This is a genomic window from Streptomyces sp. NBC_01089, assembly GCF_045162975.1.
Taxonomy (GTDB): domain Bacteria; phylum Actinomycetota; class Actinomycetes; order Streptomycetales; family Streptomycetaceae; genus Streptomyces.
The window spans coordinates 6,272,737-6,386,976 of sequence record NZ_CP108660.1 but is presented as its reverse complement, the minus strand read 5'-3'; the positions used below and the strand labels follow the sequence as shown (position 1 = coordinate 6,386,976).

General features: G+C 71.5%; 103 protein-coding genes and 2 riboswitches (2 of these 105 cut by a window edge). Of the genes, 50 read left to right on the top strand and 53 right to left on the bottom strand.

The features are described from left to right. Nucleotides 1–1,496, top strand: the 3' portion of a protein-coding gene (locus OG510_RS28680; protein WP_406140624.1) for a DUF58 domain-containing protein. The gene continues 79 nt to the left of window position 1, outside the view; the window shows 1,496 of its 1,575 coding nt (coding positions 80–1,575); the start codon falls outside the window, past its left edge; the stop codon is at nt 1,494–1,496. Continuing rightward, the gene (locus OG510_RS28675) at nt 1,493–3,907 is read left to right on the top strand and encodes a DUF3488 and DUF4129 domain-containing transglutaminase family protein (protein ID WP_406140622.1); all 2,415 of its coding nucleotides are present in this window, start codon (nt 1,493–1,495) and stop codon (nt 3,905–3,907) included. The genes OG510_RS28680 and OG510_RS28675 overlap by 4 nt, the downstream gene beginning before the upstream one ends. Before the next feature lie 71 nt (nt 3,908–3,978). Here OG510_RS28675 and OG510_RS28670 read toward each other — a convergent pair whose 3' ends face one another. The 3 genes from OG510_RS28670 to OG510_RS28660 form a co-directional block, all read right to left on the bottom strand. Further along, nucleotides 3,979–4,371 carry a DUF3040 domain-containing protein gene (locus tag OG510_RS28670; protein WP_164267065.1) on the bottom strand — a complete coding sequence of 131 codons (393 nt, stop codon included), beginning with the start codon at nt 4,369–4,371 and terminating at the stop codon, nt 3,979–3,981. Between the two features lie 248 nt (nt 4,372–4,619). Next, complete coding sequence (locus tag OG510_RS28665) at nt 4,620–5,378, bottom strand: methyltransferase (protein WP_406140620.1); 759 nt, start codon at nt 5,376–5,378, stop codon at nt 4,620–4,622. Nucleotides 5,379–5,472: 94 nt separating this feature from the next. Beyond that, entirely contained in the window at nt 5,473–6,099 is a 627-nt protein-coding gene (locus tag OG510_RS28660) for an SAV_6107 family HEPN domain-containing protein (RefSeq protein ID WP_406140619.1), read from the bottom strand. 160 nt (nt 6,100–6,259) lie between these two features. Between OG510_RS28660 and OG510_RS28655 the strand changes: the two genes are divergently transcribed. The 4 genes from OG510_RS28655 (at nt 6,260) to OG510_RS28640 (ending at nt 11,586) form a co-directional block, all read left to right on the top strand. Further along, nucleotides 6,260–7,042, top strand: coding sequence for an ATP-binding cassette domain-containing protein (locus tag OG510_RS28655; protein ID WP_406140618.1), 783 nt, complete (start codon nt 6,260–6,262; stop codon nt 7,040–7,042). Beyond that, nucleotides 7,014–9,098 carry a YhgE/Pip family protein gene (locus OG510_RS28650; RefSeq protein WP_406140617.1) on the top strand — a complete coding sequence of 695 codons (2,085 nt, stop codon included), beginning with the start codon at nt 7,014–7,016 and terminating at the stop codon, nt 9,096–9,098. The genes OG510_RS28655 and OG510_RS28650 overlap by 29 nt, the downstream gene beginning before the upstream one ends. Before the next feature lie 43 nt (nt 9,099–9,141). Then, entirely contained in the window at nt 9,142–9,747 is a 606-nt protein-coding gene (locus tag OG510_RS28645) for a TetR/AcrR family transcriptional regulator (protein ID WP_406140616.1), read from the top strand. 402 nt (nt 9,748–10,149) lie between these two features. Further along, nucleotides 10,150–11,586, top strand: coding sequence for a phytoene desaturase family protein (locus OG510_RS28640; protein ID WP_406140615.1), 1,437 nt, complete (start codon nt 10,150–10,152; stop codon nt 11,584–11,586). A gap of 31 nt (nt 11,587–11,617) precedes the next feature. On the opposite strand, the gene OG510_RS28635 is transcribed toward OG510_RS28640, so the two are convergent. The 5 genes from OG510_RS28635 to OG510_RS28615 all read right to left on the bottom strand — a co-directional run bounded on the left by OG510_RS28635 (nt 11,618) and on the right by OG510_RS28615 (nt 16,187). Further along, on the bottom strand, nt 11,618–12,661 hold the full coding sequence (locus tag OG510_RS28635; protein ID WP_406140613.1) for a hypothetical protein: 1,044 nt from the start codon (nt 12,659–12,661) through the stop codon (nt 11,618–11,620). A gap of 52 nt (nt 12,662–12,713) precedes the next feature. Further along, complete coding sequence (gene metF / locus OG510_RS28630) at nt 12,714–13,631, bottom strand: methylenetetrahydrofolate reductase [NAD(P)H] (protein ID WP_164267702.1); 918 nt, start codon at nt 13,629–13,631, stop codon at nt 12,714–12,716. Nucleotides 13,632–13,772: 141 nt separating this feature from the next. After that, nucleotides 13,773–14,423: a thiamine phosphate synthase gene (thiE, locus tag OG510_RS28625; RefSeq protein ID WP_406140611.1), complete on the bottom strand. Its 651-nt coding sequence runs from the start codon at nt 14,421–14,423 to the stop codon at nt 13,773–13,775. 122 nt (nt 14,424–14,545) lie between these two features. Then, a complete protein-coding gene (locus OG510_RS28620; protein ID WP_164267700.1) occupies nt 14,546–14,911 on the bottom strand; it encodes an Rv2175c family DNA-binding protein in 366 nt (121 codons plus the stop codon). Nucleotides 14,912–15,011: 100 nt separating this feature from the next. Then, nucleotides 15,012–16,187, bottom strand: a complete 1,176-nt coding sequence (locus OG510_RS28615) for an NAD(P)/FAD-dependent oxidoreductase (RefSeq protein ID WP_406142600.1) — start codon at nt 16,185–16,187, stop codon at nt 15,012–15,014. Nucleotides 16,188–16,319: 132 nt separating this feature from the next. After that, nucleotides 16,320–16,432: riboswitch (TPP riboswitch) on the top strand. Here OG510_RS28615 and thiO point away from each other — a divergent pair. The 5 genes from thiO (at nt 16,430) to OG510_RS28590 (ending at nt 21,671) form a co-directional block, all read left to right on the top strand. Next, nucleotides 16,430–17,632, top strand: a complete 1,203-nt coding sequence (thiO, locus tag OG510_RS28610; RefSeq protein WP_406140609.1) for a glycine oxidase ThiO — start codon at nt 16,430–16,432, stop codon at nt 17,630–17,632. It overlaps the preceding riboswitch by 3 nt. A gap of 23 nt (nt 17,633–17,655) precedes the next feature. Further along, nucleotides 17,656–17,901: a sulfur carrier protein ThiS gene (gene thiS, locus OG510_RS28605; protein WP_406142599.1), complete on the top strand. Its 246-nt coding sequence runs from the start codon at nt 17,656–17,658 to the stop codon at nt 17,899–17,901. Nucleotides 17,902–17,908: 7 nt separating this feature from the next. Beyond that, nucleotides 17,909–18,703, top strand: a complete 795-nt coding sequence (locus OG510_RS28600; RefSeq protein ID WP_406140608.1) for a thiazole synthase — start codon at nt 17,909–17,911, stop codon at nt 18,701–18,703. Between the two features lie 174 nt (nt 18,704–18,877). Further along, a complete protein-coding gene (gene pknB / locus OG510_RS28595) occupies nt 18,878–20,812 on the top strand; it encodes a Stk1 family PASTA domain-containing Ser/Thr kinase (RefSeq protein ID WP_406140607.1) in 1,935 nt (644 codons plus the stop codon). A gap of 7 nt (nt 20,813–20,819) precedes the next feature. Continuing rightward, a complete protein-coding gene (locus tag OG510_RS28590; protein ID WP_406140606.1) occupies nt 20,820–21,671 on the top strand; it encodes a deoxyribonuclease IV in 852 nt (283 codons plus the stop codon). A 66-nt stretch (nt 21,672–21,737) separates the two neighbouring features. Here the strand turns inward: OG510_RS28590 and OG510_RS28585 are convergent, their stop codons facing one another. Beyond that, entirely contained in the window at nt 21,738–22,370 is a 633-nt protein-coding gene (locus OG510_RS28585) for a sulfite oxidase-like oxidoreductase (protein WP_406140604.1), read from the bottom strand. A gap of 176 nt (nt 22,371–22,546) precedes the next feature. Here OG510_RS28585 and bfr point away from each other — a divergent pair, with 176 nt between their 5' ends. Continuing rightward, the gene (gene bfr, locus OG510_RS28580) at nt 22,547–23,026 is read left to right on the top strand and encodes a bacterioferritin (protein ID WP_406140603.1); all 480 of its coding nucleotides are present in this window, start codon (nt 22,547–22,549) and stop codon (nt 23,024–23,026) included. Nucleotides 23,027–23,076: 50 nt separating this feature from the next. On the opposite strand, the gene OG510_RS28575 is transcribed toward bfr, so the two are convergent. Further along, the gene (locus OG510_RS28575; protein ID WP_406140602.1) at nt 23,077–23,400 is read right to left on the bottom strand and encodes a bacterioferritin-associated ferredoxin; all 324 of its coding nucleotides are present in this window, start codon (nt 23,398–23,400) and stop codon (nt 23,077–23,079) included. Nucleotides 23,401–23,560: 160 nt separating this feature from the next. Next, the gene (locus tag OG510_RS28570; protein WP_164264849.1) at nt 23,561–24,916 is read right to left on the bottom strand and encodes a class II 3-deoxy-7-phosphoheptulonate synthase; all 1,356 of its coding nucleotides are present in this window, start codon (nt 24,914–24,916) and stop codon (nt 23,561–23,563) included. A gap of 50 nt (nt 24,917–24,966) precedes the next feature. Between OG510_RS28570 and OG510_RS28565 the strand changes: the two genes are divergently transcribed. Next, nucleotides 24,967–25,077, top strand: coding sequence for a trp operon leader peptide (locus OG510_RS28565; protein ID WP_164264848.1), 111 nt, complete (start codon nt 24,967–24,969; stop codon nt 25,075–25,077). Nucleotides 25,078–25,197: 120 nt separating this feature from the next. Further along, complete coding sequence (locus OG510_RS28560) at nt 25,198–27,060, top strand: anthranilate synthase family protein (protein ID WP_406140600.1); 1,863 nt, start codon at nt 25,198–25,200, stop codon at nt 27,058–27,060. Between the two features lie 6 nt (nt 27,061–27,066). Here OG510_RS28560 and OG510_RS28555 read toward each other — a convergent pair whose 3' ends face one another. From OG510_RS28555 to OG510_RS28540, 4 genes are all read right to left on the bottom strand, one after another. Then, a complete protein-coding gene (locus OG510_RS28555) occupies nt 27,067–28,095 on the bottom strand; it encodes a 6-phosphofructokinase (RefSeq protein WP_406140599.1) in 1,029 nt (342 codons plus the stop codon). 140 nt (nt 28,096–28,235) lie between these two features. Beyond that, entirely contained in the window at nt 28,236–28,934 is a 699-nt protein-coding gene (locus tag OG510_RS28550; protein WP_406140597.1) for a response regulator, read from the bottom strand. Continuing rightward, on the bottom strand, nt 28,931–30,214 hold the full coding sequence (gene macS / locus OG510_RS28545; RefSeq protein WP_406142598.1) for a MacS family sensor histidine kinase: 1,284 nt from the start codon (nt 30,212–30,214) through the stop codon (nt 28,931–28,933). The genes OG510_RS28550 and macS overlap by 4 nt, the downstream gene beginning before the upstream one ends. A 127-nt stretch (nt 30,215–30,341) precedes the next feature. Beyond that, nucleotides 30,342–31,100 (bottom strand): lysophospholipid acyltransferase family protein, encoded by a 759-nt coding sequence (locus tag OG510_RS28540; RefSeq protein WP_406140596.1) that lies wholly within the window; start codon nt 31,098–31,100, stop codon nt 30,342–30,344. A 160-nt stretch (nt 31,101–31,260) separates the two neighbouring features. Here OG510_RS28540 and OG510_RS28535 point away from each other — a divergent pair, with 160 nt between their 5' ends. Then, nucleotides 31,261–32,040 (top strand): alpha/beta hydrolase, encoded by a 780-nt coding sequence (locus OG510_RS28535; protein ID WP_406140595.1) that lies wholly within the window; start codon nt 31,261–31,263, stop codon nt 32,038–32,040. Next, a complete protein-coding gene (locus tag OG510_RS28530) occupies nt 32,033–32,626 on the top strand; it encodes a hypothetical protein (RefSeq protein ID WP_406140593.1) in 594 nt (197 codons plus the stop codon). The genes OG510_RS28535 and OG510_RS28530 overlap by 8 nt, the downstream gene beginning before the upstream one ends. A 113-nt stretch (nt 32,627–32,739) precedes the next feature. Here the strand turns inward: OG510_RS28530 and OG510_RS28525 are convergent, their stop codons facing one another. From OG510_RS28525 to OG510_RS28500, 6 genes are all read right to left on the bottom strand, one after another. Then, entirely contained in the window at nt 32,740–33,492 is a 753-nt protein-coding gene (locus tag OG510_RS28525) for an endonuclease/exonuclease/phosphatase family protein (RefSeq protein ID WP_406140592.1), read from the bottom strand. Between the two features lie 94 nt (nt 33,493–33,586). Beyond that, a complete protein-coding gene (locus OG510_RS28520) occupies nt 33,587–34,528 on the bottom strand; it encodes an ROK family glucokinase (RefSeq protein WP_164264842.1) in 942 nt (313 codons plus the stop codon). A 69-nt stretch (nt 34,529–34,597) separates the two neighbouring features. Further along, entirely contained in the window at nt 34,598–35,050 is a 453-nt protein-coding gene (locus tag OG510_RS28515) for a DUF5304 domain-containing protein (protein WP_406140591.1), read from the bottom strand. A gap of 122 nt (nt 35,051–35,172) precedes the next feature. Continuing rightward, nucleotides 35,173–36,318: an ArsA family ATPase gene (locus tag OG510_RS28510; RefSeq protein WP_406140590.1), complete on the bottom strand. Its 1,146-nt coding sequence runs from the start codon at nt 36,316–36,318 to the stop codon at nt 35,173–35,175. Between the two features lie 7 nt (nt 36,319–36,325). Beyond that, entirely contained in the window at nt 36,326–36,781 is a 456-nt protein-coding gene (locus OG510_RS28505; protein ID WP_406140589.1) for an SRPBCC family protein, read from the bottom strand. 102 nt (nt 36,782–36,883) lie between these two features. Next, a complete protein-coding gene (locus OG510_RS28500; RefSeq protein WP_406140587.1) occupies nt 36,884–37,645 on the bottom strand; it encodes a metallophosphoesterase in 762 nt (253 codons plus the stop codon). Nucleotides 37,646–37,874: 229 nt separating this feature from the next. On the opposite strand from OG510_RS28500, the gene OG510_RS28495 reads away from it, so the two are divergent. After that, the gene (locus OG510_RS28495; protein ID WP_406140585.1) at nt 37,875–39,671 is read left to right on the top strand and encodes an AMP-dependent synthetase/ligase; all 1,797 of its coding nucleotides are present in this window, start codon (nt 37,875–37,877) and stop codon (nt 39,669–39,671) included. 71 nt (nt 39,672–39,742) lie between these two features. Here OG510_RS28495 and OG510_RS28490 read toward each other — a convergent pair whose 3' ends face one another. Continuing rightward, entirely contained in the window at nt 39,743–40,885 is a 1,143-nt protein-coding gene (locus OG510_RS28490; protein ID WP_406140584.1) for a glycosyltransferase family 4 protein, read from the bottom strand. A gap of 240 nt (nt 40,886–41,125) precedes the next feature. On the opposite strand from OG510_RS28490, the gene OG510_RS28485 reads away from it, so the two are divergent. Next, nucleotides 41,126–42,430, top strand: a complete 1,305-nt coding sequence (locus tag OG510_RS28485) for a glycosyltransferase 87 family protein (protein ID WP_406142597.1) — start codon at nt 41,126–41,128, stop codon at nt 42,428–42,430. On the opposite strand, the gene OG510_RS28480 is transcribed toward OG510_RS28485, so the two are convergent. The 5 genes from OG510_RS28480 to OG510_RS28460 all read right to left on the bottom strand — a co-directional run bounded on the left by OG510_RS28480 (nt 42,411) and on the right by OG510_RS28460 (nt 48,000). Continuing rightward, a complete protein-coding gene (locus OG510_RS28480) occupies nt 42,411–43,658 on the bottom strand; it encodes a hypothetical protein (protein WP_406140583.1) in 1,248 nt (415 codons plus the stop codon). The genes OG510_RS28485 and OG510_RS28480 overlap by 20 nt on opposite strands. Nucleotides 43,659–43,779: 121 nt before the next feature. After that, the gene (locus OG510_RS28475) at nt 43,780–44,805 is read right to left on the bottom strand and encodes an NlpC/P60 family protein (protein ID WP_406140582.1); all 1,026 of its coding nucleotides are present in this window, start codon (nt 44,803–44,805) and stop codon (nt 43,780–43,782) included. A 256-nt stretch (nt 44,806–45,061) separates the two neighbouring features. After that, entirely contained in the window at nt 45,062–46,087 is a 1,026-nt protein-coding gene (locus OG510_RS28470; protein WP_406140580.1) for an NlpC/P60 family protein, read from the bottom strand. Between the two features lie 274 nt (nt 46,088–46,361). Further along, complete coding sequence (locus OG510_RS28465) at nt 46,362–47,723, bottom strand: NYN domain-containing protein (protein ID WP_406140578.1); 1,362 nt, start codon at nt 47,721–47,723, stop codon at nt 46,362–46,364. 34 nt (nt 47,724–47,757) lie between these two features. Beyond that, entirely contained in the window at nt 47,758–48,000 is a 243-nt protein-coding gene (locus OG510_RS28460) for a hypothetical protein (protein ID WP_164264249.1), read from the bottom strand. A 170-nt stretch (nt 48,001–48,170) separates the two neighbouring features. Between OG510_RS28460 and OG510_RS28455 the strand changes: the two genes are divergently transcribed. Continuing rightward, nucleotides 48,171–48,920: a rhomboid family intramembrane serine protease gene (locus OG510_RS28455; RefSeq protein WP_406140576.1), complete on the top strand. Its 750-nt coding sequence runs from the start codon at nt 48,171–48,173 to the stop codon at nt 48,918–48,920. Continuing rightward, nucleotides 48,917–49,198 (top strand): Lrp/AsnC ligand binding domain-containing protein, encoded by a 282-nt coding sequence (locus OG510_RS28450; RefSeq protein ID WP_164264247.1) that lies wholly within the window; start codon nt 48,917–48,919, stop codon nt 49,196–49,198. Before OG510_RS28455 ends, OG510_RS28450 begins: the two co-directional genes overlap by 4 nt. A gap of 97 nt (nt 49,199–49,295) precedes the next feature. Here OG510_RS28450 and OG510_RS28445 read toward each other — a convergent pair whose 3' ends face one another. The 6 genes from OG510_RS28445 to OG510_RS28420 all read right to left on the bottom strand — a co-directional run bounded on the left by OG510_RS28445 (nt 49,296) and on the right by OG510_RS28420 (nt 56,630). After that, the gene (locus tag OG510_RS28445) at nt 49,296–50,672 is read right to left on the bottom strand and encodes an aminotransferase class V-fold PLP-dependent enzyme (protein WP_406140575.1); all 1,377 of its coding nucleotides are present in this window, start codon (nt 50,670–50,672) and stop codon (nt 49,296–49,298) included. A gap of 148 nt (nt 50,673–50,820) precedes the next feature. Next, nucleotides 50,821–50,938: riboswitch (SAM riboswitch) on the bottom strand. A 333-nt stretch (nt 50,939–51,271) separates the two neighbouring features. Beyond that, entirely contained in the window at nt 51,272–52,336 is a 1,065-nt protein-coding gene (gene trpD / locus OG510_RS28440) for an anthranilate phosphoribosyltransferase (protein ID WP_406140573.1), read from the bottom strand. 127 nt (nt 52,337–52,463) lie between these two features. Beyond that, a complete protein-coding gene (locus tag OG510_RS28435) occupies nt 52,464–54,089 on the bottom strand; it encodes a cytochrome bc complex cytochrome b subunit (protein WP_406140571.1) in 1,626 nt (541 codons plus the stop codon). Then, entirely contained in the window at nt 54,086–55,138 is a 1,053-nt protein-coding gene (locus OG510_RS28430; protein ID WP_406140570.1) for a Rieske 2Fe-2S domain-containing protein, read from the bottom strand. The genes OG510_RS28435 and OG510_RS28430 overlap by 4 nt, the downstream gene beginning before the upstream one ends. Beyond that, nucleotides 55,135–55,944 carry a c-type cytochrome gene (locus tag OG510_RS28425; protein WP_164264242.1) on the bottom strand — a complete coding sequence of 270 codons (810 nt, stop codon included), beginning with the start codon at nt 55,942–55,944 and terminating at the stop codon, nt 55,135–55,137. The genes OG510_RS28430 and OG510_RS28425 overlap by 4 nt, the downstream gene beginning before the upstream one ends. A 65-nt stretch (nt 55,945–56,009) precedes the next feature. Then, the gene (locus OG510_RS28420; RefSeq protein WP_164264241.1) at nt 56,010–56,630 is read right to left on the bottom strand and encodes a heme-copper oxidase subunit III; all 621 of its coding nucleotides are present in this window, start codon (nt 56,628–56,630) and stop codon (nt 56,010–56,012) included. A gap of 214 nt (nt 56,631–56,844) precedes the next feature. On the opposite strand from OG510_RS28420, the gene OG510_RS28415 reads away from it, so the two are divergent. Further along, entirely contained in the window at nt 56,845–57,261 is a 417-nt protein-coding gene (locus OG510_RS28415; RefSeq protein ID WP_406140569.1) for a hypothetical protein, read from the top strand. Between the two features lie 58 nt (nt 57,262–57,319). Here OG510_RS28415 and OG510_RS28410 read toward each other — a convergent pair whose 3' ends face one another. The 4 genes from OG510_RS28410 to coxB form a co-directional block, all read right to left on the bottom strand. Continuing rightward, nucleotides 57,320–58,576 (bottom strand): Ig-like domain-containing protein, encoded by a 1,257-nt coding sequence (locus tag OG510_RS28410; RefSeq protein ID WP_406140567.1) that lies wholly within the window; start codon nt 58,574–58,576, stop codon nt 57,320–57,322. Nucleotides 58,577–58,694: 118 nt separating this feature from the next. Further along, nucleotides 58,695–59,093 carry a cytochrome c oxidase subunit 4 gene (locus tag OG510_RS28405; RefSeq protein WP_266857821.1) on the bottom strand — a complete coding sequence of 133 codons (399 nt, stop codon included), beginning with the start codon at nt 59,091–59,093 and terminating at the stop codon, nt 58,695–58,697. After that, the gene (gene ctaD / locus OG510_RS28400; RefSeq protein ID WP_164264237.1) at nt 59,090–60,826 is read right to left on the bottom strand and encodes a cytochrome c oxidase subunit I; all 1,737 of its coding nucleotides are present in this window, start codon (nt 60,824–60,826) and stop codon (nt 59,090–59,092) included. The genes OG510_RS28405 and ctaD overlap by 4 nt, the downstream gene beginning before the upstream one ends. Continuing rightward, the gene (gene coxB, locus OG510_RS28395) at nt 60,823–61,788 is read right to left on the bottom strand and encodes a cytochrome c oxidase subunit II (RefSeq protein WP_164264236.1); all 966 of its coding nucleotides are present in this window, start codon (nt 61,786–61,788) and stop codon (nt 60,823–60,825) included. The genes ctaD and coxB overlap by 4 nt, the downstream gene beginning before the upstream one ends. 261 nt (nt 61,789–62,049) lie before the next feature. On the opposite strand from coxB, the gene OG510_RS28390 reads away from it, so the two are divergent. Further along, nucleotides 62,050–63,531 (top strand): cysteine desulfurase/sulfurtransferase TusA family protein, encoded by a 1,482-nt coding sequence (locus OG510_RS28390; protein ID WP_406140565.1) that lies wholly within the window; start codon nt 62,050–62,052, stop codon nt 63,529–63,531. 60 nt (nt 63,532–63,591) lie between these two features. Here the strand turns inward: OG510_RS28390 and OG510_RS28385 are convergent, their stop codons facing one another. Beyond that, nucleotides 63,592–64,566 (bottom strand): carbohydrate kinase family protein, encoded by a 975-nt coding sequence (locus tag OG510_RS28385; protein WP_406140563.1) that lies wholly within the window; start codon nt 64,564–64,566, stop codon nt 63,592–63,594. Between the two features lie 128 nt (nt 64,567–64,694). On the opposite strand from OG510_RS28385, the gene OG510_RS28380 reads away from it, so the two are divergent. Next, nucleotides 64,695–64,907 carry a hypothetical protein gene (locus OG510_RS28380; protein WP_406140562.1) on the top strand — a complete coding sequence of 71 codons (213 nt, stop codon included), beginning with the start codon at nt 64,695–64,697 and terminating at the stop codon, nt 64,905–64,907. A 154-nt stretch (nt 64,908–65,061) separates the two neighbouring features. Beyond that, nucleotides 65,062–66,582: a hypothetical protein gene (locus OG510_RS28375; protein WP_406140561.1), complete on the top strand. Its 1,521-nt coding sequence runs from the start codon at nt 65,062–65,064 to the stop codon at nt 66,580–66,582. A 106-nt stretch (nt 66,583–66,688) separates the two neighbouring features. On the opposite strand, the gene OG510_RS28370 is transcribed toward OG510_RS28375, so the two are convergent. Beyond that, nucleotides 66,689–67,045, bottom strand: coding sequence for an iron-sulfur cluster assembly accessory protein (locus OG510_RS28370; RefSeq protein ID WP_164264231.1), 357 nt, complete (start codon nt 67,043–67,045; stop codon nt 66,689–66,691). A 312-nt stretch (nt 67,046–67,357) separates the two neighbouring features. On the opposite strand from OG510_RS28370, the gene nadA reads away from it, so the two are divergent. After that, the gene (gene nadA, locus OG510_RS28365) at nt 67,358–68,548 is read left to right on the top strand and encodes a quinolinate synthase NadA (protein WP_406140560.1); all 1,191 of its coding nucleotides are present in this window, start codon (nt 67,358–67,360) and stop codon (nt 68,546–68,548) included. Nucleotides 68,549–68,671: 123 nt separating this feature from the next. On the opposite strand, the gene OG510_RS28360 is transcribed toward nadA, so the two are convergent. Beyond that, nucleotides 68,672–68,980, bottom strand: a complete 309-nt coding sequence (locus tag OG510_RS28360) for a hypothetical protein (RefSeq protein ID WP_406140558.1) — start codon at nt 68,978–68,980, stop codon at nt 68,672–68,674. A gap of 149 nt (nt 68,981–69,129) precedes the next feature. Between OG510_RS28360 and OG510_RS28355 the strand changes: the two genes are divergently transcribed. Together OG510_RS28355 and OG510_RS28350 are read left to right on the top strand one after the other, a co-directional pair. Continuing rightward, on the top strand, nt 69,130–69,957 hold the full coding sequence (locus tag OG510_RS28355) for a Scr1 family TA system antitoxin-like transcriptional regulator (RefSeq protein WP_406140557.1): 828 nt from the start codon (nt 69,130–69,132) through the stop codon (nt 69,955–69,957). Continuing rightward, a complete protein-coding gene (locus OG510_RS28350) occupies nt 69,954–70,148 on the top strand; it encodes a DUF397 domain-containing protein (RefSeq protein WP_406140556.1) in 195 nt (64 codons plus the stop codon). Before OG510_RS28355 ends, OG510_RS28350 begins: the two co-directional genes overlap by 4 nt. 101 nt (nt 70,149–70,249) lie before the next feature. Here the strand turns inward: OG510_RS28350 and OG510_RS28345 are convergent, their stop codons facing one another. The 5 genes from OG510_RS28345 to OG510_RS28325 all read right to left on the bottom strand — a co-directional run bounded on the left by OG510_RS28345 (nt 70,250) and on the right by OG510_RS28325 (nt 76,951). Beyond that, complete coding sequence (locus OG510_RS28345; RefSeq protein ID WP_406140554.1) at nt 70,250–73,432, bottom strand: efflux RND transporter permease subunit; 3,183 nt, start codon at nt 73,430–73,432, stop codon at nt 70,250–70,252. Between the two features lie 153 nt (nt 73,433–73,585). Beyond that, nucleotides 73,586–74,266, bottom strand: coding sequence for a response regulator (locus OG510_RS28340; RefSeq protein WP_406140552.1), 681 nt, complete (start codon nt 74,264–74,266; stop codon nt 73,586–73,588). After that, nucleotides 74,263–75,573: a sensor histidine kinase gene (locus OG510_RS28335; protein ID WP_406140550.1), complete on the bottom strand. Its 1,311-nt coding sequence runs from the start codon at nt 75,571–75,573 to the stop codon at nt 74,263–74,265. The genes OG510_RS28340 and OG510_RS28335 overlap by 4 nt, the downstream gene beginning before the upstream one ends. 310 nt (nt 75,574–75,883) lie before the next feature. Next, nucleotides 75,884–76,162 carry a PspA-associated protein PspAA gene (locus OG510_RS28330; protein WP_164264227.1) on the bottom strand — a complete coding sequence of 93 codons (279 nt, stop codon included), beginning with the start codon at nt 76,160–76,162 and terminating at the stop codon, nt 75,884–75,886. A gap of 9 nt (nt 76,163–76,171) precedes the next feature. Beyond that, nucleotides 76,172–76,951 carry a PspA/IM30 family protein gene (locus OG510_RS28325; protein ID WP_164264226.1) on the bottom strand — a complete coding sequence of 260 codons (780 nt, stop codon included), beginning with the start codon at nt 76,949–76,951 and terminating at the stop codon, nt 76,172–76,174. A 279-nt stretch (nt 76,952–77,230) separates the two neighbouring features. On the opposite strand from OG510_RS28325, the gene OG510_RS28320 reads away from it, so the two are divergent. The 3 genes from OG510_RS28320 (at nt 77,231) to OG510_RS28310 (ending at nt 79,831) form a co-directional block, all read left to right on the top strand. Further along, the gene (locus OG510_RS28320; RefSeq protein WP_406140548.1) at nt 77,231–77,824 is read left to right on the top strand and encodes a DUF3043 domain-containing protein; all 594 of its coding nucleotides are present in this window, start codon (nt 77,231–77,233) and stop codon (nt 77,822–77,824) included. 59 nt (nt 77,825–77,883) lie between these two features. Beyond that, complete coding sequence (locus OG510_RS28315) at nt 77,884–78,618, top strand: class I SAM-dependent methyltransferase (RefSeq protein ID WP_406142595.1); 735 nt, start codon at nt 77,884–77,886, stop codon at nt 78,616–78,618. A gap of 91 nt (nt 78,619–78,709) precedes the next feature. Next, entirely contained in the window at nt 78,710–79,831 is a 1,122-nt protein-coding gene (locus tag OG510_RS28310) for a S1C family serine protease (protein ID WP_406140547.1), read from the top strand. A 209-nt stretch (nt 79,832–80,040) separates the two neighbouring features. Here OG510_RS28310 and OG510_RS28305 read toward each other — a convergent pair whose 3' ends face one another. Next, a complete protein-coding gene (locus OG510_RS28305) occupies nt 80,041–80,295 on the bottom strand; it encodes a hypothetical protein (RefSeq protein ID WP_406140545.1) in 255 nt (84 codons plus the stop codon). A gap of 157 nt (nt 80,296–80,452) precedes the next feature. Between OG510_RS28305 and OG510_RS28300 the strand changes: the two genes are divergently transcribed. The 4 genes from OG510_RS28300 to OG510_RS28285 all read left to right on the top strand — a co-directional run bounded on the left by OG510_RS28300 (nt 80,453) and on the right by OG510_RS28285 (nt 85,473). Next, the gene (locus OG510_RS28300; RefSeq protein ID WP_406140544.1) at nt 80,453–81,658 is read left to right on the top strand and encodes a bifunctional adenosylcobinamide kinase/adenosylcobinamide-phosphate guanylyltransferase; all 1,206 of its coding nucleotides are present in this window, start codon (nt 80,453–80,455) and stop codon (nt 81,656–81,658) included. Between the two features lie 93 nt (nt 81,659–81,751). Beyond that, the gene (cobT, locus tag OG510_RS28295; protein ID WP_406142593.1) at nt 81,752–82,858 is read left to right on the top strand and encodes a nicotinate-nucleotide--dimethylbenzimidazole phosphoribosyltransferase; all 1,107 of its coding nucleotides are present in this window, start codon (nt 81,752–81,754) and stop codon (nt 82,856–82,858) included. Between the two features lie 75 nt (nt 82,859–82,933). Next, nucleotides 82,934–84,706: a phosphatidylglycerol lysyltransferase domain-containing protein gene (locus tag OG510_RS28290; protein ID WP_406140543.1), complete on the top strand. Its 1,773-nt coding sequence runs from the start codon at nt 82,934–82,936 to the stop codon at nt 84,704–84,706. After that, on the top strand, nt 84,664–85,473 hold the full coding sequence (locus OG510_RS28285; protein WP_406140542.1) for a hypothetical protein: 810 nt from the start codon (nt 84,664–84,666) through the stop codon (nt 85,471–85,473). Before OG510_RS28290 ends, OG510_RS28285 begins: the two co-directional genes overlap by 43 nt. On the opposite strand, the gene OG510_RS28280 is transcribed toward OG510_RS28285, so the two are convergent. Continuing rightward, nucleotides 85,359–86,141, bottom strand: coding sequence for a hypothetical protein (locus tag OG510_RS28280; RefSeq protein WP_406140541.1), 783 nt, complete (start codon nt 86,139–86,141; stop codon nt 85,359–85,361). The two genes, OG510_RS28285 and OG510_RS28280, sit on opposite strands and share 115 nt — an antisense overlap. 77 nt (nt 86,142–86,218) lie before the next feature. Here OG510_RS28280 and OG510_RS28275 point away from each other — a divergent pair, with 77 nt between their 5' ends. The 7 genes from OG510_RS28275 to OG510_RS28245 all read left to right on the top strand — a co-directional run bounded on the left by OG510_RS28275 (nt 86,219) and on the right by OG510_RS28245 (nt 96,998). After that, entirely contained in the window at nt 86,219–86,983 is a 765-nt protein-coding gene (locus OG510_RS28275) for an adenosylcobinamide-GDP ribazoletransferase (RefSeq protein ID WP_406140539.1), read from the top strand. Nucleotides 86,984–87,227: 244 nt separating this feature from the next. Further along, a complete protein-coding gene (locus tag OG510_RS28270) occupies nt 87,228–88,760 on the top strand; it encodes a leucyl aminopeptidase (RefSeq protein ID WP_406140537.1) in 1,533 nt (510 codons plus the stop codon). 304 nt (nt 88,761–89,064) lie between these two features. Then, nucleotides 89,065–90,453: a dihydrolipoyl dehydrogenase gene (lpdA, locus tag OG510_RS28265; protein WP_406140536.1), complete on the top strand. Its 1,389-nt coding sequence runs from the start codon at nt 89,065–89,067 to the stop codon at nt 90,451–90,453. Nucleotides 90,454–90,524: 71 nt separating this feature from the next. Beyond that, a complete protein-coding gene (gene sucB, locus OG510_RS28260) occupies nt 90,525–92,309 on the top strand; it encodes a 2-oxoglutarate dehydrogenase, E2 component, dihydrolipoamide succinyltransferase (protein ID WP_406140534.1) in 1,785 nt (594 codons plus the stop codon). Between the two features lie 124 nt (nt 92,310–92,433). Then, nucleotides 92,434–93,057 carry a GntR family transcriptional regulator gene (locus OG510_RS28255; protein WP_406140533.1) on the top strand — a complete coding sequence of 208 codons (624 nt, stop codon included), beginning with the start codon at nt 92,434–92,436 and terminating at the stop codon, nt 93,055–93,057. Between the two features lie 205 nt (nt 93,058–93,262). Next, on the top strand, nt 93,263–95,929 hold the full coding sequence (gene aceE, locus OG510_RS28250) for a pyruvate dehydrogenase (acetyl-transferring), homodimeric type (protein ID WP_406140532.1): 2,667 nt from the start codon (nt 93,263–93,265) through the stop codon (nt 95,927–95,929). A 52-nt stretch (nt 95,930–95,981) separates the two neighbouring features. Beyond that, nucleotides 95,982–96,998: a helix-turn-helix transcriptional regulator gene (locus OG510_RS28245; RefSeq protein WP_406140531.1), complete on the top strand. Its 1,017-nt coding sequence runs from the start codon at nt 95,982–95,984 to the stop codon at nt 96,996–96,998. Between the two features lie 31 nt (nt 96,999–97,029). Here the strand turns inward: OG510_RS28245 and OG510_RS28240 are convergent, their stop codons facing one another. Together OG510_RS28240 and OG510_RS28235 are read right to left on the bottom strand one after the other, a co-directional pair. Further along, nucleotides 97,030–97,965, bottom strand: coding sequence for an SDR family oxidoreductase (locus OG510_RS28240; protein WP_406140529.1), 936 nt, complete (start codon nt 97,963–97,965; stop codon nt 97,030–97,032). 90 nt (nt 97,966–98,055) lie between these two features. Then, a complete protein-coding gene (locus OG510_RS28235) occupies nt 98,056–100,083 on the bottom strand; it encodes a hypothetical protein (protein ID WP_406140527.1) in 2,028 nt (675 codons plus the stop codon). 149 nt (nt 100,084–100,232) lie between these two features. Here OG510_RS28235 and OG510_RS28230 point away from each other — a divergent pair, with 149 nt between their 5' ends. Next, nucleotides 100,233–100,751 carry a DUF4240 domain-containing protein gene (locus tag OG510_RS28230; protein ID WP_164267812.1) on the top strand — a complete coding sequence of 173 codons (519 nt, stop codon included), beginning with the start codon at nt 100,233–100,235 and terminating at the stop codon, nt 100,749–100,751. A 25-nt stretch (nt 100,752–100,776) separates the two neighbouring features. Here OG510_RS28230 and OG510_RS28225 read toward each other — a convergent pair whose 3' ends face one another. Next, nucleotides 100,777–101,274, bottom strand: a complete 498-nt coding sequence (locus tag OG510_RS28225; protein ID WP_406140525.1) for a GNAT family N-acetyltransferase — start codon at nt 101,272–101,274, stop codon at nt 100,777–100,779. Nucleotides 101,275–101,345: 71 nt separating this feature from the next. Here OG510_RS28225 and OG510_RS28220 point away from each other — a divergent pair, with 71 nt between their 5' ends. Beyond that, nucleotides 101,346–102,233: a TIGR01777 family oxidoreductase gene (locus tag OG510_RS28220; protein ID WP_406140524.1), complete on the top strand. Its 888-nt coding sequence runs from the start codon at nt 101,346–101,348 to the stop codon at nt 102,231–102,233. 339 nt (nt 102,234–102,572) lie between these two features. Beyond that, nucleotides 102,573–104,000, top strand: coding sequence for an FAD-dependent oxidoreductase (locus OG510_RS28215; protein ID WP_406140522.1), 1,428 nt, complete (start codon nt 102,573–102,575; stop codon nt 103,998–104,000). 211 nt (nt 104,001–104,211) lie between these two features. Here the strand turns inward: OG510_RS28215 and OG510_RS28210 are convergent, their stop codons facing one another. After that, the gene (locus OG510_RS28210; protein ID WP_406140521.1) at nt 104,212–105,720 is read right to left on the bottom strand and encodes a regulator; all 1,509 of its coding nucleotides are present in this window, start codon (nt 105,718–105,720) and stop codon (nt 104,212–104,214) included. 220 nt (nt 105,721–105,940) lie between these two features. Here OG510_RS28210 and lipB point away from each other — a divergent pair, with 220 nt between their 5' ends. From lipB to OG510_RS28190, 4 genes are all read left to right on the top strand, one after another. Beyond that, on the top strand, nt 105,941–106,738 hold the full coding sequence (gene lipB / locus OG510_RS28205; protein WP_406140519.1) for a lipoyl(octanoyl) transferase LipB: 798 nt from the start codon (nt 105,941–105,943) through the stop codon (nt 106,736–106,738). Nucleotides 106,739–106,929: 191 nt separating this feature from the next. Next, a complete protein-coding gene (gene lipA / locus OG510_RS28200) occupies nt 106,930–107,883 on the top strand; it encodes a lipoyl synthase (protein WP_406140518.1) in 954 nt (317 codons plus the stop codon). Between the two features lie 440 nt (nt 107,884–108,323). Then, nucleotides 108,324–108,530: a hypothetical protein gene (locus OG510_RS28195; RefSeq protein ID WP_164265705.1), complete on the top strand. Its 207-nt coding sequence runs from the start codon at nt 108,324–108,326 to the stop codon at nt 108,528–108,530. A 19-nt stretch (nt 108,531–108,549) separates the two neighbouring features. Then, entirely contained in the window at nt 108,550–109,245 is a 696-nt protein-coding gene (locus tag OG510_RS28190; RefSeq protein ID WP_164265706.1) for a DUF4191 domain-containing protein, read from the top strand. 101 nt (nt 109,246–109,346) lie between these two features. Here OG510_RS28190 and OG510_RS28185 read toward each other — a convergent pair whose 3' ends face one another. Next, complete coding sequence (locus OG510_RS28185; RefSeq protein ID WP_164265707.1) at nt 109,347–109,814, bottom strand: RDD family protein; 468 nt, start codon at nt 109,812–109,814, stop codon at nt 109,347–109,349. 208 nt (nt 109,815–110,022) lie between these two features. On the opposite strand from OG510_RS28185, the gene glnA reads away from it, so the two are divergent. Further along, a complete protein-coding gene (glnA, locus tag OG510_RS28180; RefSeq protein ID WP_164265708.1) occupies nt 110,023–111,432 on the top strand; it encodes a type I glutamate--ammonia ligase in 1,410 nt (469 codons plus the stop codon). Nucleotides 111,433–111,621: 189 nt separating this feature from the next. Here the strand turns inward: glnA and OG510_RS28175 are convergent, their stop codons facing one another. After that, on the bottom strand, nt 111,622–113,025 hold the full coding sequence (locus OG510_RS28175) for a GntP family permease (RefSeq protein ID WP_406140516.1): 1,404 nt from the start codon (nt 113,023–113,025) through the stop codon (nt 111,622–111,624). 213 nt (nt 113,026–113,238) lie between these two features. Here OG510_RS28175 and OG510_RS28170 point away from each other — a divergent pair, with 213 nt between their 5' ends. After that, nucleotides 113,239–114,240, top strand: the beginning of a protein-coding gene (locus tag OG510_RS28170; protein ID WP_406140514.1) for an ATP-binding protein. It continues 1,005 nt past the right edge of the window; 1,002 of the gene's 2,007 nt are visible here — the first part of the coding sequence; its start codon is at nt 113,239–113,241; the stop codon falls past the right edge of the window.

The following is a 114,240-nucleotide window of genomic DNA, read 5'->3' as shown; positions in this document are numbered from 1 at the left end:
GCCGCTCGTTCATCGCGGCCGGCGTCGCGGCCGCGGTCTGCGCGTATGTCCTGGGCCAGAGCGACCTGCTGCGGGTGGGGCTGCTCCTCGCGGTGCTGCCGCTGATCTGCGCGGGCCTGCTCTTCCGTACGCGGTACCGCGTCGTGGCGAGCAGACGGCTCTCGCCCGCCCGGGTGACGGCCGGGTCCGAGGCCCGCGTCCATCTGCGGATGGACAATGTCTCGCGGCTGCCCACGGGCCTGCTGATGCTCCAGGACCGGGTGCCGTACGTGCTGGGGCCGCGGCCCCGTTTCGTCCTGGACCGGGTGGAGTCCGGCGGGCGGCGCGAGGTGTCGTACCGGGTCCGCTCCGATCTGCGGGGCCGCTATCCGCTGGGGCCGCTCCAGCTGCGGCTGACCGACCCGTTCGGGATGTGCGAGCTGACCAGGTCGTTCAGCCCCGAGGACACTCTGACGGTGATTCCCAGGACCGAGCCGCTGCCACCGGTCCGGCTGTCCGGTGAGGCGGCCGGGTACGGGGACGGCAGACAGCGGTCGCTCGCGCTGGCCGGTGAGGACGACGTGATCCCGCGGGGCTACCGGTACGGGGACGATCTGCGCCGGGTGCACTGGCGCTCCACCGCCCGCTACGGCGAACTGATGGTGCGCCGCGAGGAGCAGCCGCAGCGGGCCCGCTGCACGGTACTGCTCGACACCCGCAGGACCGCCTACCAGGGCGCGGGGCCCGACTCGGCCTTCGAGTGGGCCGTGTCGGGGGCGGCGTCGGCACTGGTGCACGTACTGGAACGGGGCTTCTCGGTACGGCTGCTGACGGACACCGGCAGTTCGGTGCCGGCCGAGGGGGCGGGCGGATTCGCCGGGGCCACCCAGCAGTCCGCCGACTCGGCGGGGCTGATGATGGACACGCTCGCCGTCGTCGGGCACTCCGACGGGGCGGGCCTCTCCCGCTCGTACGACGTGCTGCGCGGCGGGAACGAAGGGCTGCTGGTGGCTTTCTTCGGCGATCTGGACGAGGAACAGGCGGCGGTGGCGGCCCCGATGCGGCAGCGCAGCGGGGCGGCCGTCGCCTTCGTACTGGACAGCGAAGCCTGGGTGTACGGCGGGGCCCCGGCCGGACACGGGGGCGGGGCGCTGCGGCGGCTGCGGGACGCGGGCTGGACCGTGCTCGAGGTCGGGCCGGGCGCTTCGCTCGCCGAGCTGTGGCGGCAGGCGGGGCAGCAGCACAGCAGTACGGGCTCGGCGTCGTCGTGGCACGGCGGCACGGCGGCGACGGACAACGGCGCCGGGGCGGGATCCGGCACAGCGGGGGGCGGTAGCCGTACCGGCACGGCTGGTACCGGCACGGCGGGATCCGGCACGGCGCGGCCCGGCACAGCGGGGTCCGGCACGGCACGGCCCGGCACAGCGGGGTCCGGCACAGCTGGGCCCGGCGCAGCGCAGCCCGGCGCAGCGCGGCCCGGCAGTGGGACAGGGACCGGCGCGGGGGGACGGGTATGAGCGGCCGGACGAGACTGGCGCTGTGCGCCTACGCGGCCACGATGCTGGCCGCCTGCGCGCTGCTGCCGCTGGTCCAGCCGGTCACCTGGATCATTCAGGCCGCACTGCTGCTGGCGGTCCAGAGCGTGGTGGGCGCCCTGGCCCGGCGGGTTCCGCTGGCGCGGCCGCTGACGGTGGCGGCGCAGGCGGTGACGGCGCTGCTGTTGCTCACGCTGGTCTTCGCCCGCGGCCAGGCGCTCGGCGGTATCGTGCCCGGCCCGGAGGCCGTGGAGCATTTCGGGGCCATGCTGCGGGCGGGCGCCGATGACATAGGGCAGTACTCGATACCGGCGCCGACGACCGCGAACATCCGGCTGATGCTGTTCGGTGGAGTGCTGCTGATCGGGCTGCTGGTGGACACGCTGGCGGTGACGTTCCGCAGTGCGGCGCCGGCCGGACTGCCGCTGCTCGCGCTGTACTCGGTGGCGGCCGGTATCGCGCAGAGCAGCGCGGCCTGGCTCTGGTTCGTGCTCGCCGCATCCGGCTATCTGCTGCTTCTGCTGGCCGAGAGCAGGGAGCGGCTCTCCCAGTGGGGAAGGGTCTTCGGCTCGCCGCACGGCCGCGGAACTGATGGTTCCGCGCGCGGTGCGGGCAGCCCTTCGGCGCCGGTCCGCGCGGGGCGGCGTATCGGGGCGGTCGCGCTGGGATTCGCCCTGGTGGTCCCGGCCGCGCTGCCCGCGATGGACACCGGGCTGCTCGGCGGCGCGGGCCGGGGCGCCGGGCCCGGGGGCGGCGGGGGGACCATCTCCGCGGTCAATCCGCTGGTCTCACTGCAGAACAGCCTCACCCAGTCCGACGACCGCGAGGTGATGCGCTACCGCACCAACGCGGTCGACACCGACGGGATGTATCTGCGGATCGTCTCGCTCGACCGGTTCGACGGCACCGCGTGGAAGTCGTCGGAGCGCCGCATCCAGGACGTTCCGAAGAAACTGCCGACGCCGGACGGGCTCGGCCCGGACGTGGCCACCACCGAGGTGAGGACCAACATCTCCGCGGCCGGCTGGTACGCGCAGAACTGGCTGCCGCTCCCCTATCCGGCGACGAAGGTCGACATCAAGGGCCGCTGGCGCTTCGAACCGGCCGGGCGGACACTCGTCGGCGACCGGGGGCAGACCACCCGCGGTGTGCAGTACGGCGTGGACAGCCTGGCCGTCCGGCCGACGGCGGCGCAGCTGGCCTCGGCCCCGCCGCCGCCCGACGCGCTGCTGCGGGAGTACACGGAGGTGCCGGGTTCGCTGCCCGGCGTCGTGAAGTCCACGGCGGAGCAGGTGACGAAGGGCGCTGCGAACGACTACCAGCGGGCGGTCGAACTGCAGGACTGGTTCGCGTCCGAGGGCGGCTTCACCTACGACACCCAGGTGCAGTCGGGCACCGGCATCGACGCGATCGCGCGGTTCCTGAAGGAGAAACAGGGCTTCTGCGTCCATTTCGCCTTCACCATGGCGGCGATGGCCAGGACCCTGCACATTCCGGCCCGGGTGGCGGTGGGCTTCACTCCGGGCACCGCGCAGCCGGACGGCACCATGTCGGTCGGGCTGCGTGACGCCCATGCCTGGCCCGAGCTGTACTTCGAGGGCGTCGGCTGGACCCGCTTCGAGCCGACGCCCACCCGTGGCTCCGTGCCCTCGTACACCCAGGCGGACCACTCGTCCGACGGTCCCGCCACTCCGGCGCAGCCGGACTCCACGTCATCGGCCGGCCCCGCGGCGACCCCGTCCGCGACGGCCAGCTGCCCGCCCCAGCTGCACAAGGTCAGCGGGTGCGGGGCTCCGGCGCAGGGCGGCGGCGTACCGCCGGTCGACCGGGGAACCGGTCACGGCACGGCGCTGGGCGTGGGGGTGGCGGTGCTGATCGTGGTCCTGCTGCTGCTTCTGCTGCCGATGTTCTGGCGTACCAGGGCGCGGGCCCGGCGGCTGGGGTCCGGCGGGCGGACGCCCGCGGACGCCGCGGACCGGACGCTGTCGGCCTGGCGGGAGATCACCGACTCGGCCTGGGACTTCGGGATCCAGCCCGACGATTCGCTGACCCCGCGCAAGTGCGCCGAGCGGATCGTGCGGACCGGTGAGCTGACCGGCCCGGCGGCCGACGCGGTGCACCGGGCCGCCCATGCGGTGGAGCGGGTGCTGTACGCGCCCAGCGCCGGTGAGCCGGGCGGTCTCACCGATGACGTCCTGCTGATCAGGGCCGCGCTGCGGGCCGGCGCGGGCCGGGTGGCACGGGCCCGTGCGGTCCTGGCGCCCCGCTCGTCCGTACGGGTGGTGTGGGAGGTGTCCCGCCGCCGGGAGCGGGCGGCGAACCGCTGGCGCCGTCGCCGCGCGGGGCTCGACCGGTGGGTGACAAACCTCCGGCCCTCCCGGCAGCGCGGCTGAGGGGCGGCCGCGTTCGGGCGGCCGCCCCTCAGGCTGATCTGTCGCTGACCGGCGGTCCGGTCAGTGGCCCTTCAGTGGCCCTGCTCGTCGCGGCGGCGCTGCCACCGCTCCTCGATGCGGTTCATCACCGAACGGTGTTTCCTGGCCTGTCGGCCCGGGGCCGGGCCTCCGGCCTGTTGCTGTTCACCGGGCTTGGGCGCTTTGCGCCATCCGGTGACAGCGAGCACTGCGCAGCCGAGCATGACGAGGAACCCCACCACACTGATCCAGATCTGCTGAGCGACCATTCCCGCCATGAGGAGGGCGATACCCACCAGAAAGCCGGCGATCGCCTGGTACACCCGGCGACGGGTATACCTGCGCAGCCCGCTTCCCTCAAGCGCTGTCGCGAACTTGGGATCTTCGGCGTACAGCGCTCGCTCCATCTGCTCGAGCATGCGCTGCTCGTGCTCCGAGAGCGGCACGGAGTCCTCCTACTCGTCGGTCGCGGGGTACGACCGTGATGCGGCCCTTTCAGAATAGGCAGGGATTCGCCCCCGTGAAACCCGCCCTCTACGCCAATTCACCATCCGGGCCGCCATGCGGACACAGCTGCCGGGGCGTGCATTCCCCGACGGCCGCACCGTCATGCCGGATGGTTACCCCGATCATACGGGGACTAGCCCCCGTACGGGGGGCCTGTGTGTCACTCCGTGGCCGACTGCGCTGCTGATCAGCCCTGCTTCTTGCCCAGAACGTGCAACTGGGTGGCGACCGAGTGGAAGGCCGGCAGCTCCGCCGCGGCCGCTTCCAGCTTCAGCAGGGCCTCAAGGGCGCCCGGCTCGGTGTCGACCAGGACCCCGGGAACGAGGTCGGCGAAGACCCGTACGCCGTGCACCGCGCCGACCTCCACACCGGCCGTGGTGACCAGCTCGGTGAGCTGTTCCGCGCTGAAACGCCGGGGCACCGGGTCGCCCTCGCCCCAGCGTCCCGCCGGGTCGGTCAGCGCCTGCCTGGCTTCGGTGAAGTGCCCGGCGAGCGCCCGGGCCAGGACGGCGCCGCCGAGCCCGGCCGCGAGCAGGCTGAGGGCGCCGGAGGGGCGGAGCGCGTCCACCGCGTTCCTGATGCCCTCGGCCGGGTCCTCCACGTATTCGAGGACGCCGTGGCAGAGCACCGCGTCGTATCCGCCGCGCTCCACCACGTCGAACAGGCCGAGCACATCGCCCTGCACCCCGCGCACCTGGTCGGCGACGCCGGCCTCGGCGGCCCTGCGCTCCAGGCCGAAGAGCGCGTTGGGGCTGGGGTCGACCACGGTGACCCGGTGGCCGAGGCGGGCGACCGGCACCGCGAAGTTCCCGGTGCCGCCGCCGGTGTCGAGCACATCCAGGGCGGCCCGGCCGGTCGCTTCGGCCCGGCGGTCGAGGGCGTCTTTCAGTACGTCCCACACCACGGCGGTACGAAGGGAGGCGCGGGGGCGCAGCTGGTCCGACACGGCGGTTGACTCCTCGGCGCGGTGCCGCCGCGGACGGCGGGCCGTAGACAGCAAAGACTGGCTCCCACCCTATTGCCTTCGAAGGTCCCCCTGGTCACCCCGTGTGGCGGCGCTCCGTCCCGGGGCGGGGCAGCAGCGGCAGCGCGGGCTGCAGGGCCAGCAGCCGCTCGACCAGGCGCAGGAACATGGCCGCGTCCCGCAGCAGATCGTCGGCGTCACGGCTGCCCGCCGCCCCCGGTATGCCCGCTTCCGCCCTGGCCCTGCGGCCGGCGCCCGAGGCGAAGAGGGCGCTCCACTCGGTCAGCTCGGGGGCCAGCTCAGGCAGCAGCTCCCAGGCGGTACGGATGGCGTTCCGCCGGCGGGCGCCGCCCGCCTTCCGGCGCGGGACGTCCTCGGGCCTGGCCCGTGAGGCGAGGACCGCTGCCGCGGTGCGCAGCGCGGCGAGATGGGCCGTGGCATACCGCTCGTTGGGCGCTTCGAGAGCGGCGGCCTCGTCCAGTCCGGCGCGGGCCTGGGCCAGCAGATCGAGAGCGGCCGCGGGGGCCGTGGTCCGGCGGGCGACCGGATGGATGTCCTGCGCGGGGGCCGCGGAGGGGACGGGCGCCGGGGCGGGCGCGGGGACGGACGCGGGGACGGGCGCCGGGGCGGACGCGGGGACAACCGAGGGGGCAGGGGCGGTGACACGGGGCCGGTGCGCTGGTGCGGCGTTCGAGCTGGCCATGACGGAACCTCCTGTCGTCGTGTGACGGCACTGTGGCCGTCTGTGTCCATCCTGCGGGCCACCACTGACAATCGGCGCTGACCTGGGGCTTTGCGAGGACCGCCGAGTACAGCGTACTTTTTTGTACTGACCGGTCAGTACGGGAGCAGGGGAGGGTGTCGTGGACAGCCCGCACGGGGCAGCTGTCAGAGCGGAGCAGCTGGGGCTCAGGGGCCCGCACGGCTGGGCGTTCCGCGGTGTGAGCGTCGACGCGGAGCCGGGCGCGCTCATCGCCGTCGACGGCCCGTCAGGATCCGGCCGCACCTGTCTGCTCCTCGCCCTGACGGGCCGGATGCGCACGAGCGAGGGCCGTGCCGAGGTCGCCGGGTTCCCGCTGCCCAGGAAGTCGGCCGAGGTCCGCCGGATCAGCGCGCTCGGCCCGGTCCCCGGAGTCAGCGAGCTCGACCCGGCGCTCACCGTCGACGAGCATCTGCGTGAGCGGGCCCTGCTGCAGCGGCGTTACAGCGGTTCGCTCCGCGCCCTGCTGCAGCCCCGCTCCGAGCGTGCGGCGGCGGCCCGTGCCCGTATCGAGGCGGCGTCGGCTGCCGCCGGGCTCGACCTCGCCGCGCTGCCCAAGAAGGGCCGGACCTCCGTGCGGGATCTGGAGCGTCTCGAAGCGCTGCGGCTCTCGGTGGCGCTCGGCCTGATGGGCGGTCCGCGGCTGCTCGCCGTGGACGACGCGGACCTCAAGCTCTCCGGCCCCGAACGCGACGAGGTCTGGGAGCTGCTCCGGTCCATCGCCGCGAGCGGTGTCACCACGCTCGCCGTCTGTGCCGGCGCTCCCGACGGCGTGCTCACCGTCTCCACCCGGCGGACCGCGCCGAAGGAAATGACGGAGACAAAGGAAATAACGGAGACAGAGGAAGGGGCAGCCGATGCGCTCGCCGAGACTGGCCGCCCTTGAGCTGAAGCGGTTCGGCAGGGGCCGCCTCCCCCGCGCCGCGCTCGTCGCGCTTCTGCTGCTCCCGCTGCTCTACGGCGCCCTGTACCTCTGGTCGTTCTGGGATCCGTACGGAAGGCTCGACCGGATACCCGTCGCCCTGGTCAATGACGACCGGGGCGCCGAAGCCGCCGGTACGAAGGTCAGGGCGGGCGACGACATCACCGAGGGGCTGCGCGACAGCAAGGTCTTCGACTGGCACGAGACCAGCGCCGCCGAGGCCCGCAAGGGCGTCGAGGACGGGACGTACTACCTGTCGCTGACCATGCCGGCCGACTTCAGCAGCCGGGTCGCCTCCAGCTCGGGCGACTCCCCCGAGACCGGCGCTCTCCAGGTGCGGACGAACGACGCCAACAACTACATCGTCGGACAGCTCTCCCGGACGGTGTTCTCCGAGGTCAGGTCCTCGGCATCGACACACGCGTCCCGCACCTTCCTGGACCGCATCTACGTCTCCTTCGCGAGCCTGCACGACCAGACGGCGAAGGCGGCCGACGGCGCGTCCGACCTCACCACCGGGCTCGGCAAGGCGCGGAAGGGCTCCAAGGACCTGGCGGACGGGCTGAAGGACGCCAAGGCAGGCAGCGGCAAGCTGGCCGGTGGCATCAAGAAGCTCGACAAGGGATCGACCGCTCTGCAGTCCGGATCGAAGCAGGTCGCCGCGGGCACCCGGACCCTCGCGAACAAGGTGAACGGCGCCGCGAGCGCCGTCCGCCCCTTCCTCAAGGACAACGGCAAGTCCATCGGTGACGGGGCGCGGCTGGTCTCCGACACCACCCAGGTCGTACGGGACCACCTCGCCACCCTGGTGAAGGCCGCCCCGCCGGCGGCGGAGGGCGCGGCCACCGCGTCCACCGACCTCAACAGCGTCTACCGGGCGCGCTGCCAGGACCTGCCCGTCCCCGACCCGGCCTGCCCCCAGCTGAAGAAGGCCAAGGAGGCGGCAGCCGACACGGCGAGGATCGCGGGCGACGTCAACGGCCTCGTACAGCAGCAGAACGGCGATCTGCGGAAGCTCGACGGACAGCTCGCGACGCTCCAGAAGCAGGCGGACAGCCTGGCGAGGAACGCCCCGCACCTCTCCGGCGACCTGGACACGGCCGTGCGCAAGGTCAACGAGCTGGACAGCGGCGCACACCGGGTCGCGAGCGGCGCCGCACGGCTGCACTCCGGGCTCTCGACGGCCAGGACAGGCGCCACCTCGCTGCACTCCGGCGTCGGGAAGCTGAACACCGGCGCGCACACCCTGCACAGCGGGATCGTCAAGCTCTCCGACGGCGCGGGCACCCTGGCCACCGGTCTGCACGACGGGGTGTCCAAGATCCCGGACTACGACAAGCAGGACCGGGACCGGCGCACCTCGGTGATGGCCGATCCGGTGCGGCTGGCCGCCAAGTCGCTACACCGGGCGCCCAATTACGGGACCGGCTTCGCCCCGTACTTCATCCCGCTCTCGCTCTGGGTCGGCGCGATGGTCGCGTACATGCTCATCCAGCCGCTCAGCAGGCGCGCGCTGGCCGCGGGCGCGTCGGCGTGGCGGATCACCTTCGCGGGCTGGCTCCCGGTGGCCGCGATCGGGGTGCTCCAGACGGCCGCGCTGATGGCCGTACTGCACTGGGCGATCGGCCTGCAGCTGGCCCGCGCCGCCGGGACCCTGGGCTTTCTGGCCCTGGTGACCTGCTGCTTCGCCGCGATCGTGCAGTGGCTGAACGCCCGCTTCGGCGCGGCCGGGCGGATCCTGGTGCTGGCGCTGCTGATGCTCCAGCTGACCTCGGCGGGCGGCACCTATCCGGTGCAGACGAGCCCGGCGTTCTTCAACGCCATCCACCCGTATCTGCCGATGAGTTACGTGGTCGAGGGGCTGCGCAGACTCATCACGGGCGGCGGCCTCGCCCCGGTGTGGACCGGCTCCGCCGTGCTGCTCGGCTTCACCGCGGGTGCGCTGGCGCTGACCGCGCTCTCGGCGCGGAGCAAGCAGGTGTGGACCATGGAACGGCTGCATCCGGAGCTGAGCCTGTGAGTGAAATGGCCTGTGCGGGAGGTGGCCTGTGAGAATCGGGGGCATGGACACCAGCACCAGACGGCAGGCCACCCGGCAGAAGCTGTACGAGGCGGCTGTCACTCTCATCGCGGAGAAGGGCTTCTCCGCCACCACGGTGGAGGAGATCGCCGAGCGCGCGGGGGTCGCCAAGGGCACGGTCTACTACAACTTCGCCAGCAAGACCGTGCTCTTCGAGGAGCTGCTGCGGCACGGGGTCGGGCTTCTCACCGCCGCGCTCCAGGCAGCGGCCGACACGACGGCGGAGCGCGGCGGCAGCAAGGTCGAGGCACTGGACGCCATGATCCGGGCGGGCCTCGGCTTCATCGACGCCTACCCGGCCTTCACACAGCTGTACGTGGCCGAGCTGTGGCGCACCAACAGGGCCTGGCAGTCGACCCTGCTCGTGGTACGCCAGGAGGCCGTCGCCGTCGTCGAGACCGTGCTGCGCGAGGCCGTCGAAGGGGGCGAGCTGAGCGAGGAGATCGACATTCCGCTGACGGCTGCCGCCCTGGTCGGCATGGTCCTGGTGGCGGCGCTCGACTGGCAGGCGTTCCAGCCCGGACGGTCGATCGACGAGGTGCACGCGGCGCTCTCCCGTCTGCTGCACGGCCGCGTCAGCGGGCGCTGACGGCCGGGAGAGCGAGAGCGGAGAACGAGAGCGGACAACGAGCGGCTGAGAAGGCGCGGCGGAGAAAGTTCGGCAGACAGGCCGGCGGAGAAGGAGCGAGCGGGAAAGAAAGAGCGCCGCCAGGCCCGGCCCGGTCTCCCGAGCCGTTGCCGGACGGCGCTTCCCCCGTACTCCCCCGCTGTACTCCCCCGTACATCCCGTACTCGTCGGGGGAGCCGCGCCGTTTCCGCCGCCCCGTGTCGGCGGTGCCGGCGCCGCGCCCCTTCCGTGCTCCACACTCTGCCGTCCTCGCAGGTGGGAGCCCATCCGCGTAACTACTCATCTCCGCTTCTAGGTACGGATACTCAGACGTGTGTGCGCCACCCCAGCGGGGGCGCACGGCGCCCCGATAAAGTTCCTGCCATGGCACGGATTGCGGTGATCGGCGCCGGGATGGGCGCCATGGCGGCTGCCGCCCGGCTGGCTGTGGCAGGCCACCGGGTGACGGTGTACGAACGTACGGAGACCCACGGCGGGGCGGTGGGCCGCTTCGCGCGCGACGGCTTCGCCTTCGACACCGGGCCGGGGCTGCTCCAGCTGCCCGCCGTCTACCGCGACTTGTTCGTGAAGACGGGCCGTGAACCGCTGGAGCAGTGCGTCGAGCTGGTCCAGGTGGATCCGGCGGCCCGCCACCTCTTCGACGACGGGACCCGCGTCCTGCTGCCGAACGCCTCGCGTGCCGGGGCCATGGCGGCCCTGGAGGCCGCACTGGGCGGCGGCGCGGGCGCCCGCTGGGGTGCGTTCCTCGACCGGGCGCGGGAGACCTGGGACAGCACCAGGCGCCCGCTCCTGGAGGAGCCGCTGCCCGCCGATCCGGACCCGCTGGGCCTCGATCCGTATCCGGCGCTCAGAACGGGGCTGCTGCGGCGCAGCGCGACCACGCTCGCCGAGATCGGCAGCAGGGAGCTGCGGGACCCGCGGCTGGCGGCCCTGCTGGCGAGCTATGCCGTGTCGTACGGTTTCGATCCGCTGACGGTCCCGGCGTCGGCCGCCGTCCTGCCGTACATGGAGCAGACCTTCGGCAACTGGTACGTACGCGGGGGCATGCGGGCGCTGGCGGACGCGGTGTACGAGCGGTGCCTGGCGCGGAAGGTCGAGTTCGTGTTCTCGGCCGAGGTCACGGACGTACGGGAGAAGGACGGCAGGGCCTGCGGTCTGGAGCTGGCCGACGGGAGCGGCGTCGACGCCGACCATGTGGTCGCGGGTGCCCCGCTGCCGTCCGCCCACGGGCCGCACCGCGAATCGGGCACCCGGAGCGGCCGGTTCGTGGTCTGTCTGGCGCTGCGCGGGGACCGGGACACGGACGCCGTCCACCGCACCGTGGTGCACCGCGCGGAGCGCGACCTGCCGATGGTGACGGTGGGGCGCCCGGACGATCCGGCGCTGGTCCCGGGCCCCGGCCACGAGGCCGTCACACTGACGGTCACGGTCCCGGTCACCGGCCAGGACGTCGGCGGGTCGGAGAACTGGGCCACCGGCGACCGGGCGGAAGCGTTCGCCGACCGGGTGGTCGCGGCGGCGGAGTCCGCCGTGCGCGGGCTGCGCGAGCGGGTGCTGTGGCGGGAGGTACGGACCCCAGCCGACACGCTGCGGGAGACCGGTTCGCCCCAGGTGCCCGGACCGGCCCTGGCCGGTGCGCGGGGGCAGTTGCTGCCCGCGCCCAACCGGTCGCCGCTGCCCGGCCTCTCCTTCGCGGGCGGCTGGTCGCACCCCGGCGGCGGGCTCGCACACGCCGGGATGTCGGGGGCGCTGGCCGCCGGGCTCATCGTCGAGGGCGAAGGCTTCCGCGGCTCGCGGTGACGGCCTCGGGCGGCCCGGCGCCGCCCCCTTCTCAGTACCGCTGCTGCTCGTTGTAGCCGTTGTGCCCGCTCTGGTACGGCTGTTGGGCCGAGTACTCGGAGTGGTCCGGGTGCTCGGGGTCGCGCGGAGCGCCGTAGGCCGCTTCGCCGTACGCCGGTTCGGTGTCGCGCTGCTGCGGGACCCAGACCCCGCCGGGCGGGGTGTCGTTGGCGTACTGGTCGGCGTAGGGATCGGCGTACTGCTGCTGGCCGCCGTACGAGGCCCCGTACTGGCCGGCGCCGATGTACGGGTCCGAGTAGGCGGCGTACTGCTGCTGCTCGCCGCCGTAGCCGTACTGGCTGTCGTACGTCCCGCCGTTCTGGTCGTAGCCGGTGCCGTACTGCGCCCCGGTTCCGTACGCCGTGTCGCTGTATATGCCGTACTGGCCTGTTTCGTCGGGCATCGGCTCCGGCGCGTAGACGCTCGCGGCCATCGGTTCCTGGGCCCGTGAGGGGTCCTGGCCGGGGGATGTGCCGGAGTCCGCCGCGCCGGGCGGGTAGGCGGCATAGGCGGCGCCGTCGTGGCCGGTTCCGTCGTGGCCGAATCCGCCGTCGGGGCCGTAGCCGCTGCCGCCGTACGCGGACTGCCCGTAGCCGTCGGCGTCCTGGCCGTGCTGTGCGAAGACGCCGTCCTGGGTGTCGTACTGCGCGCCGCCCGGCTGGTCCTGGCCGTCCTGCGGCTCCTGCCCCGGCTGCTGCTCGTACTGCAGGTCCGAGACTTCGAGTACGGGGTCCTTCGCCCCGCTCCCACCACGCGCCCTGCGGCGCTTGTTCTCGCGGGGTGCGCCCTTTATGGCCCAGCCGGTCGAGAAGCCGCGCCGGAAGGAGAGCGTGACGTACAACTGGCCGACGGCGAACGCGATGGCGCCCACCACGATCACCGGCACGGAGTGCAGCAGCACCCCGAAGACCACGCCGAGGAACCCGGTGAAGGCGAGCAGCCGCCAGCGGAGCCTGGCCTTGTACTGCAGCAGCACCTCGCCCAGCAGCCACAGCGCGACGAATCCGAACCCGACATAGAGGACCGTCCAGCCCATGTACGCCCCTCTCTGCGGCCACCGCCCCGTGCGGGGGGGGCGGATGTGCCGGTCAGGACTGCTTGTGCAGTCCGAGATTCTCGTAGATTTCGAGGGTCGCGGTGGAGTTGTTCAGCGTGATGAAGTGCAGCCCAGGGACATCCTCGGAGAGCAGCTTCGCGCAGAACTCCGTAGCGAACTCGATGCCAATGGAGCGTACAGCGGCCGGGTCGTCCTTGACGGCATGGATGCGTTCTTTCAGACCGGACGGGAAGCGCGCGTTGCTGAGCTGCGCGAACCGGTCCAACTGCCGCACATTGGTGATCGGCATGACCTCCGGAATGACCGGGGTGTCGCAACCAGCGGCCACCACCCGCTCACGCATCCGCAGATAGTCCTCCGGATCGAAGAACATCTGGGTGATCGCGTAGTCGGCACCGGCCCGGCATTTGTCGGTGAAGTGCCGGATGTCACTCTCCCAGTTGTCCGAGCGCGGGTGCATCTCGGGGAAGGCCGCGACGCCGACGCAGAAGTCACCCGACTCCTTGATCAGCCGCACCAGGTCGGCGGCGTACATCACGCCTTCCGGGTGCTTGACCCACTCGCCCATCGGGTCGCCGGGCGGGTCGCCGCGGACGGCCAGGATGTTCCGGATCCCGGCGTCGGCGTACTGGCCGATGATGTTGCGCAGCTGGGCGACGGAGTGGTTGACGGCCGTGAGGTGGGCAACCGGGGTGAGCGTGGTGTCCGACGCGATCTGCTCGGTGGCCCTGACCGTGCCAGCGCGGGACGAACCGCCCGCACCGTAGGTCACCGAGACGAAGCTGGGCGCCACCGCCTCGACACGGCGCAGCGCGTTCCAGAGGTTCCGCTCGCCCTTCTCGGTCTTGGGCGCCCAGAACTCGAAGGAGTACAGCGTCCTGCCGGTCGCGAGCAGGTCGCGCACGGTTCGGGCGTGGTCGGTTCTGGTGGAGGAGGTGCCGGAGGCCATACGGGCAGATTAGTCAGGGCGTGGCACTCCCCCAACCACGCCCGGACTTTATGCCCGATTTGCGAGATACTTGTCCACCCATCGGACACTTCTCTGTCCCGGCACTTTCCGTCCCGCCGCTCCCGCGCCACCCGCTGCGCGTCACTCGCTGCGGGCCCTGACCCGGGCGGCGAGCGCGGCGGCGGCCGCGGCCGGGTCGGCCGCCTCGGTGATCGCGCGGACGACCACCACCCGGCGCGCCCCCGCGTCCAGCACCTCGTCCAGATTGCCCGCGTCGATCCCGCCGATCGCGAACCAGGGCCGCGAGGTGGCGAGCCCCGCCGCGTACCGCACGAGGCCGAGGCCCGGTGCGTGCCGTCCCGGCTTGGTCGGGGTGGGCCAGCAGGGGCCGGTGCAGAAGTAGTCCACGCCGGGCTCGGCCGCGGCCGCGTCCACCTCGGACTCCGCGTGCGTCGAGCGGCCGATGAGGACATCGGGGCCGAGGATCGCGCGGGCGGCGGGGACCGGCAGGTCGCCCTGGCCCAGATGCAGCACGTCGGACGAGATGGCGTGCGCGACATCCGCCCGGTCGTTCACCGCGAGCAGCTTGCCGTGCCTGCGGCAGGCGTCGGCGAAGACCTGGAGGTGGTCCAGCTCCTCGGCCGCCTCCATGCCCTTGTCCCGCAGCTGGACGATGTCCACGCCGTGGGCCAGCACGGCGTCCAGGAACTCGGGCAGGTCGCCCTGGCGCCTGCGCGCGTCCGTGCAGAGATACAGCCGGGCATCGGACAGCGGAGCGGGTGCGGTGGACATCGGGCGTTCCCCCCAAGGGACGGCGGCTGGACGGCGACGGACGGCTGGACGGACGGCAACGGGCCGCGGTGTACGGCCCGGGACGGGCCCGGTCCGTACACCGCGAGGTGATCACGCTTCGATCAGACGGCGAGCGCCTGGGCCCGGCGCTTCACCTCCGTCCCGCGATTCTCGCTCAGCGCCTGCGCGGGCGTGCCGGGCAGGGTCTCGTCGGGGGTGAAGAGCCACTCCAGCATCTCCTCGTCGCTGAAGCCGTCGTCCCGCAGGAGCGTCAGGGTGCCGGCGAGGCCCTTGACCACTTTGGTGCCGTCGATGAAGGCGGCGGGCACCTGGAGCGCCCTGTTCTCACCACGGCGTACGGCGATCAGCGTGCCGTCCCTGACCAGCTGGCGGACACGGGTCACCTCGACGTCGAACATCTCGGCGATGTCGGGCAGGTGCAGCCAGGCGGGGATGAGAGCGTCGGTTTTTGCGTCAATCTCGGTCACGGGACAAGCCTGCCATCCCGCACTGACAGCCGATACCCGGACTCAGCCCTTCAGGGCCGTCGTACGCCGGTCACGGCGGCGGTCACGGCGGCGGCCGCGGTCAGTCCTGCCGGGGGCGGACCGCCGCCTTGAGCGGCACGGCCGGATCGGCGGCCAGGGCCGGATCCACCGGGGCGCCCGACTCGATCAGCTTCCGTCCCTGGGCCAGATCCCGTGGCCTGCCGACGGCGAGCACCGCGACCAGCCGCTCCTCCCGCAGCCAGCACACCGACCAGGCGGGCCCCGCCGGGTCGCCGCGCCCGACCAGGGTGTCGGCGGCCGCGTGGTGGCCCGCGTACTGGACGAAGCGGCCGAACTGCTCGGACCAGAAGTAGGGCACCGGGTCGTAGATCTGCGGGGTCTCACCGATCACGTCGGCGGCGACCGTGCGCGGCCCCTGGAGTGCGTTGTCCCAGTGGTGGATCAGCAGCCGCTCGCCGTAACGGCGCGACGGGAAGGACGCGCAGTCGCCGACCGCGTAGACGTCCGGGAGCGAGGTGCGCAGCCGTTCGTCGGCCAGGACCGACCCTTCGGCGCCGAGCGCGATACCGGAACCGGCCAGCCAGCCGGTCGCGGGCCTGGCCCCGATGCCGACGAGGACCGCCCCGGCCGCCAGCCGCCGCCCGGACTCCAGGACCACGGCGCCCGGTTCGACCCGGGACACCCGGGCGTCCGTGAGGAGTTCGGCGCCGCTGTCGGCGTACCAGTCGGCCATCGGCGCCGCGATCTCGGGCGGCAGCACCCCGACGAGCGGCCGGCCCGCCGCCTCCACGACCGTCACCGCGCACCCCGCCTCGCGTGCGGCCGTCGCGAACTCGGCGCCGATCCACCCCGCGCCGACCACCACCACGTCCCGGCGGTCGGCGAGGACGGCCCGCAGCCGTCCCGCGTCGTCGAGTGTGCGCAGCAGATGAACTCCGGGGGCGCCCTCGCTGCCGGGCAGCGTGACCGGGTGGGCGCCGGTGGCGACGACCAGAGCCCCGTACGGGACGGGGCCGCGCGCGGTGTCCAGCTCCCGGTCCCGCGGGCGCAGGCCGGTCACCTCGCACCCCAGCAGCAGCTCGACCCCGAGCGCGGCGAAGTCGACGTCGAAGGCGGAGCCGTCCGCCTTGCCGAGCAGCACCGCCTTGGAGAGCGGCGGTCTGTCGTACGGCTGGTGGGACTCCTCGCCGATCAGCGTGACGGGTCCGGTGAAGCCCTGGTCCCGCAGGGCGACAGCGGTCTGCACTCCGGCCATGCCCGCGCCGGCGATGACGACGTTCCTCGGCTCACTCACCCGATCACCTTAAGCACCTGACGACCCGTCAGAACAGGGGGTGTCCTGTGACGGCTTACGAGGCGGCACCGACCGGGGTTAGGCTGGCCGTGCTGAACCACTCGCGGGAGTCCGGGCGCACCGGGCTGAGAGGGAGGCTGGACGGCCTCCGACCGTACGAACCTGATCCGGGTCATGCCGGCGAAGGGAGGGGCTGGACGCCCATGCACACCCATCACGCCAGTCATCAGGCGCACCACGCCGACACGGTGGGCGCGCTGCCGGACGTACTGATCGTCGGTGGCGGGATCATCGGTCTCGTCACGGCCTGGCGGTCGGCGCAGCGCGGACTGCGTACGGCCGTCGTCGACCCCGAGCCGGGCGGCGGCGCCGCGCAGGTCGCGGCGGGCATGCTGGCCGCCGTCACAGAACTGCACTACGGCGAGCAGGTCCTGCTCGGGCTGAATCTGGAGTCCGCCCGCCGCTATCCGGCGTTCGCCGCGGAGCTGGCGGAGGCGTCGGGCCAGGAGCTGGGCTACCGCGCCTGCGGCACCCTCGCGGTGGCGCTCGACCTCGACGACCGGGCGAATCTGCGGGAGCTGCACGCGCTCCAGGTCCGCTCCGGCCTGGAGTCGGAGTGGCTCACCGGGCGCGAGTGCAGGCGCCTCGAACCGATGCTCGCGCCGGGTGTACGCGGCGGGCTCCGGGTGGACGGCGACCACCAGGTCGATCCGCGGCGGCTCGCGAAGGCGCTGGTCATCGCGTGCGAGCGGGCCGGGGTCACCTTCCACCGCGACTGGGCCGAGCGACTGACGGTGGAGCGCGGCCGGGCCACCGGTGTGGTGCTGGCCGACGGAACGGCCCTGCCCGCGGGCCAGGTGGTGCTGGCGGCGGGCAGCCTCAGCGGCCGGCTCGCGGGCGTACCGGACGCGGTGCTTCCGCCCGTACGCCCGGTGAAGGGCCAGGTGCTGCGGCTGACGGTGCCACGTGTGTACGCGCCGTTCCTCAGCCGGACGGTCCGCGCGGTCGTCCGGGGCAGCCACCTCTATCTGGTCCCCCGGGAGAACGGCGAGCTGGTGATCGGCGCGACCAGCGAGGAGCTGGGCTGGGACACCACGGTCACCGCGGGCGGGGTGTACGAACTGCTCCGCGACGCCCATGAGCTGGTACCCGGCATCACCGAACTCCCGCTCACGGAGACGCGCGCGGGGCTGCGGCCCGCGTCCCCCGACAACGCGCCGCTGCTCGGCCCGAGCGCGCTGCCCGGCCTCCTGCTGGCCACCGGCCACTACCGCAACGGCGTGCTGCTCACGCCCGTCACCGGCGATGTGATGGCCGAACTGCTCACCACCGGGGAGCTGCCCGCCGAGGCCCGCGCCTTCACTCCCCGGCGCTTCTCGCCCGTACGACAGGAGCAGCCCGCATGAACGTGCCACTGAACGTGCCCCCCGTGAACACCCCGGCGGCGGACGCACCGCCCGTGGCCGCGCCTCAGGCGCGGGTCTCGGTCAACGGCGAGCCCCGTGGGATCGCCCCGGGCACCACCCTCGATGTACTGGTCACCGGCTTCACCAGTGCGCCGTCGGGCGTCGCCGCCGCGGTCAACGAGACCGTCGTGCCCCGGGGCAGGTGGCCCCGTACCGCGCTCGCCGACGGCGACCGCGTCGAGATTCTCACCGCGGTCCAGGGAGGCTGATCCGGACATGGCAGACGATTCCTTCACTCTCGCCGACACCGAGTTCTCCTCCCGGCTGATCATGGGGACCGGCGGTGCGCCCAGCCTCGATGTGCTGGAGAGGTCACTGATCGCGTCGGGCACCGAACTCACGACGGTGGCGATGCGCCGCCTCGACCCCACGGTGCAGGGCTCGGTCCTCTCGGTCCTCGACAGGCTCGCCGTCAAGGTGCTGCCGAACACCGCCGGCTGCTTCACTGCGGGCGAGGCGGTCCTCACCGCCCGGCTGGCCCGCGAGGCCCTGGGCACGAACTGGATCAAGCTGGAGGTCGTGGCGGACGAGCACACCCTGCTGCCCGACCCGGTGGAGCTGCTCGACGCCGCCGAGACGCTGGTGGACGACGGTTTCACGGTGCTGCCGTACACCAACGACGATCCGGTGCTGGCCCGCCGCCTCGAAGAGGTGGGCTGCGCGGCGATCATGCCGCTCGGCTCCCCCATCGGCTCGGGCCTCGGCATCCGCAATCCGCACAACTTCCAGCTGATCGTGGAGCGGGCCGGAGTGCCGGTGATCCTCGACGCGGGCGCCGGTACGGCGTCGGACGCGGCGCTGGCGATGGAGCTCGGCTGCGCGGCCGTGATGCTGGCGTCGGCGGTGACCCGCGCGCAGGAGCCGGAACTGATGGCGTCCGCGATGCGCCGGGGTGTGGAGGCGGGCCGGCTCGCTCACCGGGCGGGCCGGATCCCCCGCAGGCACTTCGCCCGGGCGTCGTCTCCGGAGGAGGGGCGCGCGGCACTCGATCCGGAGCGGCCGGCGTTCTAGAGGCCGGCCGACCGTGCCGGAGCGCCTCCGGGACCCGCGGGCCGGGTCCTCACACCGGTCCGCGGGCCGGTCCTCACGCCGGTCCTCACCGGCCTGTCACAGCTCGGCTTCAGTCCCGGCCGATTCACCAGGACGGCTTAGGCCCTGTCAGCGCCGACTCGTACACTCGCCAGCGTGGATACGACGCTTGGTGACCCGCAGGCCCCGCTCGTCGGGCAGCTGCTCGACGGCCGCTACCGGGTGGACGCCTGCATCGCGGTCGGTGGCATGGCCACGGTCTACCGGGCGGTCGACACCCGTCTGGACCGGGTGCTCGCCCTCAAGGTGATGCACCCCGCGCTGGCGGTCGACGCCACGTTCGTCGAGCGGTTCATCCGGGAGGCCAAGTCCGTCGCCCGCCTCGACCACCCCAATGTGGTCGGCATGTTCGACCAGGGCGCGGACGGCGCGCATGTCTATCTGGCGATGGAGTACGTCGCCGGGTGCACCCTGCGCGACGTCCTGCGTGAGCGGGGCGCGCTCTGTCCCCGGGCCGCGCTGGACATCCTGGAGCCGGTGCTGGCCGCGCTCGGCGCCGCGCACCGGGCCGGATTCGTGCACCGCGACATGAAGCCGGAGAACATCCTGATCGGGGACGACGGCCGGGTGAAGGTCGCCGACTTCGGCCTCGTCCGGGCCGTGGACACCGAGACGAACAGCACGGGCGCCATCCTGGGCACCGTCTCGTATCTGGCCCCCGAGCAGATCGAGCAGGGCGCGGCCGACACCCGGGCGGACGTCTACGCCTGCGGTGTGGTGCTGTACGAGATGCTCACCGGCGCCAAGCCGCACAGCGGCGACACCGCCGCCCAGGTCCTCTACCAGCACCTCAACGAAGGGGTGCCCGCGCCGTCCGCCGCCGTGCCGGGACTCGCCGCCCGGCTGGACGGCCTGGTGGCGACCGCCACCGCCAGGCGCCCGGACGACCGGCCGTACGACGCGGTGGCGCTGCTCGGCCAGGTCCGCGAGGCCCGCGCCGCACTGAGCGACGCCGAGCTGGACGCCGTACCGCCGCAGGCGCTCCCGTCCGGGACGGACTCCGGCGCGGACGCCTCCGAGGAACGTACGGATGTGATCCGGCGCCCGCTGCCCGCCGCGGGGGTCAACCGCACCAGCCGTCTGGTGATGCCGGTGGGCGAGGAGCCCGAGCCGGAGCGGCGGCCGGTGCGCCGCGGCCGGCGGGCCCGCCGCGGTCTGATCGCGTCGGTCGTCGCCGTCCTGCTGGTGCTGGGCGTCGGAGCGGGTGTCTGGTACATCAACTCGGGCCAGTTCACCCGGGTCCCCTCGCTCCTCGGCCAGCCCGAGAAGACCGCGAAGTCACGGCTGTCGGCCGCCGGGCTCGACGTGAAGAGGACCGAGCGCGCGTTCAGCGACACCTACGACCGCGGCGAGGTCATGAGCAGCAAGCCGGCGTCGGGCGCCCGCATCCGGGACAACGACGCGGTGTCGCTGGTCGTCTCGCGCGGACCGGAGATCGTGAAGGTGCCCCGCGTCGAGGGTGAGCCGCTCGCACGGGCCAGGCAGGACCTGGACAAGGCCGGGCTGGCGTCCGGCATGGTCACCAAGGAGTTCAGCGACGGGGTCGCCCGGGGCAAGGTGATCCGTACGGACCCGGTGTCCGGCACCGAGCGGCACGCCGGCTCCGCGATCGCCCTGGTCGTCTCCAAGGGCTCCCCGGTCGACGTACCGGATGTCACGGGCGAGTCCCTGGAGGACGCCCGCGCCGATCTCCAGGACCAGAAGCTGAAGGTCGTGGTCGCACCGGAGCAGATCAACTCCACCGAGGACGCCGGGCAGATCGCGAAGCAGTCGCCGGCCGGGGCCGCCCGGGCCGAGGAGGGCGACACCGTCACGCTGACGGTCTCCAAGGGCCCGCGCATGATCACGGTCCCCGATGTCACGGGCGACAGCGTGGCCGACGCGAAGAGCACGCTGACCGACAAGGGCTTCAAGGTCCATGTCGACCGGCCGTTCCTGTCCTTCAGCAACACCGTCGACACCCAGTCGGTCGACGGCGGCGGCCGTGCCCCCGAGGGCAGCACCATCACCATCAAGACCAAGGGACTCTGAGAGCACCGTGCGCAATCCCATCGGCGGCCATGTACCCGTGGCCGGCGGCCTCGCCAGGACCGGCCTGCCCTACGCCCGCGACATGGGCGCCGAGACCGTGCAGGTCTTCGTCGCCAACCCGCGCGGCTGGGCCACCCCCACCGGGAACCCGGACCAGGACGAGCAGTTCCGCAAGGAGTGCGCCAACGAGTCGGTCACGGCGTATGTGCACGCGCCCTATCTGATCAATTTCGGTTCGCACACGGCCGCGACGGTGGAGCGGTCGGTGGAGTCGCTGCGCCACTCCCTGCGCAGGGGCCGGGAGATCGGCGCGCTGGGCGTCGTCGTCCACACCGGTTCGGCGACCGGGGGCCGCCCGAGGTCCGAGGCGCTCGCACAGGTCCGTACGCATCTGCTGCCGCTGCTCGACGAGCTGACCGAGGACGACGACCCGTATCTGCTGCTGGAGTCGACGGCGGGCCAGGGCTCCTCGCTCTGCTCACGCACCTGGGACTTCGGGCCGTACTTCGAAGCGCTCGACTCGCACCCGCGGCTCGGGGTCTGTCTGGACACCTGCCACATCTTCGCGGCGGGGCACGACCTCGCGGGTCCCGGCGGGATGAACCAGACCCTGGACCTGCTGGTGGACACCGTGGGCGAGGGCAGGCTCAGGCTGATCCACGCCAATGACTCCAAGGAGGCCACGGGCGCCCACAAGGACCGGCACGAGAACATCGGCGCGGGTCACATCGGCGCGGAGCCGTTCAGGGAGCTGCTCGCCCACCCGGCGACCGAGGGGGTGCCGCTGATCATCGAGACCCCCGGCGGCAAGGAGGGGCACACGGCGGACGTGGCCCGGCTGAAGTCGCTGCGCCCCTGAGATCTCGCGGTCTCCTGGGGGACAGCCCCCGTCCCGGGAAGACAGCCGCCCCGAGAGGCAGCCCGCTCAGAGCTCGGGGCCGTCGCCGGGGCCTTCCTGGTACGAGTAGCGCTGCTCCTGCCAGGGGTCGCCGAGATTGTGGTACCCGCGCTCCTCCCAGAAGCCACGGCGGTCCGCGGTCATGTACTCGATCCCGCGGACCCATTTCGGGCCCTTCCAGGCGTACAGCTGCGGCACGACGAGCCGCAGCGGGAACCCGTGCTCGGCGGTCAGCAGCTCACCGGCCTTGTGGGTCGCGAAAAGGGTCTTCGCGTCCGTGAAGTCGGCCAGGCGCAGATTGGCGCTGTAGCCGTACTCGGCCCAGACCATCACATGGGTGACCTGCGGCGCGGGCGGTGCCAGCTCGACCAGGGTCCGCGCCCTCACACCGCCCCATTCGGCCGACAGCATGGAGAACTTCGTCACGCAGTGCAGATCGGCGACCACGGTGGAGAACGGCAGCGCCGAGAACTCCTCGTGGTTCCAGCAGTGCTTCTCGCCGTCAGCGGTGGCCCCGAAGATCCGGAATTCCCACCGGTCGGGCTTGAATTTCGGGACCGGGCCGTAGTGCGTCACGGGCCAGCCGCGCTGCAGCCGCTGCCCGGGTGGAAGCTCGGACTGCGCCGCTCCCTGCTGCTCCCGGCTCTCCGGCTGACCCATGTATCCATGGTGACAGACCTCGCGGGGTGGTCATGACCAGGTCTGCACCAGGCCCGGACCGGGTCAGCGCCGACCAGGGCAACTCGTACTAAGCCTGCACTTACTGGAATCCCCCGATGGGCGGTGACAGGATGCGCGGAATCTGCCCGGATCCACGCCTGGAAGGAGCCTCTGCGATGCAGGGCGACCCCGAGGTCATCGAGTTTCTCAACGAGCAGCTGACCGGAGAACTCACGGCGATCAATCAGTACTTCCTGCACGCGAAGATGCAGGAGAATTTCGGCTGGACCAAGCTGGCGAAATACACCAGGTCCGAGTCGTTCGACGAGATGAAGCACGCCGAGATCCTCACCGACCGGATCCTCTTCCTGGAGGGCCTGCCCAACTACCAGCGGCTCTTCCACGTCCGGGTGGGCCAGACGGTCACCGAGATGTTCCAGGCGGACCGGCAGGTCGAGGCCGAGGCCATCGACCGGCTCCGGCGCGGGATCGAGGTCATGCGCAACAAGGGCGACATCACGTCCGCGAACATCTTCGAGTCGATCCTCGCCGACGAGGAGCACCACATCGACTATCTCGACACCCAGCTGGAGCTGGTCGAGAAACTCGGTGAGCCGCTCTACATCGCCCAGGTGATCGAACAGCCGGACAGCTGAGAACAAGGGAAACGGAACGGGCGGGCCGTACGGAGCCGGAGTAGCCGGAGTCAGGCCGCTTCGGGCAGCGGCGACCGGGCGGGCACGGGCCTGTCCGCCACGGGCTCCGGCACGGGCCTGCCTGCCACGGGCTCCGGCCGGACCACGGGCCCGGGGCCGCTCACGGGCTCCTGTGCGGGCTGTCCGCGCCCTTCGACGAGTTCGCGGCGGGGGCAGCCGCCCCGGCCGAGGAGCGCCTGGATGCTGCGGACGCAGCCACCGCAGTCGGTGCCCGCCTTGCAGGCCGACGCGATCTCCCGGGGGGTGCAGGCGCCGGCGTCCGCGTGGTCCTTCACCTGCTTCTCGGTCACGCCGAAGCACGAGCAGACATACACGCGGGTTCACCTCCCGGACGGGATCGCTGACGGGCACCACCCCGACCAATCGGTGAGGTAATCCTAACCTTACCCCCGGGCGTGCAAAAGGGGCCGTGGGGGCGGATCCCTGTGATCCGCGCCCCACGGCCCCTTTTCGCTGTCCTGCTGCGGGTACTGCCTACTGCGCCCGGTACATCTCCGCGACCAGGAACGCCAGGTCGAGCGACTGGCTGCGGTTGAGCCGCGGGTCGCAGGCCGTCTCGTAGCGCTGGTGCAGATCGTCGACGAAGATCTCGTCGCCGCCGCCCACGCACTCGGTGACATCGTCACCGGTCAGCTCGACATGGATGCCGCCCGGGTGGGTGCCCAGGCTCTTGTGGACCTCGAAGAAGCCCTTGACCTCGTCGAGCACGTCGTCGAAGCGGCGGGTCTTGTGGCCGGACGCCGCCTCGAAGGTGTTGCCGTGCATCGGGTCCGTCACCCAGACGACCTGGGCGCCGGACGCGGTGACCTTCTCGACCAGGTTCGGCAGCCGGTCGCGGACCTTGTCCGCGCCCATCCTGACGATGAAGGTCAGCCGGCCGGGCTCGCGGTCCGGGTCCAGACGCTCGATGTAGCTGAGCGCCTCCTCCGGGGTGGTCGTCGGGCCGAGCTTCACACCGATCGGGTTGCGGATCTGCGAGGCGAACTCGATGTGCGCGTGGTCCAGCTGCCGGGTGCGCTCGCCGACCCAGACCATGTGGCCCGAGGTGTCGTAGAGCTTGCCGGTCCTGGAGTCCGTACGGGTCAGCGCCGACTCGTAGTCGAGGAGCAGCGCCTCGTGCGAGGCGTAGAACTCGACCGCGCGGAACTCCGCCGGGTCGGTCCCGCACGCCTTCATGAAGTTCAGCGCGCTGTCGATCTCGCGGGCGAGCTGCTCGTAACGCTGCCCGGACGGCGATGACTTGACGAAGTCCTGGTTCCAGGCGTGCACCTGGCGCAGGTCCGCGTAACCGCCGGTGGTGAAGGCGCGGACCAGGTTCAGCGTCGACGCCGAGGCGTGGTACATCCGCTTGAGCCGCTCCGGGTCAGGGACCCGGGACTTCTCGTTGAAGTCGAAGCCGTTGACCGAGTCGCCGCGGTACGTCGGCAGCGTCACACCGTCGCGGGTCTCGGTCCCCTTGGAACGCGGCTTCGAGTACTGGCCCGCGATCCGGCCGACCTTCACCACGGGCACCGAAGCCGCGTAGGTGAGCACGGCGCTCATCTGCAGCAGCGTCTTGAGCTTCGCCCTGATGTGCTCGGCGGACACGGCGTCGAACGCCTCGGCGCAGTCGCCGCCCTGAAGCAGGAACGCCTCGCCCCTGGCCACGGCTCCCAGCCGCTCGCGCAGCTGGTCGCACTCGCCGGCGAAGACGAGCGGCGGATACGACGTGAGGTCCGCGATCACATCGCGCAGAGCGCCGGCATCCGGGTACTCGGGCTGCTGCACCGCGGGAAGGTCTCGCCAGGACGCCTCTGCGGCGGGGGCTTGGGTTTCAGCGTTCACGGTCACACCGCCAACAGTACGGGGTCGCTCTGACCGGTTCTGGTGGTGCCCGGTGGATGAGACGGCCGGGGTGTCCGGCCGGCCGCCGCCGATGCGCTACAGTCCGCACCATGTTCGCGACGACGACTCGAAACTGGTGGTGGACCGCTCATCCGGCGGCCCACTGACATCGCGCGTACAGACGAAGCGAAGGCCGCCCGAGGGGCGGCCTTCCGTGTTTTCACCCGGCCGTTCCTCTCCGTACACCCCCTCCCCGCACCGCGGGGCGCCCGGAAGGAACACCCCCGATGCTCATCAGCGCTCTGCTGGACGACCACCGCCCCTTCGCCCTGCTGCGCAGGCGCACTCCCGGCCGTGACCACGACACCGTCGAGCTGCTGACCGGCGAGGTCCACGAGGTGGAGCGGCTCGCGGACATCCCGGCGGGCGACAGCGGTCCGGTGCTGGCCCTGGTGCCGTTCCGGCAGATCGGCGAGCGCGGTTTCGATGTGCGCGACGACGGGACGCCGCTGGCGGTCCTGGTCGCCGACGAGACGTACGAGCTGCCGCTGGACGAGGTGCTCGACCAGCTGCCCGCACACGGCGTCCAGGTCGAGAACGGCGGCTTCGACGTCAGCGACGACGCCTACCGGGAGATCGTCGGGCGGGTCGTCGAGGACGAGATCGGCCGGGGCGAGGGCGCGAACTTCGTCGTCCGGCGTACGTACACCGGCTCGGTCCCGGGCTTCGGCCGGGCCGACGCGCTCGCCCTGTTCCGGCGGCTGCTCGACGGTGAGCGGGGCGCGTACTGGACGTTCGTGGTGCACACCGGGGAGCGCACCCTGGTCGGCGCGAGCCCGGAGGTGCACGTCCGGATGTCCGGCGGGACGGTGGTGATGAACCCGATCAGCGGGACCTTCCGCTATCCGCCCGAGGGGCCGACCGCCGGGGCGCTGCTCGACTTCCTCGGCGACCGCAAGGAGACCGACGAGCTCTCCATGGTGGTGGACGAGGAGCTGAAGATGATGTGCACCGTCGGCGACATGGGCGGGGTCGTCGTCGGGCCGCGGCTGAAGGAGATGGCCCATCTCGCGCACACCGAGTACGAGTTGCGCGGCCGCAGCTCGCTGGATGTGCGCGAGGTGCTCAAGGAGACGATGTTCGCCGCGACCGTCACCGGTTCGCCGGTGCAGAACGCCTGCCGGGTCATCGAGCGGTACGAGACGGACGGGCGCGGCTACTACGCGGGCGCGCTGGCGCTCATCGGGCGGGACGCGGGCGGGGCGCAGACGCTGGACTCGCCGATCCTGATCCGTACGGCCGACATCTCGGCCGGGGGCGCGCTGCGGGTCTCGGTCGGCGCCACGCTCGTACGTCACTCGGATCCGGCGAGCGAGGTCGCCGAGACACACGCCAAGGCGGCGGGGGTCCTGACGGCGCTCGGGGTGCGGGAGGGCAGGCCGCGCCGGGAGACGGCGGGGCCGCGGCTCGCCGACGACCCGCGGGTGCGGGCGGCGCTTGAGGCGCGGCGGGCCGACCTCGCGCCGTTCTGGCTGCGGATGCAGGAGCCGGCCGCGACCGTGGCGGGCCATGCGCTGGTGGTGGACGCGGAGGACACGTTCACCTCGATGCTGGCGCATCTGCTGCGGTCGTCGGGGCTCGATGTGACGGTGCGGCGGTACGACGAGCCGGGTCTGCGGGAGAGCGCCCTGGTCCACCGGGGGCCGGTGGTGCTCGGCCCGGGACCCGGCAACCCGGCGGACCGGGCCGACCCGAAGATGCGGTTCCTGCGGGGGCTCACCGCGGAGCTGCTCCGAGACCACCGGCACGGGCTGCTCGGGGTGTGTCTGGGCCATGAGCTGCTGGCGGCCGAGCTGGGCCTGGAGATCGTCCGCAAGGCGGTCCCCCACCAGGGCGTCCAGGAGCGCATCGACTTCTTCGGGCGCGAGGAGACCGTCGGGTTCTACAACTCGTACACGGCCCGGTGCGACGACAGGGCGGCGGCCGAGCTGGCGGCGCGCCGGATCGAGCTGAGCCGTGAGCCGGCCGGCGGTGAGGTGCACGCGCTGCGCGGGGACGGGTACGCCGGTGTGCAGTTCCACCCGGAGTCGGTGCTCTCGAAGGACGGGGCGCGGATGGTGGCCGGGCTACTGGCGGGGGTGCTGGTGTAGGGCCGGTCAGCCGAAGAAGACCCCGGCCTCGCGGTAGAGGGCGGGGTCGACCGTCTTGAGCCGCGCGGTCGCCTCCGCGATCGGTACCCGCACGATGTCCGTCCCGCTGAGGGCGACCATCGTGCCGAAGTCCCCCTCGCGCACGGCGTCGATCGCGTGCAGCCCGAACCGGGTGGCCAGCCAGCGGTCGAAGGCGCTGGGGGTGCCGCCGCGCTGGACATGGCCGAGGACGGTGGTGCGGGCCTCCTCACCGGTCCGCTTCTCGATCTCGGTGGCGAGCCACTCGCCGATGCCGGAGAGCCGGGTGTGGCCGAAGGAGTCGAGCGTGCCGTCCTTGAGCACCGCGTCGCCGTCCTTCGGCATCGCCCCCTCGGCGACGACCACGATCGGGGCGTACGAGGCGCGGAAGCGCGAGGTCACCCAGGAGCAGACCTGGTCGATGTCGAAGCGCTGCTCGGGGATGAGGATGGCGTTGGCGCCGCCGGCCAGACCGGAGTGCAGGGCGATCCACCCCGTATGCCGGCCCATCACCTCGACCACCAGGACCCGCATATGCGATTCGGCGGTGGTGTGCAGGCGGTCGATGGCCTCGGTGGCGATCCCGACCGCCGTGTCGAAGCCGAAGGTGTAGTCGGTGGCCGAGAGGTCGTTGTCGATGGTCTTCGGTACGCCGACACACGGGACCCCGTACTCGTCCCAGAGGCGGCCCGCCACGCCCAGGGTGTCCTCACCGCCGATCACGATCAGCGCGTCGACCTGGTGCCCGGCGAGGGACTCCCGCACCCGGTGGGCGCCGTCCTCGGTGCGGAAGGGGTTGGTGCGCGACGACCCGAGGATGGTGCCGCCGCGTGGCAGGATCCCGCGGACCTCCGGGATGCCGAGTGTGACGGTGTCGCCCTCCAGGGGGCCGCGCCAGCCGTCCTTGAATCCGGTGAACCCGAAGCCGTACTCCTGCACGCCCTTGCGGACGGCAGCCCGGATGACCGCGTTGAGCCCTGGGCAGTCGCCGCCCCCGGTCAGCACTCCGACCCGCACTGGAACCACGTCCCTTCGCAGTGGAAGACACCGTACGGTCCACGCTACGGTGACCCAGGTCACAAAGGGATAGGGCGGACGGTCAATTCCCGCCCGGATGCGCGGGGTTGGCCCCCTCGACGCGACTTTGCGGACACGCCCTACGCGTCGTCGAGGCCGCGCTCTATCGCGTACCGCACCAGCTCCACCCGGTTGTGCAGCTGGAGCTTGCCGAGGGTGTTCTGTACGTGGTTCTGCACGGTGCGGTGCGAGATGACCAGGCGCTCGGCGATCTGCTTGTAGCTCAGCCCCTTCGCGACGAGCCGCAGCACCTCGGTCTCCCGCTCGGTGAGCTGCGGGGCCTTCGGCTCGTCGGAGGCCGCGGGCGCCGGGTCGGACGCGAGCCTGCGGTACTCGCCGAGCACAAGGCCCGCCAGGCCCGGCGTGAAGACCGGGTCGCCCGCCGCGGTGCTGCGGACGGCGTCCGAAAGCTCCTGTGTACTGGCGGACTTGAGCAGATATCCGGTGGCGCCCGACTTCACCGCCTCCAGTACGTCGGCGTGCTCACCGCTCGCCGAGAGCACCAGGACACGGAGCCCCGGGTCGGCTCCGACCAGCTCCTTGCAGACCTGGACGCCCGGCATACCCGGCAGATTGAGGTCCAGCACCAGCACGTCGGGGCTGACGGCCCTGGCCCTGCGCACCGCCTGGGGGCCGTCGCCCGCCGTGGCGACGACGTCGAACCCGGCGGCCGTCAGGTCCCTGGCGACCGCGTCCCGCCACATCGGGTGGTCGTCGACCACCATCACCTTGACCGTCCCTGCCGTCCGCTGCTCGTCCATGTGCCCCTGCTCACTCATGTCCCGTGCCCCGCATGTCCCGTCCCCGTGTCCCGTCCCGTGTCCCGTCCGCCGCGTTCCGTCCCCCGCATGGTCCTTCGTGTCTTCTTCGGCACCTTCAGCTCCACTTCGGTGCCCTGGCCCGGCACCGAGATCAGCTCGGCGCTGCCGCCCAGATCCCGCAGCCGGCCGCGGATCGAGAGGGCGACACCGAGGCGCCCCTCCCCCTCGGCGGCCGCGAGCCTCCCCTCCGGGATGCCCGGTCCGTCGTCCCGTACCGTCACGATCACCTCGGCCGGCTCGTCCTCCACGAGAATCCACGCACGGGCGCCGCTGCCCGCGTGTCTGCGGACATTGTTCAGGGCGGCACTGACAGCGGCGGCCAGCTCCTTCGCGGCCAGCGGATCGATGAGCACCGGAGCGCCTGGTTCCGCGAAGCTCACCCGCGATCCGGCGTGCGGGGCGAGCAGCGACCGCAGATCGCAGGGCCCGCTCCCGTCCGCGTCCGCGCCGCCCCCCGTGTCACCGTTCGCGCCGGCCCCGGAAGCGGCTCCAGTACCGGCATCGGTACCGGTGTCGGCGGGGTCCCGTGTCGGCGGGACGAGACCGCTGGAGACCAGGGTGCGCAGGGCCACCTCCTGCTCCCCCGCCATCCGGCCGAGCTCGGCCGACTCACCGCCCAGCTCGGCGCCGCGCCGCTGCACCATGGCCAGGACCTGGAGCACGCTGTCATGGATGTCACGGGCCAGCCGCTCCCGCTCGCGGGTGGCCGCCTCGATCTCCAGGGCGCGGGCGAGGGTGCGCTCCGACGCCCGGGCGACCTCGACGATGTAGCCGATGGCGATGGAGGCGATCCACACCAGGACCACGTTGTGGACGGTGCCCGCGCTGGGCTCGCCGCGCTCGGTGACATTGGCGACCGCCACCAGCGACGAGGCGAAGGCCGCCCAGCGCCAGCCCCCCTTGATCGCGAAGGCCAGGACCGCGCCCGCGGTCCATATGGACGGCATCGTCGTGGCGCCCCCGACGACCCGGGCGTGCGAGTCCGCGACGGGCGTCAGCAGGATGCCCGCGAGGGCCACGGTGAGATCGGCGCAGAGGAAGCCCTTGGTGCAGCGGGCCGCGTTGGCCACCCTGGGGAGGGTGGCCAGGGTCCAGACGGTCAGTACCGCGAAGTAGCCGACGGCCACCCACGGGCGGTGGAACTTCCCGTAGGCAAAGGCGAACAGCAGGATCGCGTAGACCATCGTCAGTACGCGGTACGCGGTCAGAGCACGCCACAGCGGCAGCTCCACCGACATCCGCACGACGCGCTCGCGCCGGTCCTTCCCCACCACACCCACCACTCACCCCCGACGGACAGTACGCCTCCAGGGTCTTCCGTTCGGGACAGCCCGGCCTCGCGGGGTCTGGCCCGAACGAAAAACCCTAGCTGCCCGACCCGTCCGCCCCGTCGCTCTTCTCCCCGGCCCCGGTGGCCTCGGCGGCCTTCCTGGCCTTGTCGTCGTCCGCGATCCTGCGCTTGGCCGCGGTCGCGTAGATGTCGACGTACTCCTGGCCGGAGAGCTTCATGATCTCGTACATGACCTCGTCGGTCACCGAGCGCAGGATGAACCGGTCGTTCTCCATACCGTAATAGCGGCTGAAGTCGAGCGGCTTCCCGATCCTGATGCCCGGCCGCATCAGCTTGGGCACGACCTGCCCCGGCGGCTGGATCTTCTCGGTGTCGATCATCGCGACCGGGATGACGGGCGCACCGGACGCCAGCGCCACCCGGGCGAGACCTCCCGGCTTGCCCCGGTAGAGGCGGCCGTCCGGTGAGCGGGTGCCCTCCGGGTAGATCCCGAAGAGTTCGCCCCTGGCCAGCACTTCCACGCCGCTCTTGACCGCGGCCTCGCCCGCGCCTCGGCTGCCCGAGCGGTCGACCGGCAGCTGTCCGACGCCCTTGAAGAAGGCCGCGGTGAGCTTCCCCTTCACCCCGGGCGACGTGAAGTACTCGGCCTTGGCGATGAAGGTGAGCTTGCGGTCCATGACCGCGGGCAGGAAGAAGGAGTCCGAGAACGACAGATGGTTGCTCGCCAGGATGGCGGGCCCCTCGGCGGGGATGTTCTCCAGCCCCTCCACCCAGGGCCTGAAGGCGACCTTCAGCGATCCCCCGATGGCGAACTTCATTGCGCCGTAGATCAACTCGGATGCCTTCCTGTGACGGTCGGACCGACCATAACCCGCGCGGGGCGTGCGCCCCCGGCCATCCGCCCGCTGTCCGGGGGTGACGGCCCTGGTCGGTGTCGGTCCGGTCGCGTACGGTGAAGTACAGCTTTCGAGACCTGACGAACAGGAGACCCCGGTGCCGGTGCTTCCTGGAGCCGACCCCTACCGCCACGAAGGCGGAGAGACCGGCGTCCTCCTCTGCCATGGCTTCACCGGATCGCCGCAGTCGCTGCGCCCCTGGGCCGAGTATCTGGCCGAGCGGGGGCTGACCGTCTCGCTGCCGCTGCTCCCCGGGCACGGCACCCGCTGGCAGGACATGCAGGTCACCGGCTGGCAGGACTGGTACGCGGAGGTGGACCGGGAGCTGCGCGCCCTGCTCGACCGGTGCGAGCGGGTCTTCGTCTTCGGTCTCTCGATGGGCGGGGCGCTGGCCCTGCGGCTGGCCGCCAAGCACGGCCACGCGGTGAGCGGCCTCGTCCTGGTCAATCCGCTGAACAAGGTGCACGGCCTCATGCCGTACGCACTGCCGGTCGCCCGGCATCTGGTGCGTACGACGAAGGGCATCGCCAGCGACATCGCGCTGGGCGGCTCCGCCGAGGTGGGGTACGACCGGGTGCCGCTGCACTGCGCCCACTCGCTGCGGCGGCTGTGCCGGCTCGTGGACCGTGAACTGCCGCAGGTCACCCAGCCGTTGCTGCTGCTGCACAGCGTCCAGGACCATGTGGTGCGGCCCGCCGACTCCACCCGTGTCCTCAGCCGGGTCTCGTCGACGGATGTCGAGGAGGTCCTGCTGGAACAGAGCTACCACGTGGCGACGTTGGACCACGATGCGGAGCGGATTTTCGAGAAGAGCCACGCGTTCATCGGCCGCCTCGCTCCGAGCGTCGGGACGAAGGGGAGCAGCGCCGGTGGCTGAGAACGAGGCGGAGCGCGAACCGCAGCCGATCGACGAGGAAGCGGTCTGGGCGGCGATCGTCGCGGCGTACGGAGAGGAGCCCGCGGACCCGGCGGGCACCAAGCCCTTCAAATCGGTGGAGGACCTCGCTCTCCTCGAGGAGGGGGTCAACGCCGACGGGGCCCGCGAGCAGGAGCCCGGGGAGCCGGAGCCCGGGAAGCCGGACGCGGATGCCGGGTCCGGCCCGGCGGGCGGGTCCGACCGGCCGCTGGGCAGTTCGGTCGTGTTCGCCCCCGGTGTCGGCGGGCCCCGCGACCACAGCCTGCCCGAGCCGTCCGATGACGACCTCGGCCCTTCCGACGAGGGCCACTTCGTCCAGCCGGACCCGGAGCTGCCAGAGGCGGATGTCACGGCCAAGTTCGCCTGGCTGGCCGTCGTCGGCGGACCGGTGCTGATGATCCTGGCCGTGGTGCTGGGCTGGGACATGACGTGGTGGCTCGCCACGCTCGGTATCGGCGGCTTCCTCGGCGGATTCGCGGTCCTGGTGGTGCGGATGGGACCCGAGGACGACGACGAGGACGACCCCGGCCGGGGCGCGGTCGTCTGAGGCCGCGGCCAAGGGCTGTCGCAGGCTGCGGCCCAAGGGCTGCCTCAAGCTGCCGCCAAGGGCTGCCTCAAGCTGCGTCCAAGGGCCGTCTCAGGCTGCGGCCAGGGGCGGTCTCAGGCGCCGGACGGAGTGGTCCGTACCCGGAGCGCCGCCAGCACCGGAAGGTGGTCGGACGCCGCCCGCAGGTCCGCCTGCGGGATGTCCTGCGGCACCCCGCACCCCAGCACCTCGACCTCGGGCGTCGCGAACACCGCGTCGATCCGCCGGTCCGGGTCCGCCGCCGGATAGGTGTGCTCCCCGCCCCACGGCTTCACCGCCCGGCAGTCCTGGAGCTCCGCCGCCAGCCGCCGGAAACTCCGGCCGTCCGGGCGGTCGTTGAGGTCCCCGGCGACCACCGCGTGCGGGACGTCCAGCGCGCCGAGCCGGTCGAGCAGCAGCCCCGCCTGAGCGTGGCGCTCACCGGGCTGGAGGCTCAGATGGCAGCTGAGGACGCCCAGCCTGGCGCCCCCGATACGGACCACGGCGGTCGCGAAGCCGCGCTGGTGCAGCCCCGGGGTGCGCGGCAGGAGTATGTCCTCGGTCCGCTCCACGGTGGCGCGCAGCGAGCAGAGCAGCAGGGGGCCGGCGGCCGTGGCTCCGCCCCCGAGTGTCACCAGGCCGGTGTCGACCGCGAGCCGGGCCGCGGCCTTGCGCCACCGGAAGAAGCGCGGGGCCTCCTGGATGAGCAGCAGATCGGGGTCGCAGGCGCGGATGACCCGGGCCAGCGCCGCGCGGTCGTCGCGCATCGAGCGGATGTTGTAACTGAGCACCCGGATTACGGCCGAGCCGCTCTCCGTACGGGATTCGGGCAGCGTAGTGATCGCCATGGGCGACACCCTACGACGGCCCGCGGTGCGCGGTGCCCGCCGCGTCCCCGGGGGGTGCGGCGGGCACCGGTCCGTACAAGGGGCCGTGCGCGGCTCAGCCCTGGCGGGCCAGGTCCGCGGCGCCCACCAGCCCTGCTTCGCCGCCCAGTTGGGCCGCGAGCACCTGGGCGTGCGGCCGCCACGCGCCGCCGATCAGCCAGCGCCGGAAGGACTTGCGGATCGGGTCGAGGACCAGTTCGCCCTCGTCCGACACACCGCCGCCGACGATGAACGCCGACGGGTCGAAGAGGGACGCCAGGTCGGCGAGGCCCGCTCCGGCCCAGCGGGCCAGCTCACGGAACGAGTCGACGGCCACCGGGCAGCCCTGCCGGGCGGCCTCGCTGATGTGCTTGCCCTGGATACCGGCGGGGGTGCCGTCGCCGAGGCCCAGCAGCACCTGCGCGTTCTCCGGGGTGGCGTTGGCGCGCTGCGTCGCGTACCTGACGAGGGCACGCCCCGACGCGTACTGCTCCCAGCAGCCCTGGCTGCCGCAGCCGCACAGCAGGCCGTCCGGGACGACCCGGATGTGGCCGAACTCGGCGGCCACGCCGAACCGTCCGCGCCGCAGCTTGTTGCCGATGATGATGCCGCCGCCGAGACCGGTGCCGAGCGTGATGCAGATGACGTCCTCGTGCCCCTGCCCCGCACCGAACTTGTACTCGCCCCAGGCGGCCGCGTTGGCGTCGTTCTCCACGACGACGGGCAGGCCGACGCGCTGCTCGACCTTGTCCTTGAGCGGCTCGTGCCGCCAGTTGATGTTCGGCGCGAAGAGGACGGTGGCCCGCTTGTCGTCCACGTATCCGGCCGCGCCGATACCGACCGCCTCGATCTCGTGCCCCTTGCCGGCCTCGGAGACTGCGGCGCAGATCGCGTCGACGATGCCTTCGGCGGTCGGCGGGGTGGGCACCTTGTGCACATCGAGAATGGTGCCCTCTTCGTCGACCACTCCGGCCGCGATCTTCGTGCCGCCGATGTCGACGCCGATGGTGAGTCCCATGAGTCCCTCAGTTTTCGGTCGAGCCCCGCTGAGGGGCAACCGTACCCGAGGGGCGCGGGGCCGGGGTGATCAGTCCAGGTCGATGCGTTCCGCGGGGCCGGTGCCCTCGTCGCCGCCGTCGTCCTTGCCGGTGTCCCCGCCGTCGGTGCTTTCACGGCCCGCGGTCCACCGCTGCTCCTGCTTCTCGACCGCCGAGCGGTAGGCGGCGAGCAGTTCGCCGCCGGCGGCGGCGAGGTGGTCGAAGACATCCGGGTTGCGCTCGACGACCGGCTCGACCACGGACTTCGCCTGGCTGATGAACTGCTGGACGGCGCCCTGGGCGGCCATGCCGGGGAGCGACGACTGGAGACCGGAGACCTTGTCGGCGACCGCGTCGAAGAGCTTGCGGAACTCCTCGGCCGCCGACCCCTCGGCGCTCCCGTACTGGGCACGGCGGCGGGCCTTCTCCGCGGCGAGATCCTCGGCGCAGGCCCTCTCCCAGGCGTCCGAGTCGGTGGCGGGCTGCTCGGGGGCTTCGCTCATGGCGGACTCCTGCGACGGGATACGGGGGTGCTTAGGACCGTACTGACGACGTTACCCGAACGGCCCTGCGGCGTTCACCGGCCGGGCCACCGGCCCGGTCACTGGGCGGGGCACCGTGCCGGTCACCGGTTCTGCGGCCACAGCCTCGGGTCCGGGGCGAATCTGATGCCCAGGACGCCGTCCGTGAGCGCCGCGCCCTCGACCGTGCAGCGGCGGAGCGCCGACGGCAGAGTGACGGTCCTGCGGAAGGGCCCGGCGGTGAGCAGCAGTTCGTCGCCGCGCCTGACCAGGCCGAGCTCCTCCTTGACCGCACCGGGCAGCGGCAGCCGCCAGACCAGGACGCCGTCCTCGGCGAGCCGGTCGTCGACGGCCCACTCCGGGGCCGCCGTGCGGGGGCCGGCCGGCCGCTCCAGCGGGGCCAGCTCTTCGGCGGTGCGGGGCGCGCGGCCCAGATGGGGAAGTTCCACCGGCTCCGCTCCGCCGAAGCAGTCGGCCAGCTCCTTGAGGTGTTCCTGCTGCTGGGCGGCGAGCGCGGCGAGCCAGGGGTCGCGGGAGCCGGTGGGCAGCAGCCGGTTCGCGACGACCAGGTCCAGGGTGCGGCGGTGCAGCGCGATCCCGGTACGGGCGGTGCGCAGCGCCCGGGTCGCCGCCGGTCCCGGTTCGGCGACCAGGCGCACGGTGGTGTCCGGGTCGTCGATCCTGGCCTGGACTGCGGCCAGTTCGGCCTCCCAGCGGGCGGTGGTCTCGTACAGCCACTGCGCGGGCATCGGGACACCCGCGAGCTGGGCGAGCATCGGGCGCAGCGCGCGGGCCGCCTGCCGCTCGGGCGGCAGCAGCCGGCGCAGATAGCGGCGGAGCTGCTCAGGCAGGGCGAGGACGGCCAGCGCCTCCTGGAGGGGCGGCATGTCGACGACGGTCAGGTCCCACTCGGCGCCGTCCACGGTGCGCAGCGCGTGCAGCAGCGCGAACTGCGCGGCGCCCGGCAGTTCGGTGAGTTCTTCCTCCTCCAGCCGGGCCGCGCCGAGCAGTTCCAGGGCCGCGGTGCCTCGCTCCTGGAGGGCCAGCAGTTCGGTACGGAAGTGTGCGCCGGAGTCGATGCGTTCGGCCCGCACCCCCGCGTCGCGGGCCGCGGTCAGGCTGTCGCCGGGGTCCGGGTCCGTGGAGAGCAGCAGGACCCGTTCGCCTTCGCGGGCGGCCGCCAGGGCGGTGGCCGCGGCGACGGTGGTGCGGCCCGCGCCGCCGAGGCCGGTGACGAGGACCGTACGCATCCGGGCGTCAGCCCTCGGACTGTGCTGCGGCGCCGGACTCGACCCGCTTCTTCAGACCGGCCAGGGCGCGGTCGATGATGACCTTCTCCGCCTTGCGCTTGATCATCCCGAGCATCGGGATCTTGACGTCGACGGTCAGCCGGTAGGTGACCTCGGTGGCGTCGCCTGCGGCGGCGAGCAGGTAGGTGCCGTCGAGTGCGCGCAGCATCTGCGACTTGACCAGCGTCCAGCTGACCTCGTCGGCGCCGGTCCAGGTGTACGCGAGGGTGTGGTCGTCCTTGATCGCGCCGGCGTCGAGCACCAGCCTGACCTGCTCGGCCCGGCCTTCGGCGTCGGTGGAGAGCACCTCGGCCTCCTTCACCTCGCCGGTCCACTCCGGGTAGCGGGCGAAGTCGGCGATCACGCCCATGACGTCGGCCGGTGCGGCCTCGATCGTGATGCTTGAGCTGGTGTGTTCAGCCATCGCCGTGGCTCCTCCAGTGCGGAATCCGGTCATGCATACGCGGTGAAGGCTATCGCGTGCGCACCGGGCCGCTGACCGCTGCCACTCCCCGGCCCTGAGCAGCTACCACTCCATGACCCAGGGCCGCGAGGTCGAGGCGAAGTGTCCGACGTTCACACACTCCGTCCGCCCGACGCGGACCCGGCGGGACAGGGGCTGGTGCACATGGCCGAAGAGCGCGTACTTCGGCCGGATGCGCAGGATCGCGGCGAGCAGGGCGCGGCTGCCCCGCTCGAAGCGGCGGGCCACCGTGTCGTACACCAGCTCGGGGACCTCGGGCGGGATGTGGGTGCAGAGCACGTCGACGTCGCCCAGCGCCTCGATCTTGGCCGCGTACTCCTCGTCGCTGACCTCGTAGGGCGTCCGCATCGGGGTCCTGAGGCCGCCGCCGACGAAGCCGAAGACCCGGCCGCCGATCTCGACGCGCTCGCCGTCGAGGACGGTGGTGCCGGGGCGCGCGTACTCGTGCCAGAGCGGCGGGACGTCGACATTGCCGTAGGTGGCGTACGTCGGAGTGGGGAAGGCGGCGAACAGTTCGGCGTACTGGCTGCGTACCGCCGACTCGATCGCGGCGTCGCGGTCCACCCCGCTCCAGAGCCTGCTGCCGAGGTCGCGTGCCTCGTCGAAGCGGCGTGCGGTGCGCAGCTCCACGATGCGGTCGGCGTTCTCGACGCCGAACAGGTCGGGGAAGATGCCCCGGGAGTGGTCGGCGTAGTCCAGGAAGAGGACCAGGTCGCCGAGGCAGATCAGGGCGTCGGCCCCGTCGCCCGCTCTCGCGAGACCGCTGGTGTTGCCATGGACGTCGCTGACCACATGCACGCGCATGGAGATCACCCTAGGACTCCCGGGCCCGGCCTGGATAGAGGGGGCCGGACCTGCGAATACCGCCGCCGTCCGCGGTGCGTGGACTAGTCTGCGCGGAGCACGGTGGTGTCGTGTGACGCATGGAACATCTGGCCGGAACCCCCTATCGGGAACCGCTTACCCATGGGTAACGTCCGGGCGGTCAGGTCCAGTCGTGGCGACAGCGATGTCGACCAGAGGAGCAGCAGTCTTGCGTGAGTTCAGCCTTCCGGCCCTGTACGAGGTCCCATCGGACGGCAATCTGACGGATCTCATCCGCCGCAACGCCGCTCAGTACCCCGATGTCGCGGTGATGGGCCGCAAGGTGGCCGGCGCCTGGACCGATGTCACCGCCGCCCGGTTCCTCACCGAGGTCCACGGCGCCGCGAAGGGGCTGATCGCCGCGGGTGTGCAGCCCGGCGACCGGGTCGCGCTGATGTCCCGCACCCGGTACGAGTGGGTGCAGCTGGACTTCGCGATCTGGAGCGCGGGCGCGATCACCGTGCCGGTGTACGAGACCAGCTCGGCCGAGCAGGTGCAGTGGATACTCGGCGACTCCGGGGCGGTCGCGGTGCTCGTGGAGAGCGACGCGCACGCCGCGACCGTCGAGGCCGTACGGCACGCGCTGCCGTCGCTCAAGCATGTCTGGCAGATCGACGACGGCGCCGTCGACGAACTGCGGGCGGGCGGCGCCGAGGTCACGGACGCGACCGTGGACGAGCGCAGCTCCCGGGCGCGGGCCGACGACCCGGCCACCATCGTCTACACCTCGGGCACCACCGGCCGTCCGAAGGGCTGTGTGCTGACCCACCGCAGCTTCTTCGCCGAGTGCGGCAACATCGTGGAGCGGCTGAAGCCGCTCTTCCGTACCGGCGAGTGCTCGGTGCTGCTCTTCCTGCCGGCCGCGCACGTCTTCGGCCGGCTGGTCGAGGTCTCCTCCGTGATGGCACCGATCAAGATCGGCTGCGTACCGGACATCAAGCACCTCACGGACGAACTGGCCGCCTTCCGGCCGACGTTGATCCTGGGCGTGCCCCGCGTCTTCGAGAAGGTCTACAACTCGGCGCGCGCCAAGGCGCAGGCCGACGGCAAGGGAAAGATCTTCGACAAGGCGGCGAACACCGCCATCGCCTACAGCCGCGCGCTCGGCACCCCGCAGGGCCCGTCCGCCGGGCTGCGGATCAAGCACAAGGTCTTCGACCGGCTGGTCTTCAGCAAGCTGCGGGCGGTACTCGGCGGCCGCGGCGAGTACGCGATCTCCGGCGGCGCGCCGCTGGGCGAACGGCTCGGCCACTTCTACCGGGGCATCGGCTTCACGGTCCTCGAGGGGTACGGCCTCACCGAGTCCTGTGCGGCGACCGCCTTCAACCCGTGGGACCGGCAGAAGATCGGCACGGTCGGCCAGCCGCTGCCCGGTTCGGTCGTACGGATCGCGGACGACGGCGAGGTGCTGCTGCACGGCGAGCATCTGTTCAGCGGCTACTGGAACAACGAGACGGCCACGGCCGACGCGCTGGCCGACGGCTGGTTCCACACCGGTGACATCGGCACGCTCGACGAGGACGGCTATCTCGCGATCACCGGCCGCAAGAAGGAGATCATCGTCACCGCGGGCGGCAAGAACGTCGCCCCCGCGGTGATCGAGGACCGTATCCGGGCGCACGCCCTGGTCGCCGAGTGCATGGTGGTCGGCGACGGACGGCCGTTCATCGGCGCGCTGGTCACGCTGGACGAGGAGTTCCTGGCGCGGTGGGCCGAGGAGAGCGGCAAGCCGGTGGGGTCCACCGCGCTGTCGCTGCGCGACGACCCGGAGCTGCTGGCGGAGATCCAGCGGGCGGTGGACGACGGCAACGCGGCGGTCTCCAAGGCCGAGTCCGTACGGAAGTTCCGTGTCCTGCCCGCGCAGCTCACCGAGGAGGCGGGGCACATCACCCCGTCGCTGAAGCTCAAGCGTGCCGTGGTGGCGAAGGACTTCGCCGACGAGATCGAAGCGATCTACCGGGGCTGACCGGGGGTTGCGTGGCCGTGCGGGACCGGGGCGAGCCCCGGTCCCTGTCCCGTCAGACGGTCCCTGTCCCGTCAGAGCAGCGCTCTGAGCCTCTCGGCCAGCAGGTCCCAGCGCCATTTCTCCTCGACCCAGGCCCGGCCGCGCTCACCCATCCGCCGGCGCAGCCCCGGGTCCTGGAGCAGCGTGACGATCCGGTCCGCCGCGTCATCGGCGGAACCGCCGCGCACCACCCAGCCGGTCTCGCCGTCGAGCACCGCGTCGGGCGCGCCGCCCGAGTCGCCCGCCACCACCGGCAGCCCCGTCGCCGACGCCTCCAGATAGACGATGCCGAGCCCTTCGACGTCGAGGCCGCCCCTGCGGGTACGGCACGGCATGGCGAAGACGTCGCCCGCGCCGTAGTGGGCGGGCAGCTCGGCCCAGGGCACAGGGCCGGTGAAGCGCACCGAGTCCGCGACCCCGGTACGCTCCGCCAGCTTCCGCAGGTCGTCCGCGTACGGCCCGCCGCCCACGATCAGCAGCACCGCGTCCGGCACCTGCCGCAGGATCCTCGGCATCGCCAGGATCAGAGTGTCCTGGCCCTTGCGCGGTACGAGCCGCGAGACGCACACGATCACCGGCCGGTCCGTGAGCCCGAGCCGGGCGCGGACCTGAGCACCGCCCGAGCCGGGGTGGAAGGTGTTCTCGTCGACGCCGGGCGGCAGTTGCACCATCCGGCCCGCGGCCGCCGGGGTGAGCGCGGCGGCGATCCGTGACCGTGTGTACTCGCCGAGATAGGTGAGGGTGTCCGTGCCCTCGCCGATCCGCCGCAGCAGCTGCCGCGCCCCCGGCAGCTGCGCCCAGCCCGCCTCGTGCCCGTGGGTGGTGGCGACGATCCGTTCGGCGCCGGCGGCGCGCAGTGCGGGGGCCATCAGACCGAGCGGGGCCGCGGCCCCGAACCACACCGCCGTACAGCCGTGTTCCCGCAGCAGCCCGCTCGCCCTGGCCGTGACCCGGCGGGTGGGCAGCAGCATCGTGGTCCTGTCGCGTACGACGGTGAACGGCTGCTCCGCGTCGAACGCCGCGGTGGCTGCCGCGCCCTCGGCGCCGCGCTTCCACGTGGACGCGTAGACCACGAGCTGCTCGGGGTCCAGACGCAGCGCCATGTTGTGCAGGAACGCCTGGATACCGCCGGGGCGCGGCGGGAAGTCATTGGTCACGATCAAGGTCTTGTGCATCGCCGCCGACAGTACCCAACGGCCCTGCCTCACCGCTCCCGCGCGGCCCCGCACGGCATCATGACCCCGATGTCCGATCACACCGCCCCTGACCCCACCGACTCCGGGCACACCGCATCCGAGCAGCCCACGGCCGAGCACACCACGGCGGAGGCCCGCACACCGCGGGCCGTCACGGTGCAGGCCGTCACGGCGGGCAGGGCGGTCCCCGGGGCCGTACGCGGCACGGTGCTCCCCGTCATGGTCTGGGCCGCGACCCGGGCACTGCTGATGCTCTGCGTGTTCAAGGTGCTGACCGTGCCGGGGGCCGATGTCACCGTCGACGTGTCGGGGACGTACCACGGCTGGTACGAGGTGCTGCGGACCGGCACCTTCCCGCTCTCCGACGTGACCTGGCAGTATCCGCCCGGCGCCGCGCTCGCGGTCCTCTCCCCCGCCCTGCTGCCGTTCCTCGGGTACGCGGCGGCCTTCTTCGTACTGACTCTCCTCGCCGACGCGGTGGTGCTCGGGCTGCTGCTGCGCACGGCACGCGGGCCCGGCAGGCGGGCGGCCGGGGTCTGGGTCTGGGTGGCGGGCCTGCCGCTGCTCGGCCCGACGGCGTACGCCAGGTACGACCTGATGGTGACCGCCGTCGCGGTGGCCGCGCTGCTGTCCGGGGCCCGCCGTCCGCGCACCCTGGGGGCGCTGTCCGCGTTCGGCGCGCTGCTCAAGGTGTGGCCCGCGCTGCTGCTCGTGGGCGTGGGGCGCGGCCGTGCGACGCGGGTGTCGTGGACGGCCTTCGCCGCGACGGCGGCGGGGCTGCTGCTGATCGCGGGTACGGCGGTGCCCGGCGCCTTCGCCTTTCTCACCTTCCAGCGCGAACGGGGCACCGAGGTCGAGTCGCTGGGCGGTCTGGTCTTCCAGGTGGCCCGGCAGTGCGGCTGGCAGGGGCAGGTGCTGCTCACCTACGGCTCGGTGGAGTTCGTCGGACCGTACGTCCACGCGGTGAGCGCCGTCGCGCTGGGGCTCACCGTCGTGGCCTTCGGCTGGCTGCTGCTGTGGCGGCTGCGGGCCAGGGAGTACGCGCCGGCCACGCCGTGCGACGCGGCGTTCACCGCGGTGCTGCTCTTCACCACGACGAGCCGGGTGATCAGCCCCCAGTATCTGGTGTGGCTGGTCGGAATCGGCGCCGTCTGCCTGGTCTTCCGTAGCAGCGCGATGGCCGTACCCGCCCTGCTGGTGGTGGCCGCCACCGGCGTGACGTTCCTGGAGTTCCCGCTCGGGTTCGACCATGTGGTGGCCGGGGACGCGGTCGGCGTGGTGCTGATGTTCGTACGGAACGGACTGCTGGTCGCGGCCTCACTGACCGCGGCCCGCGCCCTGTGGCGGCGTACGGTCCCACGGCGCGGACCACGGCCGGCGGCCACCGGGGACACCCCGGCCGCCGGGGACACCGGGAGCCCCGGGGACACCCCGACCGCCGAAGGCACAGAGGCCGCCGGAAAGGCCAAGGGCACCGGCGACGCCGACCCCGGCCGGGAACCGCTCAGTCCAGCTGCGCCCTGAGGTAGTCGCGCCAGCGCGCGGTGAAGGCGTCCGGATCCGTGCCGAGCACGTCGTTCATGGCCTTCTCGACACCGCCGTCGCGCTGCCCGCTCGCCCCGACCGCACGGTAGAAGTCCGTCAGTTTCTGTTCGCCCCAGTGCTCGGCGATCAGCCGGCAGGCCAGCCAGCCGCCCTCGTACGCGCGCGCGAGCCGGTCGGCGCTGTCCCGGAAACCGAAGTCCGCGTCGGTGGGCAGGGTCGCGGGCAGCGAACCGGAACGCACCGCCCGCTGGAGTTCGGGCGCCGTCTCCTGGGGGCTGCTGCCGGTGTCCCGGTAGGCGACGTAGTCGGCGAACCCCTCCGAGAGCCAGAGCGGGGTGGCCGGGGACGTCGCGGTGCGGGTGGCGACATGGGTGGTCTCGTGGGTGAGGATCACCTGACGGCCCAGCTCGCTCAGCCCGCCGTACGCCTCGGGGTTGACGATGATCCGGTCGGCGGGCGCCGCCCCGGCGCCGCCCGCCTCGCCGGTGGTGACCGCAGCGATGCCCCGGTAGGTGTCGGCGGGCGAGCCGAGCAGGGCGCCCATCGCGTCCAGCGACGACGGCACGAGCACCACCACGCGCCCCGCCCACTTCCGGTGCCACGCCTTGCCGACGGCGGGGACCGCGCGGTCCGCGACGGCGGCCACCCGGCGCAGCAGTCCGGCCGAGCCGCCGACGCCGAGCACCAGGCTGTGCGCGCCACGTGCGACGTGCACCGGGCCCTGCTGCCAGAGCTGCTGCCCGGCGCCGGTGGCCGGGCTGTCGCCGTCCACGTACCAGCGGCCGCCCCGCTCCACCAGCTCGATGGTCCGCCGGTCCGCCACCGGCGCGCTGTCGTAACCGGTGATGCGGTACCGCAGCTCGACCTGCGCGGTGGCGGTGGCGCCCGTCCGCCGCACCTTGCCCAGCCGGTACTGCCACGAACTCAGCGGCACGGCGGCGAGGTTGCGGAACTCCGTGCGCTGCGCCGTCCTGAGCCCCTTGGCCCGGGGGTCGACGACGGACAGATAGCCGTTCTCGTCGTGCCCGGTGACGGCGGCGGCCCTGCGGTCGAGGGTCCGGCCGATGGCGCGGTCCGCGCTGTCGGAAGCGGCGGTGCCGGAGTGCGCTGAGCACCCGGGAAGCAGCAGACACAGGACGAGCGCGCAGCCCGCGGCCCGCTTCCGTGCCCGCTTCCGTCGTCCCGTCCCGCTCCCCCGCCCTGTCACGCCGCCGATCGTACGTGGCCCGGGACGCGGACCGGGGCGGCGGTCCTGCCGGGACCGGCTCCGGCCCGGACCCGGCTCAGATCCCGGCCCTGACCCGGTGCGGGCCCTGCTCGGACCCCGCTCAGACCCTGGTCACCGACGAGACGGGCATCATGCCGACCGGGTCGTAACGGACCCTGGCCCCCGGGTACGGGGCGTGCAGGACCTGGCCGTTGCCCATGTACATCGCGACATGGCTGGCGTCGCTGCGGTACACCACGAGGTCGCCCGGCCGGGCCTGGGAGAGCGGGATCCGGCGGCCCGCGTACCGCTGCTCCTGCGAAGTGCGCGGCAGGGAGACGCCCGCGTGCGCGTACGCCCACTGCATCAGCCCCGAACAGTCGAAGCTCGAAGGCCCGCTGGCCCCCCACGCGTACGGCCTGCCGAGCGCGCTGCGCGCCGCGGCCACCGCGGCGGCGGCCCGGCCCGACACCGGCAGCGCGCCGAGCACGGGCAGGGTGCCACGGTCCGAGCGCGAGACCTGGTCGTACTGGGCGCGCTGCTGGGCGGGCAGCGAGTCGAGCAGCCTGCGCGCGGTCGCGAGCTTGCCCTCGACGGTGCGCTTGTGGCGGGCGACCTCGGTGCGGCTGCGCCGGAGTTCGGCGAGCCGGTGGGTCGCGTCGGTGCGCCGCTGCGCCAGTTCGCGCTGGGCCTGCTGGACGCGGTGCAGTTCGCCCGCCTGGACATCGCCGATCTGCGCCAGGGCCGCGGCCTTGTCGAGGTACGAGTCGGGGTCCGACGAGAGCAGCAGGGCGAGCGAGGGGTCGATGGCGCCCGCGCGGTACTGGGCGCCCGCGAGCGCCCCCAGCGCCCCGCGCATCCGGTTGACCAGCTGCTGGCTGCGGGCGACGCCGTCCTGTGCGTCGGCGACCTGGCGGCGCAGCTGCTTGGTCTGCTCGCCGGCCTTGTCGTACTGCTGGGTGGCCCGCTCGGCCTGCGCGTACAGGCCGTCGACCTCGCTCTTGGTGGCCGCCGCCGATTCATGCGGCTCGGCGCCGGCCGGTGCGGCCCCGATTCCTGCCGCTGCCGTCGCCAGCGTGGCGGACAGCACAGTGATCCGGGCGCTCCGTGCGAGGCCGGACTGGGTGGCACGGCGATGGGACACCACAGGAGCCGCACTCCTTCCGCTGCTGCGGTCCCTGCCGCCCCGATGGGCGGACCGGTTGCCGGGAACCGCACGCCGGACAGTAGCCGCGCGAACATGCCGCGGCCAAAGACCCCGCCGTGCACACAGAGTGACGCCCCGCCGCAGACCTCAAGGTCACGACGGGGCGGGGAGTCAGCTCACTGCACCGTAATTCGCCCGATCGGGCGGTGTCGGGGGCGCCGTTCTGAACGGGTCCCGACGGGGGCGGATACGAGGGTCAGATACGGACGCCGAACTGGAACGGCATGTCGCCCATCGCCTCGTACCTGACGACCGCACCGGTGTGCGGTGCGTGCAGCACCTGGCCGTTGCCGGCGTAGATGCCGATGTGGTGCATGTCGCCGTAGAAGAGCACCAGGTCGCCCGGCTTGAGGGCGCTCTGCGAGTAGATCCGCTGGCCGGCGTTGGCCTGGGCCTGCGAGGTGCGCGGGATCGTGACGCCTGCCTGCGCGTACGCCCAGGACGTCAGCCCGGAGCAGTCGAAGGAGGCGGGGCCCGTGGCGCCGTACACATACGGCTTGCCGAGCTGGGTCTTGGCCGCGTTGAGCGCCTCGGCGCCGCGGGCGGAGGCCGGCACCGCGTTGCCGAGGTCCGCGCGGTCGCTGGCCCGGTTGGCGCGTGAGTTCTCAGCGGCTATCGAGGCGCGCTCGGCGGCGGTCAGGGTGGAGAGCAGCTGACGCGCGGAGGCGAGCTTGTCCTGGACTTCCTGCTTCTTCTTGCCGAGTTCCTTGCGCGTCGACGCCAGGTCCTTGAGCTTGTCCTGCGCCTCGGCACGCTCCTGGGCGAGGGTGCGCTGCTTGGCCTGGATCTTCTTGACCGCGTCGGCCTGCTGGTCACTCAGCTGGTCCTGCGCGGTGGCCTTGTCGAGGAAGGTGTTCGGGTCGGACGAGAGGAAGAGCTGGACCGACGGGTCGATGCCGCCCGAGCGGTACTGGGCGCTCGCCATCGAACCGAGCTGGCCCCGCAGCTTGTTGAGGTCCTCCTGGCCGCGGGCCACGCTGTCCTGGAGGTCGTCGACCTGCTTCTTCAGCTTGCTCTGCTGGTCCTTGGCACCGTCGTACTTCTGGCTGACCGCGTCCACGTCTTCGTAGAGCTTGTCGACCTTCGCCTTGACCTCGCTCTTGGTCGGCTTGGGGTCTGCGTGCGCGGCCTGAGCGGTCAGGGCCACAGCTGCGGCAGCGGTCGCGGTGAGCACGGTCACACGAGTGCGGCTCGGCTGCTTGGGACGACGGTGGGACGCCACGGGAGGCGAGCTCCTTCTTCCTCAGAGCCGCCGAACACGTTGGGGAACCGTGAAGGCATCGGCGGTTCCTTCGCTGCCACCCCGGATGAGTGATCAACCGCGCGAAGGTTCGAGACCCGACCTTAGTGACCTTCTTGTGATCAGTTCAAATCCTGTTGCCCAAAATCTCAGTCACCAGGTGCATATTTTACAGACATCGCACAGGCAGTAACGGTCACTTGACGCTGTGATGGAGAATCCGCACCGCGAAGTCGGGCATTGGGCACAGCAGTTACTAGACGCGCGAAAGCCTCTTCAGCAACAAGACGGACGCGACGGGCCTGGCGCCCGATCTCGCCACGCCGTCGGCGACCTCACGGTCGGCCGACACGACCACCACAGGACGCCCGGAAGGCTCCGCCCTGACCAGCTGCCGGATCACCTCGTCCGCCGTCACCCCGGGCTTGCTGAACAGCACCCGCACCCCGCGCGGCGGCGCGAGCAGCACCGGCGCCGCCAGTTCGGCCCCGTCGAAGACACAGGTCATCTCGGCGCCGGTCTGCGCGGCGAGCATCGAGAGACCGCCCAGCAGGCGCAGCCGCTGCTTCTCCAGCGGCAGTTGCGGATAGCCGGTCTTGGTGACGTTGTAGCCGTCCACCACCAGATGGGCCTGCGGCAGCGAGAGCAACTGGTCGAGCAGCGCCGGATCGGTGTCGGAAAGCGCCCTGGCCGCGACGTCCTTGGGCGAGAGCGTGCCGGGCTCGACCGCGTCGACGGAGTCGGCGGGGCGCGAGGTCACCGGCGGCAGGGCCAGTTCGCGCCGCAGCCCCTGGGCCGCGTCGAGCACCGTGTCGAGCAGCAGCCGCAGCCGCATGTCCTCGACGGAACGCCCCTCGCGTACGGCGCGCCGGCCGGCCTCGACCGCCGCCTCCGCCTCACCGAGCCTGGCCTTCAGCCGCCGCGACTCGCTCTCCGCAGCGGCCACCCGGGCCGCCGCGTCGGCCCGCGCCGCTTCGATCTCGGAGCCGGAGCGGCGCAGCGCCGCCTCGCCGCGCTTCACATCGCTCTGTGCGCTGCGCAGCTTGCGCTGAAGCGATTCAGCATCCTTGCGGGCCGCGTCCAGCTCCGTACGCAGCCGCTCGTTCTCGGTCCTGGTCTGGGCCCGCGCTTCGGCCAGCTCGGCACGCAGCCGCTCCAGCTCGTGCCGGCCCGCCTCGTCGGCGCGCTCGGCGACCACCCGCAGGGCCTCCTCGCCCGCGGCGGCGACGAGCTTCACCCAGCCGGCCGGACGCAGCACATAGGCAGCGGCCGCCACGTCCACCGGGTCGGCGGCCGCGGGCGGCGAGCCCGCTTCGAGCGCACCGGTCAGCTCGGGCTGGGACTCCTTGAGCCGCTCGCCGATGCGCCGGCGGAAGAGCGCGTCGCCCTCCAGGGCAGCGGCCATCGCGTTGCCCGCGAACTTGGCCCGTCTGGTGGGAGTGAAGCGGGCGTACTGCCTGAGCTGCGCCGGGAGTTCGGGGACGGTCAGCCCGCCGAAGGCGTCGGACACGAGCGCGACGACGCGCCGCCGTACTGCCTCGGGCAGCGGACGGTCGAGCGCCTCCGCGGCGTCACCGGCCGCGTCGGCCGGCTCAGCACCGCTCTCAGCCTCCACCATCCGTCACCCCACTGTCACTCTTCAGGGGGCTCCCTCAGGAGCCGCCACCCGGCCTGTCCACCAGCTCGATCTGGTCCACCGCGTTGCACCAGCGGCAGCGCACCGACTCGATGGTCTCACTGACCACCTCGCGCTCCTCCACCTTGGGCTCACCGGCCAGGTCGAGATGTATGTACTCGACAACCTTCGACGAGCGCGTCACATCGAACCGGGTGAGATTGCCGCAGAGCGTGCAGCGCCACCGGGTGTCGGCGGTCGGCATGGGAACCGTCGTCATACGTGCGTCCTCTTCGTTCGTACTGCCTCGGTCGCGGTGCGCCATCGAACTGCGGATGTACTCCCCGCAACCCTACGGCCTACGGCATACCCCGGGGGCGGACCTGCCGACCGCGGGGAGCCCGGCGAGGCGATCTGCCCGATTGCGTCCGGTTGGGCCATGCTCGGTGAATGTTCACGTGGCGGGACGCGGCCCGACGGAAGACACCGCGACGGCGCGGGGACCCGACCGGCGGGCCTGTGGTGACCTACGGCCTGATCGGCCTCTGCTGCCTCGTCTTCCTGCTGAGCCCGGTCTCGGGGCTCGATCCGGCCTACGGAAAGGGGGACAACCTCCTCGCCGCCCAGAGCGCGTACTTCAACCACTGGGGCGTCGTCCCCACCGAACTGATGAGCGGTACGGCCGGCGCCCTGCTCACCCCGCTCACCGCGCTCTTCATCCACGCCAACTGGCTTCATCTGCTCGGCAACATGCTGTTCCTGTACGTCTTCGGCGCGATGGCCGAGGAGCGCATGGGCCGCGTGCACTTCGCGGTCTTCTATGTGGTGAGCGGCTACATCGCGCTGACCGCGTACGCGCTCACGCACTCCGGCTCCGACCAGACCCTGGTGGGCGCGTCCGGGGCGATCTCGGCGGTGCTCGGCGCGTTCCTGAGCCTCTTCCCCCGGGCCCGGGTGACGAGCATCTTCCCGTTCCTGCTGTTCCTGCCGCTGCGCTTTCCCGCCTGGATCGTGCTGGTCTTCTGGTTCGTCCTGCAGTGGCTGGCGGCCGGCCAGCAGTCGGGAACCGGTCCCGGAGTCGCCTACACCGCGCACCTGGTGGGCTTCTCGCTGGGCTTCGGCTACGCGGCGGTGAGGTACTGGCGTACGACTAGAGTGAAACTCCCAGCGACGGCCACCGAGGGAGAAAGCAAGCCGTGATCACCGCGATCGTGCTCATCAAGACCAGCGTGGACCGGATCCCCGAGATCGCCGAATCCCTCGCCGCCCTGGAGAACATCAGCGAGGTCTACTCCGTCACCGGGACGTACGACCTGATCGCACTGGTCAGGGTCGCCCGCCACGACGATCTGGCGGACATCATCCCCGGCCGGATCAGCAAGATCCCCGGGGTGGAGGCGACGGACACGCATGTGGCGTTCCGTACCTACTCGCAGCACGACCTCGAAGCGGCCTTCGCCATCGGCCTGGACGCGTAACGGCCGCCCTGCCGCGCCGGGGGCCATGTGGCCCCGCCGCGCCGGGCGGCCGTAGTACGTCTCCGTGTCGCCGAGGTACGTCTGCGCGCGACCGAGGTCAGACAGCCGGCACGCAGCGGCCGTCCTCGGTGCGGTAGTTCCAGCGGGCGCCGTCCCGCACCAACTCCTTCACCGCGCCCACGAAGCGCTCCACGTGCTCGTCGGGCGTACCGGCGCCGAAGCTCACCCGTACCGCGTTGAGCGAACGCTCGCCCGGCTCGCCCTCCGGGGCGCCGCACTCCCCCTGGTCCTGCGGGTCGCTGCCGAGCAGGGTCCGTACGAGCGGGTGGGCGCAGAACAGACCGTCGCGGACCCCGATGCCGTACTCGGCGGAGAGCGCGGCGGCGAAGTGCGAGCTGTTCCAGCCGTCCACCACGAACGAGATGACACCGACCCGCGGGGCGTCGTCGCCGAAGAGCGAGAGGACCTGGACGGCCTCCACATCGGCGAGCCCGTCGAGAACCTTGCGGACCAGCGTCTGCTCGCGCGCCACCAGTGAGTCGAAGCCCGCGTCGGTGAGTGCCCGGCAGGCGGACGCGATGGAGTGGACGCCGATGACATTGGGCGATCCGGCCTCGTGGCGGGCGGCCGTGGTGTGCCACTCGACATCCACGCCGCCGTCGGCGCGCCGGGCCACGGTGCGGGAGGCGCCGCCGCCCGCGAGGTACGGCTCGGCGGCGAGCAGCCAGTCGGAGCGGCCCGCGAGGACCCCGGAGCCGAACGGCGCGTACAGCTTGTGGCCGGAGAAGGCCACCCAGTCGACGTCGAGCTCCGCGATGTCCACCGGGTGGTGCGGCGCGAGCTGCGCGGCGTCCAGCACGATGCGGGCCCCGTGGGCGTGGGCGGCGGCCGCCAGCTCCCTGACCGGCCACAGCTCACCGGTCACGTTCGACGCGCCGGTGACACAGACCAGGGCGGGCGCGTCCGGTGTCGTACGGGCGGCCAGCGCGCGGTCCAGTGTCTCGACGGCCTGCTGCGGGGTGCGCGGGGCGTTGAGGTAGGTCACGGCGGCGTCGCGCCAGGGCAGCAGGGATGCGTGGTGCTCGGTCTCGAAGACGAAGACCTCGCAGCCGTCGGGGACCACCGCGGCCAGCAGATTGAGCGAGTCCGTGGTCGAACGGGTGAAGACGACCTGGTCGTCCTGGCGGCAGCCGAGGAACTCCGCGACGGTCGTGCGGCTGTTCTCGAAGAGGTCGGTGGAGAGCTGCGAGAGGTACCCGGCGCCGCGGTGCACGCTGCCGTAGTACGGGGCGTACGCCGCCACGTCGTCCCAGACACGCTGCAGGGCCGGGGCGCTCGCCGCGTAGTCCAGTGCCGCGTAGGTGACCTCGCCACCGGTGACCAGCGGGACCAGGACATCCCTGCCGAGGACGGGAAGGTTCTCGGACGAATCCTGACAAACCGACGGGTTGATGGCAGCGCTGGGGACAGACATGACGAACTCCCGGAAAAAGGCAGGCGAATGCACTGCGCGTGCCACACGCAACAGTGCGGAGAAAGAGGTGCGGAGAAGGGGGCTACTGCCCTATCGCATTCGCTGAACCACGGAAGAACTCCCTCGACGACCAGGATCCCTGTCGAGGGATCCGCGCTTGCCGAGGACTTCGCTGCCCACGGCCTGGTCTTCACCCAGGGCACCCCGCCACGGACGGAGGGTTGCCGGACAGCGGGCTGGGGCCGTAGTCGCTGTCACTCATGACCTGAAGAGAATCCTGCCATACGCATCCTGACGCGCCAAGGCGCAGTCCACAGCATGAGACCGGTTGCCGGCCGCTCACCGGCCGGCCGCTGTGCGACTGCGCCCTGGGGCGTGTCCGCAAAGTCGCGTCGTTGCCCGCAGGGCGGGCGCGCGGCGTCCGGTGCGTTCCCCCAAGCTCTGCGAGCAGGGGGTTCCCCCACTCGGCGTGCCGGGCGGAAGTCCTCGTACTGGACGTACTCGGGCTTTCGCCCGGTGCGGCGAGAGTGCGTGCCGGGCGTCGCACGCCAGACGCGACTTTGCGGACACGCCCCAGGGCCGCCCTCCACAGGAAGGGCTCAGGCGTTGCTGGCGGCGACCCAGCGCTCCAGCGCCCGGGCCGCCGCCCCCGAGTCGATGGCGTCGGCGGCCCGGGCGATCCCGGCGGCGATCCGCTCGTCGAGGGAGCCGGGACCCGGGTCGAGCGCGACCAGCGCGGCCGCCGAGTTGAGCAGGACCGCGTCCCGTACAGGACCGGCCTCACCGGCCAGCAGCCGGCGGGCCACATCCGCGTTGTACGAGGAGTCGCCGCCGCGCAGCGCCTCCACCGGGACCAGACCGATGCCCACGTCACGCGGGTCGAAGGGCTCCTCGCGGACCGCGCCGTCCGCCACCGTCCAGACCCGGGAGGTGGCGGTGGTGGTCAGCTCGTCCAGCCCGTCGTCACCGCGGAACACCAGGGCCGACGAGCCGCGTTCGGCCAGCACACCCGCGACGATGGGCGCCATCCGCGCGTCGGACACACCGGTCGCCTGCGCCCTGACCTTCGCCGGGTTGGTGAGCGGGCCCAGGAAGTTGAAGGTGGTGCGGATGCCCAGCTCCTTGCGGGCCGCGGCCACATAGCGCAGCGCGGGGTGGAACTTGACCGCGAAGCAGTAGGTGATGCCCGCCTCGGCCGCGACCTCGACGACCCGCTCCGGGGTCAGCTGGAGATTGACGCCCAGCTTCTCCAGCACGTCGGACGCGCCGCTCTGCGACGACGCCGCGCGGTTGCCGTGCTTGACGACCTTGGCGCCGGTACCCGCCACGACGATGGAGGACATCGTCGAGATGTTCACGGTGTTGGCGCCGTCGCCCCCGGTGCCGACGATGTCCACGCTCGGGCCCGGCACGTCGATCAGCCTGGCGTGCGCGTACATCGCCCGGACCAGACCGCTGATCTCCGCGACCGTCTCGCCCTTGGCGCGCAGTGCGACCGCAAAGCCGGCGATCTGCGCGTCCGTCGCCTCACCGCTCATGATGCGGTCCATCGCCCAGGCGGTGGCGTCCGCGCTCTGGTCGACGCCGCGGAGCAGGGAGTCGAGGACGCCCGGCCAGGAGTGTGCCGCCACGCTGTCGCCGCCGACCGGGGTCACAACGCTCATGGTCCACTCCTGGGTCCACCGTCGAATAGGGATACGGCCAGCTTATCCAGCTCCCCAGACAGCGAAGAGCCCCGTCCATCGAATGGACGGGGCTCCCGCTGTGGCGACTTTTCAGTCGGTCAGGTGATCAGTGGTGACCGTGGCCGCTGGTGATCTCCTTGTACTCGTCGGCAGTGGGCTTCTCGATCTGGTTGTGCTCGCCGTAGTAGCCCTTGCTCAGCTTGGCGCGGACCCGGGTCAGGCGGGACACCTTGCGCGCGACACCGTTCTCGTCGACCTCGGGGCCGATCTCGAGCGGCCGGTACTGCTCGTGCGCGGTCAGCGTGTGCAGCTGCTCGGGCTTGAGCGGCTCGTGGACCTCGATGAACTCACCGTGCGGCAGCCGCTTGATGACGCCGGACTCGCGCCCGTGCAGCACCTTCTCGCGGTCACGGCGCTGCAGGCCGAGGCACCAGCGCTTGGTGACGATGAACGCGATGACCGGTCCGACGAACATCCCGACCCGGACGAACCAGGTGATCGCGTTGATCGACAGATCGAAGTGCGTGGCCCAGAGGTCGTTGCCGCCACCGACGAGCAGGATCAGATAGAGCGTGATCCAGGCGACGCCGAGACCCGTACGCGTCGGGGCGTTGCGCGGGCGGTCCAGGATGTGGTGCTCGCGCTTGTCCCCGGTGATCCAGGACTCGATGAACGGGTAGACGCCGATACCGACCAGGACCAGCGGGAAGACCACGATCGGGATGAACACACCCAGGACGAGTGTGTGGCCCCAGGCGTTGATCTCCCAGCCCGGCATGATGCGGACGAGCCCCTCGGAGAAGCCCATGTACCAGTCGGGCTGGGCGCCGGTCGACACCTGGTCCGGGCGGTACGGGCCGATCTCCCAGATCGGGTTGATCGAGGCGAGCGCCGCCATGGCCGCGATGACACCGAAGACCAGGAAGAAGAAGCCTCCGGCCTTGGCCATGTAGACCGGCAGCAGCGGCATGCCGACGACGTTCTTGTTGGTCTTGCCGGGCCCCGCGAACTGCGTGTGCTTGTGGTAGAAGACCAGGATCAGGTGGCCGACCAGCAGGCCGAGCATGATGCCCGGCAGCAGCAGTACGTGGACCGAGTAGAACCGCGAGACGAAGTCGCCGCCGGGGAACTCACCGCCGTACAGGAACATCGACAGGTACGAGCCGACGATCGGGATGGAGAGCATGACGCCCTCCATGAACCGCACACCCGTACCGGAGAGCAGGTCGTCCGGGAGGGAGTAGCCGGTGAAGCCGGTGAACATCCCGAGCACCAGCAGCAGGAAGCCGAAGAGCCAGTTGATCTCGCGCGGCTTGCGGAAGGCGCCCGTGAAGAACACGCGCATCATGTGCACCAGCATGCCGGCCAGGAAGACCAGCGCCGCCCAGTGGTGGATCTGCCGGATGAGCAGACCGCCGCGGACCTCCAGGCTGATGTTCACCGTCGAGGCGTACGCCTCGGACATGTGGATGCCCTGGAGCGGCACGTACGGGCCGTCGTAGACGACCTCGTTCATGCTCGGGTGGAAGAACAGCGTCAGATAGACACCCGTGAGGATGATGATGATGAAGGTGTAGAGGCAGATCTCCCCGAGCATGAAGGACCAGTGGTCCGGGAAGATCTTGCGCATGTTGGTCTTGGCCAGGCCGTAGATGCCCAGACGGCCGTCGGCCCAGTCGGCCACCCGCTCGCCGGCGGGCGCCTTGCGCTGTGTATCCGTCACGGTGCTCATCCGCGCTCCCAGAAGGCAGGACCGACGGGCTCTGCGAAGTCGCCGAGCGCTTCGAGATTACCCTCGCCGTTCACACCGATCCGCAGCTGCGGAAGCGGGTGGCCGGCCGGGCCGAAGATGACGCGGGCGCCGTCGGACAGGTCGAAGGTGGACTGGTGGCACGGGCAGAGCACGTGGTGCGTCTGCTGCTCGTACAGGCTGATCGGGCAGCCGACGTGGGTGCAGATCTTCGAGAACGCGACGATGCCGTCGTGGGCCCACTCGCGTTCCTTCTTGTCCTTGATGTTGTCCGGCTGGATGCGGACGATCATCAGGGCGGCCTTGGCGATCTGCGTCTGGAAGTCCTCGTCGGACTCCGAGAGACCCTGCGGCATGGCGAACGTCAGCGAACCGACGGCCACGTCCTCGGGACGCAGCGGCTGGTTGGTGTTCATGTTGATGAGCACCTTGCCGCGCGCCCACAGCGTCTTGCGCAGCTTCTTCTCCGGCAGCGGACCGAGGTCGCGCAGCAGCATCACACCGGCGAGCGGCACCATGGCCATGGCGCCGAACATCGTGGTGCGGATCAGCTTGCGGCGGCCGAAGCCGGACTCGGCGGCACCTGCCGCGAAGTCCGCCAGGACCTGCGCCTTGACCTCGGCCGGGGCCTCGATCGGGTGGCGGTCGGCCGGCATCTCGACGTCCGACATCAGCGTGCGGGCCCAGTGGACCGCGCCGGCGCCGATCGTGAAGAGCGCCACGCCCAGGGTCAGCCCCAGGGAGAAGTTGAGCGCGCTCACGTGCCCGAACGGGAAGACAAAGATGATCTTGTCGACGGGGAAGATCACATAGGACGCGATGAACCCGATCGTCGCCAGCATCGAGAGCGTGAACAGGAAGGCGACCACGCGCTCGGAGCGCTTGGCTGCCCGCTCGTCGATGTCCTGGATACGCGGCTTGTGGGCCGGCAGTCCCGGGTCCGCGAACGGGTCGTCCGCGGTCTCCACCGCGCCGTGCGCGGTCTCCTGCTCACTCGGCAGGTTCTCTTCGGAATTCTCTTGGCTACTCATGACTTCTTGGCCTTAGCGGTGTGGGCCGCGACCCAGATGGCAACTGCGATCAGCGCACCGAGTCCGAAGATCCAGCCGAACAGACCCTCACTGACCGGACCGAGGCCGCCCAGCTTGAGGCCGCCCTCGCTGGCGGAGTTGTCGCCGTTGACGGTCTTGATGTACGCGATGATGTTCTGCTTCTGCTTCTCCGGCATCGTGGTGTCGGGGAAGTTCGGCATGGACTGCGGGCCGGTCTGCATGGCCTCGTAGATGTGTTTGGGGCTCACGCCCTCGAGGCTCGGGGCGAACTTGCCGTGCGTCAGGGCACCGCCCTCGCCGGTGAAGTTGTGGCACTGGGCGCAGTTGGTACGGAAGAGGTCGCCACCGGCCGCGGTGTCGGCACCCTTGTCGCTGTACTGCTTCGAGGTCGGCTTGATGGGTCCGGCACCGAGGGAGGCCACGTACGCGGCGAGCTGGTCGATCTGCCCCTGCGAGTAGATGACCTTCTTCTTCGGCACCTGCGCGCCGGGCTGCTGGGCGGGCATACGGCCGGTGCCGACCTGGAAGTCCACGGCGGCTGAGCCGACGCCGACCAGGCTGGGGCCGTCGGACGAGCCCTGGCCGCCCATTCCGTGGCAGCTTGCGCAGCCCACGGAGAAGAGCTTCTTGCCCTCACTGATGGCGAGGGACTGGGAGGTGTCGTCGGCCTGCGCCTTGCCCGCGGGAGCGAACGCGGCGTACAGCCCCCCGGTGGCCGCCAGCGCGAGGAGTAGGACGACGACCGCCGCCAACGGGTGGCGTCGTCGTGCGGAGAGCTTTTTCACGGATTACCCCGGTGTCAGGATCTTCTGCGTCGGTGCTTGCTGGATGAGTGGGGCGTCGGGCCCGATTACTTGATCAGGTAGATCGTCGCGAAGAGGCCGATCCACACGACATCGACGAAGTGCCAGTAATAGGACACGACGATGGCTGCGGTCGCCTGCTGGTGCGTGAATCTCTTGGCCGCGTATGTCCTGCCGAGAACGAACAGGAAGGCGATCAGGCCGCCTGTCACATGCAAGCCGTGGAAGCCAGTGGTCAGGTAGAACACCGAGCCGTACGGGTCGGAGGAGAGCGATAGGCCGTCCTCCTTCACCAGGCTGGTGTACTCGAAGATCTGGCCTCCGATGAAGATCGCACCCATCACGAACGTGATCGAGAACCACGAGCGCAACTTCTTCACATCGCCACGCTCGGCGGCAAAGACGCCGAGCTGGCATGTGAGGGAGGAGAGCACAAGGATCGTGGTGTTCGTCGCCGAGAAAGGAACGTTCAGCGAGGACGCCATATCCTTCCAGTGCTCGGGACCCGTCACCGATCGCAGGGTGAAGTACATCGCGAAGAGGGCCGCGAAGAACATCAGCTCGGAACTCAACCAGATGATGGTTCCGACGCTGGTGAGGTTCGGCCGATTGACCGACGGGTGCGCGTGCCCGGTTTCTACTGTCGTTGCTGTCGCCACGACCGACATTATGTCGGTCGCTTATCCCGCCCTCACCCTGGGGGGTGCTGTTCGGTGTGTCAGCGGCTCGTGTCCAGCTCGAACAGCCCATCGCGAGGCAGTCCGTAACGGTGTTGACGGGGTGTCGGACGGAGTAGCATCCGCGCCAAGGTCCAAGCCCAACGGGCCCCGCGGGCCCCGCAGATCCCGAAGATCCCGAAGACACAGCCGTCACGGAGGAACAATGCAGCCGAGCGCCACGGTCCTGGTCTACAGCGACGACGCGAATACCCGGGAACAGGTACGGCTCGCGGCGGGTCGCAGGCCGGCCGCGGACGTGCCGCCGGTGCAGTACCTGGAGTGCGCGACGCTCGACGCGGTCCTCAGCGCCCTGGACAGGGGCGGGATCGACGCCTGTGTGCTGGACGGCGAGTCGGTCCCCGCGGGCGGTATGGGCGTCTGCCGGCAGATCAAGGACGAGGTGTTCCGCTGCCCGCCCGTGCTGCTGCTGATCGGCCGTCCGCAGGACGCCTGGCTGGCCACCTGGAGCCGCGCGGACGCGGCGGTGACCCTTCCGGTGGAACCGGTGGAGTTCGCGGGCGCACTGGCCGCCCTGGTGCGCGACCGGCTCGCGGCGGGCACCGTCTCCACGGGGGCCTGACGGGTCCTGGGCAGGGGTCCAGGACCCTCCCCCGTGGAGAGACGGCGCCGGCTGCGGCTCAGAGCGCAGCGGGCCGCAGCCGGGCCGTCTGCGCGGGTGCCTCCGTGTTCTGCTTTCCGCCCGTCAGCGCGCTGCCCTTGGCCCACTTGGCCCAGGACAGGTTCCAGTCGCCGTAGCCGTTGTCGAACGGGGTCATGGTGTCGCCGTCGCTGCCGACCACCGAGACGATGTCGCCCTGGCGCACGTGGTTGAAGAACCACTCGGCGTTGCCGGTGCTCATGCCGGTGCAGCCGTGGCTGGTGTTGGCGGATCCCTGTGACCCCTCGGACCAGGGCGCGGCGTGCACGTACTCACCGCTGAGTGTGACCTGTGTCGCGTAGTAGACCGGCAGGTCGTACGAGTCGGAGCTGCCGGCGGCTATCCCGATGCTGGAACTGGTCATCCGTACGAAGTACGTCTTGCCCAGCACGACCTTGACGCCGTTACGGGTGGAGAAGCCGGGCTTGCCGGTCGTCACCGGGATGGTGTTGATCACGTGCCCGTCGCGCTTGACCGTCATCTCGTGCGCCGAGGCGTCGGTTATCGCCTCCAGGCGGTCCCCGGTCTTCAGCTTGAGCGGCTTGGCTGTGCCGCCGTAGAGCTTGCCGCTGACCTTTATGCCGTTGAGGTTGGAGTGCACGTTGATGGTGGCGTGCGCGGGCCAGTACTCCTTCGGCCGGTAGTGCAGCGTCTTGCTGTCCACCCAGTACCAGGCGCCTTCGACGGAGGGCACCGAGTCCACCTTGAGGGCCCGCTCGACCTGGGCCCTGGCCGCCTTGTCCTTGACCGGGGCGCTGAGTTGGGCGGTGACGGGCTGGCCGACTCCGTACTCGCCCGCCTTGGGGCCGAAGGTGACGTTCAGCCGGTGGGAGGCCGGCGCGGTGTCGAACTGCATGGTCCGGCTGCCGGGGGCGCCGTCGTCGTCCTCGGTGGCGACGCGGACCGTGTAGTGCACTCCTGCGGCCAGCGGAGCTGTGCTGTGCCACCTGCTGCCGTCGGCGGCGAGTTCACCCGCCAGCTGGCGTCCTGTGCTGTCGGTGGCCGTCACATCGGTGATGCGGCCGTCGTCGTCCTTGGAGGTGACTTCGAGGGGCTTGTCGGGGTCGGCCTTGCCGTCGCTCTTGAGGCCGTTGAAGGATATCGAATCGGCCGCGTTGAACGGCGGGGCCGAGAGCGGATTCTTGCCGGAACTGCCGCACGCGGTCGCCGCTGCCCCAAGGGACACGACCAGCAGCGTGCAGCTCAGGACCGTACGGATTCGAGGTGCATGGCTCATATGCACACGTTAAGAAGATCCCCCGGTAACGGCACGCCGGATGACTGCAAATGAGGAGGCCCGGACACCTGATCGGCGTCCGGGCCTCCCCGTTCGGTCCAGCGGTGGGGCGCGGCCCCTACTGGTTCTGGTTCTCTCCGCGGTAGAACTCGAAGACCCAGCCCCAGAGGCCGACCACGACGAGCGGTGCCGAGAAGTACAGCAGCCACCAGCCCATGGCGATGGCGAGGAAGGCGAGGGCGCCGCCGACGGCGAGCGAGATCGGCTGCCAGCTGTGCGGGGCGAAGAAGCCCACTTCACCGGCGTCGTCCGCGACGTCGGCCTCCTTGTTGTCCATCGCGCCGGCGTCGATCCGCCTGGCCGTGAAGGCCAGGTAGAAGCCGATCATGATGCTCAGCCCGAAGGCCATGAAGAGGGCCGTCGTTCCGGCTGCCTCCTTCGACCACACGCCGTAGACGACCGCCACGGCGAGGATGAAGACGGCCAGCCAGATGAACATCTTGCCTTGGACCTTCACTTGCCTGCCTCCTTGCCACCGGACAGGACCTTGTCACCGGCGCCGTGGTTCTCGAGCTGGTCGAGAGCCGCGATCTCCGGGTGGTGCAGGTCGAACGCCGGGGATTCGGAGCGGATCCTCGGGAGGGTCGTGAAGTTGTGCCGGGGCGGCGGGCAGGAGGTCGCCCATTCGAGCGAGCGGCCGTAGCCCCACGGGTCGTCGACCTCGACCTTCTTGCCGTACTTGGCGGTCTTCCAGACGTTGTAGAAGAACGGCAGGATCGACAGGCCCAGCAGGAAGGAGCTGATGGTCGAGATGGTGTTCAGCGTGGTGAAGCCGTCAGCGGCGAGGTAGTCCGCGTACCGCCGCGGCATGCCCTCGACACCCAGCCAGTGCTGCACCAGGAACGTGCCGTGGAAGCCCACGAACAGCGTCCAGAAGGTGATCTTGCCGAGCCGCTCGTCCAGCATCTTGCCGGTGAACTTCGGCCACCAGAAGTGGAATCCGGAGAACATCGCGAAGACCACCGTGCCGAAGATGACGTAGTGGAAGTGCGCGACCACGAAGTACGAGTCGGAGACGTGGAAGTCCATCGGGGGCGAGGCCAGGATGACGCCGGTCAGACCACCGAAGGTGAAGGTGATCAAGAAGCCGACGGCCCAGAGCATCGGTGTCTCGAAGGACAGCGACCCCTTCCACATGGTGCCGATCCAGTTGAAGAACTTCACACCGGTCGGTACCGCGATCAGGAAGGTCATGAAGGAGAAGAACGGCAGGAGCACACCGCCGGTGACGTACATGTGGTGGGCCCACACCGTCACGGAGAGACCGGCGATGGAAATCGTCGCCGCGACCAGGCCGATGTATCCGAACATCGGCTTTCTGGAGAACACTGGAATCACTTCGGAAATAATTCCGAAGAATGGCAACGCGATGATGTACACCTCTGGATGGCCGAAGAACCAGAAGAGGTGTTGCCATAGGAGCGCGCCGCCATTTGACGCATCGAATACATGAGCGCCGAACTTGCGGTCCGCCTCCAGCGCGAAGAGTGCGGCGGCGAGGACCGGGAAGGCCAGCAGGACCAGCACACCGGTCAGCAGGACGTTCCACACGAAGATCGGCATACGGAACATCGTCATGCCAGGGGCGCGCATGCAGATGATCGTGGTGATGAAGTTGACCGAGCCGAGGATCGTGCCGAAGCCGGAGAAGGCCAGACCCATGATCCACATGTCGGCGCCGACACCCGGCGACCGGACGGCGTCCGACAGCGGGGAGTAGGCGAACCAGCCGAAGTCGGCCGCGCCCTGCGGGGTGATGAAGCCACCGACCGCGATGAGCGAGCCGAAGAGGTACAGCCAGTACGCGAACATGTTCAGCCGCGGGAACGCCACATCGGGCGCCCCGATCTGCAGCGGCATGATCCAGTTCGCGAATCCGGCGAAGAGCGGCGTCGCGAACATCAGCAGCATGATCGTGCCGTGCATCGTGAACGCCTGGTTGAACTGCTCGTTCGACACGATCTGCGTACCCGGACGGGCCAGCTCGGCGCGCATGACGAGCGCCAGCACACCGCCGATGCAGAAGAAGGCGAACGATGTGACCAGATACATCGTGCCGATCGTCTTGTGATCAGTGGTGGTCATCCACTTGATGACGATGTTTCCCGGCTCTTTGCGCCGTACCGGCAGCTCGCTCTCGTAGGAGTCGTCTGCTGCGGCGGCACCCTGAGGTTCGTTGAGGATGCTCACAGGTTGTTCGTCTCCGCGTTCTTGGCGTGGCCAGTCTGCGCGATCCCGGCGGGGATGTAGCCGTTCTGGTGCTTGGCCGCCAGGTCCTTGAGGTGCTGCTTGTAGCGCTCCGGGGAGACGACCTTCACATTGAAGAGCATCCGGGAGTGGTCTACGCCGCACAGCTCAGCGCACTTGCCCAGGAAGGTGCCTTCCTGGTTGGGGGTCACCTCGAAGGAGTTGGTGTGGCCCGGAACGACGTCCATCTTCATGAGGAACGGCACCACCCAGAAGTCATGGATGACGTCGCGCGACGTGAGAACGAAGCGGACCTTCTCGCCCTTGGGGAGCCAGAGGGTCGGCCCCGGGTTGCCGGTCTGCGGGTTCCGGGAGGCCGGCGTACCGACGTCATAGACGCCTTCGGCTCCCTTGGGGAATTCCTTGGTGAAGCGGTCCGGGATATCGGACAGCTCTGTGGTCTTCGCCGCGTTGCCCGTGGACGGGTTGCCGTCCACGTCCTCCACGTAGTTGAAGCCCCAGCTCCACTGGAAGCCGACCACGTTGATGGTGTGGGCGGGCTTCGAGGAGAGGGTGAGGAGCTTCGACTCATCGCGCGCGGTGAAGTAGAAGAGCACCGAGACGATGATCAGAGGAACCACGGTGTACAACGCCTCGATCGGCATGTTGTACCGGGTCTGCGGAGGTACCTCCACCTTGGTCCGGCTACGCCGGTGGAAGATGACACTCCAGATGATCAGCCCCCACACCAGCACGCCCGTGGCGAGCGCTGCCGCCCACGAGCCCTGCCAGAGGGAGAGGATCCGAGGTGCCTCTTCCGTTACCGGGGTGGGCATACCAAGGCGGGGGAAATCCTTGTACGAGCAACCGGTAGCGGTCACAAGGATCAGGCCCGCAGTCAGCACCTGCGGCAGCTTCCGCCGCATCGGGCGCCGCGACGAGCGGTCGGAGCCGTTGGGACTCACGTAGCGCCTTCCCGAGAGTCTCGCCCGTGCGGCCGGCTGCGGCCGCATCGAGGTCGGTCGCCGGTCCTGCTCCGGGCAGGGGTTTGGATGTTTATGCGGACCAAACCCTACTGGAGGCCATTTGGGGCCGCGCGGGGAGGGTGCCCAACGCGCCGTCCGACACCCCGAAGGGGTGGAATCCCGGCTTCCGGCCGGGATCTGACGAACCCTCCCCGACGGGGCCGCCCCGGCCACCGGTGACCGGCGGCTAGCGTGGCCGCCGTGTCCTACTTCGATGCCGCGTCCTCCGCACCCCTGCACCCCGTCGCACGTCAGGCCCTGCAAGCCTCCCTTGACGAGGGCTGGGCCGACCCGGCCCGGCTGTACCGGGAGGGGAGGCGGGCGCGGCTGCTGCTCGACGCGGCTCGCGAGGCCGCGGCCGACGCGGTCGGGTGCCGCCCGGACGAGCTCGTGTTCACCTCCTCCGGCACCCGTGCGGTGCACTCCGGAATTGCCGGAGCACTTTCTGGCCGTCGGCGTGTCGGAAGCCATCTGGTGGTGTCGTCGGTCGAACACTCTTCGGTCCTCCATTCGGCCGCCGCCCATGAGGCGGGGGGCGGTTCGGTGACCGAGGTGCCGGTCGGGCGGACCGGAGCGGTGGACTCCGGCGCGTACGCGGCCGCGCTGACCCCGGGGACGGCGCTGGCCTGTCTGCAGTCCGCCAACCACGAGACCGGCACCGAGCAGCCGGTCGCCGAAGCCGCCGCCGCGTGCCGGGCCGCCGGGGTGCCGCTGCTGGTGGATGCCGCCCAGTCGCTGGGGTGGGGGCCGGTCGACGGGGACTGGTCGCTGCTCGCCGCCAGCGCCCACAAGTGGGGCGGGCCCGCCGGGGTGGGACTGCTCGCCGTACGGAAGGGTGTGAGGTTCGTCCCCCAAGGCCCGGCGGACGAACGGGAGTCAGGGCGCGCGGCCGGTTTCGAGAACGTACCGGCGATCGTGGCCGCAGCGACCTCGCTGCGGGCCGTACGGGCCGAGGCCGCGGCCGAGGCGGTGCGGCTGCGCGGTCTGGTGGACCGGATCAGGGCCTCGGTGGGCGAGCTGGTGCCCGATGTCGAGGTGGTCGGCGACCCGGTGCGGCGGCTGCCGCATCTGGTGACGTTCTCCTGTCTCTATGTCGACGGGGAGACTCTGCTGCACGAGTTGGATGTGGCCGGTTTCTCCGTGTCGTCCGGTTCGTCCTGCACCAGCAGCACGCTGACGCCCAGTCATGTGCTGCGGGCGATGGGGGTGCTCTCGGAGGGCAACGTCCGCGTGTCGCTGCCGCTCGGTGTGGCGGATGCGGAGGTCGACCGGTTCCTCGAGGTGCTGCCCGGGGTGGTCGGCTCCGTACGGGAGCGGCTGGGCGCGGGGACCGGGCCGGTGGCGGCGTCCCGGGGCCGGGGGGCGAAGGCAGAGGCGGAGGCAGGCGCGGGCGCGGAGCCGGAGGGGGCGACGACGGCGGAGCCCGCGGCGCCCGGTTCCGCGGCGCCCGGCTCAGCGGCGGAGCTCGTCGTGGACGCGCTCGGGAAGCGGTGCCCCATCCCGGTGATCGAGCTCGCCAAGGTGATCGGTGATGTGCCGGTGGGCGGGGCGGTGACGGTGCTCTCGGACGACGAGGCCGCACGCCTCGACGTACCGGCGTGGTGCGAGATGCGGGGGCAGGGGTACGAGGGGGCGCACCCGGTCGACGGGGGTACCGCCTTCCGGGTGCGCCGCGTGTCGTGATCCGGTCCACCGGGGCGCCCCGGTACGGCCGGCGCCGGGCTGCCCGATCTGACCGGCCGGCTACTTGAGGTGGCTCTGGACTTCTTCCGCCGCGTCATGGCCGTACGCCTTGGTGAAGCGGTCCATGAAGTTGGCGCGGCGCAGGGTGTACTCCTGCGTACCCAGCGTCTCGATCACCAGCGTGGCCAGCATGCAGCCGACCTGCGCCGCGCGCTCCAGGCTCACGCCCCACGCGAGCCCGGACAGGAAGCCCGCGCGGAACGCGTCGCCCACACCCGTCGGGTCGACCTTCGCCTCTTCCTCGGCGCAGCCGACGACGATCGGGGCACCGCCCTTGCTGTCGATCCGGACGCCCCGGGCGCCGAGGGTGGTGACGCGGTGGCCGACCCGGTCGAGGATCTCGTCCTCGGTCCAGCCGGTCTTGGACTCGATGAGCCCCTTCTCGTACTCGTTGGAGAAGAGGTACGTCGCGCCGGTGAGCAGCGTACGGATGTCCGCGCCGGTCATCCGGGCGATCTGCTGCGAGAAGTCGGCCGCGAACGGGATCGAGCGGGTGCGGCACTCCTCCGTGTGGCGGAGCATCGCCTCGGGGTCGTCGGCGCCGATCAGCACCAGGTCGAGCCCGCCGACGCGCTCGGCGACCGACTGGAGCTCGATCTGGCGGGCCTCGCTCATCGCACCCGTGTAGAACGAGCCGATCTGGTTGTGGTCGGCGTCCGTGGTGCACACGAAGCGTGCGGTGTGCAGGACCTCGGAGATCCGGACCGATCCGGTGTCCACGCCGTGCCGGTCGAGCCAGGCGCGGTACTCGTCGAAGTCCGAACCCGCCGCGCCGACCAGGATCGGGGCGGTGCCGAGCTGGCCCATTCCGAAGCAGATGTTGGCGCCGACGCCTCCGCGCCGTACGTCGAGGGTGTCGACCAGGAAGGAGAGGGAGACCGTGTGGAGCTGATCGGCGACCAGCTGGTCGGCGAAGCGGCCGGGGAAGGTCATGAGGTGGTCGGTGGCGATGGAGCCGGTGACTGCGATGCGCACGGCGAGGACTCCTGCGGAGGAGGGAGGTTGACACCTCACGCTACCGGTTCGTATCCCGCGGCTCGAAGGGAGGAAACTACCCGATAGTAGGGCTTTCTTCGCAGGGTGGCCGTGCCTACGGTGGCGATATGCCGAACTCCACCGCGCCGTACCCCGCAGCCCCGTCCGACTCCGGAGCCGACCTGACCGACCTGCGCGGGGACTGCGCGCGCATGGCCCCGCACTGGGTGGTGCCGGTGGGGCCCGCGCCCGCGCCCGTACCCCCTTCCCTGATCCACGGGGTCACGGTGCCGACCGCTTCCGCCCGGCTGATCGACGGCATGTCCGAGTACGGGGACTGAGCGGCTTCACCCGAATGGCTCAAGGGCGGCCAGGAAGCCTCGGCCCGGCCGCCCGAGGGAACCGCGCGCTCCCCCGCCCCGTCCCATCCGCGTTCCCCCGCACGGGGGATCGGCCACACGCCAGTGGACGGCAGCGGAGTCGAAGGAGCATGCGGTGAGCAGCGAGCGACCCGAGCACGACACGGCACGTCCCCGTCGGCGGCGGTCCCCCGCCGTCGTCACCTCGGTAGCGGCAGCGGTGCTGCTCGCGGGAGGCGGCGGGGCCTACTGGGCGGCGACCGCGGCCGGCCATGACAACGGAGGCGCGGAGACCAGCGGCGCCCCGGGCGGCGGCGCCACCGACCCTCCGCCCCTCGCGCTCGACCAGGCGGCGCAGAGCAGCGGCCCGCCGGGCATCGCGCCGGGCGAGCCCGACCCGCGGGGCCCCGTCTACCGCGCCGACGGGACTTTCCCGGCCCCGCCGAAGACCGCCCCGGTGTACCGCGCCGACGGCACCGTCAGCGCCGCCGATGTGGCGCGGCTGGCCGGCGCGCTCGGGGTACCGGGCACTCCGCGGCTCGTGGGCACGGACTGGAAGGTGGGCGCGGCCAAGGACGGTTCGGGCCCGCTGCTGCAGGTCCCCAGGCAGGCCCCCGGCAGCTGGACGTTCACCCGGTACGGCAGCGGCGGCACCGACGACTGCCCGCGCGGGAAGAGCTGCGCCACCGCCGGCCCGGCCGAGGCCGGCGGCGGGAAGGCGGTGAGCGAGCAGGCGGCGGAGGCCGCGGCCGCCCCCGTACTGAAGGCGCTGGGCGAGAGTGGCGCGAAGCTCGACGCGGGCCGGGTGCTGGGTTCGGTGCGGGTGGTGAACGCCGATCCGAAGGTGGGCGGGCTGCCCACGTACGGCTGGACGACCGGGCTGCGGATCGGCGCGGACGGCCGGCTGAGCGGCGGCAGCGGCCCGTCGAAGGCGCCCGTCAAGGGTCCGGCGTATCCGCTGATCAGCGCGGCCGACGCGCTGAAGCGGCTGAACACGCCCGGATCCGGGTCCCCGGGCACCGGGACCGGGGGCACCGGGACCGGGGGCTGCGCGACGATGGAGCCGCTCACCGGGCACGCGGCCACCGCCGGCACGGGCCCCGTCGGCAGCACGAGCGCTCCGTCCTCAGCGCCCTGCACACCGCCGTCGTCATCACCGCCACCGTCATCGCCGTCGAAGGCTCCAGGGGCCGTGCAGGCGGTGACCGTGAGCCATGCGGAGCTGGGGCTTGCGGTGCGGCTGGCCGGGGGGCGGCAGATCCTCGTGCCGTCCTGGCTGTTCGAGACGCGGCCCACGGGTACGGCCGCCCCCCGCACGGTCACCGAGCCTGCGGTGCCGGACCGCTATCTGGCCAGGCCGACGCCGCCCGGGAACGGCAACCGCCCCGGCGGCTCGGACCAGACCCTGACGGCGTACCGCGTCGACGGACGGACCCTGACCCTGCGCTTCACGGGCCGGATGTGCGGCAAGTACGGCGTCCACACCACCGAGAACCGGAGCACGGTACGGGTGGCGCTGAGCGCGCCGGTCCGTAAGCCCGGGACCGTCTGCCCCGACATCATCGGGCCGGTGACGCAGAAGGTGCAGCTGCACCAGCCGCTGGGGAGCCGGCGGGTCGTGAACGCGGCGAACGGTGAACCCGTACCGCAGATGTGAGCCGGGACCGGACCGGTCCCGAACAGGTGAGTGATACGACAGCGGCGGCGGCCCCGGATGTCCGGGACCGCCGCCGCTGGGCGCCTCTGTCTCTGTCGGAAGAGACTCAGCTGAACGAGTCGCCGCAGGCGCAGGAGCCGGTGGCGTTCGGGTTGTCGATGGTGAAGCCCTGCTTCTCGATGGTGTCGACGAAGTCGACGGAGGCGCCGCCCAGGTACGGGGCGCTCATCCGGTCGGTGACGACCTTGACTCCGCCGAAGTCCTTGACCACATCGCCGTCGAGCGAACGCTCGTCGAAGAAGAGCTGGTAGCGGAGGCCCGAGCAGCCGCCGGGCTGGACGGCCACGCGGAGCGCGAGGTCGTCACGGCCTTCCTGGTCGAGCAGGGCCTTGACCTTGGACGCGGCGGCGTCGGACAGGAGGATGCCGTCGCTCACCGTGGTCTTCTCGTCCGATACGGACATCTGCTTCACTCCCGGGATGGGGTCTCCCCGCCGAGGCAGGGGAAGTACGGACTGCTTGCCGACCGTTGCAACCGGCAGGGCCACGGATTCATTCCGGGCCTGGCACTTCTCTTTGCCCCTTCATGCTCGCACACCCCTCGCTCCCCGTCACAGAACCGGACCTCCAGGGATACGTCACATTGACGAGATTGGCATCGTCAATGTGACGTGAAGCGGCTATGATAGATAGCGTCATTTAGACGAGAAGGCCCCGGTGTCAGCACCGGCTCCACCGGAGCGGCACAAGCCGCACGTATTTCTTGAGAAGAAAGGGTGCGTGTCGTGACCACCGCCCAGCCCCGTCAGGATCTCGATGTCCAGCCATCGCCGCTCGCGCTGCTGCTGCTCGGCCGTGAGGCCGACCCGAAGAGCGAGCGCGGCGTGGAGTGCCCCGGCGACCTGCCTGCCCCGTCCGACCCGGACCTGGTGGAGCGCGCCCGCGCGGCCAAGGAGAAGCTCGGGGACAAGGTCTTCGTGCTCGGCCACCACTACCAGCGCGACGAGGTCATCCAGTTCGCCGACGTGACCGGCGACTCCTTCAAGCTCGCCCGCGACGCCGCCGCCAGGCCGGAGGCCGAGTACATCGTCTTCTGCGGTGTGCACTTCATGGCCGAGTCGGCCGACATCCTGACCACCGACGACCAGAAGGTCGTACTCCCTGACCTGGCCGCGGGCTGCTCGATGGCCGACATGGCGACCGCCGAACAGGTCGCCGAGTGCTGGGACGTACTGACCGAGGCCGGCGTCGCCGACCGCGTCGTACCCGTCTCGTACATGAACTCGTCCGCCGACATCAAGGCGTTCACCGGCCGGCACGGCGGCACGATCTGTACGTCGTCGAACGCGAAGCGCGCCCTGGAGTGGGCCTTCGACCAGGGCGAGCAGGTCCTCTTCCTCCCCGACCAGCACCTGGGCCGCAACACCGCGGTACGGGACCTGGGGATGTCGCTGGACGACTGCGTCCTCTACAACCCGCACAAGCCGAACGGCGGCCTCACCACCGAGCAGCTGCGCGGCGCGAAGATGATCCTGTGGCGCGGGCACTGCTCGGTGCACGGGCGGTTCTCGCTGGACTCGGTGAACGACGTCCGCGAGCGGATCCCCGGCGTACGGGTGCTGGTCCACCCCGAGTGCAAGCACGAGGTCGTCTCGGCCGCGGACGAGGTGGGCTCGACCGAGTACATCATCAAGGCACTCGACGCGGCGCCCGCCGGTTCGAAGTGGGCGATCGGGACCGAGCTCAACCTGGTGCGCCGGGTAGCCAACGCGCACCCGGACAAGGAGATCGTCTTCCTCGACAAGACGGTGTGCTTCTGCTCGACCATGAACCGGATCGATCTGCCGCATCTGGTCTGGACGCTGGAGTCGCTCGCCGCAGGCAACACGGTGAACCGGATCGAGGTCGACCCGGAGACCGAGAAGTACGCGAAGCTGGCGCTTGAGCGGATGCTGGCGCTGCCGTAGGGGGTGCAGCGGAGGGTTGCTGCTCACGGCCTGGCGGCAGTGAGCAGCAACCGCCGTCTGGTTCCCGCCCTATGGCAACCGTCCAGGCTCTCAGCGGGGCCACCTGACACTCACACCCCGCCGTCAGCCCACGTTTCCGCCGCTCTCCAGCCGCCCGCCCCGGCTCTCCGCGATCCGCAGGGTGTCCCCCAGCGACTCGGCGAGCCGGGTGCCCGCGAACCGTAGCTCCCGCTCCCCCACCGCGGTCTCCGCGAACAGCTCCCGGGCCTGCTCCAGTACGCACTCGGCCGAGGCGATCATGTCGGCCTCCAGTTCGTCGGCCATCCGGGAGAGGTGGCTGTCCGGGTCCGTCGTACTCAGCCAGCACGGGCCGCCGCGCTCGTTGGTCCACGGGAGCAGGCGCAGGGCCCGGCCCTGTCCGTCGAACATCATGTCGGTCGCTACCTCCGGATCAGGCCCTCTGGCGCACCGCACGAGAGGGTGGTTACGGTGTGTGCCGCAATCGTCGCCCTGGGGAACCCTGTCCCAACAGGGCGCCGCTGTCCCGGCCTTGGGAACGGGACACAGGAAAGGCACGCACCGTGACGTTCAAGCCCCAGCCACTCACCCCGTATCTCTCGGCCCGCCACTACTTCGGCTCCGAACAGCGCCGCCACCGCGAGCGGGCGGGCCTGTCGCTCGTGCAGCTCGCGGGCATCGTGAACTCCAGCAAGAGCACCCTGGCCCGGGTCGAGACGGCCGACCTGATGCCGCCGCCCGACATTCCCAGCCGACTGGACATGGCCTTCGGGACGGACGACCACTTCCACGGGTTGTACGAGCTGGCCCGGCGCGAGATCCACCCCGACCAGTACCAGCGGTACATGGACTTCGAGTTCCGGTCCGAGGTGATAGAGCAATACGGCGCGCAGGCGCTGCCAGGGCTGTTCCAGATCGAGGAGTATGCCCGGGAGTTGCTCCGTTGCCAGGAGGACCTGAGCAGCGAACAGGTCGAGGAACGCGTCACCGCGCGCATGTCGCGACAGGAACGGCAGTGTTCGGAGAACCCGCCGTTCCGGTGGGCGATCGTCGACGAAGGCGTGCTGCGACGACAGGTGGGCAGTCCGGTCTGCATGCGAAAGCAACTGGCTTCGCTGCTGGAGCAGGTGGATACTCCGAACAGTAAAGTTCAGGTGATGCCGTTCAGTGCGGGGCCACACTCGCTCCTGGGTGGCGCGCTGACTCTGCTGGCCCTGCCCGACGGCACTTCGGTGGCATACGAGGAGGGCATTCAGGCCGGTCACCTCTACGAGGATCCGGCCGCGGTGAAGAAGTGGCGGCGGCAGTACGAGGTACTGCGCGCCAACTCCCTTCCCCTGGCCGAGTCGGCGGAACTGATCCGGACCGCGATGGAGGGCTACCGACCATGACCCACTCCCCCGAGCTGAGCACCGCCCGCTGGCGCCGCAGCAGCTACAGCAACACCAACGGGGGCGAATGCGTCGAGATCAGCGAGGACTTCCCCGGCGTCGTCCCCGTACGCGACAGCAAGAACCCCACCGGCCCCGCGCTCGTCGTCCAGGCCGCAGCCTGGGGCGCGTTCGTCACCTCGCTCAAGTAGCAGCAGCGCCCAAGCACCAGGGCTCCAGCAGTAGGCGGAAACCCGAAGGGGCCTGTCCCACACGCTCGTGTGGGACAGGCCCCTTCGTCATACCGGGCGGGTCAGACGTTCGCCGGCTCCGGCTCGTCCGACGACGAGTCGGCGCCCGACGGGCCCGACGGGGCCGCGCCGCCCGACTTCTTCTCGCGCTTCGCCGCCTTCTTGGCCGCGCGGCGCTCCTTGCGGAGCTCCACCAGCGCGTAGAGCGTCGGCACGAGCAGCAGTGTCAGCAGCGTCGAGGTGATCAGACCGCCGATCACCACCACCGCGAGCGGCTGCGAGATGAAGCCGCCCTCGCCGGTGACGCCGAGCGCCATCGGGAGCAGCGCGAAGATCGTCGCCAGTGCGGTCATCAGGATCGGCCGCAGACGGTGCCTGCCGCCCTCCACGACCGCCTCGACCACGCCGAGACCCCGCGAGCGGTACTGGTTGATCAGGTCGATCAGCACGATCGCGTTGGTGACCACGATGCCGATGAGCATCAGCATGCCGATCATCGCCGGGACACCCATCGGGGTGCCGGTGACGAGCAGCAGACCGATGGCGCCGGTGGCCGCGAACGGGATCGAGACCAGCAGGATCAGCGGCTGGACCAGCGAGCGGAACGTCGCCACCAGGAGCATGAAGACGATCGCGATGGCGGCCAGCATGGCCAGGGCCAGGTTCTTGAACGCGTCGCTCTGGTCGGACGAGACCCCGCCGATCTCGACGGTGGCACCGCTGGGCAGCGCCTTCTTGACCTCGTTGATCTTGGACTGGAGCGCGGTGGTGACCGCGCCCGTGTTGTCACCGGTCGGCTTCGCCGTGATCGTCGCGGCGCGCGCGCCGTCGATGCGGGTCATCGAGACCGGTCCCGGGACCAGCTTGACCGTGGCGATGTCGCCGAGCTTGACCGCGCCCAGGCTGAGGTTCTTCAGCTGGGCGAGGGTGGTGGCCGGCTGCGCCGACTTCACGACGACGTCCCGCTCGGTGTCGTCCAGGATCATCTTGCCCGACGTGGTGCCCTGGACCGCCTGGCCGACGGCCGCGCCCAGCGTCGTCTCGTTGAACCCGGCGGCGGCCGCCTTGTCGTTGGACTTCACGGAGATCCGCGGCACGCTCTGCGACAGGTCGCTCTGTACGTCCTTGACGTGGTCGAGCTTGGCCACGGCGGCCCGCACCTGGTCGGACGCCTTCTTGAGGGTGTCGCCGTCGCCGGCCTTGACCACGACGCTGAGGTCCTGGTCGCCGAAGCCGCCGCCGCTGCCGACGCTGGCGTCGCCGATGCCGTGCAGCTTGGCCAGGCCCGACTCGATACGGTCCTGGGTCCTGTCGTAGTCCGAGGCGTTCTTCAGGGTCACCTGGTACGAAGCCTGGTTGGCTCCGGTACTGCCGCCGAAGGCGGCGGCGAAGCCGGATGAGCCGACCGTGACCTGGTAGTCCTTGATCGTGTCGATGCCGTCGAGCACCTTCTCGACCTTCTTGGCCGCGGTGTCGGCGGCCTGCAGGCTGGTGCCCGGGTCGAGCTTCTGGGTGAGCGAGAGGGTGTCCTGGTCGCCCTGGTCGAAGAAGTTGGTCTTGAGCAGCGGGGCCATGCCGAAGGTGGCGACGAGCACCACGGCCGCGATGACCAGGCTGGTGATGCGGCGCCCGGTCGCGAAGCGGAGCACCGGGACGTAGAAGCGCTGCAGACGGCTGCGCTCCTCCTTCTCCTCGGCCCTGCGGCGCAGCTCCTCCGGGTCGACGCCCGCGGAGCCCTTGGGGGCGCGCAGGAACCAGTACGAGAAGACCGGGACCACCGTCAGCGAGACCAGCAGCGAGGCGAGCAGCGCCGCGGTGACCGTGATGGAGAACGAGCCGAAGAGCTGGCCGACCATGCCGCCGACGAGGCCGATCGGCAGGAAGACGGCCACGGTCGTCAGGGTGGAGGAGGTGACCGCGCCCGCGACCTCACGGACGGCGCTGATGATCGCCGTCTGCCGTTCCTCGCCGTAGCTCAGATGCCGCTTGATGTTCTCCAGGACGACGATCGAGTCGTCGACCACCCGGCCGATCGCGATGGTCAGCGCGCCGAGGGTGAGCATGTTGAGCGAGAGGTCACGGGTCCACAGCACGATCAGCGCCAGCAGCACCGAGAGCGGGATGGAGAGCGCGGTGACCAGGGTGGAGCGGAGCGAGGCCAGGAAGACCAGGATGACGATCACGGCGAAGAGCAGGCCGAGTGCGCCTTCGGTGGTGAGGCCGGAGATCGACTTCGAGACGGACGGGCCCTGGTCGAAGACGACCTTCAGATCGCTGTGGGAGCCGAGGGTCTTGCGCAGCTCGGGGAGCTTGTCCTTGACCGCGTCGGAGATGGCGACGGCGCTGCCGTCCTGGTCCATCGTGATCGAGAGGGAGAGGCTGGGCTTTCCGTCGGTGCGGGTGATCGAGTCCGCGGCCGCGGGCTGCTGGGCGACCTTGGCGATGTCACCGAGGCGGACCGGCTTCGGGGCCCGGCCACCCGCGGACGCGCCGCCCGGTGCGGCCTGGCCGGTGACGCGCAGGTCCTCGAGCTGCTTCAGCGAGGTGTAGCCGCCGCCGACCTGGACCGTGCGGCTCTTGCCGTCCTCGGAGAACGAGCCGGCCGGGAGCGTGACGCCGCCCGCCTGGAGCGCCTGGCTGAGCGTCGCCGCGTTCAGTCCTGCGGCGGCCAGCTTCTTGGTGTCGGGGGTGACGGTGACCTGGAGGTCCCGTACGCCGTCGACGCTGACCTGGCCGACGCCGTCGATGTTCTGCAGGACCGGGACGACCGAGCGGTCGAGCTGGTCGGAGAGCGCCTGCTGGTCCTTGTCGGAGGTGACGGCGAGGACGACGGTCGGGATGTCGTCGGTCGAACCGGCGACGACCTGCGGGTCGACCGAGTCGGGGATCTTCACCCGGGCCCGGTTCACGGCCTGCTGGACATCGGCGACGAGCTGCTTGGTGCCGTTGCCGTAGTCGAACTGGGCCATGATCACGGCGTTGCCCTCGCTCGCCGTGGAGTTCACGCCCTTGATGCCGTCGACAGACTTGATGCTGTCCTCGAGCGGCTCGACGACCTGCTTCTCGACCACGTCGGGGGACGCGCCCTGGTACGGGGCGAGAACCGACACCATCGGAAGTTCGATGGTGGGCAGCAGCTGCTGCTTGAGCTGCGGTATCGCGATCGCACCGAAGACGACGGCGACAATCGATATCAGCCCGATCAGGGCCCGTTGCGCGAGGCTGAATCTGGACAGCCAGGACATGGGGTCTCTCTTCTGTGGCGTGCGAGGCAGGTGGAGCCGAAGGAATGAAGGGGCACGTGGCCCACCCCTACCTTCAGCCATCCCGCAGGCCGGATTCGTCGCTCCCAGGTCCCCTACTTATCCGGCACATACAGCAGGTGGAGTAGGCCGCCGCTACGCCCTCGGGTGGACCAGGCCCGATTCGTAGGCGATTACCACCAATTGGGCCCGGTCCCGGGCCCCGAGCTTCGCCATCGCCCGGTTCACATGCGTCTTGACGGTGAGCGGGCTGACGGCCAGCCGCTCGGCGATCTCGTCGTTGGAGTGGCCGCCGCCGACCTGGACGAGGACCTCCCGCTCGCGGACGGTGAGGGCGGCCAGCCGTCCCGCGTACTCCTGCGGGGCCGATCCGTCCGAGCTGCCGCCCTGGGCGAGGAAGCGCGCGATGAGCCCCTTGGTGGCCACCGGGGAGAGCAGCGCGTCCCCGGCCGCCGCGATCCGGATCGCGTTGAGCAGCTCGTCGGGCTCCGCGCCCTTGCCGAGGAACCCGGACGCGCCGGCCCGCAGGGACTGGACCACGTACTCGTCCACCTCGAAGGTCGTGAGCATCACCACGTGTACCGCGGCCAGTCCGGGGTCGGTGCTGATCATGCGGGTGGCGGCGAGTCCGTCCGTACCGGGCATCCGGATGTCCATCAGGACGACGTCCGGCGCCTCCGAGCGGGCGAGGGCCACCGCCTGCGCGCCGTCGGCCGCCTCTCCGACGACCTCCATGTCGGGCTCCGAGTCCACCAGCACCCGGAACGCGCTGCGCAGCAGCGCCTGGTCGTCGGCGAGCAACACCCTGATCGTCATACGTCCTCCCCCGCTCCGGCCGTGACCGGCAGTATCGCCTGTACGCGGAAGCCGCCGCCGTAGCGGGGGCCCGCCGAGCAGGACCCGCGCAGCGCGGCCGCCCGTTCGCGCATCCCGATCAGGCCGTGGCCGCCGCCGTCCGCCGCCGTGCCGCGGCCGGTGCTCTCCGCACCGGCGGGCCGGGTTGGTCCGTCCGGTCCGTCCGCTCCGTCCGGTGCCGGCCGGCCGCCGGCGCCGTCGTCCAGGACGGTGACCTCCACGGCCGGGCCCACCCGGACCACGCTGACCTCGGCCCGCGCACCGGGCCCCGCGTGCTTGCGCACATTGGTCAGCGCCTCCTGGATGATCCGGTACGCGGCCAGGTCGACGGCCGCCGGCATGGCGGTCAGCTCGTGGGCGCAGGCGACGTCGACGGGCAGTCCCGCGTTACGGAAGGTGTCGACCAGCTCGTCGAGCACCGCGAGCCCCGGCGCCGGTTCGGTGGGTGCCTCGGGGTCGCCCGACTGGCGCAGCAGGCCGACGGTGGCGCGCAGTTCGTTCAGCGCGGAGCGGCTGGCCTCGCGTACATGGGCGAGCGCTTCCTTGGCCTGGTCGGGGCGCTTGTCCATGACATGGGCCGCCACCCCGGCCTGCACGTTGACCAGGGCGATGTGGTGGGCGACGACATCGTGGAGGTCGCGGGCGATCCGCAGCCGCTCCTCGGCGACCCGGCGCCCGGCCTCCTCCTCACGGGTGCGCTCCGCCCGCTCGGCGCGCTCCCGGATGGCGTCGACGAACGCACGGCGGCTGCGTACGGCGTCGCCCGCGGCCGAGGCCATTCCGGTCCAGGCGAAGATGCCGAGGTTCTCCTGCGAGTACCAGGAGGTCCGGCTGAAACACATCGCCGAGGCCGTCAGTACGGCCATGGTCAGCAGCCCGACCCGCCAGGTGGTGGGGCGGTCGGTGCGGGAGGCGACGGTGTAGAGCGCGATGACCGCGCTCATCGCCACCGGCGCGGGCGGCTCCCCTGCGACCAGCTCCACCAGGGTGACCGCACCGGTCACCGCGAGCACCGGCATCGGGCTGCGCCGCCGCAGCACCAGGGCGGCCGCGCCGATCACCATCAGGACGATGCTGCGCAGCTCGGGGCTTCTGGTGCCGAAGGTCGGGCCGCCGGGGCCGCCGGTGTCGGCGAAGGAACCGGTGATCATGCAGACGAGCACGGCCAGCGCCAGCACGGCGTCGAGCGCCATCGGGTGGGCGCGCAGCCACCCGCTCGCCCGGGCGTAGCGGGTGGCGGCTTTCGACGAGGGGGTCACGTCCAGCAACGGTACGGCGTGCCGCGGCACGGTCAGGACGGGTCGCGGTGCGGGTGCGGGTCAGGACGGGGCCCGGTGCGACCTGGACTCGGTACGGGGCCGTGGCGGCGTCGGTACGGGCCATGGCGGGGGCGGTACGGGCCATGGCAGCGCGGTACGGGCCATGGCAGCGCGGTACAGGCCATGGCGGTGCGGTCTGGGCCATGGCGGGGGCGGTGCGGCCCGCAGCGGGATCGGCGGTGCGGGCCGCAGCGGCGTTCGGACCGGTCATGCGGGCGGCTGAGAGGCTGTCGCGCGGCCTCTCAGCCGGGGACCGCTCTCAGCCGGGGATCAGACCGTCGTCGTTGAGCATGTCCCTGACGTCCGCCAACGTGGCGTCGGCGGGCGGCAGGATCAGCTCGGACGGGGCCAGGGAGTCGTCCGGGAGGGGCGTGCCCAGCTCCCGGACCTTGTCCAGCAGGGCGTGGAGTGTGCGACGGAAGCCGGCTTCGTCGCCGCCCTGCACCTCGACGAGCAGCTCGTCGTCCAGCTTGTTGAGCTCCGTGAGGTGGCTGTCGGCCAGCTCCATCTGGCCTTCACCCATGACCCGTACGATCATGACGCGTCCCTACTGCTTGTCCAGATTCGGATGGGGCCTGTCCTGCGGCTCGCTGCCCTCGATGGCCTGCTGGGACCCGGAGGACCCGCCGGCCAGCTCGGCCTTCATACGCTGCAGCTCCAGCTCCACATCCGTACCACCGGAGATCCGGTCCAGCTCGGCGGAGATGTCGTCCTTGCCCATCCCGGACTGGTCGTCGAGGGCGCCCGACGCGAGCAGCTCGTCGATCGCGCCCGCCCTGGCCTGCAGCTGGGCCGTCTTGTCCTCGGCCCGTGCGATGGCCTGGCCGACGTCGCCCATCTCCTCGGAAATGCCCGAGAAGGACTCGGCGATCCGGGTCTGCGCCTGGGCCGCCGTGTAGGTGGCCTTGATGGTCTCCTTCTTCGTACGGAAGGCGTCGACCTTGGCCTGCAGACGCTGGGCGGCGAGCGTGAGCTTCTCCTCCTCGCCCTGCAGCGTCTGGTGCTGCGTCTCCAGGTCCGTGACCTGCTGCTGCAGCGCGGCACGGCGCGACAGCGCCTCCCTGGCCAGGTCCTCACGGCCCAGCGCGAGGGCCTTGCGCCCCTGGTCCTCCAGCTTGGTGGACTGTCCCTGCAGCTGGTTCAGCTGCAGTTCGAGACGCTTGCGCGAGGTGGCCACGTCGGCGACCCCGCGGCGTACCTTCTGAAGCAGCTCGAGCTGCTTCTGGTACGAGTAATCGAGGGTCTCGCGCGGATCCTCGGCCCGGTCCAGGGCCTTGTTGGCCTTCGCGCGGAAGATCATTCCCATACGCTTCATGACACCGCTCATGGGCTTCGCGCGCCCCCTTCTGACGGACTTCAGCTCCAGCACTTGAACCCACACTACGGGGCCTGCATCCATTACCGCACTGTTCGGGAGCGGATGCGCTCCTCCTCCAGGACGAGCCGGGGCGATCGTGCTCCCGCGCAGGGAGTAGAAGCGCATCGGGGAAAGCCCCCGGACGACCGGCGGAAACGGCGCCGGCGGGCGGCGGGCCCCGCAGACCGTTGCGGGATCGTTCCCCCTCGGTCCTGGTGCCCCGCACCACACCCCGTACCCTTGGGCTTTGTGTTCCGAAGCCGCGCCAATGAAGAGAAGGCCCGCACCTCCAAGGTGACGCCGGACCTCTCCAAGCACCCCCGCGACCCGCAGGCCCCCAAAGGTCGCCCCACCCCCAAGCGGAATGAGGCGCAGCAGCGACGCCGCGCGGTCACTCCCACGACCGACCGCAAGGAGGCGTCCAAGCGTCAGCGCGAGGCCCGCCGTGCGGACATGGCGAAGCAGCGCCAGGCTCTCGCCAGCGGCGACGAGCGTTATCTGCCGGCCCGGGACAAGGGCCCGGTCCGCCGCTTCGCGCGGGACTACGTGGACTCGCGCTGGTGCCTCGCCGAGTTCTTCCTGCCGCTCGCCGTGGTCATCCTGGTACTGAGCGTCATCCAGGTGCCCGGTATCCAGAGCATCGCGCTGCTGCTGTGGCTCATCGTGATCGTGCTGATCATCATCGACTCGGCCGGCATCTGGTTCCGGATGCGGAAGCAGATGAACGAGCGCTTCCCGAACGAGCCCAAGGGCGGCGCCCTGGCCTACGGCCTGATGCGCACGCTCCAGATGCGCCGGATGCGCCTGCCGAAGCCGCAGGTCAAGCGGGGAGAGCGGCCCTGAGCACGGGCGCCTCCGGGTTCGACGGCGCTTCGGCCGCATGGCTGAAGGGCCTCGGCGGGCTGCGTAACACCGTCCGCCAGGAGCTCGTCGCCCGTCAGCTCGACGAGCAGCTCGCGGCGCGCTTCCCGGTGGGGCAGCGGCTGCGGATCCTCGACGTCGGGATCGGGCAGGGCACCCAGGCCCTGCGGCTGGCTCGCGCCGGGCACACGGTGACCGGCCTGGAGTCCGACCCCGGGATGCTCAAGGTGGCGCGCGACGCGCTGGCCACCGAGCCCGAGGGCATCCGTGAGCGGATGCGGCTGATGGACGGGGACGGCCGGGAGACCGGTGCGCACTTCCTGCCCGGCAGCTTCGACGTGGTGCTCTGCCACGGCGTCCTGATGTACGCCGACGAGCCGGACGCGATGCTGGCCGGGCTCGCCAGGATGCTGGCGCCCGGCGGGCTGCTCTCGCTGCTCGTACGGAACGGCGACGCGCTGGCGATGCGGCCGGGGCTGGCCGGGGACTGGGATGCGGCGCTGGGCGCCTTCGACAGTGCCACGTACGAGAACAGGCTCGGCGTGGCGGCGCGCGGCGACCGGCTCGAAGCGGTCACCGCCACCCTGGCCGGGATCGCCGCCCCCCTGCACGCCTGGTACGGGGTGCGGGTCTTCACCGACAACGTGGGCAATGACGAGGAACTGCCGTCCGCCCATGAGCTGGACCGGCTGCTGGCGGCCGAGGACCGCGCCGGGCGCACCGAACCGTACAAGCGGGTGGCGGCGCTGCTGCATCTGTGCGGCGTGCGGGGCTGAGGTGCGGCCTGCGGGCCGGGGCCGCCGGGTCTTCCCCTGATCGGCGGCGCACCGCAGGCAGACCCCACTTGACAAAAGCGACACTACGGACATGGATTCCTCCCGTACCCGCGCCCGTAGCCGTTTCCGCAGCCGTGCGCACCGGCTGCTGCTGCCGCTGACCGCAGGAATCTGTGGCGTCGCCCTGGTCGGCGGCTGCGCAGGTTCCGGCACCTCGTCCGCCCCTGTCGCCGGTTCCGGCCCTTCCTCGTCGCCCGCGACCGGGACCGGCGCGGCCCCGGCCACCGGCGGGGACGCCCTGCAGAGCAACTACGAGCAGGTCATCAAGAACGTCCTGCCCTCCGTCGTCCAGATCGAGTCGGGCAACGACCTCGGCTCGGGCATCGTCTACGACGGCAAGGGCGACATCGTCACCAACGCCCATGTGGTCGGCAAGGCCAAGCAGTTCAAGGTCACATCGGCCACCGGCGGCGGCCAGCTGCACGCCCGGCTGGTCTCCAGCTACCCCGCGCAGGACCTGGCGGTCATCAAGCTCGACAAGGTGCCGTCCGGGCTGAAGGCCGCGTCCTTCAGCCACTCGTCCAAGGTCGACATGGGGACCATCGTGCTCGCCCTCGGCTCACCGCTGGGGCTGTCGAGCAGCGTCACCCAGGGGATCGTCTCCGCCACCGGACGCACCGTCAGCGAGGGCAGCTCGGGGGGCGGCACCGGGGCGACCATCGGGAACATGGTGCAGACATCGGCCGCGATCAACCCCGGCAACAGCGGTGGCGCGCTGGTCGGCCTGGACGGGAAGGTCATCGGCATCCCCACCCTGGCGGCGACCGACCCGCAGCTGGGCAGTGGCGCCGCACCGGGCATCGGCTTCGCCATCCCGGCGTCGATGGTGACCAACATCGCGGGCCAGATCGTCAAGAACGGCAAGGTCACCAACTCGGGCCGGGCCGCCCTGGGCATCACCGGACGTACGGTCGTGGGCGCCGACTTCCAGCCCGCGGGGGTCGCGGTGGTCTCCCTCACGAAGGGCGGCGCTGCGGGCGCCGCCGGGCTGCGGACCGGTGACGTGGTCACCCGGGTGGCCTCCACGCCGGTCAAGTCGCTGACGGCGCTCTCCGAGGTGCTGGCTTCGTACAAGCCGGGGCAGAAGGTGAAGGTCGGTTACGAGCGCGGCGGCAGCGCGAAGACGGCCGAGGTCACGCTCGGCACGATGTAGGCGCGGGGCCGCACACCGGGCCCCGCCGCGCACCGGCCGTACACCGGGCCCGCCGCGCACCGGACGCAGCGAGCACCGAGTGCAGCGCGCCGAACCGAGAGCGCTGGACCGAGAACAGAGCGCGCAGAACACAGAGCGCAGGGCGCGGAACAGCGGTGCGGGGCGGTGCCCTCGTGGGCGCCGCCCCGCACCGCCGCAGGCCCGGAGTCTCAGGCCGCGCCGTCCCCGTCCGCTCCGGCCCCGGCCGTGTCGTCCGGCGTCTCCTGCGGGTGCAGGCTCATCGGGCCGTAGATCTTGTTCGCGTCCTCGAAGAGCGTCACCTGGTCGGCGCCACCGTCGGCGAGTTCCTTCCACACCTCGCCGACCCAGGACTCCGCGTCGCCCTGCGTGGTGAACTCATCGGGCGCCACCGCCGGCTGGGTCTCCGTACCGTCGGACTTCTCGAACCGCCACGTCCATGCCATGTCCGCCTCCTGGATGCCACGCTGCTGCCACGCTGACTTCGGCCGGGCTGTCTTCGGCCGGGCCTGGACCCCGTACGGGTCTCCCCGGGCGGGCCACCGGCCTGCTGGCAGCGTAGCCGGGCGAGCACCGCGAGCGGCGGCGCGGGAGGATCTTCCCGTGGAACTCACTCTCCTCGGCACCGGTGCCCCCGACGGACTGCCCCGTCCCGACTGTCCCTGCGCCGTCTGTGCGGCGGCCAGGGGCGACCGGGCGCGGGCGGCGACCGCCCTGCTCGTCGACGGCGTACTGCTGCTCGACCTCACTCCGGGGGCCGCCCTGGCCGCCGCTCGCGCCGGGCACTCGCTGGCCGGCGTACGCCAGGTGCTGCTCACCCATCCGCACGACGGGCCGCCGGTGGAGCTGCCCGCCGGGCTGCCGCCGGCCGGCCGGGTGGCCGACGGGCGGGTGCTGACGCTGATCAGCGGGCACCGGGTGCGGGCGGTCGCGATGGACTCCCCCGGTACCGGCTACGAGGTGACGTCGCCCGAGGGCGACCGGCTGCTCTATCTGCCGCCCGGCGGCTCACCGGCCGGGCTCCCGGACGGCGGACATGACCCGTACGAGATGGTGCTGGCCGATGTCGTCGGCCGCCCCGATGCCCTGGCCAGGCTGCGGTCCGCCGGGGCCGTCGGCGCCACCACCGATGTGCTCGCCGTGCACCTGGGCCACGAGGTGCCGCCAGGACCGGAACTGGCGAGGCGGCTGGCCGCCGCCGGGGCGCGTGCGGTGCCGGACGGGACGACGCTGATCGTCGGCGAGTACCACGCGGTGCCCGATCTGCCGCGCCGCACGCTGGTGCTCGGCGGGGCCCGCTCGGGGAAGTCGGTGGAGGCCGAGCGGCGTCTGGAGGGCTTCCCCGGGGTGGTGTACGTGGCGACGGGCGGCAGCCGGGACGGCGATGCCGAGTGGGCGTCGCGGGTGGGGCTGCACCGCGAGCGCAGACCGGGGTCGTGGCGTACCGAGGAGACCTGCGAACTGCTGCCGCTGCTGGCGGCGGACGGCGGGCCACCGCTGCTGATCGACTGTCTGTCGCTGTGGCTGACCGACGCGATGGACCGGGTGGGCGCCTGGGACGACGCGCGGTGGGCGGACGGCGGGCAGCGGGCCCTGCAGGACCGGGTGGGCGAGCTGGTCGCCGCGGTCAGGGCGACCCGGCGCATGGTCGTCGCCGTCAGCAACGAGGTGGGCTCGGGTGTGGTGCCCGCGACCGCGTCCGGCCGGCGCTTCCGTGACGAACTAGGGCGGCTGAACGCGGCCTTCGCCGCCGAGTGCGAGCACGTTCTGCTGGTCGTCGCCGGGCAGGCGGTCGTGCTGCGCGGCTGACGCGGAGGCCAGGAGGCCCGGCCCGCGGGGGAATGCGGGGCCGCGCGGCGTCCCGCCGGGAAGGCTGCCGGTACTGTTCGGCGAATGAGCTCGCTGAATCTCGACGACTTCTCCGATCTGATCGAACGCCCCGACAGCGGCGTACGGCGCGAAGCCGAGGAACGCCGGGAGCGGCTGGCCGTCCCGCCCGGCGCACTCGGCCGGCTCGACGAACTGGGTGAGTGGCTCTCGGCGGCGCAGTCCGCGGTGCCGGTCAGGCCCGTCGACAACGTCCATGTGGTGCTGTTCGCCGGTGATCACGGGGTGGCCGGACTCGATGTGTCCGCGCGCCCCGCCGGGAGCGCGCATCTGCTGGTGCGGGCGGTGCTGGACGGGGAGAGCCCGGTCGCGGTGCTGGCCCGCAGGCAAGGGCTGCCGGTACGGATCATCGACGCCGGACTCGACTGCGATCCGGCGCTGCTGCCCGACGAGGTCGTACGGCACCGGGTGCGGCGCGGCAGCGGGCGGATCGACATCGAGGACGCCCTCACCGCCGAGGAGGCCGAACAGGCCGTGCGTCTCGGTATGGCCATCGCCGACGAGGAGGCCGATTCGGGGACCGATCTGGTGGTGCTGGGCGATCTGAGCGTCGGCGGCACCACGGCCGCCGCCACGCTGGTCGCCGCGCTCTGCGGCACGGACGCCTCGGTCGTCACCGGGCGCGGCGGAGCCGCCATCGACGACCTCGTCTGGATGCGCAAGTGCGCGGCGGTCAGGGACGCGCTGCGCCGGGCCCGCCCGGTCCTCGGCGACCAGATGGAGCTGCTCGCCACGGTCGGCGGCGCGGATCTGGCCGCGATGACCGGGTTCCTGCTCCAGTGCGCGGTACGGCGGCTGCCGGTGATCCTCGACGGGGTGGTCTCCGCGGCGTGTGCGCTGGTGGGCCAGCGGGCCGCCTTCCGCGCCCCGGAGTCCTGGCTGGCCGGGCAGGTCAGCGGTGAGCCGGCCCAGGCGAAGGCGCTGGACCGGATGGCGCTGACCCCGCTGCTCGACCACGGCGTCACGGTGGGCGAGGGCACCGGGGCGCTGCTGGCGCTGCCGTTCGTACAGGCGGCGGCAGCGCTCGCGGCGGAGCTTCCGGAGCGGGCGGAGGACGGCGCTGACAAGAGCGCCGACGGGAGCGCTGACGGGAGCGCCGAAAACGGAGACAGTGGGGAGTAGCACCGAGGCCGGCGGCCTGCCGCCGGCCTCAGCACATCCCGGCAGGACCCCCGGCGCCCCATATCATCGCGTTTCATGGGAGAAGTCCGTACATCCGCCGGTGGCACCCCCCTGACCACTGTCCGGTCGCGCCGCTGTGCGGCGTTCGCCGTCTGGTATCTGCGCGCCGTCACCTTCATCAATCTGCTGGGCGCGGCGTGGGTCTCCCTCGGCCAGGACGTCCGGCGGCACAACACCGAGTACTTCTTCACGCCTTACCTGCTCACCGCCGGGTTCGCCTCGGGCGCCTTCAGCCTCTTCCTGGCGATCACCATGCGCCGCCGCAAGCGGGCCGCCTGGCTGCTCAACCTGGTCATGAGCGGGCTCTTCCTGCTGGTGTTCGTACTCGCCATGTGTTTCCCGGAGTTCCGCAGATATCCGCAGAACTGGGTCTCGCTGGCGCTGACCGCCGCGTTCGTCGTGTCGCTGCTGATCGGCAGGCGGGAGTACTACGCGAAGGGCGACCGCTCCAACCCGAAGCTGGCCGCCGCCGTGGCGGTGGGCGGGCTGCTGCTCTGTTCACTGCTGGCCTCGCTGCTGGTCACGCTCACCAACACGGCCCACGACACCTACCGTTCGACCTTCCTCGACCGCTGGCGGTACGGGGTGATGCGGCTGATCTCGCTGGTCCCCAACGACACCCGCATCCGGGGCATCGAGACCCCCGCCTGGGTCGACGTCTTCATCAACGTCCTGTCCACGCTGCTGCTGCTCGCGGTGCTCTTCGCCGCCTTCCGCTCCCGGCGCGCCGTCGACCCGATCACCCCGGACGACGAGGAGCGGCTGCGCGCCCTCCTCGACAAGCACGGCGAGCGCGACTCCCTCGGCTACTTCGCGCTGCGCCGCGACAAGAGCGTCGTCTGGTCCCCCACCGGCAAGGCCGCCGTCGCCTACCGGGTGCTGGGCGGGGTCTCGCTCGCATCCGGTGATCCGATCGGCGATCCGGAGGCGTGGCCGGGCGCGATCGAGCCCTGGCTGGCCGAGGCGCGCGAGCACGGCTGGCTGCCCGCCGTGATGGGCGCGAGCGAGGAAGCGGGCACGGTCTACGCCAGGCACGGTCTCGACGCGCTGGAGTTCGGTGACGAAGCGATCGTGGAGACCGCGGAGTTCACCCTGGAGGGCCGCGCCATGCGGACGGTGCGCCAGGCGTACAAGCGGGTGCAGCGCGCCGGGTACACCGTGCGGATCCGGCGGCACGAGGACATCCCGGGCGCCGAGATGGCGTACCTGGTGCGACGGGCCGACGACTGGCGCGACGGGGCGACCGAGCGCGGCTTCTCGATGGCGCTGGGGCGGCTCGGCGACCCGGCGGACGGCCGCTGCATGATGCTCGAATGCCGGGACGGCGAGGGCGAGTTACGCGCTGTGCTGAGTTTCGCCCCCTGGGGCCCCGAAGGGCTCTCGCTGGATCTGATGCGCCGTGACCGGGAGGCCGAGAACGGTCTGATGGAGTTCATGGTCATCGAACTCCTGCAGCAGTCGAAGGAGATCGGGATCACGCAGATCTCACTCAACTTCGCGATGTTCAGATCGGTCTTCGAACGTGGCTCGAAGCTGGGGGCCGGCCCCGTACTGAGGCTCTGGCGCTCGTTCCTCACCTTCTTCTCACGGTGGTGGCAGATCGAGTCGCTGTACCGCGCCAACGCCAAGTACCGGCCGATCTGGGAGCCCCGTTTCATGCTGTTCGAGAAGAGCGCGGATCTGCTGCGCATCGCCGTCGCGTCAGCGCGCGCCGAGGGCTTCCTGGAGGCCCCGGGACTGCCCGGGTGGCTGCACCCGCGCCGCAGGCCGCTCGGGACCAGACGGTGAACCGGCGCGCCCTGCGCGTCGCGGCCCGCCGCGAGTGGGGGCCGCTGTTCACCGCCGTACGGACGGCGCTCGTCGAGCGGAAGTGGCGTGCCGTCCCGCTGACGCTCGGCGCGGTCGCCCTGACCGCGTGCTTCCAGATCGTGCAGAACCAGTCGTGGGGGCTGCGGCCGGTGCACGACATCGGGTTCGTACGCGCCATGGACCCGCTCTGGCTGGCGCTGCTGCGCACCCCGCTGTCGCTGTTCGTGCCGGCGCTCGACCTGCCGGTCTGGGGCGCCCTGATCCAGATCCTGCTGGTGTTCGGCGTCGCGGAGATCTGCATCGGGTGGTGGCGGACGCTGCTCATCTCGTACGTCACCACGCTCGCCGGGACGCTGTACGCCCGCGCCGCGATCTCGCTCGGGTCAGGCAGCGCGCTCGGGGTGAAGGCGTCGGACGCGCTGATCGTCGACACCGGTCCGTCGGCCGCCGTGGTCGGTCTCGCCGTCTATGTCTGCTGGCGGCTCGGTGCCCGGTGGACGGCGGGCGCGGTCATCGTGGGCATGGTCCTGGAGCTGGTGCTCAAGGACAACCTGGCGGGCAAGGAGCATCTGGCGGCGATCCTGGCGGCGCTGGCGCTCTGCGCCCTGACGGCCTGGCGGGACCGCAGGCTTCAGCGGGGCGGCCCGCCGTCCCGTCCGCCGGGCAGCGCGGTGCGCGCCGGGTCGGGGGCGCCGCCGATGAACTCCTCCAGCCGGCGCCGCGGTCCGGCCCAGCGCCTGTCGTGACGGTAGGCGCGCCGGATCGCCCTGGCGCGCGTCCGGTTCCTGCGGCGGTAGAACCGCTTGGCCCACGGGGAGACCGGCCGGGCCAGCCGCACGGCGCCGACCAGGGCGACGAACGGGACCACGGCGCCGATCAGGGCGGTCCGCGGTTTGCCCTTGCTCAGCGCGATCAGCGCGAAGGCGAAGTTCAGCGCGGCGTCCCCGGCGAACAGGCCACGGCCACGGGCCTCCTGGGGCGACAGCTCATTGACCCCGAACGGCAGGAAGCCGCCCAGGACAAGCCCCACCAGGGCCGCGGTGAGCACCACGATCTCGACGCTCTTGCGGCCCTCGTCGCTCCAGTACACGTCGGCGAGGTGGAGGAGCAGGGCGAACTCGTCGAGCACCAGGCCCGCCCCGGCCCCGAAGATGACCGCGCAGACCGCGGCGCCGACCCCGTATCTGCCGCTGGTCACCGCGCCGAAGCCGCCGATGACCACCAGGACGACGCCGGGCACCACATGGTGGATGTGCATACCGCCGGGCGTCACGTTCCGGAACGGGCCCCGGCCCGCCCGGATCAGCCGGGCGATGGACCGCACGATCACGAAGGACAGGACGAAGGAGAACAGCGCCAGCGTGAGCGGGAGCTTGCCGGGTTCCACGATGTTCCGCGCCCACCAGTGACCCATGCCACCTGCTTCCTTTCGGCTGCTAAACGTAACTTATCCGCACTTTTCCGCCCCGGGCAGCGGATAGCCTGCGCGCCATGGACGGCATACGTTTCGCCTTCGGCACGCTCACGGTCCTGCCGGTCCGTGTGACGCGCTGGGACCGGGCCGCGGCGCGCTCGGGCATGCTCTGCGCGCCGCTGGCCGGTCTCGTGGTGGGGGTGTGCGCGGCGGCGGTCGGCGCTCCGGTGCTGCTGCTCGGGCCCGGGCCGCTGCTCGCGGCGGTGGTGAGTACGGCCGTACCCGCGGTCCTCACCCGGGGGCTGCATCTGGACGGTCTCGCGGATGTCGCCGACGGGCTGGGCAGCGCCAAGCCGGCCGATGACGCGCTGCGCGTCATGAAGCAGTCGGACATCGGCCCGTTCGGCGTGGTGACCCTGGTGTTCGTGCTGCTCGCCCAGGTCGCCGCGCTGACCCGGCTGTACGGGGACGGCTGGGCGCACGGGGCGGCCGGCGCGGTCGTGGGCGCGCTCGCGGCCAGGCTGGCGCTGACGCTCGCCTGCCGCCGGGGCGTTCCCGCCGCACGGCCTGATGGGCTGGGCGCGGCGGTGGCCGGGGTGGTGCCCGCAGGGGCCGCGCTGGGCACGGCCGTTGGTGTCACCGCGGTGTGCGCGGCGGCGGGCGCGCTCTTCGGGCCGTACGGCGTGCTGCGGCACACGCTCGCCGTGCTGCTGGCGCTCGGCGCGGCCCAACTCCTGCTGCGGCACTGCGTACGGCGCTTCGGCGGGGTCACCGGCGATGTGTTCGGCGCGCTGGCCGAGACGGCGGCGACGGCGGCCCTGGTGGTGCTGACGTTCGGCTAGCGGCCGCTGCCCGCCTGCTTCCGCCGACCGCTCCGCACGGCGGCCGGTGTGACGGCCCGTGCGGCGGTCCGGCTGCCGCTCCGTGCGGCGGTCCGTGCGGCGCTCTCTGTGGCAGTCCGTGTTTGGCGCTCTGTCTAATAAGCGGCCCGCGTGGGCGATTTCCGTCACCGAGCGTAGGCTCTGCGGCGGGGCGGCCCCATCCATCGGCCACCGACAAACTCAACGGAAGCGAGATTTCACCACCGTGACTGCTCTCACTCTCAGCACGGCCGGCGCCGCGACGCCGCGCGCCGACGCCGTCGTCGTAGGCGTGGCGAAGGGCGCCAAGGGCCCCGTGGTCGCACCCGGCGCCGAAGCCGTGGACAAGGCGTTCGGCGGAAAGCTCGCCGCCGTACTGGAGACCCTGGGCGCCACCGGCGCCGAGGGCGAGGCGACCAAGGTCCCCGCGCCCGCGGGCCTCAAGGCCCCGGTCGTGCTGGCCGTCGGGCTCGGCGCCGTACCGGACAAGGCGGACACCAAGGACGCGGCGGACGGCGAGTACGCCGAGGAGACCCTGCGGCGCGCCGCAGGTGTCGCCGCCCGGGTGCTGGCCGGCGCCAAGAAGGCCGCCTTCGCGCTGCCCGTCACGGCCGCCGAGGACGTCCAGGCGATCGGCGAGGGCGCGCTGCTCGGCGCGTACGCCTTCACCACGTTCCAGGCCGTCCCCCAGGACGCCAAGGGCCCGCTCGGCGAGGTCGCCCTGCTGGGCGCCAAGCCGCGCGACAAGGCCCACAAGGCCGCCGCCGAGCGCGCCCTGGCCGTCGCCGAAGAGATCAACCGCGCCCGTGACCTGGTCAACACCCCGCCGAACGAGCTGAACCCGGCGTCCTTCGCCGCCGTCGCCACCGCGGCCGGCAAGGAGCACGGCATCAAGGTGCAGGTGCTCGACGAGAAGGCGCTCACCAAGGGCGGCTTCGGCGGCATCCTCGGTGTCGGTGTCGGCTCGGAGGCACCGCCGCGGCTGGTGAAGCTCTCCTACACGCACGCCAAGGCGGACAAGTCGCTCGCCTTCGTCGGCAAGGGCATCACCTACGACTCGGGCGGCATCTCGCTCAAGCCGGCCGGCCACAACGAGACGATGAAGTGCGACATGGCCGGTGCCGCCGCCGTGTTCGCCGCCGTCGTCACGGCGGCGCGGCTCGGCCTCCGGGTCAACGTCACCGGCTGGCTGGCGCTCGCCGAGAACATGCCGTCCGGCTCGGCCACCCGCCCGGGTGACGTGCTGCGGATGTACAGCGGCAAGACCGTCGAGGTGCTCAACACCGACGCCGAGGGCCGGCTGGTGCTGGCCGACGCGCTGGCGAAGGCGTCCGAGGACGCCCCGGACGCGATCGTCGACGTGGCGACGCTGACCGGCGCGATGATGATGGCGCTCGGCAGCCGCACCTTCGGCATCATGTCCAACGACGACGCCTTCCGTACCGAACTGCACGAGATCGCGGAGGAGGTCGGCGAGCCGTCCTGGCCGATGCCGCTCCCGGCCGACCTGCGCAAGGGCCTCGACTCCTCCACCGCCGACATCGCCAACATGGGCGAGCGGATGGGCGGCGGCCTGGTCGCCGGGATCTTCCTGCGGGAGTTCGTCGGCGAGGGCATCGCCTGGGCCCACCTGGACATCGCGGGTCCGGCCTTCAACGAGGCGGGTCCCTTCGGCTACACCCCCAAGGGCGGCACCGGCTCGGCGATCCGCACCCTGGTGCGCCTCGCGGAGCGCACCGCCGACGGCGACCTCGGCTGAGCCTCGCCACCGCACGTCCCGTACGGCCCCGGGCCCCCGCTCGGGGCCGTACGGCTTTGCCCTGCCTTTGCCGCTGTTCGCCCTGAACGAAATCCGTACGCGCGTACGCCCCGGGGAGGGGCCCGGACGGCGGATGGGACGTACCACACTGCGGCCCGGCGTCCCGTCGGCGGCCGACAAGTGCGAAGATGGGTCTTCGGCAGGACAGGGCCCCCACCACAGGGCCGAAATAAAGCGGCCGTACACCCGCCGCCGCCCGGTCAGGGAAGACCGGCACCGGCGCACCATGCATGGAGGACGTGACGTGGCGAACGACGCCAGCACCGTTTTCGACCTAGTGATTCTCGGCGGCGGTAGCGGCGGTTACGCCGCGGCGCTGCGCGGGGCGCAGCTCGGTCTCGACGTCGCCCTGATCGAGAAGAACAAGCTGGGCGGCACCTGCCTGCACAACGGCTGCATCCCCACCAAGGCCCTGCTGCACGCCGGCGAGATCGCCGACCAGGCGCGCGAGAGCGAGCAGTTCGGGGTCAAGGCCACTTTCGACGGTATCGACATCGCCGGGGTGCACAAGTACAAGGACGACGTGGTCGCGGGCCTCTACAAGGGTCTGCAGGGACTGGTCGCCTCCCGCAAGGTGACCTACATCGAGGGTGAGGGGCGTCTCTCCTCCCCCACCTCCGTCGACGTGGACGGCAAGCGCATCCAGGGCCGCCACATCCTCCTGGCCACCGGCTCCGTACCGAAGTCGCTGCCCGGCCTGGAGATCGACGGCAACCGCATCATCTCCTCCGACCACGCCCTGACGCTGGACCGGGTCCCGGAGTCCGCGATCATCCTGGGCGGCGGCGTCATCGGCGTCGAGTTCGCCTCGGCGTGGAAGTCCTTCGGCACCGAGGTGACCGTCGTCGAGGGCCTGAAGCACCTGGTGCCGGTCGAGGACGAGAACAGCTCGAAGCTCCTGGAGCGGGCGTTCCGCAAGCGCGGTATCAAGTTCAACCTGGGCATCTTCTTCGACAAGGCCGAGTACACCGAGAAGGGTGTCAAGGTCACGCTGGCCGACGGCAAGGAGTTCGAGGCCGAGGTGCTGCTCGTGGCCATCGGCCGCGGACCGGTCTCGCAGGGCCTCGGTTACGAGGAGCAGGGCGTCGCGATGGACCGGGGCTATGTCCTGGTCGACGAGTACATGCGGACCAACGTCGAGACGATCTCGGCCGTCGGTGACCTGGTCCCGACCCTTCAGCTCGCGCACGTCGGCTTCGCCGAGGGCATCCTCGTCGCGGAGCGTCTCGCCGGTCTGAAGACCGTGCCGATCGACTACGACGGTGTGCCGAAGGTGACGTACTGCCACCCCGAGGTCGCATCGGTGGGGCTCTCCGAGGCCAAGGCCAAGGAGGTGTACGGCGCGGACAAGGTCGTCGCCCTCAAGTACAGCCTCGCGGGCAACGGCAGGAGCAAGATCCTCAAGACCGCGGGCGAGATCAAGCTCGTCCAGGTCAAGGACGGTGCCGTCGTCGGTGTCCACATGGTCGGTGACCGGATGGGCGAGCAGGTCGGCGAAGCCCAGCTGATCTACAACTGGGAAGCCCTGCCGGCCGAGGTCGCGCAGCTCATCCACGCGCACCCGACGCAGAACGAGGCGCTCGGTGAGGCCCATCTGGCCCTCGCCGGCAAGCCCCTGCACGCCCACGACTAGTAGCCCCTCCCGGGCACTGCGTCCCAGGGCCGCGACGACCACTTCACTTTCCGTTAGGAGCAACTGAAACCATGTCGGTTTCCGTAACCCTGCCGGCGCTCGGCGAGAGCGTCACCGAGGGCACCGTCACCCGCTGGCTCAAGGCCGAGGGCGAGCGCGTCGAGGCCGACGAGCCGCTGCTTGAGGTCTCGACCGACAAGGTCGACACCGAGATCCCGGCTCCGGCCTCCGGTGTGCTGGCCTCCATCAAGGTCGCCGAGGACGAGACCGTCGAGGTCGGCGCCGAGCTGGCCGTCATCGACGACGGCACGGGCGCGCCCGCTGCCGCCCCGGCCGCAGCCGAGGCCCCGGCCCCCGCCGCCGAGGCTCCTGCTGCCGAGGCACCCGCCGCGCCCGCTCCGGCCGCCGAGGCCCCGGCTGCCGAGGCGCCCGCCGCCGGCGGTTCCGCCGAGGGCACCGACGTCACTCTTCCCGCGCTCGGCGAGAGCGTCACCGAGGGCACCGTCACCCGCTGGCTCAAGGAAGTCGGCGAGGACGTCGCCGAGGACGAGCCGCTGCTCGAGGTCTCGACCGACAAGGTCGACACCGAGATCCCGTCGCCCGTCTCGGGCACCCTGCTGGAGATCCTGGTCGGCGAGGACGAGACCGCCGAGGTCGGCGCCCGGCTCGCCGTCGTCGGTGCGAAGGGTGCGGCCCCGGCCGCGGCGCCCGCAGCTCCGGCCCCCGCCGCAGCTCCGGCCCCCGCCGCCGCTCCGGCCCCGGCTCCGGCCGCTCCGGCCCCCGCTGCTCCGGCCCCGGCCGCCGCACCGGCTCCGGCGCCCGCCCAGCAGGCCCCGGCCGCGCCCGCCGCCCCTGCGGCACCGGCACCGGCCCCCGCGGCTCCGGCCCCCGCCCCCGTCACCCCGGCCCCGGCTCCCGCCGCGACCGCCGGTGACGACGGCGCCTATGTGACCCCGCTGGTCCGCAAGCTCGCCGCCGAGAACGGTGTCGAGCTGGGCTCGGTCAAGGGCACCGGCGTCGGCGGCCGTATCCGCAAGCAGGACGTCATCGCCGCGGCGGAGGCAGCCAAGGCCGCCGCCCCCGCGCCGTCGGCTGCTCCGGCCGCCGCCAGGGCGCCGAAGCTGGAGGTCTCGCCGCTGCGCGGCCAGACCGTCAAGATGACCCGGATGCGCAAGGTCATCGGCGACAACATGATGAAGGCCCTGCACAGCCAGGCCCAGCTGACCACCGTGGTCGAGGTGGACATCACGAAGCTGATGAAGCTGCGCAACCAGGCCAAGGAAGGCTTCGCCGCCCGTGAGGGCGTCAAGCTGTCCCCGATGCCGTTCTTCGTCAAGGCCGCCGCCCAGGCGCTGAAGGCCCACCCGGTCGTCAACGCCCGGATCAACGAGGACGAGGGCACGATCACCTACTTCGACACCGAGCACATCGGTATCGCGGTGGACTCCGAGAAGGGTCTGATGACCCCGGTCATCAAGGACGCGGGCAACCTCAACCTCGCCGGCATCTCGAAGAAGACCGCGGAGCTGGCCGGCAAGGTCCGGTCCAGCAAGATCAGCCCGGACGAGCTGTCGGGTGCGACCTTCACGATCAGCAACACCGGCTCGCGCGGTGCGCTGTTCGACACGGTCATCGTCCCGCCGAACCAGGTGGCCATCCTGGGCATCGGCGCGACCGTCAAGCGTCCGGCCGTCATCGAGACCGCCGAGGGCACCGTCATCGGCGTCCGCGACATGACGTACCTGGCTCTCTCCTACGACCACCGCCTGGTGGACGGCGCCGACGCGGCCCGTTACCTGACGACGGTCAAGGAGATCCTGGAGGCCGGCGAGTTCGAGGTCGAGCTCGGCCTGTAACCAGCCTCACCTGCGGCGCCCCCGTCCGGAACCCTTCCGGACGGGGGCGCCGCCGTATTGTCATGGGGGGCCTGGTCCGTGCGACCGTCCCCGCCCAGACCAATACGGTCCGAAGGAGCTCAAAATGACGCCGCCCGTCATCCACTCCCTGCGCGAGCAGATTCGCGAGCACATCGTGGAGGGCATCGTCCGCGGGCGCTGGCAGCCCGGCGAACGGATCGTGGAGCGGCGGATCGCCGTCGAGCTGGAGGTCAGCCAGACACCGGTCCGGGAGGCCCTGCGCGAGCTGGAGTCGCTGCGGCTCATCGAATCGGCCCCCAACAAGGGCGTACGCGTACGGAATCTGACCGCGGCCGACCTGGAGGAGAGCTACCCCGTCCGGGCCGGTCTCGAACAGATCGCGGCCGAACTGGCCGTCGACCGGCTGGCCGCCGATGTGTCCGTCCTGGAGCCGTCGGTGGCCGCGCTCTACCGCGCCGACCGGGTGGAGGACAGCGCGGCGCAGGTCAGGCACACCGTGGCCTTCCACAGGGAGCTGGTGCGGGCCGCCGGGAACAGCGTGCTGATGCACACCTGGGAGTCGCTGGGCATCGAGGTGTTCACCACGCTGTCGATCCGCTGGCTGGGGACCGTGCAGAAGTCGTACGCGGAGGAGCACGAGGCGCTGGTCGAGGCGTTCAGGCGACGGGACCCGCAGATCGGCCCTCTGGTGAAGGACCACGTGCTCGGATGTGCACCGCGAGCCTGATCAGAGGCCGTTTTCGCGGCACCGCGTGCCCCTATTGCTGACACCGCATGCCGACTTTTACGTAGCGGAAAGATTTTTCCTTCTATCCTTTGATCGATCATCGATCAGCGATTTACAGTCTCCGGAGGGCTTCACCCAGCCCGTCGCCCTGTCCTGCCAGACCGGGCCTTTCTTCACCCCCTGTTCTGTCCGGAAGGCGGCGACCATGACCGACCCCGTAGGCAAGCTTCACAGCGAGCTCGACCAGCTCCCGGACCGCGACCCCGAGGAGACCGCCGAGTGGGCGGCCTCCCTGGACGCCGTCACCAAGGCCGCAGGCCCCCACCGTGCCGCATATCTGATGCGCCGCACCCTGGAGCGGGCCGAAGGCGACGGTCTCGCGCTGCCGAAGCTGCTGGAGACCGACTACGTCAACACCATTCCTACTTCCGCCGAGCCCGCCTTCGACGGCGACCTGGCGATGGAGAGCCGCATCACCGCGTGGAACCGCTGGAACGCGGCCGCGATGGTCACCCGCGGCTCCCGCTTCGGCGTCGGCGGCCACATCGCCACCTTCGCCTCGGCAGCCTGGCTGTACGAGACCGGCTTCAACCACTTCTTCCGCGGCAAGGAGGGTGACGGGTCCGGCGACCAGCTCTACATCCAGGGCCACGCGTCGCCCGGTATCTACGCCCGCGCCTTCCTCGACGGACGCCTCAGCGAGCAGCAGCTCGACAACTTCCGCCAGGAGGCGGGCGGCGACGGCCTGCCGTCCTACCCGCACCCGCGCCGGCTGCCCTGGCTCTGGGAGTTCCCCACGGTCTCCATGGGCCTGGGCCCGATCTCCTCGATCTACCAGGCGCGGTTCAACCGCTACCTGGCCGGCCGCGGCATCAAGGACACCTCGAAGTCGCACGTCTGGGCCTTCCTCGGGGACGGCGAGATGGACGAGCCCGAGTCGACGACCGCGCTCACCCTGGCCGCCCGTGAGGGCCTGGACAACCTCACCTTTGTCATCAACTGCAACCTGCAGCGCCTCGACGGCCCGGTGCGGGCCAACTTCCGGGTCGTGCAGGAGCTGGAGGCCCAGTTCCGCGGCGCCGGCTGGAACGTCGTCAAGACGCTCTGGGGCTCCGCCTGGGACGAGCTGTTCCAGCTCGACACCACGGGCGCGCTGATCCGCCGCCTGCGCGAGGTGCCTGACGCGCAGTTCCAGACGTACGCGACACGCGACGTGGCCTACATCCGCCAGCACTTCTTCGGCGCCGAGCCCGCGCTCACCGAGCTGGCGAAGCTGCTCACCGACGCGAAGATCGCCGAGTGTTTCCACTCCTCGCGCGGCGGCCACGAGGCCCGCAAGGTGTACGCGGCGTACAAGGCGGCCCTGGAGTTCAAGGGCGCCCCGACGGTGATCCTCGCGCAGACCGTGAAGGGCTACACCCTCGGCGAGGGCTTCGAGTCCCGTAACGCCAACCACCAGATGAAGAAGCTGGACGGCAAACAGTTCCGCGCCATGCGCGACCTGCTCGACCTGCCGATCCCGGACGCCAGGCTGGACGAGGGCCTGGTGCCCTACGGCCACCCCGGCGCCGACTCCCCCGAGGTCCGCTACCTCCAGGAGCGCCGGGCCGAGCTCGGTGGCCCCGCCCCGGCCCGCCGGGTGCACCAGGTGGTGCTCCCGGAGCCCGAGGAGCGCGCGTTCAAGGCGCTCATCAAGGGTTCGGGACAGCAGGAGATGGCCACCACGATGGCCTTCGTCCGGCTGATGAAGGACCTGATGCGGGACAAGGAGACCGGCAAGCGCTGGGTCCCGATCGTCCCCGACGAGGCCCGTACGTTCGGTATGGAGTCGCTGTTCCCCTCGGCCGGCATCTACTCGCCGAAGGGCCAGACGTACGACGCGGTCGACCGCGACCAGCTGATGTACTACAAGGAAGCCACCAACGGCCAGATCCTCAACGAGGGGATCACCGAGGCCGGGGCCATGGCCGACTTCATCGCCGCCGCCACGTCGTACGCGACGCACGGCGAGCCGATGATCCCCTTCTACATCTTCTACTCGATGTTCGGCTGGCAGCGCACCGGCGACCAGATGTGGCAGCTCGGCGACCAGCTCGGCCGCGGCTTCATCGTGGGCGCCACCGCGGGCCGCACCACGCTGACCGGTGAGGGGCTCCAGCACGCGGACGGCCACTCGCATCTGATCGCCGCCACCAACCCGGCGTCGCTCAACTACGACCCGGCGTTCGCCTTCGAGATCGCGGTGATCGTCAAGGACGGTCTGCGCCGGATGTACGGCCCGGACGCGGAGAACGTCTTCTACTACCTGACGGTCTACAACGAGCCGAAGCAGCAGCCCGCGATGCCCGAGGGCGTCGAGGAGGGCATCCGCCGCGGTCTGTACCGCTTCAAGGAGGGCACGGGCGATGCGGGCACCCCGCAGATCCAGCTGCTCGCCTCCGGCACGGCGATCCACTGGGCGCTGGAGGCGCAGGAGCTGCTCGCGGCCGACTGGGGCGTCACGGCCGATGTCTGGTCGGCGACGTCGTGGGGCGAGCTGCGCCGTGACGGTCTTGAGTCCGACGAGGCCATACTCCGTGGCGAGCAGCGCACCCCGTACGTCACCCGGGCGCTGTCCGGTGCGCCCGGTCCGGTGCTCGCGGTGAGCGACTGGATGCGGCAGGTCCCGGACCAGATCAGCCAGTGGGTCGAGCAGGACTGGTACTCGCTGGGCACGGACGGCTTCGGCCTCTCGGACACCCGTGAGGCGGCCCGCCGCCACTTCGGTGTCGACGCCCAGTCGGTCGTCGTCGCGGCGCTGGCCTCGCTCGCCAAGCGCGGTGAGGTCCCCGTGTCGGCCGTCAAGGACGCACGCGAGCGCTACGGCCTGTGACAACCGTGGCACGTCGGATCCCCTTGTCAGTGGTGGCGTGCATGCTGATTCCATGCGTGCTGCCCGCCTGATCAAGATGGTGCTCCTGCTCCAGTCCCGGCCGCTGATGACGGCGACCGAGCTGGCGCAGGAGCTCGACGTGTCCGAGCGCACCGTCACCCGGGACGCCCTGGCTCTCTCGGAGGCGGGCGTTCCGGTGTACGCGGAGCGGGGCAGGTCCGGCGGTTACCGGCTGATCGGCGGTTACCGCACCCGGCTGACCGGTCTGGCCCGCACCGAGGCCGAGGCGCTCTTCCTCTCCGGACTGCCGGGCGCGCTGCGGGAGATGGGGCTCGACGACGCCGCTTCGGCCGCCCGGCTGAAGGTGTCGGCGGCCCTTCTGCCGTCGGTGCGGGACGCCCCGGCGTCGGCGGCCCGGCGCTTCCACCTGGACGCGCCCGGCTGGTATCAGGAGCCGAGCACCCCGGAGCTGCTGGGCCCGCTGGCCGACGCGGTCTGGGCGGACAGACGGGTGTCGGCGCGCTACCGCAGACGGGACGGCTCCGATGTGGAGCGCGCCCTGGAGCCGTACGGGCTCGTCCTGAAGGCCGGCGTCTGGTATGTCTGCGCCCGCGTGGATGCCGGGCCCGGCGGTCAGGACAGCTCCGGCCGCTCCGACGCGTCCCGGGACTTCCGGGTGTACCGCATCGACCGTTTCACGGCGCTCGCGCTCCACGACGACGGCTGTTTCGTACGGGACGAGACGTTCGACCTGCCCGCTTTCTGGGAGCAGCGGGCCGCGGAGTTCGCCCGGTCGCTCCTCGCCGCTGAGGTGGTGGTCCGGGTCTCATCGGCCGGCGCCGAGTCCCTGCCGTCCGCGGTGGACCGCGCGGCGGCGAACGAGGCGCTGACCGCGGCCTCGGCCCCCGACGAGCTGGGCCGGGTGACGGTCGTGCTGCCGGTCGAGTCGCTGGATGTGGCGTATGCGCAACTGCTGTCGCTGGGGCCCGAGGTGGAGGTCCTGGAGCCACCGGAGCTGCGGGCCCGGTTCGCCGGGGCGCTGAGGACGGCGGCGCGGATGTACGAGTGAGCGCCGCCGCCTCTTCTTCGGTTTCCGGTGGCTAGCGGTACTCCTCCGCTGTCCGGTCCGCGCCGCCGAGCGCGACCTCCTTGATGTACCGCCAGGCGTCGGGCCGGCTGCCGTCCGTGTCCGTGAAGCCGTACTCGGCGGCCAGTTGTCCGCTGGAGAGCGACTGTCCGTTCCACCGCGCCCGGTCCGGGTCGGCCGCGACGGCCGCCACCGCGCGGCCCACGAACACCGGCGACTCGGCGATGGCGAAGTGCGGCTCTGTGGCGATGGCGTCCCGCCATGTCGCCTCCGTCACTCCGAAGTGGTCGAGCATCGCCTCCGAGCGCAGGAAGCCGGGGGTGACACAGATGGCCGTGGAGCCGACGGGCCCCAGCTCGTGGGCGAGGCCGGCGGCCATCCGGATCGGTGCGCTCTTGGCGAGGTCGTAGAAGAAGTTCACCCGGTAGTCGCGGTTGGACTCGGCTGTTCCGTCGGTCACTTCGACGACCAGGCCGCCGGGGGTGCGGGCCAGCAGCGGGAGCAGGGCGCTGCTGGTGATGATGTGGCTCCTCACGCCGAGGTCCAGCATGCGGAGCCCCTCCGCCAGCGGGATCTCCCACATCTTGTGCTCCTCGCCGACCCGGGCCAGATGGTCACCGCCCCAGACGTCGTTGACCAGGATGTCCAGCCGCCCCTGCTCACCGTCGATCCGCTCGGCCAGGGCGCGGACCTGCGCCTCCTCCAGATGGTCGGTGGGCACGGCGTACCCGGCCCCGCCCGCGGCACCGATCAGCTCGGCGGTCTCCTCGATGGTCTCGGCGCGCCCCACCTCGCTGCGGTGCCGGCGGGTGGTCCGCCCGGTCGCGTACACGGTGGCGCCCGCCGCCCCCAGCTGTACGGCGATGGCCCGGCCCGCGCCGCGGGTGGCTCCGGCGACCAGGGCGATCCGTCCCGACAAGGGCCTGTCCGTGTGCGTTTCTGTCGTCATACGGGCACCGTGCCACCTATACCCGTCAGCCTCGGTCCGGATTTCCGGGGGGATTCCCCCCGGGATTCCGCGGGATTCCGGCTCGGGTGCTCAGCCCAGGGCCTTGAGCGTGTCCCCGTTCGCCAGCCGTGCGGTCATGACGGCCCGGTCGCTCTGCCCGGCCCGTACGGCCAGCGTCGTACCGTGCGCGGTGGCCCGTACGCCCCCGGTCGCGTCGATCTCGCGGACCTCCCTGCTGCCCGCGGCGAGCAGATACCACCGGCCCGAGCCCGCCTTCCACTTGGCGCCGGCCAGGACGTTCTGGCCGAAGCGGCTGCACAGCGCGGTGTTCTCCCGGTGCGCCACGACGGCGCCGGGCCGGGACTCCTGCCCGGTGGGGAGCTGGAGCTGTACGGAGACCCTGCCAGGCCCTTGCCAGGTGTCGGCCCTGGTGCACACCCAGGAGGCGCGGCCGCCGTGCTCGGGGAGCTGCTGGCGGGCGTACTCCCAGTTGTTCACGGCGCGTACGCCGCTGCCGCGGACTCCGGCCAGCGAGCAGGCGGTGTGCGCCCAGCTGAGCAGCGCCTGGCTGCCGGTGGCCTCCCGCGGCGAGCGGGCCGGGACCCCGCCGCCCGGGGGCGGCGTGTAGGTGAGGTGGACGGGCGTGAGGTCACCGAGGTCGGTGAGGAGGAACGCGTGCTTCTCGGCGACCTTGCTCGACGAGCGGAGCTGGAGCGCGGGCCAGGAGTCGCATCCGGTGGCGCCCGCGGGGACCGCGGGGCTCGACACCGGTGCGGTCACTCCGTCCTTGCCCTCGTCGAGCGGGTGTGCCGGGGCGTCCGGGGCGAGAAGGTCGCGGGTGGTGGACTCGGCGACCCAGGGCGCCAGCAGATAGCGGGCGTTGCCGTCGGTGCGGCTGACGACGACCGCGGCCCCGGTGGTGATGTCGGCGTCGTCGGTGCGGGCGAAGTCGAGCGCGGGCGCGCCCTTGCCGCCAGTGGGTTCGGCGTATCTGACGACCCGGTCCCCTTCGGCGAACAGCACCACGGCCGCACCGTCCACGTCGCCCGCGTAGAGCAGCCGGGGCGGCTGGGCGGGCGGCACGGTCGCGGCCCCGTGGGCGGCGGAGATCCGTACCGTACGGGCCGGGCTCGCCCAGACCTTCAGCGCGCGGCCCAGCAGTGCGCGGTCGTCCTTGCGGGCGCCGCGCGCGGGCCAGACCGTGAAGTCCATGCGCGAGGTGTCGGCCCACTGCCGCGCCGGGGCGCGCAGCAGCAGCGCGGGGTCGACCGCGCGGGCGCTGACGGCAGGGTTGTGGGGACCGGTCGCGGGGGACGGCGCGGAGCTGCCGTCGCGGTCGACCACGACCAGCGCCACGGCGAGCACGGTCACGACGGCGCCCACACACCGTGCGAACCTGATCCGCTGTCTGCGCCGGATCAGATCGGTGGGCCGGGTGTGCACCAGACAGGGGTCGAACTCGTCGGACGACAGCAGCGCGTCGGCCCCGGTCCTCGCGTCCCCCGTCCGCGCCTCGGCTCCCGTCCGCGCGGGGGTACGCGCCAGCCGGAGCGCCGTGCGCAGCGCTGACCCGGAGTCGGTGGCGCCCGCGGCCGTCAGCAGCGCACGGGTGGCCTGTTCGCTCAGTCCCTCGACGCGGTGCAGCACGAGCGCGGCCCTGGCGGCCGCCGTCGTCCCCGACAGTGCCTGTTCCAGGGCGAGTTCATCGGCGCCGCCGGACCGGGGGAAGACGCGCAGCCCGAGGACGGCGGGCAGCACGGGCCGCAGCGCACGCGGCGCGGGCAGCTGCCGCGGCCACCAGCCGGGGCGCTGTCCGTACGCCAGGACGGCCGCCAGGACACGCTGTCTGACCAGCGCGTACCCGGGCTCATCGGGGGCACCGCGCTGGGCGGGCACCCGGGGTTCGTCGCGGCCGCTGCCCCGCGAGGCGGGCAGCGCGCGCTGGACGACCGCGTGGGCGGTGAGCACCCGGCGGTGGCGGCCCAGTGACGGGGGCAGCGTGATGTAGGCGAGGCGGACAAGCCGCGGGTAGTGCTCGACGAGTGCGGCTTCGGCCTGTTCCACGCCCACGCGGCCGGCGCCGGACCGCGTCCCTTCCGATTGCTCTTGCGTTCGCATGACGGGGGTGGCCCCTCTGGGGTGAGTGATCGGAATCGCTACACCCGTCAAACGAGTGAATCATCGGACGGTCACATCGCCTGGTAACAAGAGGGCCGCTGATCGGCGCTCCGCGTGCGCCGCGCCCCGCCAACCACGATGCTGGACGCGTGAGGGACGAGACGGAGTTCTGGGAGACCATCGACAGCACTCGGGCGGCCGCCGACGGCGACCCCGAGGACCATGCCGATCTGCTCACCGAGCGATTGGCGCAGCTCGACCCGGAGTCCGTGCTGGAGTTCGCCCGGTACTTCGAGACGCGCTACAACCGCGCGTACCGCTGGGATCTGTGGGGGGCGGCGGTCGTGCTGCTGCGGGAGAGCGACGCCGACTCCTTCGACTACTTCCGCTGCTGGCTCATCGGCCAGGGCCGGGAGATCTTCGAGGGCGCGCTGCAGGACCCGGATGCCCTGGCCGATCTCCTGGACGACTTCGACGAGGAGATCGACGGCGACGGCGAGGAGCTGGGGTACGCGGCCGACGAGGCGTACGAGCAGCTCACCGGGGCGCCCACCCCGGATCTCGGCATTCCGCCGCAGGCCGCCGAACCTGAGGGACCGCCGGTCGACTTCGACGACGAGTCGCTGGCCGAGCGGTATCCCCACCTGTGGGAGCGGTTCGGCTCCTGAGCGCCGGCCGGGCGTGGCCGGGGGCTCAGTAGGGGGTGAGGCCGCGCCCCATCAGTACGTCGTCCACATACCGGCCCGCCAGACGGAACTCGCCCGGCAGCACCCCCTCCACCGCGAACCCCTCGGCGGCGTAGAGCGCGCGGGCCGGGGTGTTGTGCCCGAGCACCCGCAGGGTGATCCGGGTGGCGCCCTGGCGCCCGGCCTCCGTGCACGCGGCCCGTACCAGCGCCCGGCCCACACCGTGGCGGCGCGCCGTTCCTGCGACGGCCAGGCCCTGGATCTGGCGCACATGGGCGTTGCTGGCCAGCGGGGTGGGCCGCACCAGCCGGATGTACCCCACGATCGCACCCGCGAGCTCGGCGACCAGCAGGTCATCGGGGCGGTGGCTCTCGTCGAAGAAAGGGCGGTACGGGGGCTGGGGCGGCGGCACGACGTCGTGCAGCGTGGACCAGGCGGCCCGGTCCAGCGCGCCGAGCGCATCGCCGTCGCCGGCTACGGCCACACGTATGTACGGGTCGGGCATGCGGGCCACTCTGCCACGGCCGCGGGCCGCGGCGCTGGGCGATTGCCGCCGGGGTGCGTGAGGATGGGGCCATGCGTATCGCGATTGCCGGAGCATCAGGACTGATCGGTACGGCCCTCGGGCACTCCCTGCGCGCCGACGGGCACGAGGTGGTGCGGCTGGTCCGCAGAGCCGCCAAGGCCGCGGACGAGGTGGAGTGGGACCCGGCCCGTGAGCAGGTGGACACCGCGGGTCTGACCGGCTGCGACGCGGTGGTCAACCTGGCGGGGGCGGGGGTCGGCGACCACCGCTGGACGGACGCGTACAAGAAGGAGCTGCGGGACAGCCGGGTACTGGGCACCGCCACACTCGCCGACGCCGTGGCCTCGCTCGACGTACCTCCGGCGGTGTTCCTGTGCGGCAGCGCGGTCGGCTACTACGGCGACACGGGCGACCGCCCGGTCGACGAGAGCGCGCCGCCCGGTGAGGGCTTCCTCGCCTCGCTCTGCGTCGAGTGGGAGGAGGCGGCGCGCGCGGCCGAAGAGGCGGGCATCCGGACGGCGTTCGCCCGTACCGGACTCGTGGTGGCCAAGGAGGGCGGGGCCTGGGGCAGGCTCTTCCCGCTGTTCAAGGCGGGGCTCGGCGGGCGGATGGGCGACGGCAGCCAGTACTGGAGTTTCATCGCGCTGCACGACCATGTCGCGGCGCTGCGCCACGTCCTGGACACGGAGGCGCTGTCGGGCCCGGTGAATCTGACCGGCCCTCAGCCGGTCACCAACCGCGAGGTGACGGCGGCGATGGGCCGGGTCCTGCACCGCCCCACCCTGTTCACGGCTCCGGCACCCGCGCTGCGGATCGCGCTGGGCGAGTTCGCGGGGGACGTCCTGGGCAGCCAGCGGGTACTGCCGAAGAAGCTCCTGGACTCGGGATTCACCTTCGCGTTCCCGGAGGCCGACGAGGCGATCAGGGCAGCGCTGTAAGGCACGCTCACGCCGCGCCCGGCCCACTTAGGGCAGCATTCCCGGCCTGCGGGGGCCCGCCGGGCAGAGGGCCGATTCCAGCCCCTCCGGCGATTGAGGAGCGGGGTCCGGGGCGGGGCCCCGTGGAACGCGCCCGCGCGGCCCCGCACACCCGCACGGCCCCACGCCGCCCACCGGCCCCCACCGTGCGACCCCGCGCCCCCATGCCCCCGCCCCGCGCGCCTGCCCCGCACCCCACCGCTCCCTACTCTCGACCCGAACCAGGGCATTTCCGCGGCCCGTTGGGGGAATCAGCCCTGCACGGAACACCGCGGCCGCGCCGACCCCGGGGAGGGGCACGTGCTCAGTACCGCACACCACGCCGACGTGATCATCGTCGGAGCCGGGCCGGCCGGGCTGTCAGCCGCTCACCGGCTGACCAGCGCCGGCGTGTCCGTCAGCGTCCTGGAGGCCGCCCCTTCGCCGGGCGGCCGTATGTCCACCGAGCTGACCGGCGGTTTCCGCCTGGACCGCACGGGAGGGCTGCTCAACACCTCGTACCCGGAACTGCTCCGCGCCCCGTGCCTGGGCGAGACGGACCTCAGGCTGTTCTCGCCGGGCGTCCTCGTGCACAGCGGGGGCCGACTGCACCGGACGGGCGAGGCCGGGGGCACACGGGGCGCACTCAACGCCGCGCGCGCCCTGCGAAGCGCCTCACGCGCCCCCTTGAGCGGGGGCCTCGGAGGCGCCTTGAGCGGCGGCTTGGGGGGCGCCTTGAGCGGCGGCCTCGGAGGCACCGGCCTCACCGGCGGCTCATTCGCCAACGGACCGCTCACCGGCGGCGCATTCGTGACCGGCGCACTCGACCGGGCCAGGCTGCGCGCCGCGCTGGCCCGTCTCGCGGCCACCCCCGTGGACCGGCTGCTGGCCCGCCCCGAACAGACCGCGTCGGCCGCGCTCCGCTCGTACGGCCTCCCGCAGCGGACCGTCACCGGCTTCGTCAGGCCGCTGCTGGCCGCGCTGCTGAGCGACCCGGGGCTGACCACGTCGAGCCGCTGCGCGGATCTCGCCCTGCGGGGGTTCGCGCGAGGACGGCTGTGCGTACCGGCGGGCGGCGCGTCCGTCCTGCCCGAGCGGCTGGCCGCGACGCTGCCGCCGGGCACCGTGTCCACCGGAGTGACCGTCACCGCAGCCTCCATCACCTCGGTCACCACGGCCGAGCTGGGCGTGCTGCGCTGCCGTGCGCTCATCGTGGCGACCGACGCCAGGTCCGCGGCCCGGCTGCTGCCCGGACTCCGGGTCCCGGACTTCCACCAGGTGACGGTCCTTCACCACGCCGCCCCGGCAGCGCCGCCGACCGGCGCGGCCCTGGTCCTGGACGCCGACCGTTCCGGCCCCGTCGCGTACAGCGCGGTGATGAGCGAGGTCGACCCCTCACGGGCCCCCGCGGGCCGCGCGCTGATCTCGTCCACGGTGCTCGGCATTCCGGGGCCCCGGCTGGAACGGGCCGCCCGCGCCCAGCTGTCCGCACTCCACGGCACACCGGCCGACGACTGGGAGCTCCTCGCCGTCCACCACTCCCCCGACGCGGTCCCCGCGATGCCGCCGCCGCACGACGTACGCCGCCCGGTACGGCTGCTCGCCGGCCTGTACGTGTGCGGCGACCACCGCGACACCAGCACCGCCCAGGGCGCACTCGTCTCCGGCCGCCGCGCCGCGCAGGCGGTCATGCGGGACTTCGGCATCAAGCCGGACATCGCGGTGGACGGATCCCCACTCGCCGCGTGACACCGGTCTGGGCTGGGCTGATCTGGGCTGGGCTGGCCTGACCTGGGCTGGGCTGGGCTGGGCTGGGCTGACCTGGCCCGGCGCGACACGACACGGCACGGCACGGCACGGCACGGCACGGCACGACGGCAGGGTGAGCGGCGGCCCGCCCCCGGCCGGTGTGACGCGGCAGGACAGCCACCACGCCGTGCCGCAGGGCGACCGCCCGGCCTCAGCCCATCGCCGCGACGCGGTCCCGGTACCCGCGGACCGCCGCCGCGTCCCGGTAGGGCTCCAGCCTCCGCTCGAACTCGCGGACGTACTCCACGGCCCGCACCGACCGCATCTCCCCCGCCTGCTGCGCCGCCTCGGCCCCCAGCGCGCACGCCTGGTCCAGCTCGCCGAGGCCCAGCCGGGCGGTGGCCAGCACCACCCGGCAGAAGAGCCGCGAGCGCGCGAAGGCGGGGGCGCGCAGCTGGAGCGAGCGCTCCGCGTACTGCGCGGCGGCCCGGTACTGCTGGAGGTCACGGTGGCAGTGGCCGAATTCGTCCGCCAGCTGCGCCTCGTCGAAGAACCGTGCCCAGTACGGCACTTCGTCGCCCGGGCGCACCGCCTCCATGGCCCGCTCGGCCCGCGCCAGCGAGGCCGTGCAGGCCCGCACCTCACCGAGCACCCCGTGTCCGCGCGCCTCGACGGCGTGCAGCAGCGCCTGGACGACCGGCGGCGCCGAGGTCCCGATGCCCTGCTGGGCGACGCGCGCCAGCTGGACCGCCTCCCGGCCGTGTCCGAGGTAGACGGCCTGGCGGCTCATGGTGACGAGTACGTACGAGCCGTACGCCCGGTCCCCGGCGGCCTGCGAGAGCCGCAGGGCCTGGACGAAGTAGCGCTGGGCGAGCCCGTGGGCCGCGATGTCGTAGGAGGTCCAGCCGGCGAGCCGGGTCAGGTCGGCGGCGGCCGCGAAGAGCCGCCGGCCGGTGGACTCCCCGTACGCCCCGCGGAGCATGGGCTCCGCCTCGTGCTCCAGATAGCGCACCAGGGCCTGCCGGGCGTGGCCCCCGCCGTACGCGTGGTCGAGGGTGCGGAACAGCTCGCCCACCGACCGCAGGGCCGCGATGTCCCCGGCGCCGACCCGCTGGCCGCTGCGGTCGGTCTGCCGCTGGCGCGGCACCGCGGGGCGGGCCTGGGCGGGCACCCGGGCGCCGGAGCGCTGCGGTTCGGTACGGGCGCCCTGCCCTGGCCGCACTCCGCCCGCGCGCACGCCACCGGCCGTCACTCCACCGGCCGAACCGGGCGCGCCCCAGTCGTCCGGGCGGCCGATCAGCCAGTCCCTGCTGGGTACGACGAGTCCCGCGGGGGTGAAGGCGATCTTGCGCAGTTCCGCGTGGCTGCCCGAGTCCTTGCGCCAGAGGCCGCTGACGATGTCGACGGCTTCCTCGGGCGTACCGGCGAATTCCAGCCCCGCATAGACCGGTGCGCAGGCGTCGAGCCCCAGATCCTGCGCGGAGAGTCTGCGCCCCAGCCGTCGGGTGAAGACCTCGGCGATCAGCGCGGGTGTGGTGCCGCGCGGCTGCTGGCCACGGAGCCAGCGGGTCACCGACGTCTTGTCGTACCGCAGGTCGAGTCCGTGCTCGAGGCCGAGCTGGTCGACTCTTCTGGCCAGCCCCGCGTTGGAGAATCCTGCCTCTCCGATGAGCGCGGCGAGCTGGCGGTTGGACGTGCGCTGCGGGGTTCGTTCCGTCATCAGCTGTGCGGTCTCCTGCCTTCCGGGCCGGGAGCAGCCCTCATGGAACGGCGCGAATTTAGCGGGCTCCACCGCTCGTTCCGCGACCTTCGCCCCGGATTCATCCGATCGTGTGAGGAGGTGTCGTTTCTGCCCGCGCAGAGGTGCCGTTCGAGGCGGTCGTACAGTTGCTGGGTGGCGCCCTCCGGGGCGCGCTGTCCGTATGCGATGAGGAGCTGCCGTGAGTGAGCTGCGGTTTGTCCGCCTGGGGTTCGGCGAGGAAGCCGTCGAGTACCGGGAAGCCTGGCAGAAGCAGCGTGAGGTGCATGCGGCCCGGTTCGCCGACGAGGCGCCGGACACCGTGCTGCTCCTGGAGCATCCGCCCGTCTACACGGCGGGTCGGCGCACGGACCCCAGCGAGCGCCCTCTCGACGGGACGCCGGTGGTGGACGTGGACCGCGGCGGCAAGATCACCTGGCACGGTTACGGCCAGCTGATCGGCTACCCGATCCAGAAGCTGCCGCGCCCGGTGGACGTGATCGCGCATTTGCGCCGTCTGGAGGAGGCGCTCATCCGGGTCTGTGCGGAGTTCGGCGTCGAGACCAGCCGGGTCGAGGGCCGCGCGGGCGTCTGGGTCCTGGGCGACCCGGTGGAGCAGCGGCCGTCGATCGGCGGCCTCTCGCTCGATCTGGACCCGCGGTTGCAGGACGACGAGTTCGATCCGCGGATGAACGGCCCCGAGTACGCCCCGTCCAACGCCGGACAGCGCCGCGAGGACCGGAAGATCGCCGCCATGGGCATCCGGGTCGCGAAGGGCGTGACCATGCACGGCTTCGCGCTGAACTGCAATCCGGACACCACCTGGTTCGACCGGATCGTGCCGTGCGGTATCCGGGACGCGGGGGTGACGTCGCTCTCGTACGAACTGGGCCGCGAGGTCACCATCGCCGAGGTGCTGCCCGTCGTGGAGAAGCATCTGCGGGACGTGCTGGAGAACGCGGCCCTGGCGCCGCGTACGGTCGAGGGTGCCACCGCGTAGCGCGGCCGGCGGCGGCCCAGGCCGCCCCGGCGGGCTCCGTCCGGACGGTCCGTCCCCGTCCGGAAGAGAGCGCAGGTCCGGCCGTTCGGGGGAATGTGCCTCAGCGGCCATGGGTTGGCCAGAGACAAGCCATACATATGACGGGCGTACCCTGGTGTTCGCCGAAGAATCGAAGTTGTAGGGAGCCGGACGTGTCAGCTGTCGCACCCGACGGGCGCAAGATGTTGCGTCTGGAGGTCAGGAACAGCCAGACCCCCATCGAGCGCAAGCCCGAGTGGATCAAGACTCGCGCGAAGATGGGCCCCGAGTACACGAAGATGCAGGCTCTGGTGAAGTCCGAGGGGCTGCACACGGTCTGCCAGGAGGCGGGCTGTCCCAACATCTACGAATGCTGGGAGGACCGCGAGGCCACCTTCCTCATCGGCGGCGACCAGTGCACACGGCGCTGCGACTTCTGCCAGATCGACACCGGCAAGCCGGCCGCCCTCGACCTCGACGAGCCGCGCCGGGTGGGTGAGTCCGTCGTCACGATGGACCTGAACTACGCGACGATCACCGGTGTGGCCCGCGACGACCTGGAGGACGGCGGCGCCTGGCTGTACGCGGAGACCGTGCGGCAGATCCACGCGATGACGGCCGAGCGGGCCGACGGCCGTACCAAGGTCGAGCTGCTTATCCCCGACTTCAACGCGGTCCCCGAGCAGCTGGCCGAGGTCTTCTCGTCCCGCCCCGAGGTCCTCGCGCACAACGTGGAGACGGTGCCGCGCATCTTCAAGCGGATCCGCCCCGGCTTCCGTTACGAGCGCTCGCTCGAGGTCATCACCAAGGCCCGCGAGGCCGGTCTGGTCACCAAGTCGAACCTCATCCTGGGCATGGGCGAGGAGCGCGAGGAGATCACCCAGGCGCTCCAGGACCTGTACGACGCGGGCTGCGAGCTGATCACCATCACGCAGTATCTGCGCCCCTCCCCGCGCCACCACCCGGTCGAGCGGTGGGTGAAGCCGGCCGAGTTCGTGGAGCTCCAGAAGGAGGCCGAGGAGATCGGCTACTCCGGTGTGATGTCGGGTCCGCTGGTCAGGTCCTCGTACCGGGCGGGCCGTCTGTTCCGCCAGGCGATGGACCGGCGCGGCGCCGCCGCCGTGTGAATCCGCGCACAAGCAACTACTGTGCGGTAGTCGCCTTAGGACGCGGCTCGTACCATCCCCGCAGGTCGGGGGCGTGTACGGGCCGCGTCGGCCGTTCCGCGGGGTGCACCCGGCCTTCATGGGCGTTTGACCGCCTCGACATGCCTTGGTAACAACAATCAGTGACTCTGGAATTACGCACCGCGCCATCGGGCCGCCCAGCGGGCCGGGGAGCGATGCGGGGAGCGGCACGGTGCCAGGTCCTGAGCAGCGGTTGCGAGGTCTGCGCACCGACCCGGGAAGAACCGTTTCTCACTCCACGCCGGTCCCCCGCACGCCGCACCACCACGTACCCGTGACTCACCACCGGCGTATCACCCGCGCACCACTCGCCGTACCGCTGTAACCGCTGCATCCGCTGTAACCGCCGTGTATCCGCTGTCGTCCCGAGGGGCCCCACCATGCAGGCCGCGACCCAGTCCGTACGCGCCACCGCCATCCCGACCGTCACCGGAGCACTCCGCGCGGTCGAGTCCCTGCTGCTGAGCAACGGCCAGCGCATCGCCCGCCGCAACGCCTGGACGTCGGTCCTGGAGGACCGCCGCCGGGCCAAGGACCGGGTCGACGCGGAGCATGTACTGGAGGCCGTGGCGGCCCGCACTTCTTAGTCCGCGTAAACTTCTGGCCATGGCGAGGAAGGCAAACGCAGACTCTGAGAATCAGGGGCGACTCAAGCAGATCGCTCTGACCTACAAGATGACCCGCAAGGCCGATCCCAAGGTCGGTCTTGTCGTCGGTGGTCTGGGAATCGTCGTCTTCGGCGTCATTCTCGGCGTCGGCTTCTTGATCGGTCACCCCATCTACCTGGGCATCCTGGGTTTCCTGCTGGCCTTCCTCGCGATGGCGATCGTCTTCGGACGCCGCGCCGAGCGAGCGGCCTTCGGGCAGATGGAAGGAAAGCCCGGCGCCGCGGCGGCGGTGCTGGAGAACGTGGGCCGCGGCTGGACCACGACTCCGGCCATCGCGATGAACCGCAGCCAGGACGTCGTACACCGCGCGGTCGGCAAGGCCGGCGTGGTCCTGGTGGCGGAGGGCAACCCGAACCGGGTGAAGTCCCTGCTGGCCGCCGAGAAGAAGAAGATGGCGCGCGTCGTGGTGGACGTGCCGGTGCACGACATCATCGTGGGCGACGGCGAGGGCCAGGTGCCGCTGAAGAAGGTGCGCACCACGCTCCTGAAGCTGCCGCGCGTCCTGACCGGCGCCCAGGTGACCGCTGCCAACGACCGGCTGCGCGCGATGGGCGACCTGATGTCGAACATGCCGCTGCCGAAGGGCCCCATGCCGAAGAGCGCCCGCGCCCCGCGCGGCGGAAAGATGCGCTGACCCCCGCCACATGCTGAAGGCGGCCCGGACCACCAGGTCCGGGCCGCCTCGTCGTTCTGGCGGGTGTCCGCGTCCGTTCGGACAGCTGACCGTCCGGTGGGTCAGATCCGTACCTGGACGGCGCGGGCCAGCCGGTCGTGGAGGCCGCGGCCGTCCCGGTCCCAGATGAGCGCGGGGACGGCGACGCAGAGCAGCAGACTGCGTACGAAGACACGGCCCGTACCGAGGCGCCCGCCGCCCTCGGCGACGACCCTCAGCCGGAGCAGACGCTTGCCCGGGGTGAATCCGACCGTGGAGACGGTGAGCAGGCTCAGCACGAAGAAGACGAGCAGGGCCCAGTTGCCGGCCGACTGCTGGCCGCCGCGCGAAATGAGCCCGTATGCGATAAGCATGCAGAGTGCCCAGTCGATGAAAACGGCCGCGAACCGGCGGCCCAGCGGCGCGATCGCGCCCGGCCCTTCCTCCGGCAGCCCGAGCCGCTTGCCCCGGTAGCCGAAGTCGGCGCCCATCTCTTTCGCGGCCTCGCCAGGCCCGGAGAGCCACGATCCGACTGCTTGCCTGTTGTCCACCCGTCCACGGTACTGCGGCCCCCTCCCGGTCCGTACGGTCGGGGTCTGTGCGGCAATGTCGCCCCAGGTCCGGTTAACTTCAGCGAAACAAATGGGTCATGCTTGAGAAATCCGCTGTCCCTAAGGTCGGGACCAGCGTGTGGCACCGCACCGGCCCCACAACGAGCCGCAACCCCGCCCCTCCCGGGTCGGGAGTAGGAGGAGTTGGATGTTCCAGAACGCCGACGATGTGAAGAAGTTCATCACCGACGAAGACGTCAAGTTCATCGATGTCCGGTTCTGTGACCTGCCCGGTGTGATGCAGCACTTCACCATCCCGGCGGCGGTCTTCGACCCGGACGAGGAGCTCGCGTTCGACGGCTCGTCGATCCGCGGCTTCCAGGCCATCCACGAGTCCGACATGGCGCTCCGCGCGGACCTCTCGACCGCACGGGTCGACCCCTTCCGCCGCGACAAGACCGTCAACATCAACTTCTTCATCCACGACCCGATCACCGGCGAGCAGTACAGCCGTGACCCGCGGAACGTGGCGAAGAAGGCCGAGGCGTACCTCACGTCGACCGGGATCGCCGACACCGCGTACTTCGGCCCCGAGGCCGAGTTCTACGTCTTCGACAGCGTCCGCTTCCAGACCTCGGCGAACGAGAGCTTCTACCACATCGACTCCGAGGCCGGCGCCTGGAACACCGGCGCGGTCGAGAACAACCGCGGCTACAAGGTGCGCTACAAGGGCGGCTACTTCCCGACCCCGCCGGTCGACCACTTCGCCGACCTGCGTGCCGAGATCTCCCTGGAACTGGACAAGAACGGCCTCCAGGTCGAGCGCCAGCACCACGAGGTCGGCACCGCGGGCCAGGCGGAGATCAACTACAAGTTCAACACGCTGCTCGCCGCGGCCGACGACCTGATGCTCTTCAAGTACATCGTGAAGAACGTCGCCTGGCGCAACGACAAGACCGCGACCTTCATGCCGAAGCCGATCTTCGGCGACAACGGCTCGGGCATGCACGTCCACCAGTCCCTGTGGACCGGCGGCTCCCCGCTCTTCTACGACGAGCAGGGCTACGCGGGCCTGTCCGACATGGCCCGCTACTACATCGGCGGCATCCTCAAGCACGCCCCGTCGCTGCTGGCCTTCACCAACCCGACGGTGAACTCCTACCACCGCCTGGTCCCCGGCTTCGAAGCTCCGGTCAACCTGGTCTACTCGCAGCGCAACCGCTCGGCCGCGATGCGTATCCCGATCACCGGCTCGAACCCCAAGGCCAAGCGCGTCGAGTTCCGCGCCCCCGACCCGTCGTCCAACCCGTACCTGGCCTTCTCCGCGCTGCTGATGGCCGGCCTCGACGGCGTCAAGAACAAGATCGAGCCGGCCGAGCCGATCGACAAGGACCTCTACGAGCTGGCTCCCGAGGAGCACGCGGGCGTCGCCCAGGTCCCGACCTCGCTCCCGGCCGTACTCGACGCCCTGGAGGCCGACAACGAGTACCTCCAGGCCGGCGGCGTCTTCACGTCCGACCTGATCGAGACGTGGATCGACTACAAGCGCACCCAGGAAATCGCCCCGATCCAGCTGCGCCCGCACCCGCACGAGTTCGAGCTGTACTTCGACCTCTAAAGCGTGTGGCCCTGTGGCCCGGGAGGAACACTGCTCAGTGTTCCTCCCGGGCCGCAGGTGTTTTCAGGGGTACCGGCAGCGCCCACCACGTCCGGGTAGCTGACCGTTGCGGGAGTGAGAGCGGGACCGTGGCGTGCCCACGCCACGGTCCCGCTCATGCCTCACATCCCGTTCGTGCGCACGTCCCGTTCAGGCCGCGATCGACAGCAGCAGTGCCATCAGCAGACCGCACACGCTCACGATCGTCTGGATCGCCGTATGGGATTTCGTCGCCTGGCCGAGCGACATCCCGAAGGACTCCTTCACCAGCCAGAATCCCGCGTGGTTCACGTAGTTGAGGCCGATCGAGCCCGCTCCGATCGCGACCACCAGCAGTGCGGTGTGCAGGCTGCTGCCGGACTGGGCCAGGGGAGCCAGGATGCCCGTCGCGGCGACGATTCCCACGGTGGCCGAGCCCGTCGAGAACGACAGGAGCAGGGCCAGCAGCCAGCCCAGGATCAGCACATTGATATGCATTCCGGAGGCGGCCGACTCGACGGCTTTGCCGATGCCCGAGTCCTCGAGGACCTGGTTGAACGCACCGCCGCCCGCGATGATCAGCAGGATGCCGGCCACCGCCTTGAGGCTGTCGGTCAGCGATGTCCGGATCGCGTCGGGGGTCATGTCGCTGCGGTAGCCGAGTGCGAACAGCGCGAAGAGGAAGCCAGCGAGCATGGCGATCACCGGCTCACCGGTGAAGGTCAGCACATGGCGTACCGGGCTCGACTCGTCGTACACCAGCTCCGCGAGGGTGCGCAGCAGCATCAGCACCACCGGGACGAGCACCGCGGTCAGCGCCCATCCGGTACGGACCTTGTTTCCGGTGGGGGTGGAGTTGTCGGCAGGGGTGCCGTCGGGCGTCGCGGGACCGGTGAACTTCGCGACCAGCTCCGGGTCGGGGTGTACGTCGAGACGCGGCGCGATCCACCGGCCGTACACCGGCCCGGCGATGATGATCGTCGGGACCGCGCAGATCAGGCCCACCACGATCGTGATGCCCAGATTGGCGTGCAGGCCCTCCACCGCGACCAGCGGTCCGGGGTGCGGGGCCACCATTCCGTGCAGCGTCGACAGCGCGGCAATCGCGGGGGTGGCGAGGAAGACGTACGGCGAGCCCTTGACGTGGTGGGTGTCCTGGAGGCGCCGGGCCACGCTGAAGATCAGCGGGAGCAGCACGATCAACCCGATCTCGAAGAACATCGGGATGCCGATGATGAACGCGGCGCCCGCCATGTACCAGGGCAGGGAGCGTTCCCCGGACCGTTCGACGATCAGGCGCGCGATCTTGTCCGTGGCGCCCGACCCCGAGAGCAGCCTGCCGAGCATCGCGCCGAAGGCCAGAGTCACGCCGACGTTGCCGAGGATGCCGCCCGCACCCGACTCCAGTGACTCCGCGATCTTCTCGACGGGCTGGCCCGCGGCCAGCGCGACACCGATCGACACCGTCATCAGCGCGACGAAGGGGTGGAACCGCAGCCGGGAGTTGATCAGCAGGATCAGCACAGCGATGGCCGCTGCCAGGATGATCAGCAGCGTCCACGTGTGCCCCGTCACAGCCGGCCCCCATGGGTGCGAGGCGTACGGGCCTGTGGTCCGGGGCGCGGTATCTTCAGCAAGAGAACTCCTGGTGCGGCTCGTTGTGTCCCGGGCGGAAGCTATCGGGCACCTGCCACTGCTCTCCAGGTTCTGCGCGCAACCCGCATAACCCCTGATCCGCGCGTTCTGTGCATTCTGTGCACGGGGACGGTGCCGGTTACCGTCGACGGGGTGAGATTCCTCGAAAGGCCGCGGCGCGGGCTCCGGATGCGGCCATGGTCCCGACTGCGACCGCGGTCCCGGACCGGGCTGCGGCTGCGGCTGCGGCTGCGGCTGCGGCTGCGGCTGCGGCTGCGGCTGCGGACCCAGGTGCTGCTGTTGCAGTGCGCGGTCGTCGCGGTGACCCTGGCCACGGCCTTCGGCGCCTTCGCGTACTCCAACGAGCACCGGCTCGTGCACGAGTACCAGCTGCGCGCGCTCGCCGTGGCCCGTACGGTCGCCGCCCAGCCCGCCGTACGGCGCGGCGCGGCCCAGTACTCGGCGGCCAACACCGGGACCGGCGGCGGGGCCGCGGACACCCCGCGCGGCACGCTCGCCGCCGGGCCGGTCCAGACGGCGGCGGAGGCGGCCCGCACCAGGACGGGTTCGCTGTTCGTGGTGGTCACCGACGACCGGGGCATCAGACTGGCGCACCCGGAACACTCCCAGCTGGGCCGCATGGTGAGCACCGACCCCAGCCGCGCGCTCGCCGGGCACGAGGTGCTGGCGCGGGACCACGCGCATCTCGGCGACGAGGTGGTCGCGAAGGTCCCGGTGTACGCGCCGGGCTCGCACCGGGTCGTCGGCGAGGCCAACGCGGGTGTGGCCGTCTCCGACGTACGGGCGCAGCTGATCCGCGTCCTGCTGGGCGGGCTCGGCTGGCTGGTCGCCGCCCTGCTGCTCGGCGTGGGCGCGTCGGCGCTGCTGGCCCGCCGCTGGAAGCGGCTGACGCTGGGCCTCGAACCGGAGGAACTGGCCGGTCTGGTGCAGGAGCAGGAAGCCGTCCTGCACGGCATCGGCGAAGGGGTGCTGGCCGTCGACAACGGCGGCACGGTCACCGTCATCAACGACGAGGCGCGCCGCCTGCTCGCGACCGATGCCGGGCCCGGCCGGTCCGTCGGCTCGCTGGGGCTGACGCCGCGGGTGCTGGAGGCGATCCGTACGCCCGTCGGCGGCCCGGTGATGGCGGCGGTC

Bases quoted from the DNA above. Each gene is read 5' to 3' on its own strand.
- OG510_RS28675 (WP_406140622.1), top strand. From the start codon at position 1,493: ATGAGCGGCCGGACGAGACTGGCGCTGTGCGCCTACGCGGCCACGATG.
- OG510_RS28660 (WP_406140619.1), bottom strand. From the start codon at position 6,099: ATGGCCAGCTCGAACGCCGCACCAGCGCACCGGCCCCGTGTCACCGCC.
- OG510_RS28650 (WP_406140617.1), top strand. From the start codon at position 7,014: ATGCGCTCGCCGAGACTGGCCGCCCTTGAGCTGAAGCGGTTCGGCAGG.
- OG510_RS28645 (WP_406140616.1), top strand. From the start codon at position 9,142: ATGGACACCAGCACCAGACGGCAGGCCACCCGGCAGAAGCTGTACGAG.
- OG510_RS28640 (WP_406140615.1), top strand. From the start codon at position 10,150: ATGGCACGGATTGCGGTGATCGGCGCCGGGATGGGCGCCATGGCGGCT.
- OG510_RS28635 (WP_406140613.1), bottom strand. From the start codon at position 12,661: ATGGGCTGGACGGTCCTCTATGTCGGGTTCGGATTCGTCGCGCTGTGG.
- metF (WP_164267702.1), bottom strand. From the start codon at position 13,631: ATGGCCTCCGGCACCTCCTCCACCAGAACCGACCACGCCCGAACCGTG.
- thiE (WP_406140611.1), bottom strand. From the start codon at position 14,423: ATGTCCACCGCACCCGCTCCGCTGTCCGATGCCCGGCTGTATCTCTGC.
- OG510_RS28615 (WP_406142600.1), bottom strand. From the start codon at position 16,187: ATGGCCGGAGTGCAGACCGCTGTCGCCCTGCGGGACCAGGGCTTCACC.
- thiO (WP_406140609.1), top strand. From the start codon at position 16,430: ATGCACACCCATCACGCCAGTCATCAGGCGCACCACGCCGACACGGTG.
- OG510_RS28600 (WP_406140608.1), top strand. From the start codon at position 17,909: ATGGCAGACGATTCCTTCACTCTCGCCGACACCGAGTTCTCCTCCCGG.
- OG510_RS28585 (WP_406140604.1), bottom strand. From the start codon at position 22,370: ATGGGTCAGCCGGAGAGCCGGGAGCAGCAGGGAGCGGCGCAGTCCGAG.
- bfr (WP_406140603.1), top strand. From the start codon at position 22,547: ATGCAGGGCGACCCCGAGGTCATCGAGTTTCTCAACGAGCAGCTGACC.
- OG510_RS28565 (WP_164264848.1), top strand. From the start codon at position 24,967: ATGAGACGGCCGGGGTGTCCGGCCGGCCGCCGCCGATGCGCTACAGTC.
- OG510_RS28560 (WP_406140600.1), top strand. From the start codon at position 25,198: ATGCTCATCAGCGCTCTGCTGGACGACCACCGCCCCTTCGCCCTGCTG.
- OG510_RS28550 (WP_406140597.1), bottom strand. From the start codon at position 28,934: ATGAGTGAGCAGGGGCACATGGACGAGCAGCGGACGGCAGGGACGGTC.
- macS (WP_406142598.1), bottom strand. From the start codon at position 30,214: ATGTCGGTGGAGCTGCCGCTGTGGCGTGCTCTGACCGCGTACCGCGTA.
- OG510_RS28525 (WP_406140592.1), bottom strand. From the start codon at position 33,492: ATGGCGATCACTACGCTGCCCGAATCCCGTACGGAGAGCGGCTCGGCC.
- OG510_RS28520 (WP_164264842.1), bottom strand. From the start codon at position 34,528: ATGGGACTCACCATCGGCGTCGACATCGGCGGCACGAAGATCGCGGCC.
- OG510_RS28515 (WP_406140591.1), bottom strand. From the start codon at position 35,050: ATGAGCGAAGCCCCCGAGCAGCCCGCCACCGACTCGGACGCCTGGGAG.
- OG510_RS28510 (WP_406140590.1), bottom strand. From the start codon at position 36,318: ATGCGTACGGTCCTCGTCACCGGCCTCGGCGGCGCGGGCCGCACCACC.
- OG510_RS28505 (WP_406140589.1), bottom strand. From the start codon at position 36,781: ATGGCTGAACACACCAGCTCAAGCATCACGATCGAGGCCGCACCGGCC.
- OG510_RS28500 (WP_406140587.1), bottom strand. From the start codon at position 37,645: ATGCGCGTGCATGTGGTCAGCGACGTCCATGGCAACACCAGCGGTCTC.
- OG510_RS28490 (WP_406140584.1), bottom strand. From the start codon at position 40,885: ATGCACAAGACCTTGATCGTGACCAATGACTTCCCGCCGCGCCCCGGC.
- OG510_RS28485 (WP_406142597.1), top strand. From the start codon at position 41,126: ATGGTCTGGGCCGCGACCCGGGCACTGCTGATGCTCTGCGTGTTCAAG.
- OG510_RS28465 (WP_406140578.1), bottom strand. From the start codon at position 47,723: ATGGTGGAGGCTGAGAGCGGTGCTGAGCCGGCCGACGCGGCCGGTGAC.
- OG510_RS28460 (WP_164264249.1), bottom strand. From the start codon at position 48,000: ATGACGACGGTTCCCATGCCGACCGCCGACACCCGGTGGCGCTGCACG.
- OG510_RS28455 (WP_406140576.1), top strand. From the start codon at position 48,171: ATGTTCACGTGGCGGGACGCGGCCCGACGGAAGACACCGCGACGGCGC.
- OG510_RS28445 (WP_406140575.1), bottom strand. From the start codon at position 50,672: ATGTCTGTCCCCAGCGCTGCCATCAACCCGTCGGTTTGTCAGGATTCG.
- trpD (WP_406140573.1), bottom strand. From the start codon at position 52,336: ATGAGCGTTGTGACCCCGGTCGGCGGCGACAGCGTGGCGGCACACTCC.
- OG510_RS28435 (WP_406140571.1), bottom strand. From the start codon at position 54,089: ATGAGCACCGTGACGGATACACAGCGCAAGGCGCCCGCCGGCGAGCGG.
- OG510_RS28430 (WP_406140570.1), bottom strand. From the start codon at position 55,138: ATGAGTAGCCAAGAGAATTCCGAAGAGAACCTGCCGAGTGAGCAGGAG.
- OG510_RS28420 (WP_164264241.1), bottom strand. From the start codon at position 56,630: ATGTCGGTCGTGGCGACAGCAACGACAGTAGAAACCGGGCACGCGCAC.
- OG510_RS28415 (WP_406140569.1), top strand. From the start codon at position 56,845: ATGCAGCCGAGCGCCACGGTCCTGGTCTACAGCGACGACGCGAATACC.
- OG510_RS28410 (WP_406140567.1), bottom strand. From the start codon at position 58,576: ATGAGCCATGCACCTCGAATCCGTACGGTCCTGAGCTGCACGCTGCTG.
- OG510_RS28380 (WP_406140562.1), top strand. From the start codon at position 64,695: ATGCCGAACTCCACCGCGCCGTACCCCGCAGCCCCGTCCGACTCCGGA.
- OG510_RS28370 (WP_164264231.1), bottom strand. From the start codon at position 67,045: ATGTCCGTATCGGACGAGAAGACCACGGTGAGCGACGGCATCCTCCTG.
- OG510_RS28360 (WP_406140558.1), bottom strand. From the start codon at position 68,980: ATGATGTTCGACGGACAGGGCCGGGCCCTGCGCCTGCTCCCGTGGACC.
- OG510_RS28350 (WP_406140556.1), top strand. From the start codon at position 69,954: ATGACCCACTCCCCCGAGCTGAGCACCGCCCGCTGGCGCCGCAGCAGC.
- OG510_RS28345 (WP_406140554.1), bottom strand. From the start codon at position 73,432: ATGTCCTGGCTGTCCAGATTCAGCCTCGCGCAACGGGCCCTGATCGGG.
- OG510_RS28340 (WP_406140552.1), bottom strand. From the start codon at position 74,266: ATGACGATCAGGGTGTTGCTCGCCGACGACCAGGCGCTGCTGCGCAGC.
- OG510_RS28330 (WP_164264227.1), bottom strand. From the start codon at position 76,162: ATGATCGTACGGGTCATGGGTGAAGGCCAGATGGAGCTGGCCGACAGC.
- OG510_RS28325 (WP_164264226.1), bottom strand. From the start codon at position 76,951: ATGAGCGGTGTCATGAAGCGTATGGGAATGATCTTCCGCGCGAAGGCC.
- OG510_RS28310 (WP_406140547.1), top strand. From the start codon at position 78,710: ATGGATTCCTCCCGTACCCGCGCCCGTAGCCGTTTCCGCAGCCGTGCG.
- OG510_RS28305 (WP_406140545.1), bottom strand. From the start codon at position 80,295: ATGGCATGGACGTGGCGGTTCGAGAAGTCCGACGGTACGGAGACCCAG.
- OG510_RS28290 (WP_406140543.1), top strand. From the start codon at position 82,934: ATGGGAGAAGTCCGTACATCCGCCGGTGGCACCCCCCTGACCACTGTC.
- OG510_RS28280 (WP_406140541.1), bottom strand. From the start codon at position 86,141: ATGGGTCACTGGTGGGCGCGGAACATCGTGGAACCCGGCAAGCTCCCG.
- OG510_RS28275 (WP_406140539.1), top strand. From the start codon at position 86,219: ATGGACGGCATACGTTTCGCCTTCGGCACGCTCACGGTCCTGCCGGTC.
- sucB (WP_406140534.1), top strand. From the start codon at position 90,525: ATGTCGGTTTCCGTAACCCTGCCGGCGCTCGGCGAGAGCGTCACCGAG.
- OG510_RS28255 (WP_406140533.1), top strand. From the start codon at position 92,434: ATGACGCCGCCCGTCATCCACTCCCTGCGCGAGCAGATTCGCGAGCAC.
- aceE (WP_406140532.1), top strand. From the start codon at position 93,263: ATGACCGACCCCGTAGGCAAGCTTCACAGCGAGCTCGACCAGCTCCCG.
- OG510_RS28245 (WP_406140531.1), top strand. From the start codon at position 95,982: ATGCGTGCTGCCCGCCTGATCAAGATGGTGCTCCTGCTCCAGTCCCGG.
- OG510_RS28240 (WP_406140529.1), bottom strand. From the start codon at position 97,965: ATGACGACAGAAACGCACACGGACAGGCCCTTGTCGGGACGGATCGCC.
- OG510_RS28235 (WP_406140527.1), bottom strand. From the start codon at position 100,083: ATGCGAACGCAAGAGCAATCGGAAGGGACGCGGTCCGGCGCCGGCCGC.
- OG510_RS28225 (WP_406140525.1), bottom strand. From the start codon at position 101,274: ATGCCCGACCCGTACATACGTGTGGCCGTAGCCGGCGACGGCGATGCG.
- OG510_RS28220 (WP_406140524.1), top strand. From the start codon at position 101,346: ATGCGTATCGCGATTGCCGGAGCATCAGGACTGATCGGTACGGCCCTC.
- OG510_RS28210 (WP_406140521.1), bottom strand. From the start codon at position 105,720: ATGACGGAACGAACCCCGCAGCGCACGTCCAACCGCCAGCTCGCCGCG.
- OG510_RS28195 (WP_164265705.1), top strand. From the start codon at position 108,324: ATGCAGGCCGCGACCCAGTCCGTACGCGCCACCGCCATCCCGACCGTC.
- OG510_RS28190 (WP_164265706.1), top strand. From the start codon at position 108,550: ATGGCGAGGAAGGCAAACGCAGACTCTGAGAATCAGGGGCGACTCAAG.
- glnA (WP_164265708.1), top strand. From the start codon at position 110,023: ATGTTCCAGAACGCCGACGATGTGAAGAAGTTCATCACCGACGAAGAC.